This is a genomic window from Achromobacter sp. Marseille-Q4962 (assembly GCF_943737005.1).
GTDB lineage: Bacteria > Pseudomonadota > Gammaproteobacteria > Burkholderiales > Burkholderiaceae_B > Achromobacter.
In genome coordinates this window covers 53,215-157,384 of the sequence record NZ_CALSFU010000014.1, presented here as the reverse complement: position 1 = coordinate 157,384, position 104,170 = coordinate 53,215, and the positions used below count along the sequence as shown (strand labels likewise).

Annotated in this window: 104 protein-coding genes, 1 pseudogene and 1 riboswitch (1 of these 106 cut by a window edge); of the genes and pseudogenes, 40 read left to right on the top strand and 65 right to left on the bottom strand. The window is 66.3% G+C overall.

The window, feature by feature from the left end; genetic code table 11:
• On the top strand, window positions 1-1,140 hold a 1,140-nt coding region (locus NGJ44_RS14425), incomplete at its 5' end, for a class I SAM-dependent methyltransferase (RefSeq protein ID WP_251864355.1).
• Between the two features lie 18 nt (window positions 1,141-1,158).
• On the opposite strand, the gene NGJ44_RS14420 is transcribed toward NGJ44_RS14425, so the two are convergent.
• Entirely contained in the window at window positions 1,159-2,247 is a 1,089-nt protein-coding gene (locus NGJ44_RS14420; protein ID WP_286012368.1) for a tRNA nucleotidyltransferase/poly(A) polymerase-related protein, read from the bottom strand.
• The gene (locus NGJ44_RS14415) at window positions 2,244-4,382 is read right to left on the bottom strand and encodes a lytic transglycosylase domain-containing protein (RefSeq protein ID WP_251864354.1); all 2,139 of its coding nucleotides are present in this window, start codon (window positions 4,380-4,382) and stop codon (window positions 2,244-2,246) included. Before NGJ44_RS14415 ends, NGJ44_RS14420 begins: the two co-directional genes overlap by 4 nt.
• 160 nt (window positions 4,383-4,542) lie before the next feature.
• On the opposite strand from NGJ44_RS14415, the gene NGJ44_RS14410 reads away from it, so the two are divergent.
• The 6 genes from NGJ44_RS14410 (at window position 4,543) to NGJ44_RS14385 (ending at window position 10,868) form a co-directional block, all read left to right on the top strand.
• Window positions 4,543-5,202 carry a 5-formyltetrahydrofolate cyclo-ligase gene (locus NGJ44_RS14410; RefSeq protein WP_502802135.1) on the top strand — a complete coding sequence of 220 codons (660 nt, stop codon included), beginning with the start codon at window positions 4,543-4,545 and terminating at the stop codon, window positions 5,200-5,202.
• Window positions 5,203-5,517: 315 nt separating this feature from the next.
• A complete protein-coding gene (locus tag NGJ44_RS14405) occupies window positions 5,518-6,948 on the top strand; it encodes a circularly permuted type 2 ATP-grasp protein (protein WP_251864352.1) in 1,431 nt (476 codons plus the stop codon).
• A 2-nt stretch (window positions 6,949-6,950) separates the two neighbouring features.
• On the top strand, window positions 6,951-7,907 hold the full coding sequence (locus NGJ44_RS14400) for an alpha-E domain-containing protein (RefSeq protein WP_053244469.1): 957 nt from the start codon (window positions 6,951-6,953) through the stop codon (window positions 7,905-7,907).
• Between the two features lie 42 nt (window positions 7,908-7,949).
• Window positions 7,950-8,750: a transglutaminase family protein gene (locus NGJ44_RS14395; protein WP_053244468.1), complete on the top strand. Its 801-nt coding sequence runs from the start codon at window positions 7,950-7,952 to the stop codon at window positions 8,748-8,750.
• 103 nt (window positions 8,751-8,853) lie between these two features.
• A complete protein-coding gene (locus NGJ44_RS14390) occupies window positions 8,854-9,717 on the top strand; it encodes a proteasome-type protease (protein WP_251864351.1) in 864 nt (287 codons plus the stop codon).
• 152 nt (window positions 9,718-9,869) lie between these two features.
• Window positions 9,870-10,868, top strand: coding sequence for a tripartite tricarboxylate transporter substrate-binding protein (locus tag NGJ44_RS14385; protein WP_251864350.1), 999 nt, complete (start codon window positions 9,870-9,872; stop codon window positions 10,866-10,868).
• A 126-nt stretch (window positions 10,869-10,994) separates the two neighbouring features.
• On the opposite strand, the gene metF is transcribed toward NGJ44_RS14385, so the two are convergent.
• From metF to NGJ44_RS14345, 8 genes are all read right to left on the bottom strand, one after another.
• On the bottom strand, window positions 10,995-11,837 hold the full coding sequence (metF, locus tag NGJ44_RS14380; RefSeq protein WP_251864349.1) for a methylenetetrahydrofolate reductase [NAD(P)H]: 843 nt from the start codon (window positions 11,835-11,837) through the stop codon (window positions 10,995-10,997).
• Window positions 11,838-11,973: 136 nt separating this feature from the next.
• Window positions 11,974-12,309, bottom strand: a complete 336-nt coding sequence (locus NGJ44_RS14375) for a phage holin family protein (RefSeq protein WP_251864348.1) — start codon at window positions 12,307-12,309, stop codon at window positions 11,974-11,976.
• Between the two features lie 114 nt (window positions 12,310-12,423).
• Window positions 12,424-13,842 carry an adenosylhomocysteinase gene (ahcY, locus tag NGJ44_RS14370; protein WP_053244466.1) on the bottom strand — a complete coding sequence of 473 codons (1,419 nt, stop codon included), beginning with the start codon at window positions 13,840-13,842 and terminating at the stop codon, window positions 12,424-12,426.
• Window positions 13,843-13,945: 103 nt separating this feature from the next.
• Window positions 13,946-14,072: riboswitch (S-adenosyl-L-homocysteine riboswitch) on the bottom strand.
• Between the two features lie 43 nt (window positions 14,073-14,115).
• The gene (locus NGJ44_RS14365) at window positions 14,116-15,156 is read right to left on the bottom strand and encodes a glycosyltransferase family 4 protein (RefSeq protein ID WP_251864347.1); all 1,041 of its coding nucleotides are present in this window, start codon (window positions 15,154-15,156) and stop codon (window positions 14,116-14,118) included.
• 99 nt (window positions 15,157-15,255) lie between these two features.
• Window positions 15,256-15,504 carry a DUF1289 domain-containing protein gene (locus tag NGJ44_RS14360; protein ID WP_053246554.1) on the bottom strand — a complete coding sequence of 83 codons (249 nt, stop codon included), beginning with the start codon at window positions 15,502-15,504 and terminating at the stop codon, window positions 15,256-15,258.
• Between the two features lie 44 nt (window positions 15,505-15,548).
• Entirely contained in the window at window positions 15,549-16,460 is a 912-nt protein-coding gene (locus NGJ44_RS14355) for an alpha/beta fold hydrolase (RefSeq protein ID WP_082308560.1), read from the bottom strand.
• 10 nt (window positions 16,461-16,470) lie between these two features.
• On the bottom strand, window positions 16,471-16,617 hold the full coding sequence (locus NGJ44_RS14350) for a hypothetical protein (RefSeq protein ID WP_251864346.1): 147 nt from the start codon (window positions 16,615-16,617) through the stop codon (window positions 16,471-16,473).
• A gap of 36 nt (window positions 16,618-16,653) precedes the next feature.
• The gene (locus NGJ44_RS14345; RefSeq protein WP_251864345.1) at window positions 16,654-16,863 is read right to left on the bottom strand and encodes a 3-isopropylmalate dehydratase small subunit; all 210 of its coding nucleotides are present in this window, start codon (window positions 16,861-16,863) and stop codon (window positions 16,654-16,656) included.
• Window positions 16,864-16,869: 6 nt separating this feature from the next.
• On the opposite strand from NGJ44_RS14345, the pseudogene NGJ44_RS14340 reads away from it, so the two are divergent.
• Window positions 16,870-17,529, top strand: a pseudogene (locus NGJ44_RS14340) (LysR substrate-binding domain-containing protein); the annotation flags it as partial.
• Here NGJ44_RS14340 and NGJ44_RS14335 read toward each other — a convergent pair.
• The 5 genes from NGJ44_RS14335 to metK form a co-directional block, all read right to left on the bottom strand.
• Entirely contained in the window at window positions 17,526-18,497 is a 972-nt protein-coding gene (locus NGJ44_RS14335; RefSeq protein WP_053246686.1) for a Bug family tripartite tricarboxylate transporter substrate binding protein, read from the bottom strand. The pseudogene NGJ44_RS14340 and the gene NGJ44_RS14335 sit on opposite strands and share 4 nt — an antisense overlap.
• A 34-nt stretch (window positions 18,498-18,531) precedes the next feature.
• The gene (locus NGJ44_RS14330) at window positions 18,532-19,242 is read right to left on the bottom strand and encodes a 3-oxoacid CoA-transferase subunit B (RefSeq protein WP_251864344.1); all 711 of its coding nucleotides are present in this window, start codon (window positions 19,240-19,242) and stop codon (window positions 18,532-18,534) included.
• Window positions 19,243-19,313: 71 nt separating this feature from the next.
• Window positions 19,314-19,976, bottom strand: a complete 663-nt coding sequence (locus NGJ44_RS14325) for a 3-oxoacid CoA-transferase subunit A (RefSeq protein WP_251864343.1) — start codon at window positions 19,974-19,976, stop codon at window positions 19,314-19,316.
• Entirely contained in the window at window positions 19,977-20,945 is a 969-nt protein-coding gene (locus NGJ44_RS14320; RefSeq protein WP_251864342.1) for a Bug family tripartite tricarboxylate transporter substrate binding protein, read from the bottom strand.
• A gap of 190 nt (window positions 20,946-21,135) precedes the next feature.
• Window positions 21,136-22,299 carry a methionine adenosyltransferase gene (metK, locus tag NGJ44_RS14315; RefSeq protein ID WP_053246817.1) on the bottom strand — a complete coding sequence of 388 codons (1,164 nt, stop codon included), beginning with the start codon at window positions 22,297-22,299 and terminating at the stop codon, window positions 21,136-21,138.
• Between the two features lie 275 nt (window positions 22,300-22,574).
• On the opposite strand from metK, the gene NGJ44_RS14310 reads away from it, so the two are divergent.
• The 5 genes from NGJ44_RS14310 to xerC are packed head-to-tail and all read left to right on the top strand — an operon-like array spanning window position 22,575 to window position 27,066.
• Window positions 22,575-23,450, top strand: coding sequence for a lysophospholipid acyltransferase family protein (locus tag NGJ44_RS14310; protein WP_251864341.1), 876 nt, complete (start codon window positions 22,575-22,577; stop codon window positions 23,448-23,450).
• Complete coding sequence (locus tag NGJ44_RS14305) at window positions 23,447-24,370, top strand: lysophospholipid acyltransferase family protein (RefSeq protein WP_251864340.1); 924 nt, start codon at window positions 23,447-23,449, stop codon at window positions 24,368-24,370. The genes NGJ44_RS14310 and NGJ44_RS14305 overlap by 4 nt, the downstream gene beginning before the upstream one ends.
• Window positions 24,371-24,389: 19 nt before the next feature.
• Window positions 24,390-25,283: a diaminopimelate epimerase gene (gene dapF, locus NGJ44_RS14300; protein WP_251864339.1), complete on the top strand. Its 894-nt coding sequence runs from the start codon at window positions 24,390-24,392 to the stop codon at window positions 25,281-25,283.
• A gap of 4 nt (window positions 25,284-25,287) precedes the next feature.
• Window positions 25,288-25,953: a DUF484 family protein gene (locus tag NGJ44_RS14295; RefSeq protein ID WP_251864338.1), complete on the top strand. Its 666-nt coding sequence runs from the start codon at window positions 25,288-25,290 to the stop codon at window positions 25,951-25,953.
• Window positions 25,954-25,956: 3 nt separating this feature from the next.
• Entirely contained in the window at window positions 25,957-27,066 is a 1,110-nt protein-coding gene (xerC, locus tag NGJ44_RS14290; protein ID WP_251864337.1) for a tyrosine recombinase XerC, read from the top strand.
• A 16-nt stretch (window positions 27,067-27,082) separates the two neighbouring features.
• Here the strand turns inward: xerC and NGJ44_RS14285 are convergent, their stop codons facing one another.
• From NGJ44_RS14285 to NGJ44_RS14260, 6 genes are read right to left on the bottom strand one after another with little or no spacing between them, the layout of a single operon-like run.
• Window positions 27,083-28,168 (bottom strand): nickel/cobalt transporter, encoded by a 1,086-nt coding sequence (locus NGJ44_RS14285; protein WP_251864336.1) that lies wholly within the window; start codon window positions 28,166-28,168, stop codon window positions 27,083-27,085.
• The gene (locus NGJ44_RS14280; RefSeq protein ID WP_502802134.1) at window positions 28,159-28,842 is read right to left on the bottom strand and encodes a DUF1007 family protein; all 684 of its coding nucleotides are present in this window, start codon (window positions 28,840-28,842) and stop codon (window positions 28,159-28,161) included. The genes NGJ44_RS14285 and NGJ44_RS14280 overlap by 10 nt, the downstream gene beginning before the upstream one ends.
• Window positions 28,803-29,759, bottom strand: a complete 957-nt coding sequence (locus NGJ44_RS14275; RefSeq protein WP_251864335.1) for a metal ABC transporter substrate-binding protein — start codon at window positions 29,757-29,759, stop codon at window positions 28,803-28,805. Before NGJ44_RS14275 ends, NGJ44_RS14280 begins: the two co-directional genes overlap by 40 nt.
• Before the next feature lies 1 nt (window position 29,760).
• Window positions 29,761-30,642: a metal ABC transporter permease gene (locus tag NGJ44_RS14270; protein ID WP_251864334.1), complete on the bottom strand. Its 882-nt coding sequence runs from the start codon at window positions 30,640-30,642 to the stop codon at window positions 29,761-29,763.
• Entirely contained in the window at window positions 30,639-31,424 is a 786-nt protein-coding gene (gene aztA, locus NGJ44_RS14265) for a zinc ABC transporter ATP-binding protein AztA (RefSeq protein ID WP_502802133.1), read from the bottom strand. The genes NGJ44_RS14270 and aztA overlap by 4 nt, the downstream gene beginning before the upstream one ends.
• Window positions 31,406-31,573 (bottom strand): hypothetical protein, encoded by a 168-nt coding sequence (locus tag NGJ44_RS14260; protein WP_251864333.1) that lies wholly within the window; start codon window positions 31,571-31,573, stop codon window positions 31,406-31,408. The genes aztA and NGJ44_RS14260 overlap by 19 nt, the downstream gene beginning before the upstream one ends.
• Before the next feature lie 180 nt (window positions 31,574-31,753).
• Between NGJ44_RS14260 and NGJ44_RS14255 the strand changes: the two genes are divergently transcribed.
• Complete coding sequence (locus NGJ44_RS14255; protein WP_251864332.1) at window positions 31,754-32,254, top strand: Fur family transcriptional regulator; 501 nt, start codon at window positions 31,754-31,756, stop codon at window positions 32,252-32,254.
• Between the two features lie 295 nt (window positions 32,255-32,549).
• Entirely contained in the window at window positions 32,550-33,650 is a 1,101-nt protein-coding gene (locus NGJ44_RS14250; protein ID WP_251864331.1) for a CobW family GTP-binding protein, read from the top strand.
• A gap of 10 nt (window positions 33,651-33,660) precedes the next feature.
• Here the strand turns inward: NGJ44_RS14250 and NGJ44_RS14245 are convergent, their stop codons facing one another.
• Window positions 33,661-33,870 (bottom strand): hypothetical protein, encoded by a 210-nt coding sequence (locus NGJ44_RS14245; RefSeq protein WP_251864364.1) that lies wholly within the window; start codon window positions 33,868-33,870, stop codon window positions 33,661-33,663.
• Between NGJ44_RS14245 and dksA the strand changes: the two genes are divergently transcribed.
• From dksA to hslU, 3 genes are all read left to right on the top strand, one after another.
• On the top strand, window positions 33,782-34,246 hold the full coding sequence (gene dksA / locus NGJ44_RS14240) for an RNA polymerase-binding protein DksA (RefSeq protein ID WP_251864330.1): 465 nt from the start codon (window positions 33,782-33,784) through the stop codon (window positions 34,244-34,246). The genes NGJ44_RS14245 and dksA overlap by 89 nt on opposite strands.
• Window positions 34,247-34,395: 149 nt before the next feature.
• Window positions 34,396-34,935, top strand: coding sequence for an ATP-dependent protease subunit HslV (hslV, locus tag NGJ44_RS14235; RefSeq protein WP_251864329.1), 540 nt, complete (start codon window positions 34,396-34,398; stop codon window positions 34,933-34,935).
• A gap of 57 nt (window positions 34,936-34,992) precedes the next feature.
• Window positions 34,993-36,327, top strand: coding sequence for an ATP-dependent protease ATPase subunit HslU (gene hslU, locus NGJ44_RS14230; RefSeq protein ID WP_251864328.1), 1,335 nt, complete (start codon window positions 34,993-34,995; stop codon window positions 36,325-36,327).
• 99 nt (window positions 36,328-36,426) lie between these two features.
• Here hslU and NGJ44_RS14225 read toward each other — a convergent pair whose 3' ends face one another.
• The gene (locus NGJ44_RS14225; RefSeq protein WP_251864327.1) at window positions 36,427-36,732 is read right to left on the bottom strand and encodes a copper-binding protein; all 306 of its coding nucleotides are present in this window, start codon (window positions 36,730-36,732) and stop codon (window positions 36,427-36,429) included.
• A gap of 209 nt (window positions 36,733-36,941) precedes the next feature.
• On the opposite strand from NGJ44_RS14225, the gene NGJ44_RS14220 reads away from it, so the two are divergent.
• Genes NGJ44_RS14220 through rfbC form a run of 5 tightly spaced genes read left to right on the top strand, consistent with a single transcriptional unit; the run spans window position 36,942 to window position 40,935 of the window.
• Window positions 36,942-37,496, top strand: coding sequence for a cob(I)yrinic acid a,c-diamide adenosyltransferase (locus NGJ44_RS14220; protein WP_251864326.1), 555 nt, complete (start codon window positions 36,942-36,944; stop codon window positions 37,494-37,496).
• A 50-nt stretch (window positions 37,497-37,546) separates the two neighbouring features.
• The gene (rfbB, locus tag NGJ44_RS14215) at window positions 37,547-38,608 is read left to right on the top strand and encodes a dTDP-glucose 4,6-dehydratase (protein WP_251864325.1); all 1,062 of its coding nucleotides are present in this window, start codon (window positions 37,547-37,549) and stop codon (window positions 38,606-38,608) included.
• Between the two features lie 10 nt (window positions 38,609-38,618).
• Window positions 38,619-39,530, top strand: coding sequence for a dTDP-4-dehydrorhamnose reductase (gene rfbD / locus NGJ44_RS14210; RefSeq protein WP_251864324.1), 912 nt, complete (start codon window positions 38,619-38,621; stop codon window positions 39,528-39,530).
• Entirely contained in the window at window positions 39,512-40,393 is an 882-nt protein-coding gene (gene rfbA / locus NGJ44_RS14205) for a glucose-1-phosphate thymidylyltransferase RfbA (protein WP_251864323.1), read from the top strand. The genes rfbD and rfbA overlap by 19 nt, the downstream gene beginning before the upstream one ends.
• A complete protein-coding gene (gene rfbC, locus NGJ44_RS14200; RefSeq protein ID WP_251864322.1) occupies window positions 40,393-40,935 on the top strand; it encodes a dTDP-4-dehydrorhamnose 3,5-epimerase in 543 nt (180 codons plus the stop codon). Before rfbA ends, rfbC begins: the two co-directional genes overlap by 1 nt.
• Before the next feature lies 1 nt (window position 40,936).
• On the opposite strand, the gene lipA is transcribed toward rfbC, so the two are convergent.
• The 11 genes from lipA to NGJ44_RS14145 form a co-directional block, all read right to left on the bottom strand.
• Window positions 40,937-41,941: a lipoyl synthase gene (gene lipA / locus NGJ44_RS14195; RefSeq protein ID WP_251864321.1), complete on the bottom strand. Its 1,005-nt coding sequence runs from the start codon at window positions 41,939-41,941 to the stop codon at window positions 40,937-40,939.
• 116 nt (window positions 41,942-42,057) lie between these two features.
• Window positions 42,058-42,789, bottom strand: a complete 732-nt coding sequence (locus NGJ44_RS14190) for a tetratricopeptide repeat protein (protein ID WP_251864320.1) — start codon at window positions 42,787-42,789, stop codon at window positions 42,058-42,060.
• Window positions 42,786-43,430 carry a lipoyl(octanoyl) transferase LipB gene (gene lipB, locus NGJ44_RS14185; RefSeq protein ID WP_286012367.1) on the bottom strand — a complete coding sequence of 215 codons (645 nt, stop codon included), beginning with the start codon at window positions 43,428-43,430 and terminating at the stop codon, window positions 42,786-42,788. Before lipB ends, NGJ44_RS14190 begins: the two co-directional genes overlap by 4 nt.
• Window positions 43,431-43,433: 3 nt before the next feature.
• Window positions 43,434-43,706, bottom strand: coding sequence for a YbeD family protein (locus NGJ44_RS14180; RefSeq protein WP_251864319.1), 273 nt, complete (start codon window positions 43,704-43,706; stop codon window positions 43,434-43,436).
• 86 nt (window positions 43,707-43,792) lie between these two features.
• On the bottom strand, window positions 43,793-44,659 hold the full coding sequence (locus tag NGJ44_RS14175) for a D-amino acid aminotransferase (RefSeq protein WP_251864318.1): 867 nt from the start codon (window positions 44,657-44,659) through the stop codon (window positions 43,793-43,795).
• An 81-nt stretch (window positions 44,660-44,740) separates the two neighbouring features.
• Window positions 44,741-46,000: a D-alanyl-D-alanine carboxypeptidase family protein gene (locus tag NGJ44_RS14170; RefSeq protein WP_251864317.1), complete on the bottom strand. Its 1,260-nt coding sequence runs from the start codon at window positions 45,998-46,000 to the stop codon at window positions 44,741-44,743.
• A gap of 158 nt (window positions 46,001-46,158) precedes the next feature.
• On the bottom strand, window positions 46,159-46,812 hold the full coding sequence (locus NGJ44_RS14165) for an alpha/beta hydrolase (protein ID WP_251864316.1): 654 nt from the start codon (window positions 46,810-46,812) through the stop codon (window positions 46,159-46,161).
• A gap of 32 nt (window positions 46,813-46,844) precedes the next feature.
• Window positions 46,845-47,444, bottom strand: coding sequence for an ABC-type transport auxiliary lipoprotein family protein (locus tag NGJ44_RS14160; protein ID WP_251864315.1), 600 nt, complete (start codon window positions 47,442-47,444; stop codon window positions 46,845-46,847).
• Window positions 47,441-48,397, bottom strand: a complete 957-nt coding sequence (locus NGJ44_RS14155) for an MlaD family protein (protein ID WP_251864314.1) — start codon at window positions 48,395-48,397, stop codon at window positions 47,441-47,443. Before NGJ44_RS14155 ends, NGJ44_RS14160 begins: the two co-directional genes overlap by 4 nt.
• Window positions 48,384-49,220 carry an ABC transporter ATP-binding protein gene (locus NGJ44_RS14150; RefSeq protein WP_251864359.1) on the bottom strand — a complete coding sequence of 279 codons (837 nt, stop codon included), beginning with the start codon at window positions 49,218-49,220 and terminating at the stop codon, window positions 48,384-48,386. The genes NGJ44_RS14155 and NGJ44_RS14150 overlap by 14 nt, the downstream gene beginning before the upstream one ends.
• A gap of 5 nt (window positions 49,221-49,225) precedes the next feature.
• A complete protein-coding gene (locus NGJ44_RS14145) occupies window positions 49,226-50,356 on the bottom strand; it encodes an MlaE family ABC transporter permease (RefSeq protein WP_251864313.1) in 1,131 nt (376 codons plus the stop codon).
• Window positions 50,357-50,450: 94 nt separating this feature from the next.
• On the opposite strand from NGJ44_RS14145, the gene NGJ44_RS14140 reads away from it, so the two are divergent.
• From NGJ44_RS14140 to NGJ44_RS14130, 3 genes are read left to right on the top strand one after another with little or no spacing between them, the layout of a single operon-like run.
• Entirely contained in the window at window positions 50,451-51,308 is an 858-nt protein-coding gene (locus NGJ44_RS14140; RefSeq protein WP_251864312.1) for a biotin--[acetyl-CoA-carboxylase] ligase, read from the top strand.
• Window positions 51,305-52,108, top strand: coding sequence for a type III pantothenate kinase (locus NGJ44_RS14135; RefSeq protein WP_251864311.1), 804 nt, complete (start codon window positions 51,305-51,307; stop codon window positions 52,106-52,108). The genes NGJ44_RS14140 and NGJ44_RS14135 overlap by 4 nt, the downstream gene beginning before the upstream one ends.
• Window positions 52,109-52,119: 11 nt before the next feature.
• A complete protein-coding gene (locus tag NGJ44_RS14130; RefSeq protein WP_251864310.1) occupies window positions 52,120-52,284 on the top strand; it encodes a hypothetical protein in 165 nt (54 codons plus the stop codon).
• Between the two features lie 65 nt (window positions 52,285-52,349).
• Here NGJ44_RS14130 and NGJ44_RS14125 read toward each other — a convergent pair whose 3' ends face one another.
• The 18 genes from NGJ44_RS14125 to NGJ44_RS14040 all read right to left on the bottom strand — a co-directional run bounded on the left by NGJ44_RS14125 (window position 52,350) and on the right by NGJ44_RS14040 (window position 74,569).
• Window positions 52,350-52,919: an SRPBCC family protein gene (locus NGJ44_RS14125; RefSeq protein ID WP_251864293.1), complete on the bottom strand. Its 570-nt coding sequence runs from the start codon at window positions 52,917-52,919 to the stop codon at window positions 52,350-52,352.
• A 57-nt stretch (window positions 52,920-52,976) separates the two neighbouring features.
• A complete protein-coding gene (locus NGJ44_RS14120) occupies window positions 52,977-54,248 on the bottom strand; it encodes an O-antigen ligase family protein (RefSeq protein WP_251864309.1) in 1,272 nt (423 codons plus the stop codon).
• A gap of 356 nt (window positions 54,249-54,604) precedes the next feature.
• On the bottom strand, window positions 54,605-55,879 hold the full coding sequence (locus NGJ44_RS14115) for a 3-deoxy-D-manno-octulosonic acid transferase (RefSeq protein ID WP_251864308.1): 1,275 nt from the start codon (window positions 55,877-55,879) through the stop codon (window positions 54,605-54,607).
• A gap of 4 nt (window positions 55,880-55,883) precedes the next feature.
• The gene (gene waaC / locus NGJ44_RS14110) at window positions 55,884-56,897 is read right to left on the bottom strand and encodes a lipopolysaccharide heptosyltransferase I (protein ID WP_251864307.1); all 1,014 of its coding nucleotides are present in this window, start codon (window positions 56,895-56,897) and stop codon (window positions 55,884-55,886) included.
• Window positions 56,898-57,947: a UDP-glucose 4-epimerase GalE gene (galE, locus tag NGJ44_RS14105; RefSeq protein ID WP_251864306.1), complete on the bottom strand. Its 1,050-nt coding sequence runs from the start codon at window positions 57,945-57,947 to the stop codon at window positions 56,898-56,900. It lies immediately after the preceding gene.
• 24 nt (window positions 57,948-57,971) lie between these two features.
• Window positions 57,972-58,814, bottom strand: coding sequence for a glycosyltransferase (locus NGJ44_RS14100; RefSeq protein ID WP_251864305.1), 843 nt, complete (start codon window positions 58,812-58,814; stop codon window positions 57,972-57,974).
• Window positions 58,811-61,531 (bottom strand): glycosyltransferase, encoded by a 2,721-nt coding sequence (locus tag NGJ44_RS14095; protein ID WP_251864304.1) that lies wholly within the window; start codon window positions 61,529-61,531, stop codon window positions 58,811-58,813. Before NGJ44_RS14095 ends, NGJ44_RS14100 begins: the two co-directional genes overlap by 4 nt.
• 58 nt (window positions 61,532-61,589) lie before the next feature.
• Window positions 61,590-62,678, bottom strand: a complete 1,089-nt coding sequence (locus NGJ44_RS14090; RefSeq protein WP_251864303.1) for a glycosyltransferase — start codon at window positions 62,676-62,678, stop codon at window positions 61,590-61,592.
• 127 nt (window positions 62,679-62,805) lie between these two features.
• On the bottom strand, window positions 62,806-64,152 hold the full coding sequence (locus NGJ44_RS14085) for a class I SAM-dependent methyltransferase (RefSeq protein WP_251864302.1): 1,347 nt from the start codon (window positions 64,150-64,152) through the stop codon (window positions 62,806-62,808).
• Between the two features lie 16 nt (window positions 64,153-64,168).
• Window positions 64,169-65,563 carry an ABC transporter ATP-binding protein gene (locus NGJ44_RS14080; protein WP_251864301.1) on the bottom strand — a complete coding sequence of 465 codons (1,395 nt, stop codon included), beginning with the start codon at window positions 65,561-65,563 and terminating at the stop codon, window positions 64,169-64,171.
• Entirely contained in the window at window positions 65,553-66,377 is an 825-nt protein-coding gene (locus NGJ44_RS14075) for an ABC transporter permease (protein WP_353506959.1), read from the bottom strand. The genes NGJ44_RS14080 and NGJ44_RS14075 overlap by 11 nt, the downstream gene beginning before the upstream one ends.
• A gap of 26 nt (window positions 66,378-66,403) precedes the next feature.
• On the bottom strand, window positions 66,404-68,527 hold the full coding sequence (locus NGJ44_RS14070) for a glycosyltransferase family 4 protein (protein WP_251864300.1): 2,124 nt from the start codon (window positions 68,525-68,527) through the stop codon (window positions 66,404-66,406).
• Window positions 68,527-69,894, bottom strand: a complete 1,368-nt coding sequence (locus NGJ44_RS14065; RefSeq protein ID WP_251864299.1) for a glycosyltransferase family protein — start codon at window positions 69,892-69,894, stop codon at window positions 68,527-68,529. The genes NGJ44_RS14070 and NGJ44_RS14065 overlap by 1 nt, the downstream gene beginning before the upstream one ends.
• An 83-nt stretch (window positions 69,895-69,977) precedes the next feature.
• On the bottom strand, window positions 69,978-70,322 hold the full coding sequence (locus NGJ44_RS14060; protein ID WP_149065340.1) for a DUF2304 domain-containing protein: 345 nt from the start codon (window positions 70,320-70,322) through the stop codon (window positions 69,978-69,980).
• On the bottom strand, window positions 70,319-70,978 hold the full coding sequence (locus NGJ44_RS14055) for a glycosyltransferase family 2 protein (protein ID WP_251864298.1): 660 nt from the start codon (window positions 70,976-70,978) through the stop codon (window positions 70,319-70,321). The genes NGJ44_RS14060 and NGJ44_RS14055 overlap by 4 nt, the downstream gene beginning before the upstream one ends.
• Window positions 70,979-70,997: 19 nt before the next feature.
• Window positions 70,998-71,288, bottom strand: coding sequence for an EamA family transporter (locus NGJ44_RS14050; RefSeq protein ID WP_251864297.1), 291 nt, complete (start codon window positions 71,286-71,288; stop codon window positions 70,998-71,000).
• A 68-nt stretch (window positions 71,289-71,356) separates the two neighbouring features.
• On the bottom strand, window positions 71,357-73,279 hold the full coding sequence (locus tag NGJ44_RS14045) for a hypothetical protein (RefSeq protein WP_251864296.1): 1,923 nt from the start codon (window positions 73,277-73,279) through the stop codon (window positions 71,357-71,359).
• 168 nt (window positions 73,280-73,447) lie between these two features.
• Window positions 73,448-74,569 (bottom strand): MraY family glycosyltransferase, encoded by a 1,122-nt coding sequence (locus NGJ44_RS14040; protein ID WP_251864295.1) that lies wholly within the window; start codon window positions 74,567-74,569, stop codon window positions 73,448-73,450.
• Window positions 74,570-74,997: 428 nt separating this feature from the next.
• Here NGJ44_RS14040 and NGJ44_RS14035 point away from each other — a divergent pair, with 428 nt between their 5' ends.
• The 4 genes from NGJ44_RS14035 to NGJ44_RS14020 all read left to right on the top strand — a co-directional run bounded on the left by NGJ44_RS14035 (window position 74,998) and on the right by NGJ44_RS14020 (window position 79,011).
• Window positions 74,998-75,288 (top strand): hypothetical protein, encoded by a 291-nt coding sequence (locus NGJ44_RS14035; protein WP_251864294.1) that lies wholly within the window; start codon window positions 74,998-75,000, stop codon window positions 75,286-75,288.
• Window positions 75,289-76,109: 821 nt separating this feature from the next.
• A complete protein-coding gene (locus NGJ44_RS14030) occupies window positions 76,110-76,679 on the top strand; it encodes an SRPBCC family protein (protein WP_251864293.1) in 570 nt (189 codons plus the stop codon).
• Between the two features lie 33 nt (window positions 76,680-76,712).
• A complete protein-coding gene (locus NGJ44_RS14025; RefSeq protein ID WP_286012366.1) occupies window positions 76,713-78,134 on the top strand; it encodes an MFS transporter in 1,422 nt (473 codons plus the stop codon).
• 10 nt (window positions 78,135-78,144) lie between these two features.
• A complete protein-coding gene (locus tag NGJ44_RS14020; protein WP_251864292.1) occupies window positions 78,145-79,011 on the top strand; it encodes a DMT family transporter in 867 nt (288 codons plus the stop codon).
• A 15-nt stretch (window positions 79,012-79,026) separates the two neighbouring features.
• On the opposite strand, the gene clsB is transcribed toward NGJ44_RS14020, so the two are convergent.
• The 12 genes from clsB to msrC all read right to left on the bottom strand — a co-directional run bounded on the left by clsB (window position 79,027) and on the right by msrC (window position 92,193).
• Window positions 79,027-80,238 carry a cardiolipin synthase ClsB gene (gene clsB / locus NGJ44_RS14015; RefSeq protein ID WP_251864291.1) on the bottom strand — a complete coding sequence of 404 codons (1,212 nt, stop codon included), beginning with the start codon at window positions 80,236-80,238 and terminating at the stop codon, window positions 79,027-79,029.
• The gene (locus NGJ44_RS14010) at window positions 80,235-81,095 is read right to left on the bottom strand and encodes an endonuclease/exonuclease/phosphatase family protein (RefSeq protein ID WP_251864290.1); all 861 of its coding nucleotides are present in this window, start codon (window positions 81,093-81,095) and stop codon (window positions 80,235-80,237) included. Before NGJ44_RS14010 ends, clsB begins: the two co-directional genes overlap by 4 nt.
• A gap of 276 nt (window positions 81,096-81,371) precedes the next feature.
• Window positions 81,372-83,156, bottom strand: a complete 1,785-nt coding sequence (gene aspS, locus NGJ44_RS14005) for an aspartate--tRNA ligase (RefSeq protein WP_251864289.1) — start codon at window positions 83,154-83,156, stop codon at window positions 81,372-81,374.
• The gene (locus NGJ44_RS14000; RefSeq protein WP_502802132.1) at window positions 83,084-83,794 is read right to left on the bottom strand and encodes a DUF502 domain-containing protein; all 711 of its coding nucleotides are present in this window, start codon (window positions 83,792-83,794) and stop codon (window positions 83,084-83,086) included. Before NGJ44_RS14000 ends, aspS begins: the two co-directional genes overlap by 73 nt.
• A gap of 16 nt (window positions 83,795-83,810) precedes the next feature.
• A complete protein-coding gene (locus NGJ44_RS13995; RefSeq protein ID WP_251864287.1) occupies window positions 83,811-84,146 on the bottom strand; it encodes an FmdB family zinc ribbon protein in 336 nt (111 codons plus the stop codon).
• Between the two features lie 236 nt (window positions 84,147-84,382).
• Window positions 84,383-85,666 carry a putative Na+/H+ antiporter gene (locus tag NGJ44_RS13990; protein WP_251864286.1) on the bottom strand — a complete coding sequence of 428 codons (1,284 nt, stop codon included), beginning with the start codon at window positions 85,664-85,666 and terminating at the stop codon, window positions 84,383-84,385.
• 158 nt (window positions 85,667-85,824) lie between these two features.
• The gene (locus NGJ44_RS13985) at window positions 85,825-86,721 is read right to left on the bottom strand and encodes a DUF6999 family protein (protein ID WP_251864285.1); all 897 of its coding nucleotides are present in this window, start codon (window positions 86,719-86,721) and stop codon (window positions 85,825-85,827) included.
• On the bottom strand, window positions 86,718-88,655 hold the full coding sequence (locus NGJ44_RS13980) for an iron-containing redox enzyme family protein (RefSeq protein ID WP_251864284.1): 1,938 nt from the start codon (window positions 88,653-88,655) through the stop codon (window positions 86,718-86,720). Before NGJ44_RS13980 ends, NGJ44_RS13985 begins: the two co-directional genes overlap by 4 nt.
• Window positions 88,656-88,669: 14 nt before the next feature.
• Complete coding sequence (locus tag NGJ44_RS13975) at window positions 88,670-89,575, bottom strand: fatty acid desaturase (protein ID WP_251864283.1); 906 nt, start codon at window positions 89,573-89,575, stop codon at window positions 88,670-88,672.
• Window positions 89,565-90,344 (bottom strand): sterol desaturase family protein, encoded by a 780-nt coding sequence (locus NGJ44_RS13970; protein WP_251864282.1) that lies wholly within the window; start codon window positions 90,342-90,344, stop codon window positions 89,565-89,567. The genes NGJ44_RS13975 and NGJ44_RS13970 overlap by 11 nt, the downstream gene beginning before the upstream one ends.
• Window positions 90,345-90,456: 112 nt before the next feature.
• Window positions 90,457-91,350, bottom strand: coding sequence for a 4-hydroxy-tetrahydrodipicolinate synthase (gene dapA / locus NGJ44_RS13965; RefSeq protein ID WP_251864281.1), 894 nt, complete (start codon window positions 91,348-91,350; stop codon window positions 90,457-90,459).
• A 357-nt stretch (window positions 91,351-91,707) separates the two neighbouring features.
• The gene (gene msrC / locus NGJ44_RS13960) at window positions 91,708-92,193 is read right to left on the bottom strand and encodes a free L-methionine (R)-S-oxide reductase MsrC (protein ID WP_251864280.1); all 486 of its coding nucleotides are present in this window, start codon (window positions 92,191-92,193) and stop codon (window positions 91,708-91,710) included.
• A gap of 182 nt (window positions 92,194-92,375) precedes the next feature.
• Between msrC and NGJ44_RS13955 the strand changes: the two genes are divergently transcribed.
• From NGJ44_RS13955 to NGJ44_RS13935, 5 genes are all read left to right on the top strand, one after another.
• On the top strand, window positions 92,376-93,578 hold the full coding sequence (locus NGJ44_RS13955) for an aminotransferase-like domain-containing protein (RefSeq protein ID WP_251864279.1): 1,203 nt from the start codon (window positions 92,376-92,378) through the stop codon (window positions 93,576-93,578).
• 85 nt (window positions 93,579-93,663) lie between these two features.
• Window positions 93,664-94,590 carry a 4-hydroxybenzoate octaprenyltransferase gene (ubiA, locus tag NGJ44_RS13950; RefSeq protein WP_251864278.1) on the top strand — a complete coding sequence of 309 codons (927 nt, stop codon included), beginning with the start codon at window positions 93,664-93,666 and terminating at the stop codon, window positions 94,588-94,590.
• Window positions 94,591-94,697: 107 nt separating this feature from the next.
• Window positions 94,698-95,096, top strand: a complete 399-nt coding sequence (locus NGJ44_RS13945; RefSeq protein WP_251864277.1) for a DUF1090 domain-containing protein — start codon at window positions 94,698-94,700, stop codon at window positions 95,094-95,096.
• Window positions 95,097-95,362: 266 nt separating this feature from the next.
• Complete coding sequence (locus NGJ44_RS13940; RefSeq protein WP_251864276.1) at window positions 95,363-95,752, top strand: DUF4148 domain-containing protein; 390 nt, start codon at window positions 95,363-95,365, stop codon at window positions 95,750-95,752.
• A gap of 193 nt (window positions 95,753-95,945) precedes the next feature.
• On the top strand, window positions 95,946-97,091 hold the full coding sequence (locus NGJ44_RS13935) for a saccharopine dehydrogenase NADP-binding domain-containing protein (RefSeq protein ID WP_251864275.1): 1,146 nt from the start codon (window positions 95,946-95,948) through the stop codon (window positions 97,089-97,091).
• A 25-nt stretch (window positions 97,092-97,116) separates the two neighbouring features.
• Here the strand turns inward: NGJ44_RS13935 and glcC are convergent, their stop codons facing one another.
• Entirely contained in the window at window positions 97,117-97,881 is a 765-nt protein-coding gene (glcC, locus tag NGJ44_RS13930) for a transcriptional regulator GlcC (RefSeq protein WP_251864273.1), read from the bottom strand.
• A 235-nt stretch (window positions 97,882-98,116) separates the two neighbouring features.
• On the opposite strand from glcC, the gene NGJ44_RS13925 reads away from it, so the two are divergent.
• The 5 genes from NGJ44_RS13925 to NGJ44_RS13905 form a co-directional block, all read left to right on the top strand.
• Window positions 98,117-100,297 carry a malate synthase G gene (locus tag NGJ44_RS13925; protein WP_251864272.1) on the top strand — a complete coding sequence of 727 codons (2,181 nt, stop codon included), beginning with the start codon at window positions 98,117-98,119 and terminating at the stop codon, window positions 100,295-100,297.
• Window positions 100,298-100,396: 99 nt separating this feature from the next.
• Window positions 100,397-101,014 (top strand): TetR/AcrR family transcriptional regulator, encoded by a 618-nt coding sequence (locus tag NGJ44_RS13920; RefSeq protein WP_251864271.1) that lies wholly within the window; start codon window positions 100,397-100,399, stop codon window positions 101,012-101,014.
• A 244-nt stretch (window positions 101,015-101,258) separates the two neighbouring features.
• A complete protein-coding gene (locus NGJ44_RS13915; protein ID WP_251864270.1) occupies window positions 101,259-102,125 on the top strand; it encodes a cysteine hydrolase family protein in 867 nt (288 codons plus the stop codon).
• A 116-nt stretch (window positions 102,126-102,241) separates the two neighbouring features.
• A complete protein-coding gene (locus NGJ44_RS13910) occupies window positions 102,242-103,786 on the top strand; it encodes an acetolactate synthase large subunit (RefSeq protein ID WP_251864269.1) in 1,545 nt (514 codons plus the stop codon).
• Window positions 103,787-103,857: 71 nt separating this feature from the next.
• A protein-coding gene (locus NGJ44_RS13905; RefSeq protein ID WP_251864268.1) for a Bug family tripartite tricarboxylate transporter substrate binding protein crosses the window boundary here: on the top strand, window positions 103,858-104,170 show its 5' portion. It continues 668 nt past the right edge of the window; only the first 313 of its 981 coding nucleotides appear in the window; its start codon is at window positions 103,858-103,860; the stop codon falls past the right edge of the window.

Sequence of the window (104,170 nt, the reverse complement as noted above, 5' to 3'; positions counted from 1 at the left end):
CTCGAGCACAGCGCCCGGGCCGCCGCCCACCTGCGCAAGACCATTTCGGCCGCCTCGGGCTGGCTGCCCTTCGACCACTGGATGGCGGAGGCGCTGTATGCGCCCGGCCTGGGCTATTACGCAGCCGGCAGCGTCAAGCTGGCGGAGGCGCCCGAGGCGCCGGGCCTGCCGGGCGGCGACTTCGTCACCGCGCCCCAGCTTACGCCGCTCTTCGCGCGCACGATGGCGCGGCAGGCCGCCCAGATCCTGAAGCAGACGGGCACGCAGGCGGTGCTGGAATTCGGCGCGGGCACCGGCGCGCTGGCCGCAGGGGTGCTGAACGAGCTCGACGGGCTGGGCCTGACGCAGACCCGCTACTTCATCCTGGAAGTATCCGCCGACCTGCGCCAGCGGCAGGCCGAAAGGCTGGCGCCCCATGGCGGGCGCGTGCAGTGGCTGGAGGCCCTGCCCTCTTCTTTTTCGGGCTGCGTGCTGGCCAACGAAGTGCTCGACGCCATGCCCGTGCGCCTTTTTTGCTGGAGCGCGTCCGGCCAGGTGCTGGAACGCGGGGTGGCGCTGGACGCCGCCGGCGGGTTCGTCTGGGAAGACCGGCCCGCGCCCGCGGAACTCGCCCAGGCCGTGGCCGCGCGCATGCCGCCCCTGCCGGGCTATGTGTCGGAAATCAACCTGCAGGCCGAGGCCTGGATGCGCGCCATGGGCGGCTGGCTGGAAAACGGCGCGGCCATTCTGGTGGACTACGGATTTCCGCGCAGCGAGTACTACCATCCCCAGCGCGCCGGCGGCACGCTGATGTGCCACCTGCGCCACCACGCCCACGGCGACCCGTTCACCGCCTGCGGCCTGCAGGACATCACCGCGCACGTGGACTTCACCGCCATGGCCGATGCCGCCCTGGAAGCCGGGCTGCAGGTGCTGGGCTATACGTCGCAGGCGCGCTTCCTGATGAATGCGGGGCTGATGGACCTGCTGGCGGCGCTGGATCCGGCGGACACGCGCGGCTACGCGCAGGCCGTGGCGCCGGTGCAGAAACTGCTGTCCGAAGCGGAGATGGGCGAACTCTTCAAGGTGCTGGCCGTGGGCAAGGGCATCCGCGAACCGCTCATCGGCTTCGCGCGCGGCGACCGGCTCGGCAAGCTCTGAGCGCCGGACGGCGCCCCGCTACAGGGCGGCTAGGCGCTCGAGCCGCGCCTCGCGCACGGCCTGCTTGATGCGCGCCGTATCGCCGGCGCAGGCGCGCGCGATGGCCCCGGCATCCACGCCGCGCACCGCCTGCACCCGACGCCGCCAGGCCGGCTCGTCCACCGGGCCGAGCACGGCGGCCGCGTCCAGCAGCTCGAAAAAACGGTCCGGCTTGCGCAGCGCGTCGGTCTGCTCCAGCAGGGCGAGCCGCGAGGCGGCATCCGCGCTGCCGGCCAGCCCCTGCAGCAGCACCGGAAGCAGCCGCGCATGGTCGTTGCATTCGGCCGGCACGCGCAGGCGGCGGCCCAGCGCCGCGCGCTCGCCGCTCAGGCGGCACAGCAGCGCATAGCGCCCGGGCAGCGGCAGATTCCGGCCTGCGGCGCGGTCCAGGTCGGCGCTCACGGCCTGCGCGCCTTCCAGCTCGGGCATGACGCGCTCCAGCGCGCCCGACTGCGCCAGCACCTCCAGCATGCGGGACGGCCGCCCGGCCATGAGGCCACGCGACAGCTCTTTCCAGACGCGCTCGGGCACCAGGGCGTCGGCCTCGCCCGCCCGGACCATATCGCGGCACAGCTCCAGCGTCTCGGGCGCGACGCGGAAGTCGGCGAAACGGGCGGCGAAGCGCGCCAGCCGCAGGATGCGCACCGGGTCTTCGGCGAAAGCTTCGCCCACGTGACGCAGTACGCGCGCGCGCACGTCGGCCGCGCCGTTCAGCGGATCGACCAGCTCGCCTTCGGGCGTGCGGGCAATGGCGTTCACGGTAAGGTCGCGCCTGCGCAGATCGTCTTCGAGCGAGACGTCCGCGCCGGTGTAGAAGGTGAAGCCCTTGTAGCCGCGCCCGGACTTGCGCTCGGTGCGCGCGAGCGCGTATTCCTCCTTGGTGACCGGATGCAGGAAGACGGGAAAGTCGCCGCCCACGGGCACGAAGCCCCGCCGCGCCATCTCCTGCGGCGTGGCGCCCACCACCACCCAGTCGCGGTCGCCCGCGGGCAGGCCCAGCAGCGCGTCGCGCACCGCGCCGCCCACCACGTAAACGTCCAGGCCCTGAACCGCCGGATCGCGGGTCATGGCAGCCTGGCGGCGGTTTCCACGCCCGCGCCCGGCGGCACGATCAGGCCCAGGCGCTCCTTGAGCGACTGCGGCTGGCCGCTGAACATGGCGGCGTAGTACACGGCGTTGGACATCACGTTCTTCACGTAGGTGCGGGTTTCGGTGAAGGGGATGGTCTCGGCGAAGATGGCGCCCTCCACCGGATGCGTGAAGGTGGCGCGCCAGGTCTGCGGCCGGCGCGGCCCGGCGTTGTAGCCCGCGCTGGCCAGCACCTGCGAGCCGTCCAGGTCGCGCAGCACCATGTTGAGGTAATTGGTGCCCAGGATGGTGTTGGTGTCGAAATCGTTGACGCTGTCCGGCGTGAAGTCCGTCATGCCGATCTTCTTGGCCACCCATTTGGCGGTCGCGGGCATGAGCTGCATCAGGCCGGAGGCGCCCACGTGCGAGCGGGCGTCCGTGATGAAGCGCGACTCCTGCCGGATGAGGCCGTAGACCCAGGCGGGGTCCAGCGCGATGGCGTTGGCCTTGGCCGCGACGCGCCCCTCGAACGGCGCGATGAAGCGCTGGCTGAAGTCGAACTCTTTTTCCGTGCGGTCGGACGTGTTGACGACGCGGTCGTAGATGTTCTCCGCGCGCGCCAGCTCGGCGGCGGCCAGCAACTGGCGGTCGTTCATGCCGCGCAGCGCGAAATTCCACTCGGGCACGGCCTCGGCGCGCCAGCCCAGGCGGAAAAGCGAAATCGCGCGCCGCAGCCCCGGGTTGGCGCGCGCTTCGGCCATTTCGGCGTCGGTCACGGGCGCCGGGCGGGGCGGCACGGTAATGCGCCGGCCCAGCTCTTCCGCGGCGAGCTGGCCGTAGAAGTCGAAGCGGTCGGCGATGCTCGCGTAGGCGGCCTGCGCCTGGTCCTGGCGGCCGGTCGCGGCCAGGCCGCGCGCCTTCCAGTACACCCAGGAAGGCTCGGCCTGCTGCGACGCGGGCATCTCGCCGATGGAGGCCAGCACCCATTTCCAGTCGATGCGGGGTTGGCGCAGCGCGGCGCGCACCTTCCAGGCGGCGTTGTATTCGGTCATGCGGACGTGGCCGGCCTCGCGGTACCAGTCGTCCGCGCGGCTGTCCTGGTTGAGCGCCGCGGCCAGCGCGTACTGCCCGCGCACCCAGGCCAGGTTGGACGGGGAAAGCGACTTGGCCCATTCGCGCCGCAGGTAGGAATCGGCCACGCTGATGTCCGAGCCCGAACGGGCCAGCCGGGCCAGCGCGATGGTGACCAGCTCTTTTTCGTTGCGCCCGACCGGCATGCGGCCCTGCCGCGTCAGCCATTTCATCGGGTCTTTCATGAGCAGGTCGTAGGTTTTCTGGTCGCGGGGCTCGAACATGTATTGCACGAACCTGCGCGCATCGGCCGTCTTGTTGGCCTCGATGGCGTCGCGCAATTGCGGCTCCAGTTCATCCCAGCCCAGGACGCGGTCGGCCACGAGCTGGTCGTACAGGGCCCAGCACGCCGTGCCCGGCGCGAATACCTCCATGGCCTCGCGCGCGGTGACGCGCTGCCCGGTCATGTGGCGCGCGTCGAGTATGGCGCACTCGATCTGGGAATTGGTGTTCCGGACCGGCGACAGCTTGCGCACGGTTTCGAAATCGCCGCCGCGGGCGGCGGCCAGCAGCCAGTCGCCGCGCAGGCGGTCGGCCAGGTAGGCGTCGGGGTTGCTGCTGATGAAGCGCTGCAACTGCGCGGTGGGCCGCTCGCCGGCGGGCACGGTCCAGAGCTGGTAGCGCAGCAGCCAGTATTCCGGATACATGCCCAGCGGGTCGTCCTGGGCCTGGGGCGCCAGGGCGCCCAGCACCGACCACTGCTTGCGGGTCATGGCTTCGCGCGCGGCCACCACCGCGGCGCGCGCGGGCGTATCGGGCTCGGACGGCAGGCCCGCCAGCACAGCCGGCGGCACCGAGATGGCCGGCTGGGGCGCCGCCGCCTGCGGCTGCGCATTGACCGAGGCCGCGCGCTGCTGCGCGCCCACCGGCGCGCAGGCCGCCGTGAAGAGGGCCAGCAGGGGCAGCCAGGCGCGCAGCCCCCGGCCGGACGCCGGGCTGGCGGACACGCTGCCGGATTTTCGGGGCGATTTCTGATACCGTCGGAAGTGCGCGATCCTGGTCATGCCGCTTTCCTTTTCGGGGCGCGACAGTCCGGGACGCGACAGTCCGGGGCGCAGCGGCCCGTCGTCCGGCACGCGGCCCGGCGCGTTGCTTCGCACATTCCTGTTTCCGACTTCACCGTCCACCCCATCGACCACCACCCGCATGACTACGCAGAAAAATATGCCAGAGAATAACGCAGTCGGGCTGCGGGCGCGATTGCGCCAGCAACGCGCCGCGCTGCCCGAAAACCAGCGCAGCCGCGGCGCGCTGCTCATGCGGGGGCGCCTGTACACCTGGCTGAACCTGGCCCGCGAGGCGGCGGTGGCCGCCGGCCGGCCGGCTCCCACCACTGTGGCCGCCTTCTGGCCCATGCCGGATGAGCCGGACCTACGCCCGCTGCTGACTCAATGGGCCGAGGCCCACATGACCGTGACGCTGCCCGTGGTGCGGGAACGCAACGCGCCGCTGGCCTTTCTGCCCTGGACGCCCGAGGCCGAGATGCGCGCCGGCCCCTACGGCATCCAGGAGCCGGTTTCCGGCCCCGACCTGGTGCCCGACGTCATCCTGGTGCCCACGCTGGGCTATACGGCCCATGGCGACCGCCTGGGCTATGGCGGAGGCTACTACGACCGCACCCTGGCCGCGCTGCGGGCCAAGGGGCACGACTTCCTCGCCATCGGCGTCGCCTGGCGCTGCGGCGAACTCGACGCCGGCTACCAGGCCGCGCCCCACGACGAGCCGCTGGACGCGGTTCTCACCGAAGACGGCTGGGCGCTGCAGCCGCCTTCGGGCGCGCTGGGCCCCTCGGGCGCGCCGCTGCAATCGTTCCGCATGAACTGACGCCCGCGGGCCGGCGCCCGCCCCAGGCCATTCGCGTCCCCGCGCCGGGCGGGCCGCGCACCACCGCCGCCCGGCGCTTTGCACCATAATGGTGCAAAGCGCCGGCTCCCGCCACCTCCCCGCGCGGCGCGGCCGCCTCGCCGGCCGCCTCATCCGCCAAGAGGATGGCGGCGGCCCGCCATGGGGAGGATATTTCCCTCCGGACCCCGTCGCCCGCAGTTGGCACACGGGTTGCTTGTTCTACGTGCATGCCGGCCCCGCAGGGCCGGAAAACGGCCCCGGCCAGCGGGCCGCCGCAACCGCTATGGAGGAGCCATGAATCACACGACCGGCCGTCCCGCCGCCTATGACGAGATGCGGGAGCCCGGCGGCGCGGCGCGCTCCCATTACCAGGCGTTCGAGCGCTGGCACCAGGAGCAGTCGGCCGAATCGATGCGCACGCGCCGGCTGGAGGCGGACCTCACCTTCCGGCGGGTCGGCATTACCTTTTCCGTGGCCGGCGACGCGGCGGGCACCGAGCGCCTGATCCCCTTCGACCTCATCCCGCGCATCATTCCCGCCGAGGAATGGCGCAGCCTGGAGGCCGGACTGAAGCAACGCGTGCGCGCACTGAACATGTTCCTGCATGACATCTATCACGAGCACGACATCGTGCGCGCCGGCGTGGTGCCGGCCGAGCAGGTGTTCCTGAACGCGCAGTACCGCCCGGAAATGCAGGACGTGAACGTGGCCGAGGACATTTATTGCCACATCGCGGGCGTGGACATCGTGCGCGCGGGCGCGGGCGAGTTCTATGTGCTGGAGGACAACCTGCGGGTGCCGTCGGGGGTGTCGTACATGCTGGAGAACCGCAAGATGTCCATGCGGCTCATGCCGGACGCGTTCAGCCGCATCAAGGTCGGGCCGGTGGCGCACTACCCCGACCTGCTGCTGGACAACCTGCGCGAAGTGGCGCCGCATGGCGGCGACGACCCCACCGTGGTGGTGCTGACCCCGGGCATGTACAACTCCGCCTATTTCGAGCATGCCTTCCTGGCGCAGCAGATGGGCGTGGAGCTGGTGGAGGGCCAGGATCTCTTCGTGGAACGGAACACGGTCTACATGCGCACCACGCAAGGCCCGCGCAAGGTGGACGTGATCTACCGCCGCATCGACGACGATTTTCTCGATCCGCTGTCTTTCCGCGCCGATTCGGCGCTGGGCGTGCCGGGCCTGCTGTCGGTGTACCGCGCGGGGCGCGTCACGCTGGCCAACGCCATCGGCACGGGCATCGCGGACGACAAGTCCACCTATCTCCACGTGCCCGACATGATCCGCTTCTACCTGGGCGAGGAGCCGCTGCTGTCCAATGTGCCCACGTGGCGCTGCGGGCAGCCGCAAGACCTGTCGCACGTGCTGGCCAATATGCATGAACTCGTGGTCAAGGAAGTGCACGGCGCGGGCGGCTACGGCATGCTGGTGGGGCCTTCGGCCACGCGCGCCGAAGTGGACGCCTTCCGCGAGCGGGTGCGCGCGCATCCGGCCAACTACATCGCCCAGCCCACGCTGGCGCTCTCCACCGTGCCCACGTATGTGGAATCGGGCATAGCGCCGCGCCACGTGGACCTGCGCCCCTACGTGCTGTGCGGCAAGGATATCCGCACCGTGCCCGGCGGCCTGTGCCGCGTCGCGCTCACCGAAGGTTCGCTGGTGGTCAACAGCAGCCAGGGCGGCGGCACCAAGGACACCTGGGTACTGGAGGACTGAACATGCTGAGCCGAACCGCCGACAACCTGTTCTGGATGTGCCGCTACACCGAGCGCGCCGAGAACACCGCGCGCATGCTGGACGTGAACCTGCAGATGTCGCTGCTGCCGCAGGACACGCAGATGCGCCAGGGCTCCTGGCTGGGCGTGCTGCGCATCTCCGAACTGCAGGGGCCGTACCAGGCCCGCCATGCCGCCATTTCGCCGCAGGACGTGCTGCATTTCATGGTGCGCGACCCGGACAACCCTTCTTCCATCTACGCCTGCATGCGCGCGGCCCGCGAGAATGCGCGCGCGGTGCGCGGCAGCCTCACCACCGAGGTCTGGGAAACCTACAACACCACCTGGCTGGAACTGCAGAAGCTCCTGAACGCCGGCCTGCCGGAGCGCAATCCGGGCGAGTTCTTCGAGTGGGTCAAGTTCCGCTCGCACCTGGCGCGCGGCGTCACCATCGGCACCATGCTGGAAGACGAGGCGCTCTATTTCATGCGCCTCGGCATGCACCTGGAGCGCGCCGACAACACCGCGCGCATGCTGGACGTGAAATTCCACGAGCGCGGCGGCGCGGCCGACGCCTGGGGCCAGACCGCGGAGCAGAGCGAGTTCTACCGCTGGTCGGCCCTGCTCAGCTCGGTGTCGGGGCTGGAGATCTACCGCAAGGTATATCGCGACGTGATCACGCCGGACCGGGTGGCCGAACTCCTCATCCTGCACGGCGACATGCCGCGCTCGCTGTTGGCCAGCATCCGCGCCGTGGCCGGGGACCTGGCGCGCGTCTCCAACCGGCGCTCGCGGGAAACCGAGCGCCGCGCGGGCATGCTGTGGGCGCAGCTGCAATACGGCCGGGTGGAAGACATACTCGCCGGCGGGCTGCACCGCTACCTGGAACACTTCCTGGACCGCGTCAACGATCTGGGCAACCGGATCAGCCAGGACTTCCTGCTGCCGCTGTCGGCCTAGGACGTGTTCCGGCATCGACGGGCCTTAACCCTGGGGACAGGCATGAAACAGTTCATTACGCACGTCACGCACTACCGCTACACCGCGCCGGTCATCTACAGCATCCAGACCCTGCGCCTGACGCCCCGCGACGACGAGCACCAGCGCGTGCTGCGCTGGCAGATCGACGCCCCCGGCGAACTGGAGCGCCAGGTCGACGCCTACGGCAACATCACGCACACGCTCACGCTGAACCGCCCGCACACCGAGATCGAACTGCGGGTCACGGGGCAGGTGCTGGTGGAGCCGCTCGTGCGGGGCGCGCTGGGCGGCGAGGACAGCCGGCTGCCCGTGCACGCTTATTGCGTGCAGACGCCGTTGACGCAAGCCGACGACACCATCATGGCTTTCGTGCGCGAGGCGCTGCCCGGCGGCCTGAATACGCCCGAAGACGCGCTGGCGCTGGCCGAGGCCATCTGTGCGCGCGTGGCCTACGAACCCGGCACCACCGACGTCACCACCGCCGCCGGCCAGGTGCTGGCCCTGGGCCATGGCGTCTGCCAGGACCACGCGCATCTTTTTCTGGCCTGCGTGCGCGGGCTGGGCGTGCCGGCCCGCTACGTGAGCGGCTACCTCTACACCGCCGCCGAACATGCGGCCAGCCACGCCTGGGCCGACGTGTGGCTGCCGGGCGCGGGCTGGACCAGCGTGGACATCACCAACCGCCAGTTCGCCTCCGAGTGCCACTGCCGGCTGGCGGTGGCGCGCGACTACGATTCCGCCTCGCCGGTGCGGGGCGTGCGCAGCGGCGGCGGCGAGGAATCCATGGAAGCCACGGTGCAGGTGCAGGCGGGCCAGCAGTAGACGGCGCGGGACGTCGCCGGGCGCCCGGCGAGGGGCGCCCCGGGCCAGCGCTCCGCTCCTGCGGCGCAATACAATGCGGCGTGGCTTCCCCCTGTTTCCGATCATGACCTACTGCATAGCGGCCCGCCTCGATTCCGGCCTGGTCTTCCTGTCCGACTCCCGCACCAACGCGGGGGTGGACCAGATCAGCGTCTTCCGCAAAATGACCGTGTTCGAGCTGCCGGGCGAGCGCGTCATGGCGCTGATGACCTCCGGCAACCTCGCCGTGAGCCAGGCGGTGCTCAACGCGCTGGACCGCCAGCCCGACGAGGACGGCGAATCGCTCTGGAACGCGCCCGACATGTTCGAGGCCGCGCGCCGCGTGGGCGCGGCCGTGCGCCGGGTCTACCACCAGGAGGCCGAGGCGCTGCGGGCGCAGGGCGTGGACTTCAACGTCAACCTGATCTTCGGCGGCCAGATCGGCGCCGAGCGCTGCCGCCTGTTCCAGATCTACTCCGCAGGCAATTTCATCGAGGCCGGCGAAGAATGCCCGTATTTCCAGATCGGCGAGGCCAAGTACGGCAAGCCCATCCTGGACCGCGTGCTGCGGCCCGGCACCTCGCTGGACGAGGCTGCGAAATGCGCCCTGATTTCCATGGATTCGACGCTGCGCTCCAATATCTCGGTCGGCCTGCCGCTGGACCTGCTGGTCTATGACGCGGGCTCGCTGCGCATCACCCACTTCGCCTGCATCGACGAGCGCAACGAATATTTCCGCATGATCCGCAGCACCTGGGGCGAGCGGCTGCGCCAGGTCTTCGCCGAGATTCCGGACCCGCTCTGGACCAATCCGGAAGCGCCGGACTCGCTGGTGCCGGCCGGCCGCGTGCACCAGCCCCGGCGCGCCCGCCCCGCCGAGACGCCGCCCGAAGGCTATGGCGCGCCCCAGGTGCTTGCCCAGGATCCGGGCAAGCCCCAGCCCAATTAGGGCGTGTTAACCCTGGCGTTTTCCCGCACTTTCCGCTTGCCTAAACCCGGCTTGTAAAACCACGAATTCTCATTCGCGCGCTGTCGCGCCACACTGGCGGCCAGCCCGCCCCTTGCGGGCCTCTATCTACAAGACCCCTCAAGGAGCGAGACATGCCCCCTATTCTTGCGCGCGCCCGCTGCACGCTCGCCTGGACCGCCGTGGCGCTGGGCTGCCTGGCCGCCGGCCCGGCAGCCGCGCAGAACGCCTATCCGAATCATCCCATTACGCTGGTGGTGCCGTTTGCCGCGGGCGGCCCCACCGACGTGGTGGCCCGCAGCCTGGGCGCGGCCATGTCCAAGACGCTGGGACAGAGCATCGTCATCGAGAACCGCACGGGCGCCGGCGGCACCCTGGCCTCCACCCACGTGGCGCGCGCCGCCCCCGACGGCTACACCTTCCTCATCCACCACAACGGCATGGCCACCGCGCCCGCGCTCTACCGCAAGCTGCCGTACGATCCGCTGAAGGACTTCGACTACGTGGGCCAGGTGGCCGACGTGCCCATGACGCTGCTCGGCCGCAAGGACCTGCCCGCCGCCGACATGCCCGCCTTCATCAAGTACGCGCGAGAAAAGGGCGATAAGGTCAACCTGGCCAACGCCGGCCTGGGCGCGGTGTCGCAACTGTGCGGCATGCTGCTGCAGGAGGCGCTGGGCACCCAGTTCACCACCGTGCCCTACGCCGGCACCGCCCCCGCGCTCACCGCCCTGCTGGGCGGCCAGGTGGACGTGCTGTGCGACCAGACCACCCAGACCATCCCGCACATCAAGGCCGAGCGCGTGAAGCTCTACGGCGTCACCACGCTGGACCGCATCAAGGCCCTGCCGGACGCGCCCACGCTGCAGGAGTCCGGCCTGAAAGGCTTCGAGGTGAAGGTTTGGCACGGCGTGTACGCGCCCAAGGGCACGCCGCCCGAGGCCATCGCTAAATTCAACGCCGCCCTGCGCGCGGGCCTGAAGGATCCGGCCTTCCGCCAGAAGATGGCCGACCTGGGCGCCGAGATCGTGCCGGAATCCAAGCAGACGCCGGCAGGCCTGCAGACTTGGCTGCAGTCCGAAGTGAACAAATGGGGCCCCATCATCCGCAAGGCGGGCGTCTACGCCGATTGAGCACACCGCGCAGCAGCGCCCGGCCGGGTCCGGCCGGGCGAAGAAAACGGGCCGCGAGGCCCGTTTTCTTTTGTTGCCGCCGGGCCGCTCGCGCGGCCCCGGCCCCTCTTCGGCCGGCGCGCCGCCTCAGCGCGACAGCGATTTCCAGATCGCCATTGGCGCTTCGGCGTGGTTCAGGGTATAGAAGTGCAGGCCCGGCGCGCCGTTCTCCAGCAGGGTCTGGCACAGCTCGGTGACCACGTCCACGCCGAAGGCGCGGATGGACGCCTTGTCGTCGCCGAACTCGGCCAGCCGCAGCCGGATCCAGCGCGGCACTTCCGCCCCGCACATTTCCGAGAAGCGCAGCAGCTGCGTATGGTTCGTGATGGGCATGATGCCCGGCACGATGGGCGCGGAAACGCCCTTGGCCCGGGCCCGCTCGACGAAATCGAAATAGGCGTCGGCGTTGAAGAAATACTGCGTGATGGCGGAATCGGCCCCGGCCTGCATCTTGGCCACGAAGTGCGCCAGGTCAGCGGACGGATTGGCCGCCTGCGGATGCATCTCGGGGTAGGCCGCCACCTCGATGTGGAACCAGTCTCCGGTTTCCTCGCGGATGAAGGAAACCAGCTCGTTGGCGTATCGCAGCTCGCCCGCGTCGCCGCCCATGCCCGAAGGCAGGTCGCCGCGCAGGGCGACCACGCGCCGCACGCCTTCGTTCTTGTAGGACAGGAGAATGTCGCGCAGGTCCTGGCGGCTGGCGCCCACGCACGACAGGTGCGGCGCGGCGTCGCAGCCCAGGTTGCGCAGCGTGCGCACGGCGTCGGCCGTGCCCGCGCGCGTGGAGCCGCCCGCGCCGAAAGTCACGCTGACGTACTTCGGCTGGATGGCGAGCATCTGCTTGGCCGCGCGGACCAGCCGCTCCTGGCCCGCCAGGTCGCGCGGCGGGAAGAACTCCAGGCTGAAAGCAGGAGAAATCGAATCGGACATATCAGTTATCCATGGCGCTCACGCACCGGATGAAACAGGCGTCGCCCCATCGGGATGCCGCGAAGCCGGCGTTGCCGGTCCGTTGGCATGCTCCCTTCGAGGGGGCGGCGCGCAGCACTTCGGGAGTAGGCCCCACTCACGGAATCAGCTTGGTGAGCAGGCCGGAGATGATGCTGTAGAGAATGGCGCCGCCCACGGCCCACCAGAACCCGTTGACCTGGAAGCCGCGCAGCACCGAGCCCACGAACCAGAACAACAGGGCGTTTATCACGATCAGGAACAGGCCGAGCGTAACGATGGTGATGGGCAGCGTCAGCAGCACCAGCACCGGCTTGACCAGCATGTTCACCAGGCCCAGCACCAGCGCGGCGATGAGCGCCGACCCGAAGCTGGCAACGGTAATGCCGGGCAACAGATAAGCCACCGCCAGAAGCGCCACCGCGTTCAGGATCCACACGAGTATCAATGCCATGTTCGGCCTCCAGTTATGCGCCCGGGGCCGGGCCGCCCTGCGGGGCCCCGGCCTTGCCGGACCGGAAAACCCGCGCCGGCATGGCGCGGGACTTTCCTATTTTGCTACAACCGATCAGTAGCGATAGTGGTTGGGCTTGTAGGGGCCTTCCACCGGCACGCTGATGTAGTCGGCCTGCTCCTTGCGCAGCGTGGTCAGCCTGGCGCCGAGCTTCTTCAGGTGCAGGCGGGCGACCTTCTCGTCGAGGTGCTTGGGCAGCACGTAGACTTCGCCCGACTTGTACGCCTCGTTGCGCGTGAAAAGCTCGATCTGCGCGATGGTCTGGTTGGCGAACGACGACGACATCACGAACGAGGGATGGCCGGTGGCGCAGCCCAGGTTCACCAGGCGGCCCTTGGCCAGCAGGATGATGCGCTTGCCGTCGGGGAAGATCACGTGGTCGACCTGCGGCTTGATCTCTTCCCACTTGCAGTTTTCGAGGCTGGCGACGTCGATCTCGTTGTCGAAGTGGCCGATATTGCACACGATGGCCTGGTCTTTCATGGCCTCCATGTGCTCGCGGGTGATGACGTGGTAGTTGCCCGTGGCCGTGACGAAGATGTCGGCGTGCGGCGCCGCCTCTTCCATGGTCACGACCTTGTAGCCTTCCATGGCGGCCTGCAGCGCGCAGATCGGGTCGATTTCCGTGACCCACACCTGGGCGCGCAGCGCGGCCAGCGCCTGGGCGCAGCCCTTGCCCACGTCGCCGTAGCCGGCCACCACGGCAATCTTGCCCGCCACCATGACGTCGGTGGCGCGCTTGATGCCGTCCACCAGCGATTCGCGGCAGCCGTACAGGTTGTCGAACTTCGACTTCGTGACCGAGTCGTTCACATTGATGGCGGCGAAGGCCAGCTCGCCCTTCTGCGACATCTGGTAGAGGCGGTGCACGCCGGTGGTGGTTTCCTCGGTGACGCCCTTGATCTGCGCCAGGCGGGTGGAGTACCACTTGGGGTCGCGCGCCAGCGTTTCCTTGATGGCGGCGAACAGCACGCGCTCTTCCTCGCTGCCCGGCTTGTCGAGCACGGAGGCGTCCTGCTCGGCCTTGGCGCCCAGGTGCAGCAGCAGCGTGGCATCGCCGCCGTCGTCCAGGATCATGTTGGCGTGCTGCCCGTTGGGCCATTCGAAGATCTTGTGGGTGTACTGCCAGTACTCCTGCAGCGTCTCGCCCTTGACCGCGAAGACCGGGGTGCCGGAGGCGGCGATGGCGGCGGCGGCGTGGTCCTGCGTGGAGAAGATGTTGCACGACGCCCAGCGCACTTCGGCGCCCAGCGCCACCAGCGTCTCGATGAGCACGCCGGTCTGGATGGTCATGTGCAGGCTGCCGGCGATGCGCGCGCCCTTGAGCGGCTTCTGCGCGGCGAATTCCTCGCGGATGGCCATGAGGCCGGGCATCTCGGTTTCGGCGATGGCCAGCTCGCGGCGGCCCCAGCCGGCCAGCGACAGGTCGGCCACGACGTAGTCGGTGAAGGATTTATCGGTAACAGCGTTCATGGTGTGTAGGCTCCACGTGTAAATCGAACGGCGCAAGGCACGGCCGGACAGCGCGAAGACACCACGAAAAAACAAAGGCGCCCGCCTTTCCCGCCATGTGCGACAAAGGTGAGCGCCGTTGCTGCGTCGCCGCGCGGTGCGCGGCGCCCATGCAGGGTTTCCTGAGCCTGGCGAACCGCGGCCCGTGCGCTGGGCACACCGGCGGAATCGTCGCAACGCTCCTCAGGTTTGTCGGGCATTGTACCGGTTTGGCCTGGGCCGGTGAATAGCGCCTCAGCCCGCCTGCGCCAGCGGCCGGCCGGGCTCGGCGGCGGCCGTCAAGGGCGACAGGGCGGCCAGCAGGCCGGCGGCCACCGCGTCCCAGCCGTGCGCCAGGGCGCGCCGGCGCACGGTTTCGCGGTCCAGCGCCAGCGCCGCCCGGCAGGCGCGGCCCAGGTCGTGGTCCAGCACGCCGGTCACGCCCTGCTCCACCACCGCCAGCGGCGCCGCGCAGGGCAGCGCCGCCACCGGCGTGCCGCAGGCCATGGCCTCCAGCATCACCAGGCCGAAGGTGTCGGTCAGGCTGGGAAACACGAACACGTCGGCCGCCGAATAGACATCGGGCAGCGCATCGTCGCCCAGCATGCCCAGGAAGTGCGCCCGCGGGTAGCGCCGGCGCAGGCGGGCCTCGTCGGGGCCGCCGCCCACCACCACCTTGGAGCCCGGCAGGTCCAGCGACAGGAAAGCATCGAGGTTCTTCTCGCGGGCCACGCGGCCCACGCTCAGGAAAACCGGACGCGGCAGGCCGTAGGGCGCGCCGCCCGGCACCGGCCGGAAGCGGCCCGGGTCCACCCCGCGCGACCATACCTGCAGATTTCCGAAACCGCGCCCGGCCAGCGCGTCGCGCACCGTGGGCGTGGGCACGAGCACGCGCTGCGACGGCGCGTGGAACCAGCGCAGAAAGCGCCACGGCAGCGACTCGGGGATGCCCATGCGCGCCTTCAGGTAGTCGGGAAACATCGTGTGGAACGAGGTCGTGAAGCGCCAGCCGCGCGCCAGCGCCATGCGGCGCGCCGCCAGGCCCAGCGGCCCCTCGGTGGCGATGTGCAGCGCATCGGGCTGCATGCCGCCCAGCGCCCGCCGCAGTTGCCTGCCGGGCAGCAGGCACAGCCGCAACTGCGGCTCGGACGGCGCGGGAACGGTGAGACTGCCCTCGGGACTCACGACGACGAGTTCGTGCCCCCAGGAAGTCAGTATCTGCAGCATGGTCGTCCAGGTGCGGACGACCCCGTTGACTTGCGGATGCCAGGCATCCGTGACCAGGACGATGCGCATGCGGGCCGGATCTCCGTCTTGCGTGGGCGGGCAAGCCCCCATTGGGCCCGCGCAAGATGACACGGCCAAGACGATCCGGGCCATGCGGCCCGGCTCCGCCTATTTGCTGTTGCGCCGCGGATACCCCTGCGCCGTGATGCGCTCCCAGACGGCGCGCTTTTCATCGTCGGTCATGAAGACCCAGTTGGCCACTTCCATGGCCGTACGGCCGCAGCCCCGGCAGATGTCGTCGAACAGCGTGGAGCACACCGCCACGCAGGGCGAGTCCGAGGCCTTGAAGGCGCGCTGGGCGTCTTCGGGCTCGGGCAGTGCGGAGAGATCGGCGAGATCGGTGGAATAACGGCTCATGCGGCGAAGGTTACCACCAGCGCTGCGTCCCTTTTTTCATGTCCCTACCGCGATGCATGGCTTGGCTGGCCGGCCCAGCCGAAAAACGCCGACGCTTCCGCCAGCACTTCGCCGGGGACCTCCTCGGCCAGGTAATGCGCCCCCGCAAGCGCCCGGCCGCCGGCCTGCCCGGCCACTGCCCGCCAGAGCGCCAGCACGTCGAAATTCCGCCCCACCGCGCCGCGTTCGCCCCACAGCACCCGCAAGGGCATGCGCAGCCGCTCGCCGGCGGCCCGGCCCTGGCGGTCGTGCTCCAGGTCCAGCGTGGCCGAGGCCCGGTAGTCTTCGCAGATGCCGGTGGCCCAGCCCGGCAGCCGGGCGGCGCGCTCGTATTCCGCCATGGCGCGCGGGTCGAAATGCGCCAGCCCGCCCGGGCGGCCGCCCATGATGGAACGCAGGTAGAACACCGGATCGCGTTCGATCATGGTTTCCGGCAGCGGTGCCGGCTGGATCAGCCAGAACCAGTGGAAATAGGCTTGCGCGAAGGCGCGCGAGGTCTGTTCGTACATGTCCAGCGTGGGCGCGATGTCCAGCAGCATCATGCGCGAGACGGCCTCGGGATGATCCAGGCCCAGCCGGTGCGCCACGCGCGCGCCGCGGTCGTGCGCCAGCACCTCGAAACGCGCGTGGCCCAGCGCCCGCATGAGCGCGACCATGTCCGCCGCCATGACGCGCTTGGAATGGGCCGAGTGGCCCGGCGCGGCGGCGGGCTTGTCGCTGTCTCCATAGCCGCGCAGGTCGGCCGCCACGCAGCGGCGGTGGCGGATCAGCTCGGGCCACATGCGATGCCAGATGGCGTGCGTCTGCGGATGGCCGTGCAACAGCAGCAGCGGCGGCCCGCTGCCCTCGCAGCGCGCGGCGATGCGGATGCCGTTGACGGCGTAGCGGCGGACGGGGAGATCGAAGAAATCGGCCATGGCATCCATCTTACGGCTTCGCATCGAGGCGGTCGCGCACGCGGCGCGCCACGTCTTTCATCCACGGAAACCGGGCCCAGTGGGCCGCCTCGAAGCGGGCCACTTCCTCGAGCCGGCCCAGCGAGGCGCCCACCATGTCCCGGCCTTCGGCGAACATGCGCCGATGCCGCGGCGGCAGCGAAAAGTCCGCATGTCAGCCATCGGCCGCGCTCACCCGGCCGGCCTCCACGTCAATGCGCAGGCGGGCGCCCGCGGCCGACGACACCCGCGCCAGCAGCGCATCGACCTGCGCGGCGGGCAGGCTCACCAGCAGCAGCCCGTTGTTGAGCGCATTGAAATAGAAGATCTCGCCGAAGCTGGGCGCGATGACCGCGCGGATGCCGAACTGCTGCTGCCCCCACACCGCATGCTGCTGCGGCTGAACGCCACATTCGGGTTCAGCCGCGCCCACATCGTGCCCGCCGTATCGGATTTCGCGCGCCAGTATCCCGAGGTGGAAGTGCAGCTCAAGCTCACCGACCGTCCGCTCAACCTCATCGAAGAAGGGTTCGACGCCGCCGTGCGTTTCGGCGAGCTGCCCGACGCGCGGGTCATCGCCCGCAAGATCGCGTTCAACCGACGCCTGCTGTGCGCCTCGCCCCGCTATCTGGAAACCTACGGCGAGCCCCGTGCGCCGGGCGAGCTGCAGCGCCACCGCTGCATCGTGGTGCGCGAGAACGACGTGGCCTACGGCACCTGGCGGCTGGATTGCGGCCAGCGCTCCGAAACCGTCAAGGTGCGCGGGCCGCTCAGTTCCAACGACGGCCAATCCGCGCTGCAATGGGCGCTGGACGGCCACGGCATCGTCATGCGGTCGGAATGGGAAACCGAGGCTTACCTGCGCGACGGCCGCCTGCGCCAGGTGCTGCCCGACTGGAACACCCCGCCCGCCGACATCCACGTGGTCTACCCCGAGCGCCTGAACCTGCCGGCCAAGACGCTGGCTTTCGTGGAGTTCCTGTCGCAGCGCTTCGCCCGCCGGCTGCGCGCGCCGGGCGCGCAGCATCCGGTCTGGCAGGCCCGGGGCTAATTGACCTTCGCGCCCGACACCGCCACCGCTTCTTTCCAGGCCGCGAGCTCGCGGTCGATGTGCCGGCCGAACGCCTCGGGGGTCGAGCCCACGACCTCGTAGCCATAGCCATTGAGCTGCGCCTTCACCTCCGGCGCCCGCAGCGCCTCGGCGATGCCTTTGCTCAGCGTTTCCACCACGGCCGGCGGCGTGCCGGCCGGCGCGAGAATGCCGTACCAGCCGTTGACCACGAAGCCCGGCACGCTCTCGGCCACGGTGGGCACGTCGGGCAGCAGCGCCGAGCGCCGTTCGCCCGTCACGGCGATCGCCTTGAGCTTGCCGGCCCGCACCTGCGGCAGCGAAGTCGAAATGCTGTCGAACATCAGGGACACTTCGCCGCCCAGCAGCGCCACCACGGCCGGCCCGCTGCCCTTGTAGGGGACGTGCATCATGTTCGTGCCGGTGCGCTGCTTGAACATTTCGGCGGCCAGGTGGCTGGTGTTGCCGTTGCCCGCCGACGCGAAGCTCAGCTTGCCCGGATGGTCCTTGGCGTAGGCGATCAACTCCGGAATGGTGTCGGCCTGCGTGGAAAGCGGCGCGGCCACCAGCATGGGCAGCGTCGCCGCCAGGGACACCGGCGCGAAATCGCGGCGCGTGTCGTAGGGCAGCGAGGGGTACAGGCTGGGGTTGATGGCGTGCGCGGCCAGCACCATCAGCACCGTATAGCCGTCGGGCTTCGCGCGCGCCAGCTGGGCCGAGGCGATGGTGCCGCCCGCTCCGGGCTTGTACTCCAGCACCACGGGCTGGCCCCACATTTTCTGCAATTGCGCGCCCAGCGGCCGGGCCAGCATGTCGGCGCTGCCGCCCGGCGGATAGGGAATCAGCAGCGTTATAGGCTTGTCGGGATAGCCCTGTGCGGCGTGGGCCGCGCCCAGGCACAGCAAACCTGTCGCAACCGCGGCCATGCGGGCCGGCAGGGAACGGATCATCGCAAGCTCCTTTGCCCGCGCGGGGCTCGAGTGTTCAGGCGTAGCGGGGCGCGCCGCTGGCGTCCCGCTCGATGAAACGCAGGCCGTCCGGGAAACGCAGCGGCGCGCCGGTCACGGACTGCAGCCATTCGCGGCTCAGGCCCTGCAGCATGGCGTGCACGCTCAAGCCCTGCGGCGTCACGTCGATGACCGCCAGATCGGTGTAGATGCGCGTCACCACGCCGGCGCCGGTCAGCGGATACGTGCATTCGCGCAGGATCTTGGGCGCGCCGTCGCGGCCCCGGTGCTCCATGGTGACCAGCACCTGCCGGGCGCCCACCGCCAGGTCCATGGCGCCGCCCACGGCGGGAATGGCGTCGGCCGCGTCGGTCTTCCAGTTGGCCAGGTCGCCGCGCTCGGACACCTGGAACGCGCCGAGCACCGCATAATCCAGATGCCCGCCGCGCATCATGGCAAACGAGATCGTGTGCTCGGTGACCGAGGCGCCCACGCGCAGCGTGACGGGCTGGCGGCTGGCATTGATGAGGTCGGGATCGACGGCATCGCCCGCGGCCGCCGGCCCCATGCCCAGGATGCCGTTCTCGCTGTGCAAGAGGATTTCCCTGTCCGGCGGCAGATAGTCGCCCACCAGCGTGGGCATGCCGATGCCCAGATTCACGATGGCGCCGTCGGGAATATCTCCGGCCAGCAACTGCGCGATCTGCTGGCGGCTCAAGCCCTTGATGTCTTCGGTGTCTTGCTGCATGTCTGTTTCCCAGGGCGCCAAGCGCCGTCACATGAAATGGATGCGTTCTCCCGCCCGGACGGAAGGCCTCGTCACCGCAGCGGGACCACGGCCTTCACGAACAGGCCCTGCGTCATGATCTGGTCGGGCGGGAACGTGCCCAGGGGCACCACCTCGTCCACCTGCGCGATGGCATGGCGCGCCGCCATGCACATCACGGGATTGAAATTGCGCGCCGCATGGCGGTACATGAGGTTGCCCCAGCGGTCGCCCCGGTGCGCCCGGATCAGCGCGAAATCGCCGTGCAGCGGATGCTCCAGCACATAGCCCACGCCGTCGATGACCTCCTGGCGGCGGCCCCGCGCCAACTCCGTGCCGTAGCCCGTGGGCGTATAGAACGGCCCCAGCCCCGCCCCGGCCGCGCGCAGCCGCTCGGCCAGCGTGCCCTGCGGCACGCACTCGAGCTCGACCTCGCCGGCGCGGAAAGCGCGCGCGAAAGCCTCCGAATTGGGCGGGCGCGGATGCGAGCAGATGATCTTGCGCACCTGCCGGCGGTTCAGCAGCGCGGCGATGCCGCGGTCGAAAGTGCCGGCATTGTTGGCGATGATGGTCAGCTCGCGCCGGCCCAGCTCGGCCAGGCACTGCAGCAGCTCATAAGGCACGCCGGCTTCGCCGAAACCGCCCACCAGCACCGAGGCGCCGTCCGGAATGACGGACACCGCCTCGACCATGGATTCCTGGATCTTGTCGATCATTCATTGCTCCTTCGCCAGCCCGGCCGCGTCCACGATCGCCTTCCACCGCGCGCGTTCCTGGTCGATGAAGGCGCCGAACTCCGCCGGCGTGTTGCCGCCGGCCTGCCCGCCCATGGCGCGGAAGCGCTCGCGGACCTCGGGGCTTCGCACCGCGTCGCGCGCCGCCGCGTAGAGCTTGTCGATGACCGGCGCGGGCGTGCCGGCCGGCGCCATCAGGCCGAACCAGGCCGTCACCACCATATCCTTGACGCCGGCCTCGGCCATCGTGGGCACGTCGGGCAGCTCGGGCTGGCGCTGCGCGCTGGTGACCGCCAGCGCCCGCAGCTTGCCGGACTGGATGTACGGCATGGAACTGGGCAGGTTGTCGATCATGAAGCTGAACTGGTTGCCCAGCAGCGCCGCCACGGCCGGCCCGGCTCCTTTGTAGGCCACGTGCGTGCCGCCGATGCCGGCGCGCTGCTTGAACAGCTCCGCCGACAGATGCGGCGACTGGCCCGCGCCCGAGCTGCCGAACGACACGCCGCCCGGGTTTTTCCTGGCCCAGTCCACCAGGTCGGCCACCGTGCGCGCGGGCGAGCCCTCGTTCACCACCAGCACGTTGGGCACGGAAATCACCAGGGTGACAGGCGCGAAGTCCTGCGGCTTGTAGGGCAGCGTCTTGTAGAGGGCGTAATTGATGGCGTTGGGGCCGATATTGCCCATGAGCAGCGTATAGCCGTCGGGCCGGGCGCGCGCCAGCGCCTGCGCGCCGATGATGCCCGCCGCCCCAGCGCGGTTCTCCACGATGACCTGCTGGCCCAGCGAGGCGGCCATCTTGTCGGCGATCAGGCGCGCGGAAATGTCGGTGGTGCCGCCGGGCGAAGCGGGAATGATGAGCGTGACCGGCCGTTCGGGCCAGGCGGCCTGGGCCGCGTTCGCCAGGGCAAGAGCCATCGCGCCGGCGGCCAGCCAGCGTATCGGTTGCAGCATGCTTGTCTCCCTACGCGGCCTCTGTGCGGACCGTCTGGAGAGCTAGTGTGAGCGCCGCCGCGGCGGAAGGCCATTCTCGAATCCCGAGGCCGGCGTTCGCCTGGGCCGAAGAGTCCGCCGGCCGCCCGCGGCGGCGCGCAAAAGCAAAGGGCCGCCCCAAGGGCGGCCCCGGCTTGCCGCAGGCCCGGGATCAGGCGGCCTTCTTCAGCTCCTGCACCTTGTCGGTGGCTTCCCACGAGAATTCCGGCTCGGAACGGCCGAAGTGGCCATAGGCGGCGGTCTTGGCGTAGATGGGGCGCAGCAGGTCGAGCATGTTGACGATGCCGCGCGGGCGCAGGTCGAAGTGCTCGCGCACCAGGCGGGCGATCTGGTCGTCGGGAATGACGCCGGTGCCTTCGGTGTAGACGGTGATGTTGATGGGCTCGGCCACGCCGATGGCGTAGCTCACCTGCACCTGGCACTGGCGCGCCAGGCCGGCGGCCACGATGTTCTTGGCCACGTAGCGCGCGGCGTAGGCGGCCGAGCGGTCGACCTTGGACGGATCCTTGCCCGAGAACGCGCCGCCGCCGTGCGGGCACGCGCCGCCATAGGTGTCGACGATGATCTTGCGGCCGGTCAGGCCGCAATCGCCTTGCGGGCCGCCGATGACGAAGCGGCCCGTGGGGTTCACCAGGAACTTGGTCTTGGGCGTGATGAGGCCCTCGGCGAAGCTGGGCTTGATGATGTCTTCGATGACGGCTTCGCGGATGGTTTCCTGCGAAACTTCCGGCGCGTGCTGCGTGGACAGCACCACGGTGTCCACCTCGACCGGGCGGCCGTCCACGTAGCGGAAGGTCACCTGCGACTTGGCGTCAGGGCGCAGCCAGGGCAGGCGGCCGTCCTTGCGCAGCTCGCTCTGGCGCTGCACCAGGCGGTGCGCGTACCAGATCGGCGCGGGCATGAGATCGGGGGTTTCGTCGCAGGCGTAGCCGAACATCAGGCCCTGGTCGCCGGCGCCCTGGTTCAGGTAGTCTTCCGAGGTGCGGTCCACGCCCTGGGCGATGTCGGGCGACTGCTTGTCGTAGGCCACGAGCACGCCGCAGCCCTTGTAGTCGATGCCGTAGTCGGTATTGTCGTAGCCGATGCGGCGGATGGTGTCGCGGGCGACCTGGATGTAGTCGACGTTGGCGGTGGTGGTGATTTCGCCAGCCAGCACGACCAGGCCGGTGTTGCACAGCGTTTCCGCGGCAACGCGGGCATTCGGGTCCTGCGTGAAGATGGCGTCCAGAATCGCGTCGGAAATCTGGTCGGCGACCTTGTCGGGATGGCCTTCGGAGACGGATTCGGAAGTGAAGAGAAAATCGTTGTTGGCCACAGATGCGTCCTTACGTGTCCGGCAGAGCCGGTGCATGGGTTCACGAGGCGCGTTGCACCCCGGACCGCAAGGCAGACTGATCTGGGCGCGACGCTTTAGCGGATTTGGAAGGCCCGGAGCGATGCGCCGCCGGCCCGCCGTCGCCCCGCAAGTTGTCGGTTAACTCGGCGACAAAGACTATTTTAGGCGAAAATGCGCATCTCATGCTGGCGGCCGGGTTCTTTCCATATTCCCGGTCAACAGCATGAACATGCCCGATCTTCGTCCTTTGCCGCATGCTGCTCACCCTGTTTCGCCTGCTTGCCCGCCTGCCCCTGCCCGCCGCGCATGCCCTGGGCCGCGCGCTCGGCCTGGCCGCCTATGCCTGGCCCGGCAAGTACCGCGACCGCCTGCGCGCCAACGCGGCCCAGGCGGGCTACCCCGGCAATGCCTTTGCCCGCCGCGCCGCCGCGCAGACGGGCGCGATGATTCTGGAAATGCCGCGCGTCTGGTTCCGCTCCCGCCAAAGCCTGGCGCAGACCACCTCGGATGACTTCGACGCCGTGGTCGGGCCGGCGCGCGCCGAAGGCCGCGGCATCCTGTTCCTCACGCCGCACCTGGGCTGTTTCGAGATCACCGCGCGCTACGTGGCCCAGCGCCTGCCCATGACGGTCATGTTCCGCCCGCCGCGCAAAGACATGCTCGCGCCCCTGCTCGACACTGCGCGCAACAGCTCCAACGTGCGCGCCGTGCCCGCCACCCTGCAAGGCGTGCGCGAATTCGTGCGCACGCTGCGCAAAGGCGAGTGCGTAGGCATGCTGCCCGACCAGGCGCCGGGCGAGGGCGAAGGCGTGTGGGCGCCCTTCTTCGGCCGCATGGCCTACACCATGACGCTGCCCGGCAAGCTCGCCACGCAGACCCGCGTGCCGGTGATCCTCGTGGCCGGTGTGCGCCTGCCGCGCGGCAAGGGCTGGCGCCTGCATTTCGTGCGCGTGCCCGAGCCCCTGCCCGAAGACCCCACGCAGCAGGCCGCTCTCATCAACGCCTCCATGGAAGCGGTGATCCGGCGTTATCCCGAGCAGTACCTGTGGAGCTACAACCGCTACAAGACGCCGCGCGGCGCGCCGCCGCCGCCCGCCGACGGCCAGGCCGCCGCGCCCGAAGCCCGATGACGCCGCGTTCCGACATGACCGACCCCAAGCCCCGCGACCTCAAGACCCGCGCGCTGATTGCCCTGCTGAAATGGTTTGCCCGCATGCGTCCCGCCGCCCGGCAGCGCGCCGGGGCGTTCGTGGGCTGGCTCGCGCTCAACCTGGCCCGCTCGCGCGCGCGCATCGTGCGCCGCAATCTCGAGCTCTGCTTTCCCGATCAGCCCGCCAGCGTGCGCGAACGCTGGACGACCGAGCATTTCCGGGCGCTGGGCCAGTCCATCGTCGACCGCGGCGTGCTCTGGTACGGCACGCCCGAGGCCATCCGCGACATGGTCACCGAAAGCGGCGCGCAACGCATCCAGGAGGAGGTCGCCGCGGGGCGGCCGGTCATCCTGCTGGCGCCGCACTTCATCGGGCTGGACGCCGCCGCCACCCGCCTCACCATGGATGCGCCCACCGGCGCCACCCTGTACACGCCGCAGAGCGATCCCGGCATCGACGCGGTGGTGCGCGCCGGGCGGGCGCGCTTTAACGAGGTATTCCTCGTGAGCCGCAAGGACGGCGTGCGCGGCCTCATCCGCCACCTCAAGGAACGCCGCCCCGTCTATTACCTGCCCGACATGGACTTCGGCCGCCAGGGCTCGGTCTTCGTGCCCTTCTTCGGCGTGCCCGCCGCCACGCTGGTGGCCACCGCCCAGCTCGCGCGCAAATGGAACGCCGCCGTAATGCCGGTGCTCAATTACTGGAACCCCGAAACCGGGCGCTACCACGTCGAGGTGCTGCCCCCGCTGCAGGACTTTCCCGGCACGGACTCGCTCGAGGAGGCCACCGCGCGCCTGAACCGCGAGCTGGAAACCTGGGTGCTGCGCTGCCCCAGCCAGTATTACTGGGTGCACCGCCGCTTCAAGACCCGCCCCCTGGGAGAAGCCAAGCTGTACTGAATGCGCGATAATCCCGCCCATGAACTGGAACTTCACCAAAATGCATGGCGCGGGCAACGACTTCGTCGTCCTCGACGGGGTGCGCCAGGCCATCGACATGACGCCCGAGCGCGCGCGCGCGCTGGCCGACCGCCATTTCGGGGTGGGCGCCGACCAGATCCTGCTGGTCGAACGCGCCACCCGGCCCGACGCCGACTTCCGCTACCGCATCTTCAATGCCGACGGCAGCGAGGTCGAGCATTGCGGCAACGGGGCGCGCTGCTTCGTGCGCTTCGTGCACGAAGCAGGGCTGTCCGACCGCAACCCGCTGCGCGCCGAAATCTCCACCGGCATCCTGGTGCTGGACGAAGGCGAAGACGAACAGGTCACGGTGGACATGGGCAGCACCCGCTTCGAACCCGGCGCCCTGCCTTTCGACACCACGGGCCTGCAGGCCCGCGCCGAAGGCCGGGACACGCTCTGGCCGCTCGAACTGGACGGGCCGGCCGGGCCGCCCCGCCGCGTGGAAATTTCCGCCGTGGCGATTTCCAACCCCCATGCGGTGCAGGTGGTGGACGACGTGGACGCCGCGCCCGTGGCAGTCATGGGCCCGCTCATCGAGCGCCACCCGCGCTTTCCGCGCCGGGTCAACGCCGGCTTCATGCAAGTGCAAGACCGCCACAACATCCGCCTGCGCGTCTACGAGCGCGGCGCCGGCGAAACCCTGGCCTGCGGCACGGGCGCCTGCGCCGCCGTGGCCGCGGGCATCCGCCGCGGCCTGCTCGATTCGCCCGTGCGCGTGCAGACGCGCGGCGGCGTGCTCACCGTGGCCTGGGACGGCGAGCGGCTGCGCATGACCGGCCCCGCGCAATCCGTCTTCAAGGGCCAGCTCGACATCGACAAACTCGTATTCTCCCTGGCGCTGAACCGCTGATCCCATGACCGATACCGTTTTCAACGCCCAAGACATCGCCCGCTTCCTGCAGGAAAACCCCGCGTTCTTCGACGAGCACGCCGACGTGTTCGCCACGCTGCAGGTGCCCCATCCCCACGGCTCGCGCGCCATCTCGCTCGGCGAGCGCCAGATCATGACGCTGCGCGAGCGCAATCGCGAACTCGAATGGCGTCTCAGCGAGCTTGTGCGCAACGCCAACGCCAACGAAAGCATCGGCAGCCACATCACCCAATGGTGCTGCCGCCTGCTGGCCGAAACCCAGGCGCGGAACGTGCCCGGCGAAATCGCCCTGGGCCTGGCCGAGCAATTCGAGCTGAACCACGTCGCCCTGCGCCTCTGGAACCTGGAAGGCCTGCCCGACACGGGCTACGGCGCGCCGGTGAGCGAAGACGTGCGCACCTTCGCCGACAGCCTCAAGGCCCCCTACTGCGGGACCGACACCGCCTTCGAGGCCGTGAAATGGCTGGACGCCGCGCCCAGGTCGCTCGCGCTGGTGGCGCTGCGCCTGGAAACCGACGGCCCCAGCGTGGGCCTGCTGGTGCTGGGCTCGGACGACCCCGCGCGCTTCTCGCCGGAAATGGGCACGGACTTCCTCGACCGCATCGCCCTGCTTGCCTCGGCGGCCCTGCGCCGCCTGCAGGCCGCCTGAGGCATGGCGCGGCCCGGCAACCCCGCGCAACCCGCCGGGGCAGGGGCTGCCCGGACACGGGCCGCCCCTGCGCAGGCCGCCTCTACGCGGGCCGCCCGGGCCAAGACCCCGGTCACGCAGGCCGCCGGCACGTCCGCCACGCCGGCGGCGCCTCCCGCCGAACCCCTGGCCGCGCCGCTGGACGCCTGGCTGCGCCACCTGCGGGCCAACCGCCGCTACTCTCCCCACACCCTCGACGGATACGGCCGCGAACTGCGCTTCCTGCAGGCGCTTGCCACACAGGCCGGCCTGCCGCTGGACCGGCTCGCCAACGGCCACATCCGCCAGTTCGTCGCGCGCCTGCACGCCCAGGGCCGCGGGCCGCGCAGCCTGGCGCGCACGCTGGCCGCCTGGCGCGGCTTCTATCAATGGTGGGCGCCCGCCGCCGGCCTCACGGCCAACCCGGTCGCCGGCGTGCGCGCGCCCAAGGCCCCGCGCAGCCTGCCCAAGGCGCTTTCGGTGGAACAGGCCCAGGCGCTGCTGGACCGCGCGCCCGCCCGGCTCGCCACCGAGCCCGCGGCGCTGCGCGACCAGGCGATATTGGAACTGCTGTATTCCAGCGGCCTGCGGCTGTCCGAACTCGTGGGGCTCGACCTGCGCTACACGCGCGCTGCCGGCTACGAGTCGCGCGGCTGGCTCAATCTGGAAGAGGCCGAGGTCGTCGTGCTGGGCAAGGGCGGCAAGCGCCGCTCGGTGCCCGTGGGCCGGCAGGCCCGGGAAGCGCTGCGCGCATGGATGGCGGCGCGCGCCCAGCTGGCCGCCGCCGCGGCCGGGCCCTCGGACGAGGCCGCCCTCTTTTTGGGCGCGCGGGGCCGCCGCATTTCGCCGCGCGTGGTGCAGGCGCGGCTGGCCGAGATCGCCCGGCAGGCCGGGCTGCCCATGCACGTGCACCCGCACGTGCTGCGCCACAGCTTCGCCAGCCACGTGCTGCAGTCGGCGCAAGACCTGCGCGCCGTGCAGGAACTGCTGGGGCACGCCAACATCTCCACCACCCAGGTCTACACCCGGCTGGACTTCCAGCACCTGGCCCAGGCCTACGACCAGGCGCATCCGCGGGCCGGGCGCAAATCCTGACCCGCACGGGCCTGCCCTACCAGGGCGGGCCGCCCGCCAGCGCGCCGCCCAGCAGCAGCAACCCCAGCAGCAGAATGGCCAGCGCCGCCAGCGCCTCGACCGCGTAGCGCAGGCGCGCGGCCCCGCGGCCCGACAGCCGGCGGCCGAGCCGGTTGGCCGCCCCGCCCGCCGCCGCCGCCATGCAGGCCAGCGCCGCCACCGTCAGGCCCGTGCCCAGGCCCATGGCCAGCGCCGACGCCACGCCCGCCGCGAAGAACCCCTGCGACAGCGCGAACACCAGCACGATCAGCGCGCCGCTGCAGGGCCGCAGCCCCACCGCGCCGATGGCGCCGGCGGCGCGCCGCCAGTCCCAGGGCCCGGCCGCCAGCTCAGGCGGCGGCACGTGCGCATGCCCGCAACCGCAATGCGCGCCGTGCGCGTGAAGGTCATGCACATGGAGAACGTCGCGGCCGGACGCATGATGGCGGATGCTTCCAGCGCCATGGCTGTGGCCGTGCGCATGATGATGCTCGTGCGCAGCGCCATGGTGGCGGCCGTGGTCATGATCATCGCCGCCGTCTGCCGCGCGCCGGGCGCCCAGCGGGCGCAGCGCCTTGGCCCACACCAGCCACGCGCCCAGCGCGGTCACCAGCGCGTACGAAGCCAGTTCCAGCCAGCGCGTCGCCGCGTTCATGACGGCCGCCGTGGCGTTGAACGCCAGCGCCAGCAGCGCCACCACGGCAATCGCCACCAGCGCCTGGACCAGCGAGGCGGCCAGCGCCAGCAGCGCGCCGTTGCGGGCGGTCTGGCGGTTGGCGAGCACATAAGAGGAAATCACCGCCTTGCCGTGGCCCGGCCCCAGCGCGTGGAACACGCCATAGGCGAAAGACAGCCCGATCAGCGTCCAGGCTGCGCCGCCGTCGGCCTGCCAGGCCCGCAGCGCGCCGGTGAGCTGGCGGTAGAACTGCGCCTGCCAGGCCGCCGCCTGCCCGAACAGGCCCGGCAGCCAGCCCGCGCCGCCGCTTTCCGGTACGCCGAACGGGTGCGCGGCCTGGGCCGCGGCCACGGCGAACAGCCAGCACAGCGCGGCCGCCAGCGCGACGCGGCCGGGTTTCAGGAACATCGCAGCACGATGCGGTGCGTCAGCCCCTTGGTCACGGCGAACAGTTCTGCGGGCAGGGCGTCGGGGTCGGCCGGAATGGCGGCCAGTTGCTGCATGGTCTTCCAATCCAGCTCCTTGGGTTTGCGGTAGTCGGCCTTGCAGGCCCGTGCGCCGGGTCCGTCCACCGCCACGGCGCCGGGCGCATCGAAGGCATAGGCCACGAAATACGTGGGATCGTAGATGTCTACCTGCGCGCCGTCCGGCCCCGGCGCCACGGGCCGGACCAGCGGCAGCGTGAACACCAGCGTCAGCCGCTGGGTGCGGGGATCCCAGCGCACGCGCGCGTCGCGGGGCTCGGCGAAGGCCTGCGGCCGGCCCTGCACCGTCACCCGCGTGAAATAGTGCGACACCGGCTCGCCCAGCGACCGCATCCAGTCGCGCGCCATGCCTTCCAGCAGCGCGGGCGGCAGCTCCCCGCGCTTGCCGCGCTTCAGGCCCTGGGTGGCATAGGCGCCGAACATCTCGTCGAACAGCCATTCCTGGCGCACGGCGGCGACGCGGCGCTGGCCGTCGACTTCGAGCACCGCGTGCGCGTCTATCCACATGTGCGGATGCGCCTGCGCCGCGGCGGGCGCGAACAGGGCGGCCGCGGCGATCAGGGCTGCATGGCCGCGGCGAGCTGGCTGGCGTTCCATTCGAACATTTCCAGATAAGTGGCCGCCGGCCGGCCCGGCTTGGACAGGGCGTCGGAATACAGCGTGCCGCCCACCTTGGCGCCGGTCTCGCGCGCGATCTGCTGCACCAGGCGCGGGCTGCTGATGTTCTCCACGAACACGGCCGGCACGTGCTCGCGCCGGACCTGCTCGATGAGGCGGGCAACGTCGCCGGCCGACGGCTCGGCATCGGTGGAAATGCCCGCCACCGGCAGGAAGGACACGCCGTACGCCTCGCCGAAATAGCCGAAAGCGTCGTGCGACGTCACGACCTTGCGGCGCTCGGCCGGGATGGCGGCAAAAGTCTTGCGCAGCGAGGCGTCCAGCGCCTGCAGCCGGGCTGCGTAGGCCTCGGCGCGCCGGCGGTAGGCCTCGGCGTGCGCGGGGTCGGCCGCCGCCAGGCCCTCGGCGATGTTGCGCACGTAGATCACGCCGTTGGCGAGGTTCTGCCATGCGTGCGGGTCGAGGTCGCCATGGGAGTGCGCCTGGCCGTGGTCGTGGTCGTGGCCATCATGGCCGTGGTCTTCGCCGGCCTCGAACCTGCGCGGCGTCACGCCTTGCGAGGCCACCACCGTCCGGCCCTTGAAGCCGGAGGACTTGACCAGCCCCGGCAGCCAGGCCTCGAACGCCAGGCCGTTGACGAACAGCACCTGCGCCGCCGCCAGGGTCTTGACGTCGCCCGGCGTGGGCTCGTATTCGTGGGCGTCGCCGTCCGGGCCGACCAGCACGCTGACTTGCACGTCGGGGCCGCCCACTTCGCGCACCATGTCGCCCAGGATGGAAAAGCTCGCCACCGCCTGCAGGGGGCGGGCGGCCTGCGCCGCGCCGGCCGGCGCGGCCAGCGCCAGGGCGGTCAGCAGCAGCAGCGCCCGGCGGCGCGGCGATATGGTCTTGAACATCCTACTCTCCTCGTCGAAACCGGGCCGGCGCCCCGCGCCGCGCCCGAAGCAGCCCGCCCTGCGGGCCGGCTGCGATGGAACATACGTAGCAGGCGCCGGCCGCCAGAATGATGGCGGGCGAGGCCGGCACGTTGTAGTGGTAGGACGCCAGCAGGCCCGCCACCGACGCCGCCACCCCGATCGCCGCGGCCAGCGGGGCCTGGCGGGCCGCCGACACCGCCCAGAAGCGCGCCGCCGCGGCGGGCAGCATCATCATGCCCACCACCATCAGCGTGCCCAGCACCTGGAATCCCGCCACCAGGTTCACCACCACCAGCACCAGAAACCCCATGTGCACCCAGGCCCCGCGTCCGCCGCAGGCGCGCAGAAAACCCGGGTCCAGGCATTCCGCCGCCAGCAGCCGGTAAAGGGCCGCCAGCACGAGCAGCGTCAGGCTGGCCGTGCCGGTGACCAGCAGCAGCGCCGCGTCGTCCAGGCCCAGCACCGTGCCGAACAGCACGTGCAGCAAATCCATGTTGGAGCCGCGCAGCGACACCAGCAGCACCCCCAGCCCCAGCGAGATCAGGTAGAACGCCGCAAAGCTGGCGTCTTCGCGCAGCGGCGTCATGCGCGCCACCAGGGCGGCCAGCAGCGCCACCGCCAGGCCGGTGACGACGCCCCCCAGCATCATGGCGCCCAGCGACAGGCCGGCCGCCAGGAACCCCGCCGCCACGCCCGGCAGGATGGCGTGCGACATGGCGTCGCCCATGAGGCTCATGCGCCGCAGCACCAGGAACACGCCCAGCGGCGCGCCGCCCAGCGCCAGCGCGCAAGTGCCGGCCAGGGCGCGCCGCATGAATCCGTAGTCGGCGAAAGGCGACACCGCCCATTCGTACAGGCTCATGCCCACGCCTCCGCATGCCAGCGCCGGGCCGTCTTGAGATTGGCCTCGGTCAGCACGCCGGCCGTGTCGCCCCAGGCGACGACCCGGCCCGAAAGCAGCACGCATTGTGGGAAGTCCTCGCGGATCATGTCGAGGTCGTGCATGACCGCCACCACCGTGCGCCCCTCCTCGTGCAGGCGGCGCAGCAGCGACATGAGCCGCTGCGCGGTGTGGCTGTCCACCGCCGCAAAGGGCTCGTCCAGCAGCAGCACCGGCGCGTCCTGCACCAGCATGCGCGCGAAGAGCGCGCGCTGCATCTGGCCGCCCGACAGCGTGTCCGCACCCCGGCCCGCCAGGTGCGCCAGCCCCACCTGCTCCAGCACCGCCATGCAGCGGTCCAGCTCGTCGCGCCCATAGCGCCGCCACGCGCCCACGCGCCGCCAGGCGCCCATGGCGACGAGGTCCAGCACGGTGACGGGAAAGGCGCGGTCCAGCTCGCAGGCCTGCGGCAGCCAGGACAGCCCGGCGCGCCCCGCCCCGCCGACGCGCACGGCGCCCGACCAGGGGCGCAGCACGCCCATGATGCCCTTGAGCAGCGTGGACTTGCCGGCCCCGTTGGGCCCGGCCACGGCGGTCAGGCTGCCCGGCGCAAACCGGCCGGACACGTGTTCCAGCACGGCGCGCCCGTGCCAGCCGAAGGACGCGTCGTCCAGCGCGATCGCGGCCGGCTCGGCGACCGCGCGTCGGGCGCTGGCGGATGGCCCGCAAGCCGCGCTGGCGGCCGTCATTGCGGCGGCCACCATTGCAGCGCCCAGCCCGTCAGCAGCCAGAGGCCGGCCACGGCGGCCAGCGCCCACGCCATGCGGCGCCAGGCGGAAACCAGGAAAGCGGAGCGGCGCGCCGCAGCCCCGGAGGCGGGGCCGGCGGACACCGAAGGCAGAGAATGCGGCATGGGAAAAAGACGTGGAAAACGGAAAAACCGGGCGGCCGAAGCCCGCCCCGAAAAATGATTATGTTATATCATAACCAAACTGCCTTGTAGCCTGGCCAGCGTGTCCATACCCGGAGGTTTTCTGATACCTTCCAGGCATCGCGCCTCGCGCGCCGTCCTCTTTTTCAGAAACCGCCCGCCATGCCCGCCCCTTCCGGTTCTCCCGACAACGACACCGTAGGCGCCCAGCTCAGCGTCGCCGAGGCGTTGTGCGAACAGCGCGGCCGGCGTCTCACCCCCATCCGCCGCAAGGTGCTGGAGCTGCTGCTGCGCCATGGCCGCAGCCTCAAGGCCTATGAGCTGCTCGACGCCATGCGCGCCGTGCACCCCGGCGCCGCGCCCCCCACCGTATACCGCGCGCTGGACTTCCTCATGGACGAAGGCCTCATCCACCGCCTGGACGCGGTCAATGCCTGGAGCGCCTGTCATGACGCGGGCGGCGCGCCGCACGACCTGCTGGTGGTCTGCACCGGCTGCGGCGCGGTGGCCGAACTGAGCGACCCGGCCATGAGCCGCCAGCTCGCCGAGCGCGTGGCCCAGACGGGCTACGTGCTGGCCACCCACGAAACCGAAATCCGCGCCCTTTGCCCTCAATGCCAGCAAAAGCAGCCGGCCGAGGGCGGCCACCCTCATCACCACTGAACGGGGGCCTGGCCGCGCGGGGACTTGATTTCCCCCAACCCGCCCCCAATTGATGGTATCGCCCGATACCTGGCGGCGTACGGCCGCGATCCGGCCCGGGCGCGGCCCCGGGTTGCTCCGGGGTTTGCCCACCGCCGCCGACTGTGCTGTAATCCTGCGTCCGGCCGCGATTGGCGGCCCACGCAGCCCGTGGCCCAAGACACCTGGCGCCCGCCCGGCACCCATCCGGCGCCTGCGCCGCCCGGCCCCACCGGCCCGGTGTCCGACGCCTTGACTTCACGTTAGCCGCTTCGCCATGAACACCCCGCGCAGTTTGGACAAAATGGTTCCCGTCACCATCCTCACCGGCTTTCTCGGTGCGGGCAAGACCACCCTGCTCAAGCGCATCCTCACCGAATTCCACGGCCGCCGCGTGGCGGTCATCGAAAACGAGTTCGGACCCGAGAGCATCGACAACGACCTGCTGGTGCAGGACAGCAACGAGGAAATCATCGAGCTGTCCAACGGCTGCGTCTGCTGCACGGTGCGCGGCGACCTGATGCGCACGCTGTCCGACCTGCGCGCCAAGCGCGAAGCCGGCGCGCTGAACTTCGAGCGCGTCATCATCGAGACCACCGGCATGGCCAACCCCGGCCCGGTGTGCCAGACCTTCTTCATGGACGACGACATCGCCGAGTACTACCGCCTGGACGCGGTGGTCACGGTGGTCGACGCCAAGCACGGCATGGCCACGCTGGACGAGCAGCCCGAGGCCCAGAAGCAGGTCGGCTTCGCCGACCGCATCCTCATCTCGAAGAAAGACCTGGTCAACGAGGTCGACTACGAAGCGCTGCGCTCGCGCCTGGTGCACATGAATCCGCGCGCGCCCATCACGCCGGTCAACTTCGGCGAGGCCGACCTGAAGTCCATCATCGACATCAGCGGCTTCAACCTGAATTCCATCCTCGACATCGACCCGGACTTCCTGGCCGATGAGCACCCCGACGCCGCCCACGACCATGGGCACGATCACGATCATGGCCATGATCATGACCACGAGGGCGAGTGCGGGGCGCATTGCAATCATGCCCACCATCATCACCCTCACCACCACGACGACGAGATCGGCGCCTTCGTGTTCCGTTCGAACAAGCCGTTCGATCCCGTGCGCCTCGAAGAATTCCTGGGCGGCGTGGTGCAGGTCTACGGACCCGACCTGCTGCGGTACAAGGGCATCCTGTACATGAAAGGCATCAACCGCCGCATGCTGTTCCAGGGCGTGCACATGATGATGGGCGCCGAACCCGGCAAGCCGTGGACCGCGGCCGAAAAACCGTCCACCAAAATGGTGTTCATCGGCCGCAAGCTGCCCCAGGAGATTTTCACCCGGGGCTTGGAGCAGTGCCTGGCGGGGTAAACCCCCTCTTTCAGATACGTGACGCAACGCGACGATGGCAGTACTGTGAGGTACGAATAGCGTAGGCAATCAGCAACACGGTCGGGAACAGGGACACCCGCGCCAGGATCGATTCATAGTGGAGTGTTTTCATGGCTACCAAGGCAGCAACCAAAAAATCAAGCAAGTCGACGAGCGATACGGCGATTGATCTGCCCAGCGAAGAGGAAATGCTGGCCATGCCCGAGTCCGACTACATGAACGAGCGCCAGCTGGCGTTCTTCAAGGAACGGCTCAAACAACTCGAACAGGACATCCTCGCCAACGCGGGCGAAACCACCGAGCACCTGCGCGAAACGCAGTTCGTGCCCGATCCGGCCGACCGCGCCACCATCGAGGAAGAGCACGCTCTCGAACTGCGCACGCGCGACCGCGAACGCAAGCTCCTGAAGAAGGTGCAGCAGTCTATCGCGCGCATCGACAGCGGCGAATACGGCTGGTGCGAAGAAACCGGCGAGCCCATCGGCATCCCCCGCCTGCTGGCCCGCCCCACGGCCACCCTGTCCCTGGAAGCCCAGGAACGCCGCGAAATGCGCCAGAAGCTCTACGGCGACTGATCCCCGCCGACCCGTCCCGTTTTCAAGCCGACGGATGAAAGGCTATGCTGGTTTTCCAGCATGGCCTTTTTCTTTTGTGCGCCGTCCGGCGCGCAAGTCTTGATTTTCACCCCAGCGCCCCCAGCTAATCCCTTCAAAGGAAGGAACGCATGGAACAATTTCACGCCACCACCATCGTATGCGTGCGACGCGGCAACCGCGTCGCGCTCGGCGGCGATGGCCAGGTCACCCTGGGCAACATCGTCATCAAGGGCACCGCGCGCAAGATCCGCCGCCTCTACCAGGACAAGATCCTCGCCGGCTTCGCAGGCGCCACGGCCGACGCCTTCACCCTGCAGGAACGCTTCGAGGCCAAGCTCGAAAAGCACCAGGGCAACCTGATGCGCGCCGCCGTCGAGCTCACTCGCGACTGGCGCACCGACCGCGTGCTGCGCCGCCTGGAAGCCATGCTCATCGTGGCCGACATCGAACACACGCTGGTGCTCACCGGCAACGGCGACGTCCTGGAGCCCGAGCACGGTCTGGCCGCCATCGGCTCCGGCGGCGCCTATGCGCAATCCGCCGCCCTGGCGCTGCTGCGCAACACCGAGCTGCCGCCCGAAGACATCGTCAAGCAGTCGCTCGAAATCGCCGGCGACCTCTGCATCTACACCAACCAGAACCACGTCATCGAAACGCTGGGCGCCTGACGCCCGCCCGGCCGGCGCCCAGCTCCGCCGGCCCGCTCCGCCCCAAGGATCCGCCCCATGTCCGCATCCAACATGACGCCCGGAGAAATCGTCTCCGAACTCGACAAATACATCATCGGCCAGAACCGCGCCAAGCGGGCCGTGGCCGTGGCGCTGCGCAACCGCTGGCGCCGCCAGCAGGTGGCCGAGCCCCTGCGCCATGAAATCCACCCCAAGAACATCCTCATGATCGGCCCCACCGGCGTGGGCAAGACCGAGATCGCCCGCCGCCTGGCCAAGCTGGCCAACGCGCCCTTCATCAAGATCGAGGCCACCAAGTTCACCGAAGTCGGCTACGTGGGCCGCGACGTGGACACCATCATCCGCGACCTCACCGAATACTCCATCAAGCAGACCCGCGAGATGGAAATGCGCCGCGTGCGCACCCAGGCCGAAGACGCCGCCGAAGACCGCATCCTCGACGCCCTCGTCCCGCCGGCGCGCGGCGCCAACGGCGAACCCGACCGCGGCGAAGACAACAGCGCCCGCCAGACCTTCCGCAAGCGCCTGCGCGAAGGCAAGATCGACGACCTCGAAATCGAGATCGAAATCGCCCAGCCCGTGCCCCAGATGGACGTCATGACGCCGCCCGGCATGGAAGAAATGGCCGAGCAGCTGCGCGGCATGTTCGCCGGCCTGGCGCGCGACAAGAAGAAATCCAAGAAAATGAAAGTGCGCGAAGCCTTCAAGCTCATCGTCGACGAAGAAGCCGGCAAGCGCGTCAACGAAGAAGACCTGCGCGCCGCCGCCATCGCCAACGTGGAGCAGAACGGCATCGTCTTCCTCGACGAAATCGACAAGATCGCAGCGCGCCAGGAAACCGGCGGCGCCGACGTCTCGCGCCAGGGCGTGCAGCGCGACCTGCTGCCGCTGGTCGAAGGCACCACCGTCAACACCCGCTACGGCATGGTGCGCACCGACCACATCCTGTTCATCGCCTCCGGCGCCTTCCATCTCTCGCGCCCGTCCGACCTGATTCCCGAACTGCAGGGACGCTTCCCCATCCGCGTCGAACTCGACTCGCTCACGGCCGAAGACTTCGTGCGCATCCTCTCCGACACCGACGCCTCGCTCACCAAGCAATACGCCGCGCTGATGGAAACCGAAGGGCTCGAACTCGAATTCACCGACGAAGGCGTGCGCCGGCTGGCCGAACTGGCCTACGAGGTCAACGAAACCACCGAAAACATCGGCGCCCGCCGCCTGTACACGGTGATGGAGAAACTGCTGGAGGAACTGTCGTTCGACGCCACGTCCAGCCAGGACAAACATGTGAAGATCGACGCCGCCTACGTCAACGCGCAGTTGTCGGAAGCCGCCAGCAGCCAGGATTTGGCCCGCTACGTGCTGTAGCGGCATCCGCCGGCGGCGCACCCCGCCACCGCGCGCATAAAAAGCCGGAACCCGCCCTGCCAGGCGGTTCCGGCTTTCTTGTTTTGCAGGCGCGCCGCCTCAGTTGCTGATCGCCGTCACCACATACTTGCCGTCCTTGCGCTCGGCAGTGAACTTCACCTTGTCGCCCGCCTTGATCTTCGCCAGCAGCGCCGGATCGGCCTGATACACCAGCGTCATGGCCGGCAGATCCAGCGCCTTGATCGCATCGTGCTTGATCGTCACCTTGCCCGCGGCCGGATCCACGCGGCGCACCTCGCCGCTGGCCTGGGCCTGCTGCGCGAACGCCAGCGGTGTCGCCAGCGACACCACGGCCATCGCGGTCGCCACCGCCATCGGCGCTGCGTATTTGCGGTTGAAAGCCATGCAGATATCCTCCGATTGCAAGAAAAGCGTGGAACCGGCGTGCGCCGCTACCCTGCTATCCGTAGTGCTAGGATACCGCCCTTGTGCAACAGTCACCCGAAAGGAACGCAACAGTCCTGACCATTGATTGCGTCCCGCGGGCCGCACGCCCGCCCTCCTCGGGCCCGGACACAAAATCCGAACCATTCGTCACTATTTCAGGAATTTTCATGGCCAACCGCCTATCTGTCATTGCCACCCGCACGGGAGACGACGGCACCACGGGTCTTGGGGACGGATCCCGTACGCCCAAGGATGCCGTGCGCATCGCGGCGATCGGCGATGTCGACGAATTGAACAGCGTGATCGGCGTCCTGCTGACCGAAGACTTGCCCGCCGAGATATCCGCCGACCTGCTGACCATTCAACACGACTTGTTCGACATGGGCGCGGAACTCTGCATCCCGGGCCACACTGCGCTGACGGATGAACACATCGTCCGTCTGGATGCGCGCCTGGCCCACTACAACAAGACCCTGCCGCCCTTGCGCGAATTCATCCTGCCGGGCGGTTCCCGCGGCTCGGCGCAGGCGCACGTGGCTCGCACGGTGTGCCGCCGCGCCGAACGTGCCGTCGTGACGCTGGCTCGTACCGACTCGGTGAACCCGCCCGTGCGCCAATACCTGAACCGCCTGTCGGACCTGATGTTCGTGCTGGCGCGTTGTATAAACCAGCATGCGGGGCAGAAAGACACGTTCTGGGCGGGCGCCCAGGCGCGCAAATAGTCCCGCGCCAAGAGGGCCAGGCGCCGCCAGGCCCTGAGGATTTGAAGAATATGAGCATTGTGGTGACGGGCGGGGCTGGCTTCATCGGCTCCAACTTCGTATTGGATTGGCTCGCCTGCAGCGACGAGCCCGTCGTTACGCTGGACAAGCTCACCTACGCCGGCAATCCCGACAACCTGGCGTCTCTACGAGGCGATCCCCGGCACACCCTCATCCAGGGCGATATCGGCGATCCGGAGACCGTTTCACGCCTTTTGCGCACCCATGCGCCGCGAGCGGTGATCAACTTCGCGGCCGAGACCCATGTCGACCGCTCCATCGCCGACCCCGAATCCTTCGTCCAGGCCAACATCGTCGGCACCTCCCGCCTGCTGACCACAGTGCGCGACTATTGGACCGGTCTGCCGGCAAGCGCGCAAACAGGTTTCCGCTTCGTGCACGTGTCCACCGACGAGGTCTACGGCACGCTGGGAAAGACGGATCCAGCGTTTACGGAGATGACTCCCTACGCGCCCAATAGTCCCTACTCCGCAAGCAAGGCGGCAAGCGACCATCTGGTGCGGGCCTTTCACACCACCTACGGGCTGCCGGTGCTGACCTCGAACTGTGCAAACAACTACGGCCCCTACCAGTTCCCGGAAAAACTGATCCCGCTGGTCGTCCACAATGCGCTCGCCGGCAAGTCCCTGCCCATCTATGGCGACGGCATGCAAATCCGCGACTGGCTATACGTGGCCGACCATTGCGATGCGATCCGCAAGATACTGGACGCTGGCCAGCCGGGAGCGACCTACAACGTGGGCGGCTGGAACGAAAAGACCAACCTCGACGTAGTGCGGCACGTCTGCGCGCTGCTCGACGAGCTCAGTCCCCGGATCGACGGGCAGCCCTACGCCGCCCAGATCACGCACGTCGCCGACCGGCCCGGCCATGACCGCCGCTATGCGGTCGACGCCAGCCGCCTGCGGCGCGAACTGGGCTGGAAGCCTGCGGAAACATTCGAAAGCGGCATCCGAAAAACGGTACTCTGGTACCTGGGCCACCCGCAGTGGGTGGCGAATGTCGCCAGTGGCGCCTATCGCGACTGGGCCAAAGAACGCTACGAAACTTAGCAAAGGCCGCGTGAAGATCTTATTGTTGGGCAAAGACGGCCAGGTGGGCCGGGAACTGTGTCGCGCCCTGCTCCCGTTGGGAGAGGTCGTGGCGCTGGGCCGCAGCGATGCCGACCTGCGCAACCGGGACGCGCTGCTCGCAGCTCTGGCGACCTGCCCGGCCGACGTAATCGTGAACGCCGCAGCCTGGACCGCAGTGGACAAGGCTGAAAGCGATCCCGACACCGCCCTCCAGGTCAATGCAAGCGCGGCCTCCGTCCTGGCGCGTCATGCACGCGCCGCTGGCGCCTTGCTGGTGCACTATTCGACCGACTACGTCTTCGACGGCGCGCTGGCGCGGCCCTACACGGAAGCCGACACCCCGCATCCCTTGAACGTATACGGCAGCACCAAGCTCGCCGGCGAACAGGCCATCCATGCAAGCGGCTGCGATGCGCTGGTGTTCAGGACCAGCTGGGTCTACTCGGCGCATGGCAGCAATTTTCTGAAAACCATGTTGCGCCTGGCGCGGGAACGCGAAACCCTGGACGTGGTGGCGGACCAGCATGGCGCGCCGACTTCGGCCGAGTTGGTCGCGGACCTTAGCGTGCAGGCGATCCAGCGCCGCCGAGCGGGCCTATTGCCCGCCGGCACCTACCATCTGGCGGCAAGCGGCTCTACCAGCTGGCATGGCTTCGCAAAATACATCATCGCCGGCGCTGCGGCGCGCGGCGCTGCCCTGAAGCTGGTTCCCGAAAAAATCCGCGCAGTCGCGGCGCGCGACTACCCGGCCGCCGCGCAAAGGCCACGCAATTCCATACTGGACACGTCCCTGCTCTCAAACGCGTTGCAACGCGAAATGCCGCCCTGGACCGAGCCGGTCGACCGTGTCCTGGATCAACTCGTCAAACCTGGAGACCCCGCATGGCGCGCAAAGGCATAGTTCTGGCCGGCGGCTCGGGCGTCCGGCTGCATCCGGCGACGCTGGCCATCAGCAAACAGCTGCTGCCGGTCTTCGACAAGCCGATGATCTATTACCCGCTCACGACCCTGATGCTGGCGGGCATCCGTGACATCCTGGTTATTTCTACACCCCAGGACACGCCGCGCTTCCAGCAATTGCTGGGCGATGGTTCGCAGTGGGGACTGAACCTCGAGTATGCGGTGCAACCGTCTCCCGACGGCTTGGCGCAAGCCTTCCTTATTGGCGCGCCCTTCATCGGCCGGGAGGCTTCGGCGCTGGTGCTGGGAGACAACATCTTCTACGGCCATGAATTGCCCCAGCTGCTGCAACGCGCCAATGCGCGTGCGGACGGCGCCACCGTGTTCGCCTACCATGTCCAGGATGCCCAACGCTACGGCGTGGCGAAGTTCGACCAGCATGGCAAGGTCCTCTCCATCGAGGAAAAGCCAGCCCGGCCGCGCTCCAGCTATGCAGTGACCGGACTGTATTTCTACGACAACGACGTCATCGACATCGCGCGGGGAATCCGGCCGTCCGCGCGGGGCGAACTCGAAATCACCGACGTCAACCAGCACTATCTGGAACAAGGCCGGCTGGCCGTGGAGATCATGGGCCGGGGCTACGCATGGCTGGACACCGGCACCCATGAATCGCTGTTGGAGGCTGGCCAGTTCATCGCCACGCTGGAACATCGCCAAGGGCTGAAAGTGGCCTGCCCCGAGGAAATCGCCTTTCGCCAGGGCTGGATCAGCGCCGACGCACTGGAAAAACTGGCAGCTCCCCTGGCCAAAAGCGGCTATGGTCAGTACCTGATGCGTCTCGTGATGGACAAGGTGTTCTGATGAAGGCCATCCCCCAAGCCATTCCCGAAGTGTTGCTCCTGGAGCCCAGGGTGCTGGGTGACGAACGCGGCTTTTTCTTCGAAAGTTTCAACCAGGCCGCGTTCGAAGCGGCGACGGGACTGCAGCCCCGCTTCGTGCAAGACAACCATTCGCGTTCGATCCAGGGCGTGTTGCGCGGGCTGCACTACCAGATCGAACAGCCCCAGGGCAAGCTCGTCCGCGTATGCGCGGGCGAGATCTTCGACGTCGCGGTGGATTTGCGGCGCAGTTCGCCGTCATTCGGGAAATGGGTAGGCACTCTGCTCAGCGCGGAGAACAAGCGCCAGGTGTGGATCCCCGAGGGCTTCGCCCACGGCTTTCTGACGCTATCGGATTTTGCAGAGGTCCTGTACAAAACCACGGACTATTACGCTCCACGGCACGAACGCTGCATCCGGTGGGACGACCCGGAGCTGGCAATCGCCTGGCCCTGCCGGCAACTGCCGCTGCTTTCCGAGAAGGATCGCAATGGCGCGTCGTTTGCCGACGCGCCGGCCTACTGATTCAATTCACCCCAGCCGCATGCGCCTGTTCGTCGGCGTGGTACGAAGAACGCACCATCGCACCCACCGCCGCATGCGAGAACCCCATGGCGTACGCTTCCCGCTCGAACATGGCGAAGGTGTCCGGATGAACGTAGCGCAACACCGGCAGGTGGTGCTCCGACGGCTGCAGGTACTGGCCGATGGTGAGCATGTCGACGTTGTGCTCGCGCATGTCGCGCATGACCTGGAGGATTTCCTCGTCGGTTTCGCCCAGGCCCAGCATGAGGCCGGACTTGGTGGGGACTTCGGGGTGCAGTTTCTTGAATTCGGCCAGCAGCTTGAGCGAGTGCATGTAGTCGGAACCCGGGCGGGCCTGCTTGTACAGGCGGGGCACGGTTTCCAGGTTGTGGTTCATGACGTCGGGAGGGCCGGCGTTGAGGATGGCGAGGGCGCGGTCGAGGCGGCCGCGGAAGTCGGGCACGAGCACTTCGATGCGGGTGCTGGGCGAGAGCTCGCGGATGTGGTTGATGCAGTTCACGAAGTGGCCGGCGCCGCCGTCTCGCAGGTCGTCGCGGTCCACCGAGGTGATGACCACGTAGGACAGCTTCATCGCGGCGATGGTGCGCGCCAGGTTGAGGGGCTCGTTGGTGTCCAGAGGATCCGGGCGGCCGTGGCCCACGTCACAGAAGGGGCAGCGGCGCGTGCACTTGTCGCCCATGATCATGAACGTGGCCGTGCCCTTGCCGAAGCATTCGCCGATGTTGGGGCAGGACGCTTCCTCGCACACCGTGTGCAGGTTGTGCTCGCGCAGGATGCGCTTGATGTCGTAGAAGCGCGAGCCGGGCGCGGCGGCCTTGACGCGTATCCATTCGGGCTTTTTCAGGCGCTCGGCCGGAACGATCTTGATGGGAATGCGCGCCGTCTTGGCCTGCGATTTCTGCTTTTGCGTCGGATCGTAGGCCGCTTCCGTGGTGCGGGCGGCGGATTCGTTCGGGGGAACAGGAGACTCGGCAAGCGTAGACATGGACCACCTTCATGACCGGTGCGCGCCGCGCCCGGTCCGCAATGAAAAGGGCATTTTACCCCCGGCGGGCGGCGACGCCGGGCGCGCGGCGCAGCCAGGCCGCCCGCGCAGGGCCGTCAGCGGGCTTCGGCAGTCCCGTAGCGGGGCGCGAAGCCTTCTGCGCGCAGCATGGCGTCGGCTTCGCGCAGAAAGGCCGGCGTGGCCGTTTCGGGCACGCGCGTCAGCCATGGTTCGGCGTCTTCCGCCCGGTCGCGCGCCAGCAGCAGGCGGCCCAGGTGGAACATGCCGCGGAAGTCGCCGCCCTCGGCGGCGCGGCGGTAGCAGTCGAAGGCCTGGTCCGGGTCGCGTTCCACCACGGTGCCGGCCTCGTAGTAGCGGCCCAGCATGCCGATGGACTTGACGTGGCCCAGTTCGGCCGCCTTGCGGTAGAGCGCCAGGGCGGCGGCCTGGTCCTGCGGCACGCCGCCGCGGCCCTGCCGGTGCATGTGCGCGTAGTTGTACATGCCCCAGTCCAGGCCGCGGTCGGCCGCCAGGCGGAACCAGTAGGCCGCGACGACATCGTCGCGGGGTACGCCCCAGCCGTTCTCGTAGCAGCGGCCCACCATATTGATGGCCATGAGGTGGTCGGCGTGGGCGGCGCGCTTGAACCAGGACAGGGCTTCGGCCGGGTCGCGCTCGACGCCGGCGCCGTCCAGCAGCATCTGCCCGTAGATGGCCTGCGCCTCGACCAGGCCGAGGTCGGCGGCGGCGCGGACCCACGCGGCGTAGACGGCGGGCGGGCCGGCGCGCAGGGCCGTCAGCTGCTCGGGGGTGGTGGCCGCGACGTCGGCGGCGGTGAATGTGCTCAAGCCAGGCTCCGGACCGCCTTCCAGGCGGCGGCAAGATTGCGTCCCAGGGTGTCGCCGGCCAGCGCGGCGGGCACCTCGACGCCCACGCTGCGCATGTCCACGGTGCGCAGCCCCTCGTAACCACAGGGGTTGATGCCCAGAAAGGGCTGCAGGTCCATGGCCACGTTCAGCGACACGCCGTGATAGGCGCGGCCGTTGCGGATCTTGATGCCCAGCGCAGCGATCTTGGCCAGCTCGCCATCCGGGCCCGGCACGTAGACGCCGGGCGCGCCGGGCTTGCGGCAGGCATGCGGCACGCCCAGCTCGGCCAGGGTGCCGATGACGGCGCCTTCGAGCAGGGTCACGTATTCCTTGACGTGGACGCCGGCGCGGCGCAGGTCGAACAGCGCGTAGCCCATGACCTGGCCCGGGCCGTGATACGTGACCTGCCCGCCGCGGTCGCAATGCACCACGGGGATGTGGCCGGGATTGAGCAGGTGCCGGGGCTGGCCGGCCTGCCCCAGCGTATAGACGGGCTGGTGCTCGCAGAGCCAGATCTCGTCGGCGGCGTCGGCGCCGCGTTCGTTGGTGTAGGCCTGCATGGCCTGCCACACCGGCAGGTATTCGGCCGGCCCCGCCAGCCATTTGATGACGACCGCCACGGCTCAGAGAACGATGGACACCATGGGATGGCCGTGCAGCGCGCGGTAGAGCGCGTCGAGCTGCTCGCGCGAGGTGGCGCGCACGGTGAAGGTCAGCCCCATGTAGTTGCCGCCCTTGCTGGGCCGCATCTCCACCGTGGAGGCGTCGAAGCCGGGATCGAATTGCAGCACGACTTCGGTCAGCGTCTGCGCGAAGTCGGGATGGTGCTTGCCCATGACCTTGATGGGAAAGTCACTGGGATACTCGATGAGGGATTCTTCGGGCGGAATGTGCATGATGAACCTGCGAGGGTGGCGGCGTTCCGGGCGCCGCGCGGGCAGGGCCCGCGCGGGCAAAGGGCCCCGGACGAGGCCGGCCGGCGTCAGAGCGCGGCGATGCGGGCATCATAACCCGCCCGCAGTTGCGCATAAACCGGGCCGGGCTTGCCCGAACCCACAGGCTTGCCGTCCAGGGAGAGGATGGGCAGCACTTCCTTGGTGGCCGAGGTCACCAGCAGTTCGTCGGCGCGCTCGACTTCCTCGCGCGTGATGCGGCGCGCCTCGAACGGGATGCCGGTCTCGGCCGCCAGCTCGCCCAGCAGGCCGTAGCGGATGCCTTCCAGGATGAGGTTGTTCTTGGGCGGGGCCAGCAGCTTGCCCTGCGACACCACCCAGATGTTGGACGAGGAGCCTTCGGTCAGGTAGCCGTCGCGGAACTGCACGACTTCGTCCACGTGGGCGTCGACCGCCTGCTGGCGGGCCAGCACGTTGCCCAGCAGCGAAACGGACTTGATCTCACAATGCAGCCAGCGCTCGTCGGGAATGCCGATGGCCGAGATGCCCCGGGCGCGCTGTTCGGCCGAAGGCGGCGACCAGGCCGAGGCCATGCCGAAGACCGTGGGCGCGACGGGCTCGGGCGGGAAGGCGTGGTCGCGCTTGTACACGCCGCGGGTGACCTGCAGGTAGATCAGGCAGGTGGGCATGCCGCCGCGCGCGATGAGTTCGGCAACCAGGTCGATCCAGCCCGCGCGGTCCAGGGGCGAGGCAATGCGCAGCGCCGCCAGGCTGCGGTCCAGGCGGTCCAGGTGCTCGGCCATGCGGAAGGCATTGCCGTTGTAGACGGGCACCACTTCGTAGATGCCATCGCCGAAAATGAAGCCGCGGTCGAGGACGGAGACTTTCGCCTCATCCAGCCGCAGGAACTCGCCGTTGAGATACACCTGGCTGTCGCCAGGCACGCCCGGGATCATGAGGAACTCCTGAGTGTCGAATGAAAATAAAAAGGACGGGCCCTGGGCCCGTCCCGTAGATTACACCCGCGGCCGGCGGTTTTACTGGAACCAGCGCTTGACGGTGTCGACCATGCGGCCGAAGAAGCCGGCGCGCTCCACCGCGTCCTGCACCACCAGGGGCTCGGTGCGCAGCACCTTGCCGTCCAGCGTGAATTGCACCGTGCCCACCTGCTGGCCCTTGGACAGCGGCGCGATGAGCGGGTCGGTACGCTGCACCACGGGTTTGAGGTCGCCGGCCTTGCCGCGCGGCACGGCGAGGGTCACCGGCTTGGGCGGGCCCAGCTTCACGTTCTCGACCGTGCCTTCCCAGACGCGGGCATCGATGCCGGGCTGGCTCTTGTCGAAGAGCTTGACGGTGTCGAAGTTCTGGAAGCTCCAGTTCAGGAGCTTCAGGCTTTCCTCGGCGCGCGTGGCCTCGCTGTCGGTGCCCAGCACCACGGCCAGCACGCGGCGGTCGCCGCGCAGCGCGGTGGAGACCAGGCAGTAGCCGGCCGACTCGGTATGGCCGGTTTTCATGCCGTCCACCGACGGGTCGGCCCACAGCAGGCGGTTGCGGTTGGGCTGCGTGATCTTGTTGTAGGTGAAGCTCTTCTGCTTGTAGTAGTGATAGAAGTCGGGGTGATCGGTGATGAGGTGCGCCGACAGCGTGGCCAGGTCGCGCGCGGTGGTCATGTGCTGCGGGTCGGGCAGGCCGGTGGCGTTCACGAAGTGCGTGCTCTTCATGCCCAGGCGCTCGGCCTCCTGGTTCATGAGCGCGGCGAAGGCGGACTCGCTGCCGCCCACCGCCTCGGCCAGCGCCACCGAGGCGTCGTTGCCCGACTGCACGATCATGCCCTGGTTGAGTTCGTCGACGGTCACGGGCTTGCGCGGCTCGATGAACATGCGCGAGCCGCCCGTGCGCCAGGCGTGCTCGGAAACCGGCACGGTCTGCTCCAGCGTCAGGCGCTTTTCTTCGAGCGCATCGAACACGACGTAGGCCGTCATGATCTTGGTGAGCGAGGCCGGCTCGACCTTCATGTCGGCGTTGGAAGCCGCCAGCGTCTGGCCGCTGTTGACGTCGATGACGATCCAGGCCTTGGCCGCGATGGTGGGCGCCGGCACCGCGGACACATCGCCCACCGCAACCGCGCCCGCCGCGGCCGGGGCCGGCGCCGCGGGTTGCGCCGCCGCCGGAGCCGCCGGCGCCTGCTGCGTCCACGCCGGCGCAGACATGGCAAGCATGGCCGACAACACGGCGCCGCTCAGGACGCGGCGGGAAACAACGAGAGGAGAGTGAGCGGAGTGGGACAGAGTCTTCATCGGCAACGTGAGTCCAGGAAAGACGCCCGCTGGCGCGGGGCAAGAAGCTGACAATTATAGGCAGGCGATACGACCCGGCCGCGCCGCGCGGGGTTCCCCGCGCGGCGAAAACATGCAACTTGATGCAACGCGCCGTGGCGCATCGCGGTGTCGCCGCTTCAGTCCAGCGCCACCTTCAGCCGCGCCTGCACCAGGTGGCGCAGCACCAGCAGCTTGCCGTGGAAGAAGTGCGAAGCACCCGGCACCACCACCACGGGAATCGCGCGCGGACGCGCCCAGTCCATGGCCTCGGACAGCGGCACGACCTCGTCCTCCTCGCCATGCACCATCAACGTGTCGCCGGGCACCTGCACCTCGTGCGACTGGAACCGGTTCACGGCCGGCCCCATGAGCATGAGCGCCTTGGGCAGGTTGGCATCGCCCTGCCCGGCCAGCGCCGCATAGGCCTGCGCCGCCACCGCGGTGCCGAACGAAAAGCCCGCCAGCACCCAGGGCGCCGGCGCCAGCGCCGGATGGCGCTCGCGCACCTGCGCCACCAGCGCGACCATGTCCGCGGTTTCGCCGCGCGACTTGTCGAACTCGCCTTCGGACGCGCCCACGCCGCGGAAATTCGGGCGCACGGCGACCAGGCCGTGCTGCACGCAGGCCCGCGCGATGGTCGTCACCACCTTGTTTTCGCGCGCGCCGCCCTGCAGCGGATGCGGATGCAGCACCAGCGCCCAGCCGCGCGGATCGGCGTCGGGCCAATCCACGGCGCAATCGATGCGGCCGGCGCCGCCGGTGTAGATCTCGGTTTCAGTGCGTGCGGGCATGGAGACTCTCGTGCTGCGAAAAAGAAGAAATGTTAACCCCCGGCATCGCGCAGCGGCATGGAGGAAAGCCACTGCGCGAGCTGGTCGGCCGCCTCGTCGGTGGCCGCGCGCAGCGCTGCCACGCCGCCCGCGGCGTCCTGGGTCGGCGCCGGCGCGCGGGTGACGATGCGCGTCTGGCCCAGCACCGAGTGGCCGCGCAGCAGCACGGCCTGCAGGTGCACACGGCCTTCGCTGGCCGCGCCGTCGGGCTGGAACACCTGCTCGAAGCGCGACAGCGTCACCTGCAGCTGGGGCATCTGCGCGCTGGCGCGCTCGGCCAGCAGCGGCCCCTGCCGCGACAGGCGGTCCGCCAGGCGCTGGCGCACCAGCTCGGCCGGCGGCGTGGCCCATTGATAGGTGGCGTAGGAATGCGGCGCGGCGCTGTCTCCCACGCGCCAGATGACGCCGGTTTCCGACAGCATGGGCACGGCGGAGAAAGACAGCGCCAGCGCCGGGCGCGCCGGCAGGGCCGGCACCGGCCGGCTGTCCGGCCCCAGATCGAACACGGAAGGCGGCGCGGCCACGCGGCCCACGCCGCACCCCGCGAGCGCCAGGCCCAGGCCCAGCACGGCAAGCACGCTACGGATCTTCATTGAGGCAGTCTCCCGAATCCGGCAAAGCCGGGCTCGCCCGGCCCGGGCAACGCGGGCGCCGGGCCGAACAGAATGGATTGCGGCGAATTGTCCACGCGCCGCAGCGTGGCGGTGGCGGCGCGCGCCGCATCGCGCACACTGTCGGCCATTCCGCCCACGGCCGGCAGCGTCGCGTTGTCCAGGCGCGCGGCAGCCCAGGCAATGTCATTCAGGCTGCGCGTGGCCATGGCCAGCGGCCCGTCGGGCGCGTTCAGGCGGGCCAGCGACTCGCGCGCCTGCCGCGCCAGGTCGCCGATCTCGCGCGCCGCGCGGTCGGCCTGGCGCGAAGTGGAATCCAGCGACGCCATCAGCGGCCCGAGCCGGGCCAGGGCCGGCCCCAGGTCGCGCGTGGCTTCCCGCAGCGACTGCGAAATATCGGTGGCGTTCTGCAGCGTGGCCGTCAGCGCCAGCACATTCTGATCGCTCAGCACACGGCTCAGCTGGGCGGTGGCCTGCTCCACGTGGGACAGCAGCTTGCCGCCGCGCTCCTCGATGCGCTCGAAAAGCCCGGGGCGCAGCGGAATGGCGGCCGGATGCTCGGCCGAGGACTGCAGCAAGGTGCGCGAGGTGCCGTCGTCGCGCAGCTCGACATTGGCCAGGCCGGTCACGCCCTGCACGCCCAGCTCGGCCCAGGTGGACTCGGTAATGGGCGTGGACGGCGCCACGCCGATGCGGATGCGCACCTGCCCCGGCTTGGCGGGGTTGAGCGCCAGCGACTGCACCTTGCCCACCGGCACGCCCTGGTAGCGCACAGTGGATTGCGGATTGAGGCCGCTCACCGGGGTGGCGGAGATGATTTCGTACGTCTGCAACTTGGTGTGATCGTGCCCGATCCAGATCGCGACCAGCGCGGCCGCGGCCAGCAAGGCCAGTGTGAAGATACCGGCCATGAGCGCATGACTACGGTTTTCCATTGTGCAATCCCTTCGGCGCCAGGTCCCCGAGCGCGCGCCGGCCGCGCTCGCCCAGGAAGAATGTATTGATGAATGGATGCTCGAACTTGAGCACTTCCGGCAGCGTGTCGCACACGACCACCCGCTTGTCCGCCAGCACCGCCACGCGCGAGGCCAGCGCGATCAGCGTGTCCAGGTCGTGAGTCACCATGACGACGGTAAAGCGCAGCTGGCGGTGCAGGCTGCGCACCAGCTCGACGAACTCGTCCGAGCGCAGCGGGTCCAGCCCGGCCGTGGGCTCGTCCAGGAAGAGCAGCTCCGGGTCCAGCGACAGGGCGCGGGCCAGCGCCACGCGCTTGATCATCCCGCCCGAGAGGTCGGACGGCATCTTGTCCGCGTCGCGCGCCGACAGGCCCACCATGGCCAGCCGGCACATCACCACGTCGCGCACCATGTCCTCGGGCACGGTGCGCAATTCGCGCAGCGGCAGGGCGATGTTGTCGAACACCGACAGCGCGGAAAACAGCGCCCCCGCCTGGAACAGCATGCCCCAGCGGCGGGATAGCCGGCGCCGCTCGGCCGGCGTGAGATCCGGCAGCGACTGGCCCAGCACGCGCACCGTGCCCGCCGCCGGCTGCGCCAGGCCGATGATCTGCCGCAGCAGCACCGTCTTGCCCGAGCCCGAGCCGCCCACCAGCACCATGATCTCGCCCGGGAACACGATGAGATCCAGGTTCTCGTGCACCACGTGGTCGCCGAACGCGGTGCGCAGCCCGCGCACCAGGATCACCGGCTCGACGGTGACGCCGTCTTCCGAGAACAGCCGGTGCTGGGCGGAGTCCATCGCCATCAGATGCCCACCATGCTGAAAATGATGGCGTACACCGCGTCCAGCAGGATCACCCCGGTGATCGCGGTCACCACCGACGTGGTGGTGCCGCGTCCCAGGCTGTCGGTATTGGGCTGGATGCGCAGGCCGAAATGACAGGCGATCAGCGCGATGAGCACGCCGAACGTCACGCCCTTGAGCAGGCCGATCCAGTAGTTGGTGAGCGAAATCGCGTCCGGCAGCGACTGCAGGAACCACTGCGCCGACACCCCCAGCTGCATCTGCGCGGCCAGCATGCCGCCCAGCAGCGCCATTGTGTCGGTCCACAGCACCAGCAGCGGCATGGTGACGGCCAGTGCGATGACGCGCGGCAGGATGAGGCGCTGGCCGTGCGAAATGCCCATCACCAGCATCGCGTCCAGCTCCTGCGTCACGCGCATGACGCCGATCTGCGCGGTAATGGCCGAGCCCGAGCGGCCCGCCACCAGGATCGCCGCCAGCACCGGCCCCAGCTCGCGCACGATGGACACGCCCAGCAGGCGCACGATGAAGCGGTCGGCGCCGAACATCTGCAATTGCTGGGCCGACAGATACGACAGCACCACCCCGATCAGGAAGCCCACCAGCGCCGTGATGCCCAGCGCCTGCGCGCCGGTGCGGTAGATCTGGGCGGAGATCTCGCGCCAGGGCCCCAGCGCCGGGCGCCGCAGCATGCCGAGGAAATCCAGCACGAGCTGGCCCAGCATGATGAGCAGCGCGCGGCCGTTCTCGGCCGCATCGAACACGCCCTGGCCGATGGCGCGCAGCCATTCCCACGGATCGGGGCGCGGGCGCGGCGGCTGCTCGCCGCCTTGGTTCAGGGCCAGCGCATTGAACACGTCCTGCTGCCCGGCGCCCCAGCGCACGCGCTCGGGCAGCTTCCCGCCCCAGGCCTGCCAGATCAGCAGCGCGCCGATGGTGTCCAGCCGGCTCACGCGCTGCAGGTCCCAGCGCATCGCCCGGCTCGCCGCGGCGGCCAGCGCGGCCCGGCGCCGCCGGCCCTCGCCCGGTTCGGCCAGCGCCAGCACGCTCCAGTCGCCTGCCACGTGACAGATGTTCCCTTCCAGCCGGAAGGGCTCGGCAGCGACCGGGGTGGCGGAAGATTGCGGCATGTAGGCAATAAGCACGATGCAAAATGTATCGCCAATGATATACGCAGCGCCTGTCACCGGGCCAAGCGCGGCCGCGTGCCCTACAATCGCCGCCATGTCCGCCACCTCTGTCCGCCCCCCAGACCTGCCCGCGCCCGACGCCCTGGCGCATCTGCTGCGCGAACGCCTGCCCGCCTTCCGCGACATCGCCTGGACCGCCAGCACCGGCTCGACCAACGCCGACCTGCTCGCCCGAGTGCGCCGCGGCGACGCGCCCGCCAAGCCCTGGCTGCTGGGCACGCATCTCCAGGAAACCGGCCGCGGCCGCGCCGGCAGGCCGTGGCGCAACCGCGTGGGCGCGGCCCTGATGTTCTCCTGCGCCTTCGACCTTCATCTTCCCGCCGCGCAGCTGCCCGCGCTCTCGCCGCTGGCCGGCCTGGCCGCCTGCGAGGCGCTGCGCGCGGTCGCCGGTTCCGCCGCGCAGGATCTGTGCATGAAGTGGCCCAACGACGTCCAGTGGCACGACGCCAAGCTCGCCGGCGTGCTGGTCGAAACCGCGCGCAACCCCGGCGGCCCCGAAGCCGGCTACACGGCCGTCATCGGCATGGGCCTGAACCTCGCCGACGCGCCCGAGCTTTCCGCCGCCCTGGGCCGCGACGTCGCCGACTGGCATGCGGTGGCCCAGGCCGGCGGCGGCTGTCCGGCCGGCGCCGCCGACCTGGTCTGCGCCGCCGCCTCGGCCTGGCACGAAGCCGTGCAGACACTGGAACGCGAAGGCTTCGGCGCCTTCACCGAGCGGTTCGGCCGCGTCGACGCCCTGGCCGGCCGCCCCGTCAACGTGCTCGACAAAGGCGAAATCATCCAGCGCGGCACGGCCGCCGGCGTGGACGCCCAGGGCCGCCTGCTGCTGCGCACCGACGAGGGCCTGCTCCCCGTCTCCATCGGCGAAATCTCCATACGGCGCCAGGCATGATCATTCTCATCGACTCCGGCAACAGCCGGCTCAAAGTGGGCTGGCTCGACGACAGCCTGCCCGCCGGGCGCCGCGACGCCGCCGTGGCCGCCTTCGACGGGCTGGACCTCGACGCCCTGGACCGCTGGCTGGGCACCCTGGCGCAGCCGCCGCGCCGCGCCGTGGGCGTGAACGTGGCCGGCCAGGCGCGCGGCCAGGCCATCGCAGCCCTGCTCGCGCGGCACGGCTGCCGCGTCGACTGGTCGCGCTCCCAGGCCTGCACGCTGGGCCTGACCAACAGCTACCGCAACCCCTCGCAGCTGGGCGCAGACCGCTGGGCCTCGCTGCTGGGCGTGCTCTCGCGCCTGCCCCAGGCGCACCCGCCCTTTCTGCTGGCCAGCTTCGGCACCGCCACCACCATAGACACCGTCGGCCCCGACAACGTCTTTGCCGGCGGCCTCATCCTGCCCGGCCCCGCCATGATGCGCACCGCCCTGGCCCAGGGCACCGCCAACCTGCCCGTGGCGCAGGGTCAGGTCGTCTCCTACCCCACCGACACGCACGAAGCCATCGCCTCCGGCATCGCCGCCGCCCAGGCCGGCGCGGTCATGCGCCAATGGCTCGCGGGGCGCGAACGCTACGGCGCCGCGCCGCACATCTACGCCGCCGGCGGCGGCTGGCCCGAAGTCCGCCACGAAATCGAACGCCTGCTCACCGAAGCCGGCCACGCCTTCGGCGGCGCGCCCGCCCCCATCTACCTGGACCACCCCGTGCTGGACGGCCTGGCCGCCCTCGCCAGCGCCGCTCCCGCCCAGCCCTGACGGAGACCGCCATGCGCCTGCTCTTCATCCTGCTGCTGCTCGCCAACCTCGGCGTGTACGCGCTGGGCCAGGGCCTGCTGGGGCCGCGCCCGGAAGACGAAGGGCGGGACACGCGGCGCTTCGGGCAACAGCTGAACGCGGACGCGGTGCGGGTGTTGCCGCGGGAAGGGTCGTAGGGCGGACAGTAGCCTGCACCCCAGATATGCACGCGAGACCGCGAAGCGTCCGAGGTGCGGCGGAATCACTGATAAAACGCGTGGTAGCCCCAGAAAATGGCCACGACCAGCACCACCACCACCCACGACCAGCGGGAATTCGCCAGGCCGCGTTCGGGCGGTTCGGGCGGCTTGGGCGGCGGCGCCAGGCGGGGCTGCGCCGCCATGTAGTCGATAAAGGCGGTGAAAAACTTGTCGATGATCTTCTCGCCCGCCTTCAGCACCACGCCTTCGCCATATTCCGCGAGCTTGCCGCCGGTCATGCCGGCCACCGTGTAGGCCACGCGGGTGCCATCGTCCTTGGCGCTCAGATTGACCTGGGCCGTGCCGATGGCCAGGCAGGCGGCTCGGCCTTTGCCCTCGAAGACCAGCGTGCAGCTATTGGGCGGATCGACGTCGGAAAGCAGGATTTCGCCGTCGTAGTCGGTATCCAGTCCGGCCACCTTGGCACGCAGCGTGACTGCGTACTCGGTAGGGCTGCGCTTCTCGACCGCGACGCATCCCGGAATGCATCGCTGCAACACGGCCGGATCGGTCAGGGCATCCCAGGTCTGGTGCTGGGTCGAAGGAATCCATTGAGCATCAGCAATGCGCATGATCGTCTCCTCGGAGTCGACTTTTGCACCCATTGTGATACCAAACCGCGCATTTGACTATCGGCGCTCCCGCGTGTGTAGCGGTGCGGCGGCGCTTCCGCCGTCGCTCAAGGCCAACAGCCAAGCCACAAGAATGACATAAAGGCCCAGTGTCTTCATGGTGCGGAACATGAGCTCGGTAAGGCCGAACACCGCGAAACCCAGCGTCAGCGCAAGCCCCATGGCGGCGGCCACGCGAACCTCCCGCGGATGCGCAGCGCCCAGGCGGCGGAAAAAAACGACCGCCGGCGCGCCATACAGCAGGATCAGCGCCACGCCTCCCAGGACCCCATAGCTGGTCAACATGTGCAGCATGTCGTTGTGCGGCTCGCCGAAATTCTGCGAGACGAAGGGCGAGACCACGCCCGTGGCTACGCGCGCTTCCAGCTCCGGCATGAAGCGCTGCGTGTTGCCGAGGCCGAACAGGGGATGCTCCTCGATCATTTGGCGCGATGCGCGCCACAGCTGGAGGCGGATGCATACCGAGGTATCTGCCGTGGCGCCCGCTCCCTGGCACGCCTCCGCTTCCTGCATGCCTTGGGTGACTCGGGCGCGCAAGGCCTCGCTGGTGGAACCCAGCGCCACAAGAAGCGCGCACGCAACCCCCAGCGCGGCGAACATCTTGGCGGGGTGTTTCACCTTGGCAAACAGCCAGAGCCCGACGACGACGAACAGGGGGATGGCCATCCAGCCGGTGCGGGTCTGGGTGAGGATGAAGGCGACGAAAACAACGGCGGCGGCAACGATCTTGAACCCGGACTCGAAGCGATGCGCCGCGGTGAATCGCCAGCCCGTGCCATAGGCCACCAGCACCAGGAACAGCAACATCAGGTTGCCATAAGTGACGGCATTGTGCTGAGGCGTGTCGGGGCGGGCAAATGAAGGAAACGCCAGCCAGAATACGATGGCCGCACTGGCCAACCCGGCAAGAACCACGCCCCAGAATGCCTGCCTGAGCCGAACACGGTCGATACCCAGCATGGCTGCCAGGAAGATCGGGAACCCCAGAGACACGCGCACGCCGCGTTCGAGCGAAGGGCCGTGCATGCTGCCGTGTGCAATCAGACTGATGACGATTGCTCCCAGCACAACGAAAAGTGCGGCGATGGTGCCGCGGTAGGGGCGAAGCGAGTGCAGCGAGGCGCGCCATCCGCCCTCCCGCAGGCAGCAGACGAGCAGGCAGCACAACAGAAGCACATAGAAAATGGCGCTGCCACCGCCAACCGTCATGGCGAAAAGCGGCGCCAGTCCGGTGATGGCGATGATGGTGATATCTAGGAACGGAAGCATGGTGAGGTGGCCGGCCCGCCATGGAATCAGGCCAACGGAGCGAAAAAACAGGGATCGAGCAAAGAGTAGCCATCAGCGATGCCGCGCCGGAAAACGACTCTCGCCGCGGGTGCTGCATCATAACGTGTACAACCCGCGAACACAGACTGATTCCCTCCCGGTTTTAGCGGAAACTCGAGCCAGACGCTTCCTCATGCCTCATGCGGATGAACAGCCGGACTCCTGGACTCCTGCTCCATCCTCTGCCCCCTTCACCGCTCGCATACCGGAAATGCTTGCCGCCCTCTTGCACGCGTGCCAGCCAGTGTGCCGCGCCCCCTGCTCTCCGCCCCGCACACCGACAGCGGGGCCTCGCCCTACTCCAGCCAGGGCGCCAGCGGCTGCAGCGTGCGCGCCGTCGCGCCCGCGTGCGTGTCGAACCAGCGCCGCGCCGCGCCGCCCGCCGCGGCGCGGGCGACATCGTCCTGCAGCCAGCGCAACGCCGCCGCCACCGCCTGCGCGGGGTCCGGCTCGCGCCACGCCGCGCCCGCCTCGATGGCGTCGGCCGCGGCCTGCTGGAAATTGAACGTATGCGGCCCCACGATCACCGGCACGCCCGCCGCGCAGGCCTCGATCAGGTTCTGCCCGCCCAGCGGCGCAAAACTGCCCGCCACGATCGCCACGTCGGACGCCGCGTAATAGAACGCCATTTCCCCCAGCGTGTCGCCCAGCAGCACCGCCGTGCCGGCGTCCGGCTCCTGCCCCGCGGAACGGCGCGCATAGCGCAGCCCCGCGGCGGCCAGGCGGCCGGCCGCCTCCTCGAAGCGCTGGGGATGGCGGGGAATCAACAGAAAGAGAGGGGCGCCCGGCGCCGCGGCCGCCCGCGCCATCGCCTCGACGAAGGGCGCATCTTCGCCCTCGCGCGTACTGGCTACCGCCACCACCGGCCGACCCACGCGCTGCCGCCAGGCACGGCCCGCTTCCACCTTTGCGGCCGGCAGCGACAAATCGAACTTCAGATTCCCCGTCACCACCGGCGCGCCCGCGCCCGCCTCCGCCAGCCGGGTCGCATCCTGCGCCGTCTGCGCCAGCACCCGGTCCAGGCCCGCCAGCGCCTCGCGCATCACCTTGCCCATCCGGCGCGCCTGCCGCAGCGACGACGCCGAAAACCGCGCGCTCACCAGCGCCATCGGCACCCGCGCGGCCCGCGCGCCTGCCAGCAGGTTGGGCCAGATCTCGCGCTCGATCAGCAATCCGCAGCGCGGCGCGTGCGTCTCGAAGAAATGGCGCACCGCGCCGGGAAAGTCATACGGCAGCCAGGCCTGGTTCAGCTGCCCGCGGGCAATGGCGTCGGCATACAGCCGCCCGCCCTCCGCGCGGCCCGTGGCCGTCATGTGCGTCAGCAGCACCGGCAGCCCGCGGTCCAGCAGCGCCCGCACCAGCGGCTGCGCCGCGCGCGTCTCGCCCAGGCTCACCGCGTGCACCCACACCGGCCGCGACGGCGCTAAGCCGCCCGCAGCGCCCGCGCGCCCGAAACGCTCGGCCGAGAAAACGCCCCACTCCCCGCCCGCCCGGCGCGCCCGGCGCGCCATCCACAGCCACAGCAAAGGAGAAAGCGCGCGCAGCGCCAGGGTATAGACGGCGCGGTTCATCTCATCAGCGCGCCGCCAGCGCCTGCTCCACCGCCGCCATCACCACTTCGCGCGACGGCGACGCGCCGCGGTCGCCCAGGCTGGCGGTGTAATTGGAACCCACCAGCGGCGTGCGCACCGGCGTCGAAGCCCGATAGATACCGATGGTCGGGCGGCCCAGCGCCGCCGAAAGATGCGTCAGCCCGCTGTCCAGGCCCACCATCAGGCGCGAACCCGCCAGCAGCCGCGCCACCTCGGTCAGGCTCATGCGAGGCATCACCTCCGCCCCCTCCGCACCCGCGACCAGCAGGCGCGCGCGCTGCGCCTCCTGCTCGTTGCCCGCCAGCAGCTTCAGTGTGCAGCCCGCTTCGTGCAGCCGGCGGAACACCGCCCGCCAGTCCTCCTCCGGCCACAGCTTGTCGTCGCGGCTGGCCGACGGCATGATCACCGCGTAGCCCTTGTCCGCCTCCAGATGATGCAGCCGGCCCTCGCCGCCCCCCGCCTCCGCCTCGCGCGCCTCGGCCACCTCGCGGGCAAACGCCTGCAGGCCGAAATCCGGCTGCCCCGCGTACTGGTAGCCGAACGTCAGCCCCGCCAGCTTGCGCTGGCGGATCACCGCCGGCTGCCAGAACTCCACCCGATGCCGCACGTTGTAGAACAACGACGCCAACGGTTCGCGCGCCGAACGCCAGTCCAGCCCATGGCGCACCCCGCGCGCCTGGCGCACCAGCCAGGCTGACTTCAACAGGGCCTGCATGTCCAGGATGACGTCGTACTGCCTGGACCGCAGACGCTCCTTCAATGCCTGCCGCTCCGCCCGGACCGGCGCTGACCACCACGCCTTGCGCCAGCGGCGGTGTGCGACCTTGATCACCTCGCTGACTGCGGGATGCCAACCGGGGATTTCAGCGAACGCTTCTTCTGCTACCCAGTCGATTTCCGCATCCGGCACGTGGCGGGCGATGTCGGAGATCGCAGGCAGCATGTGGACGAGATCGCCCAGGGAGGAGGTGCGAACGATGAGGATGCGCATAGGCAACTACTTTTTCACGACGGATTGATAACCGTCTGGATTCTGGCTCTGCCAGCGCCAGCCATCAATGCACATCTCTTCGATATCCCGGTTTGCTCGCCAACCCAGAAGCGCTGCAGCCACCGTAGGATCCGCCCAGGCCTGAGCAATGTCCCCCGGCCTGCGCGGCAGAATTTCATAAGGCACTGGCCGCCCCGTGACACGTTCAAACGTCCGCGCCAATTCCAGCACGCTCGTTCCTCGCCCGGTGCCGAGATTGATCCCCTGAAATCCGCGATTGCCGCTAGCCATATACGCGACCGCTAGAACATGGCCGATGGCAAGGTCAACGACGTGCAAATAGTCGCGGACACCAGTTCCATCGACCGTTTCGTAATCGTCCCCAAATACGCTCAACTTGTCGCGCTTTCCTACCGCGACCTGCGTTATGAAGGGAAATAGGTTGTTAGGACGTCCTTGTGGCGCCTCCCCTATGCGGCCGCTCGGGTGAGCGCCGATAGGATTGAAGTAACGCAGGGCCACGGCGCTTCGCTCATCTGACGCGTGGCACCAATCCTTCAGAATCTGCTCCACCATCGCCTTGGTATGGCCATAAGGATTGGTGGGTGCGAAGGGATGATCTTCGGTGTATGGCAGCCTCAAAGGCTCGCCGTACACGGTGGCAGACGAGCTGAACACCAATTTTCGAATGCCGCAGGTATCCATAGCCTTCAACAGGCTCAACGTACCGCCAACATTGTTGTCGTAATACTCTGTTGGCTTCTCAACCGACTCGCCCACAGCCTTCAGTGCCGCGAAGTGGACTACTGCTTCCACCGGTTCATTTGCGAGACGGCGCGCTTCAAACAAGCGCACGAGCGCGGACTTGTCCCGGATATCCCCTTCAATCACATCTATGGCGCAACCGCTTAACTCTTCGACTCTACTGAGCACCTCGGCACAGCTGTTACTGAAATTGTCGAACACGACGGGCTTGTAGCCAGCCTTGAGGAGTTCAAGCAGCGTATGCGATCCAATGTAGCCAGCGCCGCCCGTAACGAGTAGAGATTTGGTCATGTCGGAGTGTGTGGTGTATTCACGTTAGGCGCGGAGAAATCGTTGGTAGATCCACCGCCTAACCGTGCCGGGTAGAATTCTAACCGGTAGTCGCTGCGCCAAATTCAGCACCAGGCGCCCTGGCCCGATGAAACCGCACCTAAAGAAGGACCACTGCACGGCCACCTCGCTCCGCACATAAGCCATCCCCCCGCGTCGCTCGAACATATCTGCCCCTGCTCGGGCTTTTACCAAGACACCAGGGATGTTCGCCGCCACCGCACCGCCTTGCAGCATTCTCACCCACAGTGCATAGTCTTCGTAAAGCCTCTCGCCTTGGTATCCACCATGAGCCATAGCCATGACCCGGCGAAACATCACCGTCATGTGATTGAATGGATTACGCCGCCGCGCGTACGCTAGCACGGCCCGATGGTCTTCAGGTACGAGTCGCACCCTTCCTCGCTCTTGCCCCGGATCCGCCTCGAACTCCTGAATCCAGCCGCCGACGATGTCAACATCCGGGTGCTCACTCAGATAGGACAATTGCCGTTCGAACCGATCAGGCTCAATCAAATCGTCCGTGTCAAAGCGCGCAACCCACTCCTCTCGGCACAACGACAGGCCAGCCGCCAAAGCCGGGCCCAGGCCGACATTGCGCTCCAATTGCAGCAGCTTCAGCGGCAATACGGCACAATAGCGGTCAATGACCTCATGCAGGTCCCTCCCGAGGGGACCATCTTCAACAAGTATGATTTCGGTAGGCCAAATTGTTGACGCAGCCAGGCTCGCCAGCGCCTGATCGAGCCAGACCGCACGTTCTCCCGCGTACACAGACATAAGCACGGAAAAGGCGCCAGGGCGGCCGTCGGCCGCGCAAGTCGTCATCTGAATGATCTCCGCAACTTCGTGTACAAGCGATACGCCATTACCACCAACCGTCGCAATCGCGGTCTTTGAATCAATGAACGAAGGAGGTTGATCAGCTCCACCTCTTTCTCTGACAAGCTTGGCCCTTTAAGCTGCGCCCCGCCACCGCTGTCAACGTTAATCAGGCTGAGTAACGCATTCGCATCCAATCTGCTCATACCTGCTATATTGCGGACCAGTCGGCGACGACCAAAATAACGGTTGTATGTCTTTGACATACTGCCTGGCGTGTTGCGGTACATATAGCCGAGGCTTGGAATCAGAGAAAAGCGCTTGCCTTCCCACGCCAGCCTGGAAAAGAAAGCCCAATCTTCCCAGGTCGACTTGTCCTTGTCATCCCATCCCCCAAATTCACGCAACATGTCAGTACGCGCCATTACATTGGCGGTCATGTACTGGTTCTCCAGCATCGCAAGCGCCCGAGCTTCGGGCACCCCCAAAGGCTTCCAGAACCACCCATCCCGCGCGGGTTCAGGATTTGCGGGCAAATCACTCTTCTCCGAAAAATGCACAGCAAAACCTGTCGCAGCTACCAATTCCACATCTAGCTGTAGAGCGATCCATGCTTCTTCCAGCGTCGTCGGCAGCAATAGATCGTCACTATCAATAAAGAAGGTGTACGGGCTGGTCGATAATGCTAGGCCGGCGTTTCTAGCCCCCGCAAGGCCCTTATTGGTTTGTGCGTGCACTCGCCACTTGATGGCATCGCCAAAGGCCTTCTTCACGCATTGGCGCAACTGTGCGTCGTAGTTCTCAGCAGAGCCGTCATCAACCAGAATCACCTCGGACGGTCTTACACGAGAAGCCGATATCGACTGCAGAAGCTCACTGATCATCTCCAGGGGCGTGTTGAATACCGGGATGATAATAGTGACTTCGCAGCGTCCTAGCTCAGGCAATGGTGCGGCCTTCGGAGTCGCCTGCACCTTGCCTTCGCGGCTCCATTCGCGATTGACTGCGATCTGCCGCTCCCACACTCGCTGGCGCGACGCCTGCAATTCAACTTCACTGTCCCGGATATCGCGGGCTAGTGCATCCAGGATCTTTTCCTGTAGAGCTCTCGCGTTCGGATCGGAAAAATGATTACGAACGAATTTTTCATCATCAACCACTTCAACCGCGCCGCCCGTGTTGTATGCCACCAACCGGGTTCCCATCAGCATCTGTTCAAGGATGACAAAAGGATAGTTCTCCCCCCTCGATGGCACTACAAACAATGCATCGCTTTTATTATTGATTAGAAATGCAAGAATTTCAGAATGCGACAGATGATAGTCTTTATATACGCACAATCGCTCCAGCCGGGCACGGTCTTCATTGCTCGGGCCGACCGGTCCCAAGGACACGATTTCTTCTATCCCAGCGAGGCCACCCGAAACGTACAAACCCTCCAAGGCCGCCACAAAATCTGGCCAGCCCTTTAGTCGGCTGTATTTCCCAATAAATACAATACGCTTGACGGCGGCAAGGTTTACTCCGGCCTCACTCGGAACCGTAGCAAGATCGAAAGGCAACCGCCTGATCGAGAGGTTATTCAAGCGATAACCAAATTCCTTTTGCAACAGTTCGATTCCCAGATAGCGAGACGGCGCATAGCATGCATCTGCCCTCTGAAATATATAACTGTCCTTTATAGCCTGGCCTAATTCATATGGAGTGTAATCCATCGCCGACTCATCCTGTACCCCGTATTTCATGTAGTCGATTGAGCCGTGCATGAAAACACGCATCTGAAGCCAATGCGGCAATCCTCCGGTAGACTTGGATTGCACCAAGCGAAATGCTATAGATTTGTAGTCCTGAGATTCCATGACCACGACATCCGGCAGCAGATACAGAATGGCGCGACATGCTTCAATCAAACCCAAGCCGTCAAAAAAACTCTCGCGGCCCAGGCTGTCCACGAACATACGAGGCACTAGTGTTCTGCCATCGAGTCCGTTTGGCGCCAAGTCTATATCGCACATTAACACCACAGCTCGTTTGTCGAGCGCCTTGATGTTCTTTACATATGTGCCAATTCCGCCTGTAGCCCTGACGGTCGCGTCTTCCGTTGAAATGAGGAGAAAATCAACGTCTACCAGTTCGGGTGCCAGCCCTTGTTGGCGCAAATATGCGCGGTAAGACTCGGTCGTGATCGTTGCGACGTAGGCCTCAAGTCCGTGCGTATCAGGAACCCTGCTAAGCTCGAACCCACTCAACTCCAGGAACCGTCTAAATTGGCCGGCTGTCCAAGTGCGAAAAATACCCTCGGTTTTCGCATGCACAAAAAATACTTGGAGCTGCTGCTTCAAACATAACCGCTTGAAGGTACGCAGCATTGGACGGGGGTCGACCATCGCAGCAAGAAATGCGGAGGACACCACCAACGCGGCGGCCTCGGTCTTACCGCCGATTATCTCGTCGACGTAGCCCGCCCAGTTGTCAAAATACCAAATATGCGGGATACCCTTTTCATCCGCCCCAGAAGCATGGTGAAAAACCAAGTCCAGATCGGTAGGCGCACCCAGAAAATCACCGAGTACTAAGGCACTCCCCCCCCTCGCGACCACATATTCCGTGGCCGCCGAAGGCCAAGGCATGGGCTTGTGCGCTGCAAAATAGTGTACCTCAGGTAGGAGCCGGTATGCCTCAGCTCCGAAGTTGGCAAATGCGCCAATTTCCTTCAAGTTCATATGCCTTTAGAGGGAATAGGTTTCGTGCACCGCTATAACGAAAGGAATATATCGACCATCAACTAACCCAATGATCGCGTAATACCCGCTCAAAAAAACTCGCAAACTCAAGGGCTTTGAACTTCCAGTCCCATGACTGAATTGAGCGAAGATTTTCCGCCGAAAGTATGCGGAAAAGCTGGGGCTGGATCAGCAATCCACGCAAAGCGTCCGCAAAGGCCTCCACTGAACGCTCCCGCACAATGAAGTTCTGCTGCTCCGGCCCGAATACCTCCGGCACGACGCCGACATCCGTGCTGACAACCGGAATTCCGCAAGCCATCGCCTCCAGAACAGGATTCGGCGTGCCTTCGAACTTTGATGTACAGGCGTAAATATCTATGGAGTTATAGTAAGCGGGCATACTCGCATGGGGAGCGAGCTCGACCTGCCTGTCAGCAAAGCGTGACAATATATTGAAGCCTTCTTCTTTCAATATTTTTATTGCGGGCAGTAGGATTGTATTGAAGCCTTTAACGTCATCTTGTTCCGCAGCCCATTTGCTGTTGCCTGCCCAGCCAATCACTATAGGTCGCTCGACGGGAAGATCGAATCGTTCCAGCCCCACGGGCTTGAACATTTCGAGCGATACGCCGTCTTCCAACACTGCGGCGGGTGGTGGATATTCGTCGAGTTCCCGATATATCTTCTCTAGCCGTTTGGAGGCGACACTGTATGCGGTTACTTCATTATGAAAGAAATTCGCCCGCAACTGACGCTCTTCTGGACCGAGATAAAGGTGATCATAGACGCCGGTCGTAATGGGCTTGCTCAAATACCGACGCCTGAACTCCTCGAATGGAAAACCAAAGCGCTCGACATGTATCTTGGAAAGCGGCGATTCAATCAAACGCAGATATTCACGCCAAAAAAAATGAACCATATCGCAATCCGCCGCAGCGAGAAATATATGATCCAAACAACTCAGTACAGAGGACGGAATAATCTTGAATTCAAAAATGTTCGAAATATGCACTTCGAGCATGCGCGCAATATTCGAAAAAGCCCAATCATCAGTATCTATGACCAAAGCAATTTTTGGTCGATGACTCATAGCAATCTGGTCCGAACTCGACAGATTTTCTTCTTCTGCGGGCTTGCGCTGCATGCCTAGGGCTGTTTGAGTCATATATGGACCTTAATAAAATACTCAAATCAGCATAGCCTTTTTTTGAAACAAATACTGTTTTCAAAAATTGCCTTTGGCAAAAAAGAGATTGCAGCGCTCAGTTCGGCTATTTTTTTTTGCCAAGCCTAAGCTTTCTGTACAACGACACAATGCCTGACCTGAACCAGCTTGGCAAGATAGCACACAGCTTTCGATAGCGCACCGCTTCTAAGGTAATCCTCTGGATCTCCTCGTGAGCCTGGCCCAACGCCTGTGCGGTACTCTGCATCTTCGACTGAGCAATACCTAACTCCTCCAGTGCGCGTTCCAACTCTGCCTTCCAGATGGCAGCTTCCTCTAACGCGCGCGCTCTCTCTCCTTCTCGCTCCCGATACCAAGACAGTTGTGGACGAAATGTCGCAATGTCTCGTTGCATCTTCACCGCGTCGGATCGCACAGTGTCTATCACCGCATACAGCTCTCGGGCGATCTGGTTTTCAGCTGCCTGCTCTCGCATCAAACCCAACTCCGCGACCGCCACTTCTGCCTTCAAACCGAAATCCCGGATGGACCGAGCAAGCGCGCTAAGAGCCACAGATCCCTCGTCAGCACTCGCTTTCTCTCCCACGTCCGCAGGAACATGAACCATCGGCAGGCCATCTTTCTGCGGCAGATGCCCTTGGAAAATGCCTGTCTTGAAGCTATCCATGGAGAGGGGGAGTATCGCAGCCCCCGCATTACTGGTTAGCGCGTAGTCTGGCGCCCCCCAAATGCCCAAGAAATAGCTCGCATTCTTCGGTTGAGGGCCGCCGCCAAATTCTGCTGGTACGAACTGCGCGTCCCTAGCCGCCGACGTTCGTTGCATTTGGATTTGGCCAGAAACGCCATCCGCCGCCCAATATCCTTCATGCCGAAGATTGGCGAATCCAAAAATTGGTCCGCCTAAAAACCAAGCATCTGGCCGACCCAATACGCTCTCAACCTGCTCCTTGAACTCTTCGAAATGATACTTGCGCAAATGGTAGGGATTACGCTGCTCCTCCGTCGGGAAATACCACCAGTCGTTAGGGCAACTGATTGCGATAATTCCACCGGGTTTCAGCAAAGCACGCATATTCCGTAGAAACAGCAACGGATCCTGTACATGCTCTATTGTCTCGAAGGAGACAATCATGTCGAAACTTTGAGGCTCAAACTGCTCGGTAATGGATTCCGCCGTGCCTCTCAGGAATGAAACCTTTTCATTTGCAAAATAACGCTCGGCATTGACAATTGCTTCCTGCGAAACATCCACACCCACAACAGCGTTCGCGCCCCAATTTGCAAGAAGGCGGGACCCATAGCCCTCGCCACACGCGATGTCGAGCACTCTCTTTCCTGCGCAACAATGCTTGGCGAAGGAATAGCGAGCAATGTGGACGGCCGCTTCGATCCCCTCGTACGCGCCGCTTTCATTGAAGTTCAGTCGTTCCATTTATATCCCAACCAGATCACGCCGCATCGCGAGAGGATCCACTCTCAAAAGTCCAGCTCCGCTCCAATGAGACCACCCCTACTGCCTCAAAATTGTCTAATACGTGGAACTGACATACATCCTTGGCTTCTGCATAAACAACAAATCCGCGACCATCGTTAATCGCAACTCGCCATTTATACGATCCGCTCAGTAGAGGAAGCTTCGGAAAACGTACGGTAAACCGGCCGGCTGCAACGGATGCATGTGCGGCAAGTCCATCCATCAGCGTTGTAGTCCCACAGATATACAATCCATCGTGTCGGTAGAGATTGAAGACAAAGCTGGTCTCTGGTGGTAACTTGCTGGTCAGCGCGCGATACTCCACGTTCAGGACCAGATTCTCGCCGGTAGCAATCTGTTCGATCCGCTCTCCCTCATCATTGGTCAACCAAGCATCTTCGATCGTGTACAACCGTTCCGGCTCCACCTCGGACACGGCGGTTTTGGCGGGGAACTCGGACATCGGCATGATGCCTTCGGACGATGAGACGTCCTTACCAGGCATGTCTTCCGGATTCGAGGTGTCGAGCTGCTCCAACTCAGCCGGAAGCGCAATAGGCTGATTATTGGTCAGCACCTCCTCGCGCGCTTCAAACTCTCTGAGCGCCTCCTGCATATCGATCGTGTACTGATCAATTACACGTCCGGCCGGCCCAAAGGCCTTTTGCTTGCCTCGTTCCAGATATAACGCTCGCTGGCAGATGCTCTTGACCTGATACTGGTCGTGTGAGACGAATAGAATCGTGCAGCCAGCGTCTCTTATTTCGTAGAATTTCTTTAGACACCGCCGTTGAAACGCAGCATCGCCGACGGCAAGGATTTCGTCGACAATCAAAATGTCCGGCTCGGTATGAATCGCGACAGAAAAAGCGAGTCGCGCGAACATGCCGCTGGAGTATTTCTTTACCGGACTCTCGATAAACTCGCCGATGTCTGCGAAGCCCGCGATACGATCAAACCTGGCATCGATCTGCTCGTGCGTTAGTCCCAAAAGCGAGGCGTTCAGATATACATTTTCCCGCCCTGTGAACTCAGGGTTGAAGCCTGCTCCAAGCTCCAGCAACGCCGCCACCCGACCATGCGTCTGAATAGATCCCTGGCTGGGCGTTACGGTGCCGCAGATCATCTGAAGCAATGTAGATTTTCCCGAGCCATTCCGACCCACAATACCGACGGTTTCACCCTTCCTGACGTCGAAGGAAACGTCGGAAAGCGCCCAGAAATCCTGGGCCATGCTGCGCGGAGTGCGGCCCAGCGCATTAGACACACGCCCCCAGATCGCTTCTTTCAGCCGATCTTGAGGCTTTGCGTAAGCGGAATAGCGTTTGCCGAGATTTTCAACGTGAATAGAAATATCGTCAGAGTACATCGGCAAATCCCTTGCGAACCTTTTGGAACCATGCCAATCCGACCATCGCCACTAACGCACCCGCCAAGGTGTAGACCAGCCAACCCGACCAGTTAAATGGCTTGCCGAAAATCACGGCATTCCGCGTTTCTTCGACGACAAACGTGATCGGGTTCAGCTTGACGTATCCCTGCATATTCGCCGGCAATGCAGACAACGGATAGAAGATCGGCGAGACGAATGTCAACACAATGGTGGCCAGTGAAACTGCCTGCGTCATGTCTCTGATGTATACGCCTAGGCCAGCCAAGAACCACGAAAGCCCAAGCGACAGCAGGAGCAGCGGGGCAAGAATCAAAGGAAAGTAAATCGCAGTCCATGGAACATGTCCAAGGAAAATGAGCTGCGCAATAATTAAAACCACAAAACTGATCAGAAGATGAAAAAGTGCCGAGCCGATGGCGATGACGATCAGCGTTTCGAGCGGAAACACGACCTTCTTGACATAACTGACGTTGTTGAGAATAAGAGAGGGAGCTCTGTTCATGCATTCGACGAACAGGTTATTCATTATCAAGCCAGCGAACAAGATTACCGCAAAATCACCATGAGACTGCGGCTGCACGCCACCTGCCCCCCCCCAACGCGCTTTAAACACGACGGAAAAAACAAACGTGTAAACGATGAGTAGCAGCAAAGGATTGAAGAAAGACCACCCAAGGCCTATAACTGAGCCACGATATCGACCCAGAACCTCCCTTTTTATCATCTGAAATATCAGATGCCGGTGCTTGAACACAATGTCGTGTCCAATCGCGCATACTTCTTTAATCAAGATATACCTCAGTGATTATTATTCACTCAACGAATTTTTGGCATACCCATTGACGTCCCGCGAATTCGCCGTCGCACCCATTTAATGATTGTTCGCGCCAGACCGAAACGTGTATACAGCCGAACAATCTTGTGCCCTACCCGCAAAAGCAGGTGCGTCAGCTCCGGAGGCAAGGCACGCATTTCTGCAGCTATCTCCTGCCGTTCAATAACGTTCGGCGCGATATTCCAATTCGCTACCGCGAACTGCGCCAACCGCGTGCGACGGACCTCGCTCGAATCTCGGTTCAACAAGTACGAAAGCTGCTTCGGCGTAGGCGGTGCGTAGCTCTCGACCTTCGGCTTGATCCACGCTTCGGGAATCACGACGCCTGGTTCTGCCGCCGCAGTCAAGTTCCAAAGAAAGCCTATCTCGGCATACTCGCCCAGATTGGTGTCAAAGCTATCAAGGATCAGTCTGTCCGGACTTGTGCGGAACACCGCTCTGGTGAACGGACTACGTCCGCTCATTGGTGCGACATCGAGCGCTAATGATAGCGCGTAGGTGTCAACGGAACCGGCGACGGAGGTAAGGCGATGTTGCCAACATGTCACGAAAGGCACTGCCGCGAACTGGGATAGAGTTCGCGCAGCCGTGGTCAGGTACTGCGCATCGATAGAGTCCCCACAGCGCAGGATAAGCATCGCTTCAGTCGCTCGCAGGCTGTGCAGATCTTGAACCTCTCCATCCAGATTGACACACACCACATTGCGGCCCAATAGGTACGCAGAGATCTCGTCAGGGTAGGACTCCGCCGGCAAAAGAACGAGGCAAATGTGGTCCTCCACTCCCCGCAGAGGCCTTGCGGTTTGCTTGGCGTCAGACAACGAATTCGCGACAATCATCGTCGTAATGCGCAGTTGCGTCGTCCCTACCTTCCTGCGAGCCACATCCATCCAGCTCTCAAGATGCTCATCTTCGTAGACCGGTGCCACGTTCGATGGAATCACGGGATAGGGAAATGCCAGCTTGGCGCGCAGGTCATCATTGTGCCATAGGCGCTCCATGGCTTGAACCAACGAGTCTGTCCGCGTTTCGTCAAAAACCAACGCGTTCTTTTCGTGCTCGAAGAAGTCAGCAAATCCTGGGATAGCGGAGACAATAAGTGGCACATGGGCCGCGTAAAGTTCGTGGGCCGCGTAGCAAAATGATTCGTAACGGTTTGCGAACACCGCAAAGCGCACGTCCGCCAGCAGCTCTTCCATCGCCTCATGCGTCATATGACCGGTGAAATGGAAATACGGCTTCAGCTCTACGGGGATACGACGCTTCAAGTACTCGGCGTATTCCCCGCTTCCGTCGGGCGGTTGCATCGAGTCCCCCCCAACGAAGTAAAACTTAGGCCGGATCTCCGGGCGCTGCTGCATCCACTGGACAGCGGCGTCAACCATCAAATCCACGCCCTTTATGGAGAACAAGCGTCCGTAGCACAACACGGCCTGCTGATCGGGCTTAGGACTCTGGTGTCGCGCCAGAGCCTTGCGCAATGGAGGTACTGCGATGCGTTCGCGCCCCCGTGACCCCGGGTATAAATTTGACAGCGAGCGCTCGTAGAAAGAATGTGAAGGCGCAATCACCGTCTCAGCCAGGTCCAGTGCGCCCCTTTCCAGTGAGTACAGCGTCCACAATTCCGGGCTCAGAAAATTGGTCAGATCGACTCGATCCATCGCCTCAATTGTGGCGTGAAAACGCACCGCGATATGGCTGCCTTCAAACCGACCAAGTGCAATCTTCTCGCACAGAGAGTAATAAGCGACCCCGTGGTAATCAAAAAACTCGATCAGATCTGGGCGCTCGGCCCGGTGAACATGCTGAGCTCCCAGCGAGAGCAGGTAAGACCGCCACTCATACCAAGAACTGAAATTCTCACGCAATAACGTGGTTTCCGGCAATACGGCCGACAACTGATAGGAGGCGCAATTATCTGGATGCGGCAGGCGCAGCCTTTCTTCGAGGTCAAACCGTTCAAACGTCGGACGGTCTACATCTAGCAGGAACACGACGCGATGACCCGCCTGAAGAAGTTGGCACGCCACGTTATATAGCAACGCGCCGCACCCGCCTCGGGTGACAGGATAAAGCTCGTATGTAACAAAGCAGATGGTGCGCATTAGAAATCCAAGAATTGCCCCACTGTTCGAGCAGACTCGGAGTTATGCTCGACTACGTACTCCCGATAAGCGGCGACTATCTCATCTCGCTCAGTTAACGCCCGTTCAATGCAGCGCGCTATTGCGTACGCATCGTCCGCCACCTTCACCACCAGACGATCCTGCAGATATCCGTTATTGGCGAAGTAAGGCGTATTGGGACCTACGATGCAAGGCACGCCAACGGCGAAACTCTCCAGTGGCAGCATGGGAGCACACTCGTTTAAGGTCACATACAGATTAAGATGCGCCGTCTTTAAATAGCGCGGCATCTCTACCTGCGGAATCATCTTGCCGACAAATTCGTTGGCGATGCGAAATTCCTCGCAAAACTCCAACATACGAGGTGAAGCGACAGAGCCAACGACCTTGCAGTTGGGCACCATCGAAGCGGCGGCAAGCATCTCATACGGCGGCTTATGCTTGAGTTCGGAAATACTCCAGATTCCCAGCAATGAAGGACCTGAGCTGACCGGCGCGGCTCCTTCAGGTATTACTCGATAGCGGTTAAGCAGGAAAGCTGCGTCCAAGCCTTGACGCTGCAACACCTGTTCTTGCCCTTGCTTGACGCAGCCAATACGGCGGATCTTTCCTTCTCGAGCTAATGCGCACACACGGCGGAAGCTACGCCATGCATAGTCCTCGCTCGCCTGCATAAAGGTGCCGTGCCAGACGACGCAAACCGGCACGTTCGGCGCCAATCGATTCATCGCATCAACAATATGCTGATATGCAAAAGGAAACCCCTGCAGCACTACCGCTTGAGGCTTGCGCAACAGCAGCAACTGCACGAACTCGTGCGCGTCCTCAGGGGTCAGCAAATCGGTAACCAACAGCAGGTGATCAAACAACTGACTCGCCGAGCTGCGGATCCCCAACCAGTGAGGATGCGCAATGGAAACTGGCACGTTCTCGGGCAGCGCGACGATGGCGGCTGCATCGAATTCCGTATGCGTACTTCTTTGCGGTGTCGTCACTACGGCGGGCTCAACAGCGGGCGTGAGCTCAGGTGCAGTATGCACGACGCTGGAAAAAGGCTCGTTGACAGTGGCGGGGCTCTCCGGCGCCGCCGCCCCGCCAGACGACCGCTTTAAAGCGCGATAGAGGGTACCCACCGGGCTCTTGGATATGGCCGTACCGACACGGAATGCCATGGATTGTTGAAGTTCCTGGCGGTGGGCGGCGACCACCGCCAACTCATCCGACACACGGGCTAACTCCGCCTTCAACCGTGCGAGTTCCTTGACCGCTTCGTCCCTGGCAACAACCGCGTCAGTGGAGGACTCAGCCCGTTTGCTTGCTTCTGTCTGGCTTTGGATCATGTGCATAGACCCGGTGTTATCCGAGCCATAACTAGCTTAAGAATCTACCGTCAAACCACACGGCAACGAAATCAGGGCGAAGGTTCGCACTAGGCTCCAGAAGCACGTCGCTCAGCCCTATGCTTGGCCTCTTCGATAGCCAGTCGCCGTGCCAGCCGCGTGATAAGTTCATCACGCTCCTTATCGCGAATCCGCACCATCAAAAGCTCGAACATCACGAACGTTAGGAAGATGTACAACAGCAGATCCGCACCACGCCCCACACCCAGAAAGTTCGCAACTGCGGTCAGATCAGCGGGCGACCATATGAAATAGATGCCCGCGAGGCAAATGAGTGTGAGCGCGCCGGCGAAGACTCGAACCCGGCCCATCCGCAACCAACCGCAGGCTGCCAGCGCAGCAAAGCCCAGTGTAAGGAAAATTTGAGCAATCATTTATGCAGCCGCCCCAGGAACAATTCAAGCAATATGTTTATGGAGTTGGACAAGGGCTGACCTTTGGCGAGCGAATACTCCGTATATGTAATAGTCACGGGAACCTCGGCGACGTGCAACTTGTGCCGAGCAATCTCTTCCAGAATCTCGGAGGCGTGTGCCATGCGATTCTGGTTAATTTTTATTTTTTTAGCCGCTTCCAGGGTAAAGCAACGCAGCCCGTTATGTGCATCCGTTACCTTCAATCCGGTTGTGATTCGCGTAAACAATACGGCCGCCTTCAACAACAGCTTGCGCCGCCCCGGCATGGCTCGTGTTTCTCCGAGAAAACGACTGCCGATGACGATATCCACATCGGGCTTAGACGCTCGGTCTACCAGACCTTGAATATCTTCGACATGATGCTGCCCGTCCGCATCGAAGTTAACGATATATTGAGCGCCGATTTCGATGCAATACTGAAGACCTGTCGCCAATGCCGCGCCTTGCCCAAGGTTTATGGGATGCCGAATGACGAAAGCACCCGCCGCCTCTGCTTCTAGCGCGGTCGAGTCCGCGCTCCCGTCGTCAACCACCACGACATTGGGCCATTCGGCTCTCAAGCCCGTCACCACTCCGCGAATAACTTGTCCTTCGTTATAAGCGGCGATGACCACCCATGTACTCGATCGCATCTCAGCCTCCCCGTGTCGCGACCGCGACGCCAACAATAATTATTAACCCGCCAATGATAGTCGTTGAACGTAACTGTTCTTTAAAAAACAGATAGTCCAGTACCGGCACGATGATGAATCCGAGCGCAAACATGGGGTACGCCAAGCCGAGCGACACTTTGCGCAGAATCATGATCCAAAGCAGCGTCGAACCGCCGTAAACCGCAACGGCAGCGTAGAACCACGGATTGAAAATCAGCCCTAACACATCTTGGGGCACGTGAACGATGGTGGTCGCCGTTTTCTTGAGCAATAGATTCCCGACCGCGAGACCCGATACACAAAGCAGAATTATTGAATATAAGGCAAACGACATGAGAATTAAGCCTTCGACGCCGAGACATCTGTCACCGCCCTTGGAAATGCCAAGGTTACGCCTAGCAAAATAATAAAAAGCGAGGCCAGGACTGAAGGCCACATATAGCGATAATCCTGCGACCCAATCATTATCAAGAGCCCAAGACAATTAAATAGCAGCGGAACAGCAATAAGCACAACAGCCTTACCACGCCGCTTTGCAAGCATCACCAGTGCGAACAAACCCACAAAAACGTACAAAGCTGGCCGTAAAAGCGTATTTTCTTTCGCTAGCAGGTTCTCATGCGCTGCGCTGATTCGCTGCTTCAGCCAAGGAAGTTTTGAATCCTCTTTCAACCCCCGCTCGCGGGTAAGCGGCATGTCGTAAATCCTCAAAGGGGACAAGGTCAGCCACTCGTTCTCATTCGTCCCGATTCGCCACACCAGCCCGGACAAGCACAATTGATGCCTCAAGAAAACCAGCGGATGTCGAATGATTGACTTGACCGCCAGCGCGTTCAAGGCCGCTTGGTTATGCGCCAAGAATTCATATGAGATATTAGGGCTCCAGAACAAGGGCACAATATTCTCGCATCGGTAACCCTTCAGCCAATCTTCCTTCGGCAAAATTTGTTCAAGTAGCCGATTTTCCTGCGGCTCCCACTGCACATTGGCCTGCTCCATTGCGCCAAGCACATGCAGAGCATAAATAGCCTTGTAGTGCGCTGCGATGCCCGAAGCCCCGAGCACCGATAGAACGAGGGTCTTCAGCATGATGAAAGTACCTATCTGCGCGGCAAGTGCCAGGCTGACCTTGATGCGCGCGGCCTTCCCCCTCGCCAAGCAAAGCAGTAGCAAGAAGAACGGCGGGCTGATGAGTAGTCCGTTGTGCCTCAAGCCGACGATCAACATGCCGGCTAGGGTCAAAGCAATCAATGCACCATTACTTAAGTTGAAGCGCAGCCGGACCTGCCGCGCCGCAAGCACGGTCATAAGTAGCAGCGCCATCGCAAACGGGACGTCTTTCCACATTGTGGAAGCCATCAAAAGGTTAGGTGGAAATAGAGGGAACGCGACGGCCGCCACCAATGCCAAGCGACGTCCGAGCCCCCAAGCCATGGCTTCGCTGATTGCCATTGCACCAACCCACGCGAACAAAGCAGCCTGAAACACCATCAACGAGGCAGGTGACGGATAAACTTCATACGGAACTGCATAAAACAGGGTCGACAACACAGGATGCAAGTCGTCGTAGCGCCCGGTTACTAGCTGATTCCACTGCGTAATGGAATCCGACGACATCTGGGCTGGCCAATACGCCAACAGCGATATGATGTAAATTGCGAAGGCGGGCAGCGCCAGTAGCATGGTCCGGCGCCAATGCAACGACGTGTCGGCCGCGTCAAGGCTAAGCAACGCTCGTCTGCGACCCATGGCCCAGCCAGCCAATACCGCGCATACGAAAGCGCCGAGAAAATTAGGGATAACCTTGTCGGCCGTCCGCGGAATGCTGATTGACATATCTGCGAGCGACGCTAAATCAATCGTGAGCGACTCTCGCCCAGGAGAATAGAGGTCCAGCGTTTGAGTGCGCCCGTCGACGGTCAGCTCCAGGATTCCGGAGTAGTCATGACGAGTGAGGGTCATCTTGGTACCCGGTTCGACATGAATTTTCGCCTCGATCGCGCCCGGCTGATTTCTGAAGGAAAGCAGGAAGCCCTCGCGTGTCTCCCACGCTGGATCTCGGTGAATGACATTTGCCAACATCTGGCGCGTGGTTTCAGCGTCTACCCAGATTTCTGCGGACTTGGAGGCCGGATTTTTTTGACCGGTCGCCACCAGGCGCAGCGTGGCGTTAGCTTCCCACTCGGGGTGAACCGGCAGCAGCAGTACAAAAAACGTCGCAAACAGCGCCGCAATAACGAAGATATCTTTTTTCCTCAACATTCCATCCCACCCCTTAGACACCGCCATATATTTATTTGGGGACGGGTCAGCGCGAGCAATACAAACGCCAGAATATTACCGGATAATATGACCCTCCAACGTCTGCTCCGCAGAATGAGTCCTACAAATACTCAGAATCGTTGTTTTTAAGCTGCAATTGTAGTCTGACTAGGGTCGCAGCTGCTTCCGATGACGTCGCTTGCGAATGATTAGCCAGGACGGAGCACGGAACCTGACCAATTTTCGATACAGCACAACATAAGCAATGGAAAAGGCAAAAACACAAGCTATAAGCACATACTGGTACTGCCAAAACAACACTGCGGGTATTACAGCGAACGATGACAACAACCACAAATAGGGAGATGTCATTGCGTTGCGCCCATGCCTATGCCGTATATCTTTACTCCCGCCCCACGCCCAGCGTATAAGCCGTTTATACACCAGCATGTGCAAATGCACCCCGTCCGGCATCCCTGGCGATTGCCCGCGCAATATTCTTTTCCGATAAATTGAGAAGAGAGTTTCAAAGACCGGATAAATGCATAGCAATAGCGGAAACCATGCAGAGACGGAAGGGTGGCGCGCAAGCATCAACACTGAAACCGCACCGATCATGAAACCAATGAAATATGCACCGCCGTCACCGAGAAAAATCAAACCTCTCGGATAGTTCCACAACAGGAACCCCATAATTGCCCCAATCATTCCAACACAAGAAATGAGAAGTAAGCGATCCCCGAGATAATATGAAACGTAGGCAAAGCCAGCAAAAATCATGACCGAAACAACCGCAGCCAGCCCATTATATCCATCTATTATATTTATAGCATTGGCTGCCCCTGCAATAGCTATCGTGGTGCAGACCAGCGAAACCACGCCAAACTGCAGCAGCCAATCCACTCCAAATATATCTAAACGAGTAAGGGTCGCGCCTAAAAAATAATAGGCGGCAACCCCTGAAATCATGGCAAGAATTAAACGAGAAAGGACTCTTACCCGCTTGGTTAAATCCTCGGCCAAACCGCCTAGAAACGCGGGCAGCGATACTAGCAAAAGAATTAACGGATCGCTACCCAGTGCGGGCTCGCGGGCCATCGCTACTACAAGAATACAAGCCATGGCGAAAAGCACAGCAACCCCGCCTACCCGTGGGACTGGTTTATCATGATACTTCTGAACTCCCGTGGTGTCGCAGTCGGCGGTATAACGACTATGAAGAGAGCTATACCTAACCAACAATAACGACGACGCAAAGGAAATCAGAAATGCAACGAGCAGATAAAGCATATGGTCCAGGTGCCAGCGGCTTCTAATTTGAACTCAGATTGAAAGCTCGTTATCGCAGATAAGCTCAAATAGCGAATAATTTGGATACCAAAATTGACGAAAGAAGCCGGTGCCAGCCAGCTGGTCACTATTATCTCTTGAATCCATTTAAAGCACAATGCAGAAAGCGTTACCACCTTGAGGTACTCGCATCATTCCGTAATTTTCAATTTTTTATGCCGTATCGCATGGATTTCGCTTTGGTCTGTCTTGTCGCGTTACGTCCGCTCCCAAATCTCACAACGGGTGGTGGCAGCGGCATTTTCTATCAGCTTCTGGCGTGCTATCTGATCAAGTGCGTCGTCCGCGATAGCGGGTGGCGCGATCGTTAGAGCACTCTCCCAACATCAATTTTAATTATTGCAACATTTCCTCCGTTGTTCGCCGCTGTGTTATCCCAACTGGCCAATGGCAACTTCCATGGTCCGTCGGTAGAGAGAGCAGCACGGTTTGCTATTGCATTCCTCATCCTGGAGGGTGTCTTTCTCGCCATGGGCCGCAAGGTCCTGCGTCAATCCACCTGGGAGTGGGTCATCCTCGCCGGTTGGGCGTCCGCATCCATCCTGATCGGCTGGCTATGCCCAGATTTCAACACCCCAATACACCTGAATACAACGCTTGTAGGTTACGGCAACCTGAGGCTGCTCGCCGTCGTCTTTATTGTCTACAGCGTTCGGTGACTGTTGTGCCCCCTCTCCGCGCGCGGAGAGAGCGCTGAAGGTAATTTCGGGGATTGTTCTGTTTGAAGCATTCATCCTCACCGAGACGCGCGCCGGCTGGATGGCGCTGCCAATCTTCTTTGCTGTCGGACAACTGCTGCAGGGCAGTTCCGTCATCCGATCAAGTTGGCGTTGGCGGCGGCTGGGTGTCGCCGCACTGGCAGCCCTCGGCTCCACGAGCCAAGTCTTGCGCGAACGGGTGGATCAAGGGTTCTAGGAGGTGCGTGAGTGTACAACTACCTATCGATTGCCGAAACGTCCGTGTGCATACGACTCCAGTTGTGGCGAGCCTCGATGGACATGGGGTTGAGCAGTATCCTTGGTTTGGACTGGGTTCCACGAACGGGTTCGCGGACGAATTGCAGGCACGAGTCGCTCAAGAATTTATTGCACCATTTGTCACAGAGGACTTCGGGGAACCACACAACGACATGCTGTATATGCTGATCAGTTTCGGCTTGTTGGATGGACTGACCTTGCTTGCCGTATACACCGTACCTGCGGTGGCTCGCCAAGCGTTCCCCTGCCGAAATCCGGGCTGCTGCGGAAATGGGATTGGCCCTTACTCTGGGTTTTGCATTTTTTTGACCTTACTGAACTGATGTTCCGCAGCATGCGCACCATCATCAGCCTTTACGTCGCCCTAGGCGACCAGTTAGTGGCCCTGAGCATACCCTAGCCTGAGGAAGATTGCTCCGACGGCGCCCGCGAAAGGGCGGCAGCCAAATAGTCGAAGCAGTATCACAATGGGTGCAAAAGTAGTCGACTCCGAGGAGACGATCATGCGCATTGCTGATGCTCAATGGATTCCTTCGACCCAGCACCAGACCTGGGATGCCCTGACCGATCCGGCCGTGTTGCAGCGATGCATTCCGGGATGCGTCGCGGTCGAGAAGCGCAGCCCTACCGAGTACGCAGTCACGCTGCGTGCCAAGGTGGCCGGACTGGATACCGACTACGACGGCGAAATCCTGCTTTCCGACGTCGATCCGCCCAATAGCTGCACGCTGGTCTTCGAGGGCAAAGGCCGAGCCGCCTGCCTGGCCATCGGCACGGCCCAGGTCAATCTGAGCGCCAAGGACGATGGCACCCGCGTGGCCTACACGGTGGCCGGCATGACCGGCGGCAAGCTCGCGGAATATGGCGAAGGCGTGGTGCTGAAGGCGGGCGAGAAGATCATCGACAAGTTCTTTACCGCCTTTATCGACTACATGGCGGCGCAGCCCCGCCTGGCGCCGCCGCCCAAGCCGCCCGAACCGCCCGAACGCGGCCTGGCGAATTCCCGCTGGTCGTGGGTGGTGGTGGTGCTGGTCGTGGCCATTTTCTGGGGCTACCACGCGTTTTATCAGTGATTTCCCTAGGGTACGGATGCTATGCTTGCCGGCATGTCAACGCCGCCTCCGTCCCCAGCCGCCCCATCGACCTCCCACACGCGCAGGGAGCTGCTGATGGCCATGGCCGGCGTGGCGGCCACGGTCGTGCTGGCCGCATTCGACTCCACGATCGTCACCACCACGCTGCCCCGCGTCGCCGAAGCCCTGAACGGCATGGCGCTGTACGCATGGGTCGGCACGGGCTACCTGCTGGCCACGGCGGCGTCCATCCTGATTTTCGGTCGTCTCGGCGACATGTTCGGCCGCAAGCCGCTGATGCTGATTTCGGTGGCTGTGGTGGCGCTGGGGTCCATCGCCTGCGGGCTGGCGCAATCCATGCCGCAATTGATTGCCTTTCGGACGCTTCAAGGCGTGGGCGGCGGCATGATGATCGCCACGGCCTTTGCTGCGCCGGCCGACCTGTTTCCAGACGCCAAGCGGCGGGTCAAATGGATGGCGCTCGTATCCGCCGCATTTGCCATGGCCAGCGGTATCGGCCCCGTGCTTGGCGGCGCCGCCACCCAGGCGCTGGGCTGGCGGGCGGCATTCTTCATTTCGCCCATCGCGGCCGCGGGCGCGCTATTTCTGCTGGCACGCTATTTCCCGCTCATCCGCCCCATGCACGACGACAGCCGCAAGGTCGACTGGGTTGGTGCGGTGCTGCTCGTGATTGCCGTGGGCTGTCCGTTGGCGGCCATCGAACTGGCATTCGCGCCCGGCGACCATGCCCATCCCCTGCTGGGCTTGGCCCTGGCGGTGGCCGGCTGCGCGGCGATCGCCCTGCTCATTCCCATCGAGCGCCGCGTCGCGTCGCCCATTTTCCCCCTGCGCGTGGTGACCGGGCGGGAACCGCAGCTGCTCAATCTGGCGGCCATGACGGTCGGCGCGGTGATGTTCATCCTGATTTTCTACAGCCCGCTGCTTTTGCAGCAGGTGCTGGGCTATAGCCCGAGCGAGGCCGGGCTGCTGTTGACCCCGCTGGTCGCGGCCATTTCGGTGGGCAGCATCATCAACGGCCGCCTGTTCCCCAAGCAATCGGAGCCGCAGCGCCTGATGGTGTTTGGCGGGGGCCTGCTGGCCGCCGGATCGCTGATGGTGCTGCTGATCTCGCCGGGCACTTCCGCCTGGTGGATCCTGGCCGCATTCTTCGTCAACGGCTGTGCGCTGGGGTTCCTCCTGCCCAATCTGACGCTGTTCATGCAAATGCTGAGCGAACGCCGCGATGTGGGCGTTGCCTCGGCGCTGGTGCAGACCACGCGCGCCATCGGCAGTGCGATCGGCACGGCGCTGGTCGGCATTCTCATCTCGCAAAGCAATGTGCTGGACGGCGTGCGCACCGGGCTGGTCCTGTGTGTCGCGCTGGCAATCGCCTGCGCGGTGCTGGCGCACCGCGTCAAGATGAAGAACCTGGCCACCCGCCGCAAAGCCGCCTGAAGACGCTTCCATGCAACGCCGCGACCTGCTCGACCTGCTGCTGCTGGCCGCCGTATGGGGCGGGTCTTTCTTGTTCATGCGCGTCGCCGTCCCGGATTTCGGCCCCGTGGCGCTCATCGAGCTGCGCGTGGGTCTGGCGGCGCTGTTTCTGCTGCCTGCCGCGCTGTGGCGCGGCAAATTGCCCCTGATCGCCCGTCGTTGGAAAGCCATCCTGCTGGTGGGAACCTTCAATGCGGCCCTGCCCTTCCTGCTGTATGCCTATGCGGCCCAATCGCTGGGCGCGGGTTTCCTGTCCGTGGCCAACGCCGTGACACCCGTGTGGGGCGCGGTAATCGGATGGCTGTGGCTGAAAGACCGGCTGCCCTGGTCACGCTCGGCGGGCCTGGTCATCGCGCTGGCAGGTATCGTGGTGCTGGTGTGGGACAAGCTGAACTTCAGCGCCGGAGGCTCCGGCCCGGCGGTGCTCGCAGCCGTCTGCGCTCCCATCTTCTACGGGGTGGCCGCCAATTGCACCAAGCGCTTTCTCACGGGCGTCGATGCGCTGTCCAACGCCACGGGCAGCATGATCGCGGCCACACTGGTGCTGCTGCCGCTTGCCATCCCCACTTGGCCGGAAACGCCTGCCTCCTGGCAGGCCTGGACGGCAACCATTCTGCTGGCCGTGGTGTGTACCGGCGCCGCCTACATCGTTTTCTTCAGGCTGATCGCCAATGTCGGGCCGACCGGCGCGGTCAGCGTCACGTTTCTCGTGCCTATTTTCGGCGTCGCCTGGGGTGCATGGCTGCTCGGCGAGGACGTCACCGGTTCCATCGCGATCGGTGCGGGCATCATCCTGCTGGGCACGGCGCTCGCGCTGGGCGTGCTGCGCCCGCGCTGAACACCGCCCCCATCTTCAGTACTTATCCGAACTCCCCGTCAACGCCACGCCGATGCGCAGCAGCGTGTACGAGGCCGCGTCCACGCAGCGGCGCAGCCAGCCGCGGCGGCGGTAGTCCAGGGGCCGGATGAAGCGGCCGCCTTCGCGGATGGCGGTTTCGAGGCGCTCCTGCAGGTCCCAGGCGAAGGGCTGGTCGTCGACGACGACGTTGGCTTCGCGGGCGAGCAGCAGGCTGAAGGGGTCGAGGTTGGAGGAGCCTACCGTGGCCACGTTGTCGATGACGGCGACCTTGGCGTGCAGGTAGCTGGGCATGTATTCGTAGATCTCGATGCCGTCGCGCAGGAGCTGGTCGTAGAGCGAGCGCGTGGCATGGTATTGCATGCGGTATTCGACCTTGCCCTGCAGCAGCAGGCGCACCCGCACGCCGCGGGCGGCGGCCTTGGCCAGGGCGCGGCGAAACCGCATGCCCGGAAAGAAGTAGGCGTTGGCGATGAGGATGTCGCGCCGCGCGCGGGCGATACCGTAGAGGTAGGCGCGTTCGAAGGTCTGGCGAAACCGCAGGTTGTCGCGCAGCACCAGGGCGGCGCGCAAGGCGCCGCGCGGCGAGGCGTCTTCGTGGCGCGGCTTGAGCAGATGCATGTGGCGCCATTCGCGGGGATGGCGGCGCAGGCGCGCCCAGTTCAGGCGCACCCAGAGCAGATCCTGGGCGTAGGCGGCCTGGGTGGCGAGCGGCCCTTCGACGCGCACGGCGAAGTCGAAGCGCGGCGCGCCGATGCCGTCGGCGGGGTCGAGGTCGTCGTAGTCGTCGATGATGTTGATGCCGCCGATGAAGGCAATGCGCCCGTCGACCACGGTGACTTTGCGGTGCAGGCGCCGCAGGCGGTTGCGCGAGAAGACGAACTTGCCGAGCCAGCGCGGCTCCGGCCGGAAGATGCGGCAATGCGCGCCGGCTTCGGTGAGCGCGGTGCGGATGGCGTCGGCGGTGGCGGCGGCGCCGAATCCGTCCAGCACGACGCGGACTTTCACGCCGCGGTGGACGGCGGCGATGAGTTTTTCCAGCACCCGCCGCCCGGTGCGGTCGAGCATGAAGATGTAGGTTTCGAGGTGGACGCTGACGCGCGCGGCGTCGATGGCCGCGCACAGCGCCGGGAAGAAATCCGTGCCGTTCTGCAGCAGCCGAAGGTCATTGCCCTCGGTCCAGTCCAGCTCGACCCGCTCGCCCTTCACGGGAGTTCCAGCTCGGCCAGCAGGGGGGAGTGGTCGGACAGGCGCGCCCATTCGCGGCCGCGCAGCACGCGGGCGCTGCGGACGGCAAAGCCGCGCTGGTAGATGCGGTCGAGCCGGAACCAGGGAAAGACCGCGGGAAAGGTGCGCGGCGGCGGCAGCAGCCGGCCGGCGCCTTCCATGCCCAGCTGGTTGGTGCGCTCAAGCACGGTGGCGCCGTTGGGCAGGCCGCGCAGCGCATTGCGCAGCCGCCTGACGGAATCGCGCAGGCGCGGCAGCTCGCCGCCCTGGGTGCGCGGGGCGTGCGAGAACACTTCGTACAGGCCGAGCTGCTGCACGAAGAGCGGCGCCAGGCGGTCGCCCCAGTCATTGAAGTCGCCGGCCACGAGAATGGGGTCGCCTTCGGGCACCAGCCGCTGGATGCGGTCGGTCAGCGCCAGGATCTGCCGCGTTCGGCTGCCGGCGAACAGGCCCAGGTGCACCACGAAGCAATGCACCGCGCGGTCGCCCACTTCGATGCGCGCGTGCAGCAGGCCGCGCTGCTCCAGCCGGTGGTCGGAGATGTCCTGGTTCTCGTGTTCGAGGATGGGGTAGCGCGACAACAGCGCGTTGCCATGGTCGGTGTGGCTGCGTATGGCGTTGCGCCCGTAGGCCACGTCCAGCCGCAAGGCCGCGGCCAGGGATTCGTGCTGCGCGTCGAGCAGGGATTTGCTCTCGTTGCGCCCCTGCACCTCCTGCAGGAAGACCAGGTCGGGACGCAGGCCGTACAGGCCCAGGCGCAGCTCGTTCAGGGACTCGCGGCGGCCCAGCGCCGAACGGCCCTTGTGGATGTTGTAACTGACGACACGAATGAGCGACATAGAAGAGATGGCGCCTTGAAGCCGAAAAACCGCCGGCCGCCCCTTGCGGGAAATGCTCCGGCCCGGCTGGCGTCCGCCAGATTACCGCATTTCAGCCATTCGTTCGCGCATCCCCGGCCCACGCCCTGGTGGAAACCGGCGGGCCCGCAGACAGCGCCCGCGAGCCCGCCACGCCCCGGGACGCCGTCTCCGAGCCAGGGCGCCGCGGAGCCGGCGCCGCCGGTCCGCGGGCGTGCCCCTCATGTGGAGAGCGCCGCGGGCGCTTCGGAAGCGGGTTTACTTCTCGACGTTGCGCAGCCGGATGTGCAGCTCGCGCAGCTGCTTCTCGTCGACTTCCGAGGGCGCCTGGGTGAGGAGGTCCTGGGCGCGCTGGGTCTTGGGGAAGGCGATGACGTCGCGGATCGATTCGGCGCCGGTCATCATGGTGACGATGCGGTCCAGACCGAAGGCGATGCCGCCGTGCGGCGGCGCGCCGTACTGCAGCGCGTCGAGCAGGAAGCCGAATTTCTCGCGGGCCTCTTCGGGGCCGATCTTCAGGGCGCGGAACACCTTGCTCTGCACGTCCTCGCGGTGGATACGCACCGAGCCGCCGCCGATTTCCCAGCCGTTGAGCACCATGTCGTAGGCCTTGGCGTAGGCCTTGCTCGGGTCGGATTCGAGGAAGTCCTCGTGGCCGTCCTTGGGGCTGGTGAAGGGATGGTGGGCGGCGGTGTAGCGGCCGTCTTCCTCGTCGTATTCGAACATGGGGAAGTCGACCACCCACAGCGGCTTCCAGCCCCCGGTGGACAGGCCGTTCTTCTTGCCGAATTCGCTGTGGCCGATCTTCACGCGCAGCGCGCCGATGGCGTCGTTGACGACCTTCTCGCGGTCGGCGCCGAAGAAGATGATGTCGCCGTTCTGGGCGCCGGTGCGCTTGATGAGCTCGGCCAGCGCGGCGTCGTGCAGGTTCTTGACGATGGGCGATTGCAGGCCGTCGCGGCCCTTGGCCACGTCGTTGACCTTGATATAGGCCAGGCCCTTGGCGCCGTAGATGCCCACGAACTGGGTGTAGGCGTCGATCTCGCTGCGCGACAGCTCGGCGCCGCCCGGCACGCGCAGGGCCACCACGCGGCTGCCGGGCGCGGCGGCCGCGGCGGCAAACACCTTGAAGTCCACGTCGCGCATGACGTCGGTCATGTCGGTGAATTCGAGGTTAACGCGCAGGTCGGGCTTGTCCGAGCCGTAGCGGCGCATGGCTTCGGTCCACGGCATGATGGGGAACGGCGCGGGCAGGTCGACGTTCTGCACCACCTTGAACACGTGGCGGATCATGTTCTCGAAGATCTCGCGGATCTCGACTTCATCGAGGAAGGAGGTTTCGCAATCGATCTGGGTGAACTCGGGCTGGCGGTCGGCGCGCAGGTCTTCGTCGCGGAAGCACTTGGTGATCTGGTAGTAGCGGTCGAAGCCGGACACCATCAGCATCTGCTTGAAGAGCTGGGGCGACTGCGGCAGCGCGAAGAAGTGGCCGGGGTTCACGCGCGAAGGCACCAGGTAGTCGCGCGCGCCTTCGGGCGTGCTCTTGGTGAGCATCGGGGTTTCGATGTCGATGAAGCCGAGCTGGTCCAGGAACTTGCGCACTTCGATGGAGACGCGGTAGCGCAGCATGAGGTTGCGCTGCATCTGCGGACGGCGCAGGTCCAGCACGCGGTGCGTCAGGCGCGTGGTTTCCGACAGGTTGTCGTCGTCGAGCTGGAAGGGCGGCGTCACCGAGGCGTTGAGGATTTCCACTTCCTTGCACAGCACTTCCACCTCGCCGGAGGCCAGGTCGGGATTGGCCGTGCCGGCGGGACGCTCGCGCACCAGGCCGGTCACGCGGATGCAGAATTCGTTGCGCAGGCGTTCGGCCGTGGCGAAGGCGGCGTTGTCCGGATCGAACACGATCTGCGCCAGGCCGGCGCGGTCGCGCAGGTCGATGAAGATGACCCCGCCGTGGTCGCGGCGGCGGTTCACCCAGCCGAACAGGGTGACGGTCTGGCCGAGATGGTCACGGCAAACCTGGCCGGTGTAGCAGGTACGCATGCGGGATGACTCCGTTGTGTGTGCTTGGTTGTAGCGTAAGGGTTACGAATCGGCGCCGGGCCGACCACACCCATGGAAACGATGTACTTCAGCGCCGCATCGACGCTCATGTCCAGGTCGATGGTGTCGGCGCGCGGCACCATCAGGAAGAACCCCGAGGTGGGGTTCGGCGTGGTGGGCACGTAGACGCTGATGAGATCGCTGGCCAGCTTGTCGGCCACCTCGCCGCTGGGCGTGCCAGTGACGAAGGCGATGGTCCAGGCGCCCGCGCGCGGATACTGCACCAGCACGGCGCGCCGGAAGGCCTGGCCGTTGGGCGCCAGCACGGTGTCGCTGACCTGCTTGACCGAGTTGTAGATCGACCGCACCAGGGGAATGCGCCCCAGCAGCCTCTCCCACTGCTCGACCATGCTGCGGCCGATGAGGTTGGCGGCGAACACCCCCGTCAGAAGCACCACCACGATGACCAGCACGAAACGGAAGCCGGGAATGTCGATGCCGAACAGGGATTCGGCCGACAGGAAGCTGGGCACGAACCCTTCCAGGGTGGCGATCAGCAGACCCAGCACCCATACCGTGATGACCAGCGGCACCCAGATCAGCAGGCCGGTGATGAAGTACTTCTTGATGACGCGCATACGCATCGCATGCGCTCTAGGTGGCCGCGGACGAACCGGCGGCCGGCGATCCGGCGGCCGGCGCACCGGCGGCCGGCGAACCGGAGGACGACTCCGCGGCCGGGCTGGCGGCGGGCGCGGATTCCGACGACGGGGACGAACCGGCAGGCGCGCCCTGGCCGCCGCTGCCGTTGCCGCGGAAGTCGGTGACGTACCAGCCGGAGCCCTTGAGCTGGAAACCGGCCGCAGTGACCTGCTTGGTGAACGTGCTTGCGCCGCAGGCCGGGCAGACCGTCAGCGGCGCGTCGGAGATTTTCTGCAGGACGTCCTTGGCATGGCCGCAGGCGCTGCACTTGTAGGCGTAGATGGGCATCGGAACTTCCGGGCTCGGCCCGGCGCATTCAAAGTCGCCGCCCGCCCGCCGCGCGGCGCCGGTCGGAACCGGGCCGCCCGGCGGATGGGCAAGGCAGGGAAAATACGGGAAAGTCTTGAATTTTAGCGGGTTTTCTCGAAGCGTCGGCGCCCGCCGGTCTGCCCGCCCGCGCACGGCGGGCGGCGGCGGCTCCCGCCGGGCCGGCCGCCGCGGCCGGCGCGCCCGCCCGGCACGCCCTATACGGGCAGCAGGAACATCAGGGCGGCCACGGCCGTGGGGCCGGCCGCGCACAGGAACAGACGGCCCGAGGAGATGCTGCCGTCGGGGAAATGGTTCTTGAGGATGGCGAAGCCCGCCGGGTTGGGCGCATTGGCGATCACCGTCAGCCCGCCGCCCGTCACCGCGCCGGCCACCAGCATGTAGTGCCAGACGGTGCTGGTGCCTTCGACCAGCGAGCCCAGGTAGGTCAGGGCCGCGTTGTCGGTGACGGCCGTCAGGGCGGTGGCGCCCCAGAACAGCACGAAGGGCTCCAGCCCGCCCAGCAGATCCTGCAGCCACCATTTCTGCAGGCCGCCCAGCACCACCAGGCCGGCCAGGAAGAACCCCACCATCAGGCCTTCCTTGATGAGCAGCCGGTTCTGGTGGCGCTTGTAGGCCTCGGCAAAGCCGATGAACATCATGAGCAGGCCCAGGAAGATCGCGGGATGGTGCGCGGTGAGCACCACGGCCACCAGAATGGCCATGTGCACCGCGGTCACGGGCCAGGGCACGGGCGGGCGCGGCTGCGCGCCGTCGGGCGCGTCCACGCCGCCGCCGGTGCCCACCTCGCCGTCGAGCAGCACCTTGCGGCAGACCAGCGTGAGCAGCGCGGCGTTCAGGCACACCGCCAGGGCCGCGCGCCAGCCGAAATGCGCCAGCATGAAACCCGTGTCCCAGCCGAAGGACGAAGCCACCATGAGCACGGGCGGCGCGGCGTAGGCCGTGAGCACGCCGCCGATGGACACGTTGACGAACAGCACGCCCAGCGTCAGGTACTTGAAGCCCGTCCGCCCGCTGGTGCGGAAATAGGCGTCGCGCAGCAGGATGGCGGCCAGGGTCATGGCGGCCGGCTCCGTGATGAACGAACCGCCCAGCGGAACCAGCGACATCACCACGAAGAAGGTGGCCAGTTCGCGGCGCACCGGCAGCAGCCGCGCCACCACGCGCACCAGCTGCCCCACCAGGTCGAGGATGGGCCGGCTGGAAGCCACCACCATGATGACGAAGACGAACAGCGGCTCGGTGAAGTTGCGCGTGTCCATGTACTCGATGGCGTGCGACGGACCCGACAGCGCCGCCATCGCAACGATGAGCACGAAGGCCCATACGCCGAACACCGCCTCGACCTCGGAGAACAGATGCCAGATGCCCGCATGCGGCCCGCCGCGATGCGCGAGCCGCGCGAACACGGGCACGGAAAACGTGTGGAGGACCGCCACCGCGAACAGCAGGGTGGCGATGAGTTCCATGGAGTGAGGCATATCGAGAGCTTTGGGAATGAGCGCCGGCGCCTGGAAAGCGCGGCCCGGCAGCACGGACAAGCGACGGACTATACCGCAGCGTCCCGTCGCGGCCACTCAGGGAGATTGCTAGGGCGCGCCTGCACTCCCGGGTCTCCGCCCCGCGCGCAGCCTGCCTATCAGGCGATCGGAGCCACCGGCTCGCCGCCTTCCTTTTCCGCCTTCATCTCGCACAGCAGGCTGTGCAGCATTTCGGTGGACAGGCCGTGCAGCACCAGCCGGTAGCCGGCGCGCAAGGTCGACATCGGCACCAGCGGATGCTTGTTGTTGACCAGGATGAGGTGCTGCGGCGCGCCCAGCAGCTTGGCCGCGTAGATGCCGATGGTCTCGTCGAGCTGCAGCGAGTTGGCCGCGCGCCAGAAGTCGTTGTCGGTCAGCATGAGCTGGTAGAGCGGCGTGAAGAGCTCGATGGCGCTTTGCAGGTCGAGGAAGTTGAGCCGGCCGTGCGGCAGGTCTTCGAGCCGCAGGCCGGGGTCGCGGATCATGCCGAAATCCACCTCGGCCGGCGCGTGCATCTCCACGCCGGCCTCGCGCAGCGCCTGGTTCAGCCGGATGACGAAGTTGAAGAGGTTGAGGTCATGCTTGACGAACAGCTCGTCCTTGAGGTCGTCGATCTCGCGCGGCTCCAGCGGCGTGGTGCTGACGGGCACGGGCGAATTGGCGGCGATGAAGGACAGGATCTGCGCGCCCAGGTGGAAATGCCGCAGGATCAGCCAGTTGGCCTCGGGCGAGACGAAGCGCTTGAGCCCCCAGGCCAGGATGCGGTGCAGCAGGCGCGAGTGCGACCAGCGGCGCGGCAGGAAGGTCTTGACGATCTGGATGAGGATGATGAAGGCGCGCGCCAGCGGCCGCAGGAACGGCAGCAGGTACTGGCGCGACGCGCTGCTGGAGTCCGTGAGCCAGGCGCGCTTGACCTCGTCGGGCAGCGGCGTGCTGCGGTCCAGGTACAGCGCCAGCCAGGGGCTGGGGTCGGCCGGGTCGTGGCCCTGCGCCAGGAAATCCGGTTGGGGACTCATGCCGGGTCCTCCTCCATGACGTGATGGAACTGCATCAGGTACAGGGCCGCGGTGCGCCTTGCGGTGTCCACGATGCGGCGCTCGGCGCGCCCGTCCTCGTCGCAATCCAGCGCCAGCTCCACCGCCGACAGCCAGCGCGCCAGGTGATGCTCGTCGTTGTGGCCGTGGTATTCCAGAAAGCGGAAGGCATCGGGCGGCAGCCGGAGGCTGGCCTTGAGCAGGGGCAGCAGCGCCGGCACGATGCGCTGGCCCGTGCCTTCGATGATGTAGATCGCGCCCAGCAGGCCGATCGGGTCGCGCGTGGCGGCCAGGCCGTGCAGGTAGGCGTTCAGTGCCTCGCCGCCCGGATTGCGGCGCAGCGCGTCGATGTCCTCTGCCGTGCCGCCGGCGTTGCGGTAGTCCCGGAACAGGATCTCGAAATCGTTCTGCTCCTCGCCGGCGTGGGTGTCGATCAGCGCGGCCAGCGGCCGGTAGGGCTCGCTGAGCGAGGCCGCGCCTTCGCGCATCCATTTGCTGCCTTCGCGCACCTGCGGAATCCACTGCGCCATCCAGTTCAGGTAGTCGTCGGTGGTGAACCGGCGGTTGCGCAGGCGCCGCACCAGCGGCGTGCGCCAGACGCGCGAGCGGTAGTCGTGCCAGATCGAGGCCAGTTCGGTGAGCAGCTGGCCCAGGCCCTGGGGCGCGGCGGCCGGGTCGTGCGGCGGCGCAATGGCCTGCGCGTCGGCGCTGTGCGCGTCGGAGACGCCGGCCGGCGCGCGGGCCGGCGCTTGCGGGGCGGCGGATGCCCGCGCCGGCCCGTCGGCCGCTTCGGCCTCCAGCAGCATGTAGGCGGTCATGAAGCGGCCGGACTCGGGGATGTAGCAGAAGATCTGTTCGCCCGGCCTGACCTCGCGCGTTTCGAGGAACTCGGCCAGCATGATGAGAATGGACGCCGCGCCCGTATTGCCGCGCCAGGCCAGGTTGCTGAACCAGCGCTCGCGCGCGATGGCCAGGCCGGCCTTCTCCATGAGGTCGGCCACCACCGGAATGAACTTCTCCGACGAATAGTGGCAGAGGAAGTGGTCCACCTGGTCCGGATCGACCCAGCCATCGCGCACCAGCTTGGCGTACTCGTGGATGCCGATGTCGAACAGGTGCGGCAGCAGCCGGATGTCCTGGCGCAGCGACAGCGCGCCGTCGGCCTCGGCGTCGCTCCAGGACGGATAGTCCAGGTGCCCCTTGCTGCGGTCGGCCGACAGGCCGAGCTGCATGCAGACCGGGTAGTCGCCCGAGAACGAGCGCTGGTGGACCCACTTGAGCCGCAGCCGCACGCCTTGCGACGCGCCGGGCAGCGCGCCCTCTCCCTTGCCCAGCAGCACCGCGCCGGCGCCGTCCGAGAGCATCCAGCGCAGGAAATGCGCGTCGAAGTCGGCGTCGTAGCCGCGCGCGGCGAACCGCGACCGCTTGAAAAGGCGCGACGGCAGCTCGCTGGCCACGGCCAGCGCGCGCGCATGCCCGCCCATCTCCACGCCCTGCGCCGCCGCCTGGATCGCCGACACGCCGGCGGCGCAGATGCCGTGCACCGACAGCGCTTCCATGGGCGGCGCCGCGAGTTCGGCCTGGATCATGTTGGCAAAGCCCGGCATCAGCGCGTCGCCGCCCGACGAACCGCTGGCCAGCAGCGACACGTCGGCCAGCCCGGCCCGGGCGCGGCCCAGGCAGTCGCGGATGGCCTGGCTGGCGAGCTGCGCATTGCTGTAGCGCGTGGCCCCGTCCGGGCCGATGGCGTAGTAGCGCTGGCGGATGCCGTTCTCGGCCAGGATGCGCTGCTTGATGCGTCCCGACAGCCGGTTGAGCGGCGCGATGTAGTGGTCCATTTCCTCGTTGGAAACGGGCTCGCCCGGCATGAAATAGCCGGCGCTTTCGAGGTAGACGCGATGAAAGGCAATGGGCATGCGTGGGTTTTCCCTCAGGAGTGGCTCGGGCGCCCGGGCGTCATGCGCGAACGGGTGCGGCAGCGCGGCAGCACCGTTCCCAGCACGAAGACGCGGAACATGTAGGGCACGAGGCCCGGCTCGTTGAGCGACGGGTCGACCCGTGCGCAGTAATGGTTGTTGTGCAGGGCGGTCAGCTCCGACCAGTGCGCGCGCGGATTCTCGTGATGCGCGGTGTGCAGGCCGATATTGAAGAGCAGCGGATTGACCAGCCCCTCGAAGTTGCGCGCGTAGCTCAGGCGGGCGACGCGCTGCGGCCCGCCGTCGGCGTGCGCGTGCTGCAGGTAATTGGTGGCCAGCAGCCAGTGCAGCCCGTGCAGCTGCGGCACGATGACGAACAGCAGCGCCTTGGCCGGGTCCAGCGCCAGCAGCCCTCCCCACAACCCGAGCCAGGCCGCGTACTGGCCCATGCAATAGCGCCACGCGCCCGGCCAGTGGCGGCGCAGCCGGCCCAGCCAGGCGAAGAAGAGCGGGTACAGCACCCACACCGCCTGCGCGGGGTGGATGAGATAGCCCCAGAGATGATTGGTGTCGCCGCCGAAGCGATAGGTGCGCGCCGCGTCGCGCGGGCCGTGCTTGTAGCGGTGGTGATTGGCCACGTGCGCGGGGAAGAACACAAAGGTGGGATGCCCCTGCAGCAGCGTGATGGCGTAGTCGGTGAGGCGATTGGCGGCGCGTCCGCGCCACATGCGCAGGTGCGTGTGGTTGTGGTGGATGACGCCGATGCCCAGCGTCAGGAACAGCATCAGCCCATAGAGCGGCCACCAGAATCCATGCACCCACTGCCAGGCCGCCAGCGCGGGCAGCGCCGCCAGGTAGGCCAGGCTCTGCCAGTCGCGCCGGTTGCGCAGGCGCGGCAGCCGGGCGCGCTCAGGACGCATGGCCCTGCGCCGTCTGGCGCCGCGCGTGCGTGCGCAGCTGGGCGTCGGCGGCATCGGCCGCCAGCCGCGTGCCGAACAGGCGGTCCATGAAGGTGAACTGGAACCCGTAATTGCCGTGGTAGCAGGCGTGGTGCAGATGGTGCCGGCGGCTGGCGGCAAACCAGTGCGAATACGACACGCCGGGAAAGAAGTCGTAGTTGGCGTGGCCCACGCAATTGAAGAACAGGCTGAAAAGCGGCACCGAGAACAGCGACCAGAAGCTGAAGTCGTGCACCACCATGGGCAGCAGGATGACGTTGCCCAGCATCAGCGCCTCCAGCGGATGGAAGCTGTAGGTGGAAAACGGCGTGGTCACCACCGAGCGGTGGTGCGGCAGGTGGAAACGCCTGAGCAGGCGCGTGTGCAGCAGGCGATGGTTGATCCAGAAATGCACGTCGTTCCAGGCCAGCAGGAACAGGATCTCCAGCGTGATCCGCCCCCAGCCCGCGTCCGGGTCCAGCCGCGCCCAGCCCAGCTTCAGCAGCCCCCAGGGAAAAATCATGCCGGTGCCGAACAGCAGCACCGACACGCCGGACTGCGCCAGCTCGCGCCGCAGCTGGCCGGGCGCCAGCGGCCGCGGATCGAGCGGCCGGCCGATGCCCAGCGCGGGCAGGATGTGGTGCGTGAGCAGCCACGTGACCGCGCCGAACAGAAGATAGATGCCGCCGAAGAACAGCAGGCCCGCCAGCATGACCTGCCAGGCGGAAAGCGCTTCAAAAGCTTGGGCCATATTTGGGGCCTCACCCGGGGAATGGGCGCATCATAAGCAATCCGGCCCGGGGCGGTCGAACTGTTAATTACAAAATAATTCCGGACGCCACAAACTCCGACGACCTCCCGGTTCAGGGCGGGGGAAAGCGGCCGTCCAGCTCGGCTGCGGCCGCCGCCATCCGCGCCGCCAGCGCGGCGCTGGCCGCCGGCATCGGCGCGCGCAGCTCGGCGCGCATCAGGCCTTGCTGCGCCAGCAGCGCCTTCACCGGGCCCGGGTTCGGCTCGGCGAACGCCAGCCGGATCAGCGGCGCCAGCCCGTGGAACAGCGTGCGCGCCCGCTCCAGCTGCTGCGCGCGCACCGCGCGGTCCAGCGCCACGAACAGGTCCGGCCGGATGTGGGCCGCCGCGGCGATCATGCCGCTGGCGCCCAGGCAGCGCAGCGCGAACGCCTGCAGGTCTTCGCCGGCCAGCACGCGCAGCCGGCCGTCGGCGATCAGCGCAGCCGACTTGTCCAGCGAACCGCCACAGTCCTTGATGGCGGCAATGTTGGGATGCGCCGCCAGCGCCAGCAGCGTGTCCAGCGCCAGCTCGGCGCCGGTCCGGTACGGGATGTCGTAGAGCATGAGCGGAAACGGCGCCCTGTCGGCCAGGGCGCGGAAATACGCCGCCGCGCCTTCCTGGCCCGGCCGCACGTAGTACGGAGCCGGCGCCAGGATGCCGGCGAGCGGCCGCGTGCCGAAGGCGGCCAGGCGGCGCAGCGCGTGGCCCTGGTGGTTGCCCGCCAGCCCCATCGCCACCGGCAGCCCGTCGGCCTCGCCCAGCACAGCGTCCAGCACGGCCAGCTGTTCGGCGTCGTCCAGGGCGGCGGCTTCGCCGGTGCTGCCGCAGACCACCAGGCCGTCCACGCCGGCGACCCGCAGGTGGCGCACCAGGCGCCGCAGCGCGGCGCCGTCGACCGCGCCATGGGAAAAGGGGGTGACGAGCGGAATCCAGACGCCCTGGAAGACGGAATCGGGGGATGACATGAACACTCCTTCAGTAAACGGACCGAGGGGAAGAACCGTTCAGAAGTGCTCGGGAAGACCGCCGGGGAAGATGCGCGCGCCGCCTGGCGCCGCCGCGAAGCCGCTGTTCCGTCGCCCATCTGACGGAACGGCACGCTCCGGTCAGACGAGCGGCTGTTTTTTGGATTTCAGGCCGGCAGCGGCCAGCGCCGCGCACGGGGCGCGGGAAAAGCTGGCGGACGGCGGAACCTGGATCATGGGAAAGCGGAAAACGACCGGCGATGCGGGAAGGGCAATCTACCCGCCACGCCGGCGGCTGTCAACGCGGGCGCGCGCAAGCGGGCGCGCGCAAGTAGGCGGGCGCAAGCAGGCGGGCGCTCAGCCCAGGCTGTCGATGAAGACGCGGCACAGCGCCTCCATGCCCTGGCGGTCGTCGTCGTCGAAGCGGCCGGGCAGCGGGCTGTCCACATCCCAGACGCCGATCAGCTCGCCGCGATGCACCAGCGGCACCACGATTTCCGAACGCGACGCCGCGTCGCAGGCGATGTGGCCGGGAAAGGCGTCGACGTCGGCCACCACCTGGGTCTGGCGCTGGCTGGCCGCCGCGCCGCACACGCCGCGGCCGAGCGGAATGCGCACGCAGGCCGGCTTGCCCTGGAACGGCCCCAGCACCAGCTCGGCGCCGTCGTAGAAGTAGAAGCCGGCCCAGTTCAGGCCGGGCAGCGCGTTGAACGCCAGCGCGCTCAGATTGGCGGCGTTGGCGATGCGGTCGCGCTCGCCTTCGAGCAGGGCGCGGGCCTGGGCGGCCAGCCCGGCATACAGCTCGGGCTTGGATGCGGCGGAAAGGGCAGCGGCGTGGAACATGGCGGGAAAAATGTAACTGTACCGGCGGTTTTCGATGCAAGTGATTTTAGGCGCCGCGTGCGCAAAAAGGGCCGGCCCGCCGCCGTATGTGACAATAGGCGCCTTACTCCGAGGGGCGGCAGGCCGAAGGCGTCCGCCTCCCGGGCGCCTCTTTTTCCTCTTCTTCCTCAAGAAGCACTTCCATGGACAAGCCTATCGAACCTGCGTTTTCCTTCTCGGAACGCGCCCAGCAGCTCACCAGTTCCGCCATCCGCGAGATTCTCAAGGTAACGGAGCGCCCCGAAGTCATTTCGTTCGCCGGCGGCCTGCCGGCGCCGGCGGGCTTTCCGGTGGAAGTCGTGCGAGCCGCGTTCGACAAGGTATTGGCCACCAACGGCCGCGCAGCCCTGCAGTACGGCCCCACGGAAGGCTACCGTCCCTTGCGCGAGTGGGTCGCGGCCGACCTCGCCGCCGCCGGCGCCCAGGTCTCGCCCGAGCAGATCCTCATCGTGTCGGGCTCGCAGCAGGCGCTGGACCTGCTGGGCAAGGTGCTGATCGACAAGGACAGCAAGGTGCTGGTCGAAGACCCCAGCTACCTGGGCGCGCTGCAGTCGTTCAGCCTGTACCAGCCGCAGTACGTGCCCGTGCCCACCGACGAGGGCGGCCTGATTCCCGAGGCCATCACCCCCGAACTGGCCGCGGGCGCGCGCTTCCTGTATGCGCTGCCCAACTTCCAGAACCCCACCGGCCGCACCCTGAGCCTGGAGCGCCGCATCGCCCTGCTCAAGCGCGCCGCCGAGCTCGGCCTGGCCATCATCGAAGACGACCCCTACGGCGAGCTGCGCTACGCCGGCGAACCGCAGCCTGGCCTTTTCACCCTGGCCGCCGAATACGGCGCCAATGTGGTCCGCCTGGGCACCTTCTCCAAGGTGCTGGCGCCCGGCCTGCGCCTGGGCTTCATCGCCGCCGCCCGCCCCATCATCGACAAGCTGGTGCAGGCCAAGCAGGCCACCGACCTGCACACGCCCACGCTGACGCAGATGGCGGTGTATGAAATCGTCAAGGACGGTTTCCTGCAGGAGCATCTGCCCAAGGTGCGCGAAATCTACCGCAAGCAGGGTCGCTGCATGCTGGAGGCCATCGAGCGCGAGTTCCCCGACACCGTGAGCTGGACGCGCCCCGAAGGCGGCATGTTCCTGTGGGTGACGCTGCCCGGCCACATCGACAGCACCGCCCTGCTGCAGAAGGCCATCGAGCAGAACGTGGCCTTCGTGCCCGGCGCGCCGTTCTACAGCGGCGGCGGGCGCGCCAACACCATGCGCCTGAGCTTCGCCACCGTGCCCGAAGACAAGATCCGCGCCGGCATCGCCATCCTGGGCAAGCTGCTCAAGGAATACACGGCCTGACCGCCGCCTCGCCGACGGCCGGGTGCAATGCCCGGCCGTCGTTGTTTTATGCTGTCCGTTTCGAGTTCCCGTCACCGCGATTACCGTGAGCGCCCCCAACTCCACTCCCGCCGATCTCAGCGACATCGTCTTTACCGACTGGGTTGAACGCTGGCTTCCCCGGTCGTGGCGCCCCTATGCGCGCCTCTGCCGGCTCGACCGGCCCATCGGCACCTGGCTGACGCTGCTGCCGTGCATTGCGGCGCTGGTGCAGGCCGCGGGCGGCCTGCCCGACCTGAAGCGCCTCATCGTCTTTTCGCTGGGCGCGCTGCTCATGCGCGGCATCGGCTGCACGGTCAACGACATGTGCGACCGCAACTTCGACAAGCACGTGGAGCGCACGCGCTTCCGACCGCTCACCAGCGGCCAGTTGAGCATGCGCAACGCGGTCTGGTTCCTGCTGGGCCAGCTGCTGGTGTGCGGATCGCTGCTTTTCTTCATCAACGAGATGAGCCGTTGGCTGGCCGTGGCGGTGTTGCCCTTCGTCTTCATCTATCCGCTGTGCAAGCGCGTGACCTACTGGCCGCAGGTGGTGCTGGGCATCTGCTTCAACTGGGGCATGCTGATGGCCTGGTCCGACACGCAGAACCAGGTGCCCCTGGCCGCCATCGCCATGTGGGCCGGCGCGGTGCTGTGGCAGGTGGGCTACGACAGCATCTACGCCTACGTGGACGTGCGCGACGACCGCAGGCTGGGCCTGCATTCCACCGCCATGCGCTTCGGCGACCAGGGCAAGCTCTGGATCGGCGGCTTCTACCTCGCAACCGTGGCGCTGTGGGCCTGGGGCGGCTACGCCATGGGCATGTCGCGGGCCTACTTCGTGGGCATGGCGGTCGTGGCGCTGCACCTGGCCTGGCAGCTCAAGGTGTTCGACATCCAGCGCCCGGACCGCAATTTCATGCTGTTCCGCGCCAATCTCTGGCTGGGCGTGCTGCTCATCGCCGCCGCGCTGGCGGGCGCGCTGATCGCCTGAACCCCGCTGCGCCGGCGCAGCGCGCCGACGCAACGCGCCGGCACGTTGTGCAGGGAGACGGGCTGGGCGAAGATGGTGCCTGGCCCTTTTACCGGAGACGCGCTCCCATGTTCCCCGTCCTCAAGTCCCTGGCCGCGGCGTGCGCGGCCGCGCTGCTCGCCCCTGCCGCGCACGCCGCGGCCGATTGCGCCGCGCAGCGCGGCTGCGCCGCCAAGATCTGCCATGTCGAAAACGACATCGCCGCCGCCCAGGCCCAGAACAACAGCCGCCGCGAGGCCGGTCTGCGCAAAGCACTGGCCGAAACCCAGGCCCATTGCACCGACGAGCGCCTGCAGGCCCGGCGCGAGGCCGACGTGCGCGAGAAACAGGAAAAGGTCGAAGAGCGCGAACGCGAGCTTGCCGAGGCCCGCGGCAAGGGCAAGCCGGACAAGATCGCCAAGGCGCAGCGCAAGCTGCAGGAAGCGCGGACCGACTACGACCGGGCGCTGGCCGAACTGAACCGCTAGCGTGCTGTCCCGCAGATACGCCCCCGGCCGCTTGTACGGGCGGCCGCCGCCTTGGCCCGCCATCTCATGGAAATATCACCACCTATGGTGCCATTTGGCGAAATCTATGATGATTAGCCAATAATATGGAAAAATGTTTTCAGGCAATCCGGGTTTATCCCAGGGTGTTTTGAGCACAGAATGCAACTCATCGGGACACAGCAAGCGAACCCCCAGCAATCCAGCCCGAGGTTCGGCTCCCAGCTCAAGAGACACGGAGGTCTGCCATGAAAACCCTTGCTACCGCTTTGATGTTGTCCATGTCCGTTCTGGCCGCCGGCGCCCAGGCCGCCGAAACCGACCAGGGCCCCAGCCGCGCCCAGATCCAGGCCGAACTGCAACAGGCCAAGGCGTCGGGCCAATACACCTTCGGCGAAGAAGGCTACCCCGCCGCCATTCCCGCGCAGTCCACGCTGAGCGCGCAGGACGTGCAAACCGAAATGGCGCAGGCCAAGCTGGCCGGCGAAGTGACGTTCGGCAACCTGGACTACCCGCCCGTGGCGCAAGCCGAGTCCACCTCGGTGTCGCGTGCCGACGTGCAGGCGCAGCTGGCCCAGGCCAAGGACGAAGGCGTCGTCACCTTCGGCAACCTGGACTATCCGCCGGTGCGCGGCTGATCGCCCCCAAGGGCGCTTCCCGGCGCCCACCCCAGCCCTCCAGCCCGCTGGAGGGCTTTGCGTTTATGACGATCCGTCATTTCGTAAAGTCGAATCGACATAAATAGCAGGCATTTCGATGAATTGCCTGCTACACATCGGCGGTCCCCCGTCTTAGGATGTGGACATCTCCTCTCGCATCCGGAGTTCCGCCATGGCCGTCACCTCTCCCAAACCCATTCTGCTGCTGGGCGCCGGCAAGATCGGCTTTGCGATCGCCCTCATGCTCCAGCGCAGCGGCGCCTACCAGGTTCTGGCCGTCGACCAGGACGCGGCGCGGCTGCGGGCCGTGGCGGCGCTGGGGTGCGACACGTTGCTCGCGGCCGACGACGACACGATCGCCCGGGCCATGCGCGGACGCGATGCGGTGGTCAATGCGCTGCCGTTTCACCGCGCGGTCGCGGTGGCGACCCTGGCCGCCCGCGCCGGCGTGCATTATTTCGACCTGACCGAAGACGTGGCCAGCACCCATGCCATCCAGGCACTGGGCCGCGAAGCGCGCAGCGTGCTCATGCCCCAGTGCGGGCTGGCGCCGGGCTTCATCGGCATCGTCGGCAATGCGCTGGCCCGCCGCTTCGACCCCTTGCTGGACCTGCGCATGCGCGTGGGTGCGCTGCCGCGCTATCCGTCCAACGCCTTGCGCTACAACCTGACCTGGAGCACCGAGGGGCTGATCAACGAGTATTGCAATCCCTGCGAGGCCATCGTCGACGGCCGGCTGACCGCCGTGGCCGCGCTGGAAGGCTATGAGACCTTCACGCTGGACGGCGTGGAGTACGAGGCCTTCAATACCTCGGGCGGACTGGGCACCCTGCCCGCCACGCTGGCAGGCAAGGCGCGCAACGTGGACTACAAGTCCGTGCGCTACCCCGGCCATTGCGCACAGATGAAGCTGCTGCTCAATGACCTGCGCCTGCGCGACCGGCGCGAGCTGCTCAAGGAGATTCTGGAGGCGGCCATTCCCGCCACCGACCAGGACGTGATCATTGTTCTGGTGACGGCCAGCGGCCGGCGCCACGGCCGCCTGGAAGAAGAATCGCACCCGGCGCGCATCTACGGCGCCGAGCTCGGCGGCCACAGGCTGAGCGCCATCCAGCTATCGACCGCGGCCGGCATCTGCGCCGCGCTGGACCTGGTGGCCGAGGGCGCGCTGCCCGCGCGCGGCTTCGTGGGCCAGGAAGCGATCGCCCTGGACACCCTGCTGCAGAACCGCTACGGACGCGTTTATGCGGGCCAGCCTCCGGCGCTGGAGGACGCCGCCCGCGCACGGGCAAGCCGGCCCCGCGCCGTTCCGGCCTGAACCTTGTTGAGGGCCCGGCGACGGCTCAGGCCCAGCCTTCCAGCCGCCGCGTGGCGCGGATCAGCCGCTGCTCTTCTTGTTCGATGTCGGCCAGGCTCTGGCGCACGCTGTCCACGTGGTCGGCGGCCGCCTTGCGCGCCTGTTCGGGCTGGCGCGCCATTACGGCGTGATAGATCCGCGCGTGCTGGCGGTCGATCTGGCGCTTCTCGGGCTGGCGGTGGTAGAGGTTGTTCACGCAGGCGAACACCGAACCCAGCAGCAGGTCGGTGAGCGACTGCAGCGTATGCACCAGCACCGGGTTGTGCGAAGCCTCGCAAATGGCGAGGTGGAAGGCGTGGTCGAGATGGGCGTGGCGCGCGGTGTCGGTCGCGGCGCCCTGCGCGGCCATCATTTCGTCGTAGCGGCGCCGGATCATGATGAAATCGGCCTCGGTGGCGCGAATGGCGGCAAGCCGCGCCGATTCGGCTTCCAGCAGCGAGCGCACTTCGAGCAGGTCGTACAGGGTGCGCGGCTGCGAATTGAACAAGTGCATCAGCGGCCCGGCGTCCACCTGGGAAATGCGCGCCACGTACGAGCCCTTGCCCTGCGCGGTGTGGATGATCTCGCGCGCGCGCAGCAGTTTCAGGCCCTCGCGCAGCGCGCTGCGCGACACGCCGAGCTTTTCCGTCAGGCGGCGCTCCGACGGCAGCGCCTGCCCAGCCTTGAGCACGCCGTCGAGAATCAGGCGCTCGATGCGCTCGGCCACTTCATCCGCCACGGGCCGGGGCCGGGTTTCCGTTTCTGCGTGCATGCGCGCTCCATTACTGGTATGACCAAATCTCGCCACCAGGCGATATGGGTCTGCTCATCCTGATAAGTGACTGATATCTAACCATAAAAATCTGCACCACGCCCTGTGCACCGCACAAAAACTGGTATGACCAGTGCGTTTTGCTATGGACATCGCCCTCCGCCCGGCCGATCATGTCGGAACCGTTTTCCCGGCGCCCGGCGCCAGCCAGACCCCTCGATCCGCAGAGACCCGTATGACGACGCAACGCATCCAGAAACATGGCCTGCAAGTGGCGGCCAATCTCGCCCAGTTCATCGAACAGGAAGCCCTGCCCGGTTCCGGCCTGGACGCCGATGCCTTCTGGCAAGGCTTCGCCGCGCTGGTGCACGACCTGGCGCCGCGCAACCGCGCCCTGCTCGCCGAGCGCGACCGCCTGCAGGCCGAGCTGGATGCCTGGCACCGCGCCCACCCCGGCCCCATCGCCGACGCGGCCGCCTACCGCCAGTTCCTGGAAAGCATCGGCTACCTGCTGCCCCAGCCCGACGAGGTGCGCGCCACCACGGAAAACGTGGACACCGAGATCGCCCGGCAAGCCGGCCCGCAGCTGGTGGTGCCGGTTTCCAACGCGCGCTACGCGCTGAACGCGGCCAACGCCCGCTGGGGCAGCCTGTACGACGCCCTCTACGGCACCGACGCCATTGCCGCCACGCCCGGCGACAGCGGCAAGGGCTACAACCCCGAGCGCGGCCGCGCCGTCATCGCGCGCGCCCGCGCCTTCCTGGACGCCGCCGCCCCGCTGGCGCAGGGCTCGCACGCCGACGCCACCGGCTACGCCGTGGAAAACGGCCAGCTTCGCGTCGCCCTCTCCGGCGGCGCCGTCGCTGCGCTCCAGCGGCCCGCGCAGTTCGCCGGCTACCAGGGCGAGGCGCAGGCGCCCTCGGCCGTGCTGCTCGAAAACCACGGGCTGCACTTCGAGATCCAGATCGACCGCGCCCACGCCATCGGCGCCACCGACGCCGCGGGCGTCAAGGACGTGCTGCTGGAAGCCGCCCTCACCACCATCATGGACTGCGAAGACTCCGTGGCCGCGGTCGACGCCGAGGACAAGGTCCACATCTACCGCAACTGGCTCGGCCTCATGAAGGGCGACCTGGCCGAGGAAGTGAGCAAGGGCGGCAAGACCTTCGTCCGCCGGCTCAACCCCGACCGCCAGTACACGCGCCCCGACGGCTCGTCCCTGACGCTGCATGGCCGCTCGCTGATGTTCGTGCGCAACGTGGGCCACCTCATGACCAACCCGGCCATTCTCGACCGCGACGGCCACGAAATTCCGGAAGGCATGCTCGACGCCGTGGTCACCACGCTGGCCGCCCTGCCCGACCGCCGGAACCGGCGCAACTCGCGCACCGGCTCGGTGTACATCGTGAAGCCCAAGATGCACGGCCCGGCCGAGGTGGCCTTCGCCACCGAGCTGTTCGGCCGCGTCGAAGACCTGCTCAAGCTGCCGCGCAACACCATCAAGATGGGCATCATGGACGAGGAGCGGCGCACCAGCATCAACCTGAAGGCATGCATAGGCGCGGCGAGCGCACGCGTGGCCTTCATCAACACGGGCTTTCTCGACCGCACCGGCGACGAAATGCACTCCAGCATGGAGGCCGGCCCCATGCTGCGCAAGGGCGACATGAAATCCACCGCCTGGATCGCCGCCTACGAGCGCAATAACGTGCTGGTCGGCCTGGACTGCGGCCTGCGCGGCCGCGCCCAGATCGGCAAGGGCATGTGGGCCATGCCCGACATGATGGCGGCCATGCTCGAACAGAAGATCGCCCACCCCAAGGCCGGCGCCAACACGGCCTGGGTGCCCTCGCCCACCGCCGCCACGCTGCACGCACTGCACTACCACCAGGTCGACGTGCAGGCGGTGCAGCAGGAACTCGAACGCACCCGCCTGGCCGACGTGCGCGACGAACTGCTGGGCGGGCTGCTCACCGTGCCGGTCGCCGCCCGGCCCGACTGGTCCGCCGCCGACATCCAGCAGGAGCTGGACAACAACGTGCAGGGCATTCTCGGCTACGTGGTACGCTGGATCGACCAGGGCGTGGGATGCTCCAAGGTGCCCGACATCCACAACGTCGGCCTCATGGAAGACCGCGCCACCCTGCGCATTTCCAGCCAGCACATCGCCAACTGGCTGCGCCACGGCATCACCGACCGCGAGCAGGTCATGGAGACCTTCAAGCGCATGGCCGGGGTGGTGGACGGCCAGAACGCGGGCGACCCGGCCTACCGGCCCATGGCGGGCCATTTCGACACCTCGCTCGCCTTCCAGGCCGCGTGCGCCCTGGTGTTCGAGGGCCTGACGCAGCCCAACGGCTATACCGAACCGCTGCTGCACCGATACCGCCAGGCGTTCAAGGCCGCCCAGGCCTGAAACGCCGCGCCCTGCCCCGCAGGCGGCAGGGCGCGGCCCGGCTGCGCGCGTTCCGGCACGCGGCTTTTAATTTCGCACGACCGTGCTAAATTAACGCCCATGCCCGCCAGGACCGAAAAAAGCGAACTCACCTACGCCGCCATCGTGGACGCGGCGCTGGACCTGGCCGCCGCCGAGGGGCTGGAGCGCCTGTCGCTGGGCGAGATCGCGCGGCGGCTGGACATCAGCAAAAGCGGCGTGTTCTCGCGCGTGGGCTCGCTGGAGGCCCTGCAGCAGGCCGTGCTCGACGAATACGACCGGCGCTTTCTCGCCGCCGTCTTCACGCCTGCGCTGGCCGCGCCGCGCGGCCTGCCGCGGCTCAACGCCATGGTCGCCAACTGGATCACGCGCGCCGGCAACGTGGAGACGCTGACCGGCTGCCTCTATGTGGCGGGCGCCTTCGAATACGACGACCTGCCATCGCCGCTGCGCCCCCTGCTCGAAAACAACGTGCGGCGCTGGCGCGCCTCGCTGGTGCGCACCGCCGCCCAGGCCCTGGAGGCCGGGCACCTGCGGCCGGACACCGACCCCGAACAGCTGGTGTTCGAGATCTACAGCCTCATGGTGGGCCTGATGCACGACGCGCGCTTCCTGCGCGACCCGCGCGCCGGCGCGCGCGTGCGCGCCGCCTACGACCGCCTCATTTCCACCTACCGCAGCTTCACTTACACCGGATAAGGCCCCCCAACCCGGGCCGCCGCCTGTTCCGGCCAAATTTCGCACGATCGTGCGAAAAAGAGAGGAGAACCGCCATGGACAGACTTATTGCCGCCGGCATCGCCGTCGCCCTGGCCCTGCGGCTGTGGCTGGGCTGGCGCCGTCTGCTGCGCCAGCTGCCCGATCACCCCGAACACCTTGTGCTTTTTTGAAGCCCGGCCGCCGCGCCGGTCTATAGTTGTTTCTGCCCACTCTCGCTTCCGTCATGCCGCGTTCCGTTCATCTCCTGATCATCGATCCGCAGAATGACTTCTGCGACCTGCCCGCCGGCCATCTGCCCGTCGACCCGATCACCGGCCGGCCGCGGCAGCCGGCGCTGCCCGTGGCCGGCGCCCACGCCGACATGCGGCGCCTGGCCGCGTTCATCGACGCCGGCGCCGGCGCGCTGGACGCCATCACCGTCACGCTCGACTCGCACCACCGGCTCGACATCGCGCACCCGGTTTTCTGGCGGCGGGGCGACGGCGCCGAAGTGCCGCCGTTCACCCCCATCACGGCCGCGCAGGTGCGGGCCGGCGAGTACCAGCCGCGCCACCTCGACGACCTGCCGCGCACGCTTTCCTACCTGGACGAGCTGGAGTCGCGCGGGCGCTACACCCTGATGGTGTGGCCGCTGCATTGCGAGATCGGCACCTGGGGCCACAACGTCCATGCGGACGTGCACGCGGCCTACAGCCGCTGGGAAGACCAGCGCCAGCTCATCGTGCGCAAGGTGCCCAAGGGCACCAACCCCTGGACCGAACACTACAGCGCGCTCATGGCCGAAGTGCCCGACCCCGACGACCCGCGCAGCCAGCTCAACCGCCCGCTGCTCGACGCGCTGGACCGCGCCGATCTCATCCTGGTGGCCGGCGAGGCCGGCAGCCACTGCGTGAAGGCCACCGTGGAGCACCTGGCCGAACACCTGCCCGGCGGCCGGCTGTCGCGCGTGGTCCTGCTCACCGACTGCATGAGTCCCGTGGCGGGCTTCGAGGACGCGCAAAACGCCTTCATCCAGCGCATGCGCGACCTCGGCATGCAGGCGCGCACCAGCGCCGACATGGCGCGCGCGCTGGCGGCATCCGATTCATAAAACTCATCACCTCCCCAGATTTCATTGCTTTACGGCCCCGCCGCGGGCCGGAAGAATATCGAGTTTCCCTGGCCGCACCCGGCGCGCCCTGCGCGACGATCGATGGAGACACGAACATGAACGGCGCCCACAGCCTAGTCAAAACCCTGCTCGCGTCTGGCGTGGACACTTGCTTCGCCAACCCGGGCACGAGCGAGATGCACTTCGTGGCCGCGCTGGACCAGATTCCCGGCATGAAATGCGTGCTCGGCCTGCAGGAGAACGTGGTGACCGGCATGGCCGACGGCTATTTCCGCATTGCCCGCAAGCCGGCCTGCACGCTGCTGCACTGCGGGCCGGGCCTGGCCAACGGCATGGGAAACCTGCACAACGCGCGGCGCGCCCGCAGTGCCATTGTGAACATCGTCGGCGACCAGGCCACCTACCACCGCCCCCATGACGCGCCCCTCACCGCGGACACCGCCGGCATGGCGCAGACGGTGTCGCAATGGGTGCGCGCCAGCGAGCACGCCGCCCAGCTCGGCCGCGACGCGGCGCAAGCGGTGCAGGCCGCGCGCACCTACCCGGGCCAGATCGCCACGCTCATCCTTCCGGCCAATGTGTCGTGGGACGAAGGCGGCGAGGCGAGCCGCGCGGACGAGCCGCCGGCGCCGCCCGCGGTCGGGGGCCACGTCATCGAGCGCACGGCGCGCACCCTGCGCGCGCACGGGGCCGACACGCTGATCCTGCTGGCGGGTCCGGCCGTGCTGGCCGAGGGCCAGCGCCTGGCCTGGCGCATCGCGCAGGCCACCGGCGCGGCGCTGCTGGGCGACTACGTGACCGCGCACGTGGCGCGCGGCCGCGGCCGGCTCCAGCTCGAACGCGTGCCCTACGCCATGGACGCCGCCATCGCGGCCCTGCGGCGCTACAAGCACATCGTCCTCGTGAACGCCAAGCCGCCGGTGGGCTTTTTCGCGTATCCGGGCATGCCGTCCACGCAATACGCGCCGGACGCCCAGCTGCACGTGCTGTCGCGCCCCGACCAGGACGGCGTCCAGGCGCTGCAGGACCTGGCGCGCGCCCTGGACGCGCCCGAGGCGGAGATTCCCGACCCCGGTCCGCGGCCCGAGGCCGCCACCGGCGCGCCGACGCCGGAAGGGCTGGCGCAGACGCTGGCCGCGCTCATGCCCGACAACGCCATCGTGTCCGACGAAAGCGTCTCGTTCGGCCGCGGCTTCTACCGGCACACGCACGCCGCCCCCGCCCACGACTGGCTGCACCTGGCCGGCGGCGCCATCGGCGACGGCATGCCGGTGGCCACGGGCGCGGCCATCGGCGCAGGCAGGCAGCGCCGCGTCGTCAACCTGCAGGCCGACGGCTCCGCCATGTACTCGCTGCAATCGCTGTGGACACAGGCCCGCGAACGCCTGCCTGTCACCACCATCATCCTCAACAACAGCAAATACAACATCCTGATCGGCGAATACCGCAATGTCGGCGCCGTGCCCGGCGACACGGCGATGAGCATGCTCGACCTGGGCAATCCGTCGCTCGAATGGACCGGGCTGGCCCGCGCCATGGGCGTGGAGGCCGCCAGCGCCACCACGCTGGAGCAATGCGCCGACCTGATGAAAAGCAGCTTCGCCCGGGACACCCCCTTCCTGATCGACCTGCGGATCTGAACCCGGACCCGCGATCTCGGCATGAGGCGCGAGAGAGAAAACGCCTCGCACAACACTGGAGACCCGTTTTCATGAAGTTGGCTTTCGTACGCAAGATCCTGGGCCTGGCGTTCCTGGGCAGCGCCGCCTTTGCCGCCCAGGCCGGCACCTACCCCTCGCACCCCATCACAATGATCGTGCCTTATCCGGCAGGCGGCACGTCCGACCTGGCCGCGCGCACGATCGCGCAGGCGATGGGCCCCTACCTGAAGCAGTCCATCATCGTCGACAACCGCGCCGGCGCGGGCGGCAATATCGGCATGGGCGTGCTCAAGCGCGCCAAGGCCGACGGCTACACCATCGGCCTGGGCACCATCGGCACGCAGACCATCAACCCGTACATCT

What these genes read in the sequence shown, in the direction of transcription:
- NGJ44_RS14020 (WP_251864292.1), top strand. Translation starts at nt 78,145, where the DNA reads ATGCAACGCCGCGACCTGCTCGACCTGCTGCTGCTGGCCGCCGTATGG.
- hslU (WP_251864328.1), top strand. Translation starts at nt 34,993, where the DNA reads ATGTCCGCATCCAACATGACGCCCGGAGAAATCGTCTCCGAACTCGAC.
- NGJ44_RS13970 (WP_251864282.1), bottom strand. Translation starts at nt 90,344, where the DNA reads ATGGCCCAAGCTTTTGAAGCGCTTTCCGCCTGGCAGGTCATGCTGGCG.
- NGJ44_RS14125 (WP_251864293.1), bottom strand. Translation starts at nt 52,919, where the DNA reads ATGCGCATTGCTGATGCTCAATGGATTCCTTCGACCCAGCACCAGACC.
- NGJ44_RS14070 (WP_251864300.1), bottom strand. Translation starts at nt 68,527, where the DNA reads ATGCGCACCATCTGCTTTGTTACATACGAGCTTTATCCTGTCACCCGA.
- NGJ44_RS14395 (WP_053244468.1), top strand. Translation starts at nt 7,950, where the DNA reads ATGAAACAGTTCATTACGCACGTCACGCACTACCGCTACACCGCGCCG.
- rfbB (WP_251864325.1), top strand. Translation starts at nt 37,547, where the DNA reads ATGAGCATTGTGGTGACGGGCGGGGCTGGCTTCATCGGCTCCAACTTC.
- NGJ44_RS14145 (WP_251864313.1), bottom strand. Translation starts at nt 50,356, where the DNA reads ATGCCGCAATCTTCCGCCACCCCGGTCGCTGCCGAGCCCTTCCGGCTG.
- ahcY (WP_053244466.1), bottom strand. Translation starts at nt 13,842, where the DNA reads ATGAACGCTGTTACCGATAAATCCTTCACCGACTACGTCGTGGCCGAC.
- NGJ44_RS14275 (WP_251864335.1), bottom strand. Translation starts at nt 29,759, where the DNA reads ATGTTCAAGACCATATCGCCGCGCCGCCGGGCGCTGCTGCTGCTGACC.
- NGJ44_RS13980 (WP_251864284.1), bottom strand. Translation starts at nt 88,655, where the DNA reads ATGCCCATTGCCTTTCATCGCGTCTACCTCGAAAGCGCCGGCTATTTC.
- NGJ44_RS14360 (WP_053246554.1), bottom strand. Translation starts at nt 15,504, where the DNA reads ATGAGCCGTTATTCCACCGATCTCGCCGATCTCTCCGCACTGCCCGAG.
- dksA (WP_251864330.1), top strand. Translation starts at nt 33,782, where the DNA reads ATGGCTACCAAGGCAGCAACCAAAAAATCAAGCAAGTCGACGAGCGAT.
- NGJ44_RS13940 (WP_251864276.1), top strand. Translation starts at nt 95,363, where the DNA reads ATGAAAACCCTTGCTACCGCTTTGATGTTGTCCATGTCCGTTCTGGCC.
- msrC (WP_251864280.1), bottom strand. Translation starts at nt 92,193, where the DNA reads ATGTTCCACGCCGCTGCCCTTTCCGCCGCATCCAAGCCCGAGCTGTAT.
- NGJ44_RS14150 (WP_251864359.1), bottom strand. Translation starts at nt 49,220, where the DNA reads ATGGACTCCGCCCAGCACCGGCTGTTCTCGGAAGACGGCGTCACCGTC.
- NGJ44_RS14390 (WP_251864351.1), top strand. Translation starts at nt 8,854, where the DNA reads ATGACCTACTGCATAGCGGCCCGCCTCGATTCCGGCCTGGTCTTCCTG.
- NGJ44_RS14000 (WP_502802132.1), bottom strand. Translation starts at nt 83,794, where the DNA reads ATGCGCGTCATCAAGAAGTACTTCATCACCGGCCTGCTGATCTGGGTG.
- xerC (WP_251864337.1), top strand. Translation starts at nt 25,957, where the DNA reads ATGGCGCGGCCCGGCAACCCCGCGCAACCCGCCGGGGCAGGGGCTGCC.
- NGJ44_RS14120 (WP_251864309.1), bottom strand. Translation starts at nt 54,248, where the DNA reads ATGCTTCCGTTCCTAGATATCACCATCATCGCCATCACCGGACTGGCG.
- NGJ44_RS14140 (WP_251864312.1), top strand. Translation starts at nt 50,451, where the DNA reads ATGTCCGCCACCTCTGTCCGCCCCCCAGACCTGCCCGCGCCCGACGCC.
- NGJ44_RS14225 (WP_251864327.1), bottom strand. Translation starts at nt 36,732, where the DNA reads ATGGCTTTCAACCGCAAATACGCAGCGCCGATGGCGGTGGCGACCGCG.
- NGJ44_RS14400 (WP_053244469.1), top strand. Translation starts at nt 6,951, where the DNA reads ATGCTGAGCCGAACCGCCGACAACCTGTTCTGGATGTGCCGCTACACC.
- lipA (WP_251864321.1), bottom strand. Translation starts at nt 41,941, where the DNA reads ATGTCTACGCTTGCCGAGTCTCCTGTTCCCCCGAACGAATCCGCCGCC.
- aspS (WP_251864289.1), bottom strand. Translation starts at nt 83,156, where the DNA reads ATGCGTACCTGCTACACCGGCCAGGTTTGCCGTGACCATCTCGGCCAG.
- NGJ44_RS13975 (WP_251864283.1), bottom strand. Translation starts at nt 89,575, where the DNA reads ATGCGTCCTGAGCGCGCCCGGCTGCCGCGCCTGCGCAACCGGCGCGAC.
- NGJ44_RS14350 (WP_251864346.1), bottom strand. Translation starts at nt 16,617, where the DNA reads ATGTTCGCCGAAGGCCGGGACATGGTGGGCGCCTCGCTGGGCCGGCTC.
- NGJ44_RS14180 (WP_251864319.1), bottom strand. Translation starts at nt 43,706, where the DNA reads ATGCACATTCCGCCCGAAGAATCCCTCATCGAGTATCCCAGTGACTTT.
- aztA (WP_502802133.1), bottom strand. Translation starts at nt 31,424, where the DNA reads ATGGTGGCCGCCGCAATGACGGCCGCCAGCGCGGCTTGCGGGCCATCC.
- NGJ44_RS13945 (WP_251864277.1), top strand. Translation starts at nt 94,698, where the DNA reads ATGTTCCCCGTCCTCAAGTCCCTGGCCGCGGCGTGCGCGGCCGCGCTG.
- NGJ44_RS14045 (WP_251864296.1), bottom strand. Translation starts at nt 73,279, where the DNA reads ATGTTGAGGAAAAAAGATATCTTCGTTATTGCGGCGCTGTTTGCGACG.
- NGJ44_RS14175 (WP_251864318.1), bottom strand. Translation starts at nt 44,659, where the DNA reads ATGATCCCGGGCGTGCCTGGCGACAGCCAGGTGTATCTCAACGGCGAG.
- NGJ44_RS13995 (WP_251864287.1), bottom strand. Translation starts at nt 84,146, where the DNA reads ATGCCCATCTACGCCTACAAGTGCAGCGCCTGCGGCCATGCCAAGGAC.
- NGJ44_RS14270 (WP_251864334.1), bottom strand. Translation starts at nt 30,642, where the DNA reads ATGAGCCTGTACGAATGGGCGGTGTCGCCTTTCGCCGACTACGGATTC.
- NGJ44_RS14375 (WP_251864348.1), bottom strand. Translation starts at nt 12,309, where the DNA reads ATGGCATTGATACTCGTGTGGATCCTGAACGCGGTGGCGCTTCTGGCG.
- NGJ44_RS14155 (WP_251864314.1), bottom strand. Translation starts at nt 48,397, where the DNA reads ATGGAAAACCGTAGTCATGCGCTCATGGCCGGTATCTTCACACTGGCC.
- NGJ44_RS14260 (WP_251864333.1), bottom strand. Translation starts at nt 31,573, where the DNA reads ATGCCGCATTCTCTGCCTTCGGTGTCCGCCGGCCCCGCCTCCGGGGCT.
- rfbC (WP_251864322.1), top strand. Translation starts at nt 40,393, where the DNA reads ATGAAGGCCATCCCCCAAGCCATTCCCGAAGTGTTGCTCCTGGAGCCC.
- NGJ44_RS14060 (WP_149065340.1), bottom strand. Translation starts at nt 70,322, where the DNA reads ATGATTGCTCAAATTTTCCTTACACTGGGCTTTGCTGCGCTGGCAGCC.
- NGJ44_RS14330 (WP_251864344.1), bottom strand. Translation starts at nt 19,242, where the DNA reads ATGCAGCAAGACACCGAAGACATCAAGGGCTTGAGCCGCCAGCAGATC.
- NGJ44_RS13985 (WP_251864285.1), bottom strand. Translation starts at nt 86,721, where the DNA reads ATGAGTCCCCAACCGGATTTCCTGGCGCAGGGCCACGACCCGGCCGAC.
- galE (WP_251864306.1), bottom strand. Translation starts at nt 57,947, where the DNA reads ATGACCAAATCTCTACTCGTTACGGGCGGCGCTGGCTACATTGGATCG.
- NGJ44_RS13915 (WP_251864270.1), top strand. Translation starts at nt 101,259, where the DNA reads ATGCCGCGTTCCGTTCATCTCCTGATCATCGATCCGCAGAATGACTTC.
- NGJ44_RS13910 (WP_251864269.1), top strand. Translation starts at nt 102,242, where the DNA reads ATGAACGGCGCCCACAGCCTAGTCAAAACCCTGCTCGCGTCTGGCGTG.
- NGJ44_RS14420 (WP_286012368.1), bottom strand. Translation starts at nt 2,247, where the DNA reads ATGACCCGCGATCCGGCGGTTCAGGGCCTGGACGTTTACGTGGTGGGC.
- NGJ44_RS14365 (WP_251864347.1), bottom strand. Translation starts at nt 15,156, where the DNA reads ATGCGCATCGTCCTGGTCACGGATGCCTGGCATCCGCAAGTCAACGGG.
- NGJ44_RS14080 (WP_251864301.1), bottom strand. Translation starts at nt 65,563, where the DNA reads ATGTACTCTGACGATATTTCTATTCACGTTGAAAATCTCGGCAAACGC.
- NGJ44_RS14280 (WP_502802134.1), bottom strand. Translation starts at nt 28,842, where the DNA reads ATGGAACGCCAGCCAGCTCGCCGCGGCCATGCAGCCCTGATCGCCGCG.
- NGJ44_RS13955 (WP_251864279.1), top strand. Translation starts at nt 92,376, where the DNA reads ATGGACAAGCCTATCGAACCTGCGTTTTCCTTCTCGGAACGCGCCCAG.
- NGJ44_RS14010 (WP_251864290.1), bottom strand. Translation starts at nt 81,095, where the DNA reads ATGTCGCTCATTCGTGTCGTCAGTTACAACATCCACAAGGGCCGTTCG.
- NGJ44_RS14090 (WP_251864303.1), bottom strand. Translation starts at nt 62,678, where the DNA reads ATGCAGCGCAAGCCCGCAGAAGAAGAAAATCTGTCGAGTTCGGACCAG.
- NGJ44_RS14025 (WP_286012366.1), top strand. Translation starts at nt 76,713, where the DNA reads ATGTCAACGCCGCCTCCGTCCCCAGCCGCCCCATCGACCTCCCACACG.
- NGJ44_RS13935 (WP_251864275.1), top strand. Translation starts at nt 95,946, where the DNA reads ATGGCCGTCACCTCTCCCAAACCCATTCTGCTGCTGGGCGCCGGCAAG.
- NGJ44_RS14285 (WP_251864336.1), bottom strand. Translation starts at nt 28,168, where the DNA reads ATGTTCCTGAAACCCGGCCGCGTCGCGCTGGCGGCCGCGCTGTGCTGG.
- NGJ44_RS14220 (WP_251864326.1), top strand. Translation starts at nt 36,942, where the DNA reads ATGGCCAACCGCCTATCTGTCATTGCCACCCGCACGGGAGACGACGGC.
- NGJ44_RS14325 (WP_251864343.1), bottom strand. Translation starts at nt 19,976, where the DNA reads ATGATCGACAAGATCCAGGAATCCATGGTCGAGGCGGTGTCCGTCATT.
- NGJ44_RS14040 (WP_251864295.1), bottom strand. Translation starts at nt 74,569, where the DNA reads ATGCTTTATCTGCTCGTTGCATTTCTGATTTCCTTTGCGTCGTCGTTA.
- hslV (WP_251864329.1), top strand. Translation starts at nt 34,396, where the DNA reads ATGGAACAATTTCACGCCACCACCATCGTATGCGTGCGACGCGGCAAC.
- NGJ44_RS14385 (WP_251864350.1), top strand. Translation starts at nt 9,870, where the DNA reads ATGCCCCCTATTCTTGCGCGCGCCCGCTGCACGCTCGCCTGGACCGCC.
- NGJ44_RS14065 (WP_251864299.1), bottom strand. Translation starts at nt 69,894, where the DNA reads ATGCACATGATCCAAAGCCAGACAGAAGCAAGCAAACGGGCTGAGTCC.
- NGJ44_RS14130 (WP_251864310.1), top strand. Translation starts at nt 52,120, where the DNA reads ATGCGCCTGCTCTTCATCCTGCTGCTGCTCGCCAACCTCGGCGTGTAC.
- glcC (WP_251864273.1), bottom strand. Translation starts at nt 97,881, where the DNA reads ATGCACGCAGAAACGGAAACCCGGCCCCGGCCCGTGGCGGATGAAGTG.
- NGJ44_RS14405 (WP_251864352.1), top strand. Translation starts at nt 5,518, where the DNA reads ATGAATCACACGACCGGCCGTCCCGCCGCCTATGACGAGATGCGGGAG.
- rfbA (WP_251864323.1), top strand. Translation starts at nt 39,512, where the DNA reads ATGGCGCGCAAAGGCATAGTTCTGGCCGGCGGCTCGGGCGTCCGGCTG.
- NGJ44_RS14355 (WP_082308560.1), bottom strand. Translation starts at nt 16,460, where the DNA reads ATGGCCGATTTCTTCGATCTCCCCGTCCGCCGCTACGCCGTCAACGGC.
- NGJ44_RS14135 (WP_251864311.1), top strand. Translation starts at nt 51,305, where the DNA reads ATGATCATTCTCATCGACTCCGGCAACAGCCGGCTCAAAGTGGGCTGG.
- NGJ44_RS14165 (WP_251864316.1), bottom strand. Translation starts at nt 46,812, where the DNA reads ATGCCCGCACGCACTGAAACCGAGATCTACACCGGCGGCGCCGGCCGC.
- NGJ44_RS14335 (WP_053246686.1), bottom strand. Translation starts at nt 18,497, where the DNA reads ATGATCCGTTCCCTGCCGGCCCGCATGGCCGCGGTTGCGACAGGTTTG.
- NGJ44_RS14320 (WP_251864342.1), bottom strand. Translation starts at nt 20,945, where the DNA reads ATGCTGCAACCGATACGCTGGCTGGCCGCCGGCGCGATGGCTCTTGCC.
- NGJ44_RS14030 (WP_251864293.1), top strand. Translation starts at nt 76,110, where the DNA reads ATGCGCATTGCTGATGCTCAATGGATTCCTTCGACCCAGCACCAGACC.
- NGJ44_RS14295 (WP_251864338.1), top strand. Translation starts at nt 25,288, where the DNA reads ATGACCGATACCGTTTTCAACGCCCAAGACATCGCCCGCTTCCTGCAG.
- NGJ44_RS14085 (WP_251864302.1), bottom strand. Translation starts at nt 64,152, where the DNA reads ATGGAACGACTGAACTTCAATGAAAGCGGCGCGTACGAGGGGATCGAA.
- NGJ44_RS14415 (WP_251864354.1), bottom strand. Translation starts at nt 4,382, where the DNA reads ATGACCAGGATCGCGCACTTCCGACGGTATCAGAAATCGCCCCGAAAA.
- NGJ44_RS14310 (WP_251864341.1), top strand. Translation starts at nt 22,575, where the DNA reads ATGCTGCTCACCCTGTTTCGCCTGCTTGCCCGCCTGCCCCTGCCCGCC.
- NGJ44_RS14115 (WP_251864308.1), bottom strand. Translation starts at nt 55,879, where the DNA reads ATGAACCGCGCCGTCTATACCCTGGCGCTGCGCGCGCTTTCTCCTTTG.
- metF (WP_251864349.1), bottom strand. Translation starts at nt 11,837, where the DNA reads ATGTCCGATTCGATTTCTCCTGCTTTCAGCCTGGAGTTCTTCCCGCCG.
- NGJ44_RS14245 (WP_251864364.1), bottom strand. Translation starts at nt 33,870, where the DNA reads ATGGCCAGCATTTCCTCTTCGCTGGGCAGATCAATCGCCGTATCGCTC.
- NGJ44_RS14305 (WP_251864340.1), top strand. Translation starts at nt 23,447, where the DNA reads ATGACGCCGCGTTCCGACATGACCGACCCCAAGCCCCGCGACCTCAAG.
- NGJ44_RS14170 (WP_251864317.1), bottom strand. Translation starts at nt 46,000, where the DNA reads ATGAAGACTCTGTCCCACTCCGCTCACTCTCCTCTCGTTGTTTCCCGC.
- dapA (WP_251864281.1), bottom strand. Translation starts at nt 91,350, where the DNA reads ATGTCATCCCCCGATTCCGTCTTCCAGGGCGTCTGGATTCCGCTCGTC.
- NGJ44_RS13920 (WP_251864271.1), top strand. Translation starts at nt 100,397, where the DNA reads ATGCCCGCCAGGACCGAAAAAAGCGAACTCACCTACGCCGCCATCGTG.
- NGJ44_RS14250 (WP_251864331.1), top strand. Translation starts at nt 32,550, where the DNA reads ATGAACACCCCGCGCAGTTTGGACAAAATGGTTCCCGTCACCATCCTC.
- NGJ44_RS14160 (WP_251864315.1), bottom strand. Translation starts at nt 47,444, where the DNA reads ATGAAGATCCGTAGCGTGCTTGCCGTGCTGGGCCTGGGCCTGGCGCTC.
- dapF (WP_251864339.1), top strand. Translation starts at nt 24,390, where the DNA reads ATGAACTGGAACTTCACCAAAATGCATGGCGCGGGCAACGACTTCGTC.
- NGJ44_RS14100 (WP_251864305.1), bottom strand. Translation starts at nt 58,814, where the DNA reads ATGACGACTTGCGCGGCCGACGGCCGCCCTGGCGCCTTTTCCGTGCTT.
- NGJ44_RS14095 (WP_251864304.1), bottom strand. Translation starts at nt 61,531, where the DNA reads ATGAACTTGAAGGAAATTGGCGCATTTGCCAACTTCGGAGCTGAGGCA.
- NGJ44_RS14410 (WP_502802135.1), top strand. Translation starts at nt 4,543, where the DNA reads ATGCCAGAGAATAACGCAGTCGGGCTGCGGGCGCGATTGCGCCAGCAA.
- NGJ44_RS14255 (WP_251864332.1), top strand. Translation starts at nt 31,754, where the DNA reads ATGCCCGCCCCTTCCGGTTCTCCCGACAACGACACCGTAGGCGCCCAG.
- NGJ44_RS13990 (WP_251864286.1), bottom strand. Translation starts at nt 85,666, where the DNA reads ATGCCTCACTCCATGGAACTCATCGCCACCCTGCTGTTCGCGGTGGCG.
- NGJ44_RS13925 (WP_251864272.1), top strand. Translation starts at nt 98,117, where the DNA reads ATGACGACGCAACGCATCCAGAAACATGGCCTGCAAGTGGCGGCCAAT.